Origin of the sequence: Rhizobium sp. CRRU65, from assembly GCF_048551595.1 — a bacterium.
GTDB lineage: Bacteria > Pseudomonadota > Alphaproteobacteria > Rhizobiales > Rhizobiaceae > Rhizobium > Rhizobium leguminosarum_J.
This window is the reverse complement of sequence record NZ_JBLYZH010000014.1, coordinates 110,624-210,804: the sequence shown is the minus strand read 5'-3', so window position 1 is coordinate 210,804 and position 100,181 is coordinate 110,624. Positions and strand designations below refer to the sequence as shown.

Genomic DNA, 100,181 nt, shown 5'->3' with positions numbered 1-100,181 from the left:
AACAAAGCGCAGCCGCTCGTCCATGATGCCAGTCTCTCTCCAAACCATCGCCGGGCCCTCCCGGCTGCTAGAGAACTGTCACCTATGTAAACGGTCCGTTCTGTTACCTATCTATCCGGGTCGGACACCTGCCGGGCATCTCCCCCACAGGTGGGGAGATCTGCTGGAAGCACCGGCTTTCTGAACAAATATCCCTTTCAACTCGGTGAAGCGTTGATGTGATGGGAAGCGTTCGCCCCTTGTGATCTCCCTCCTTGTTGTACGGCCTTGATACATAGCTGACAGATGTTCGGAGACATGCCTGACACTTCCAGAATGATTTTTCGGGAGGTCGGCATGGTTTGGCGGTCGAGGTCAGTTGTGGATGAGCGTTTGGAATTTTGCCGGTTGGCTGGGCTGGAGGGGACGAACGTCTCTGAGCTTTGCCAGCGCTTCGGCATCAGCCGGCAGACAGGCTATGTCTGGCTGCGGCGCCTGCAAGCGGGCGAGCCGGTGGAGGACCGCTCCCGCCGGCCGCATGCGAGCCCGCGGCGGACCGGAGCCGATCTCGAGCGCGCCGTGCTTGATATCCGCGACGAACATCCGGCCTGGGGAGCGCGCAAGATCGCCCGCCGGCTGCAGGATCTGGGCACAGAGCCGCCGGCAGCCTCCACCGTCCATGCCATCCTGGTGCGCCACGATCGCATCGAGCCGCAGGTGGGTGGGCGGCCAGCGCTCGGCCGCTTCGAGCGCGAGGCGCCCAACCTGCTCTGGCAGATGGACTTCAAGGGCCGCACGCAGCTCGTCTCAGGCATCTGGTGCCATCCCCTGACCATCATCGACGACCATTCCCGCTTCGCCGTCGGCCTCGAAGCCTGCGCCGACGAGCGCATGCAGACCGTCCGCGGCCGGCTGGAGCCTATCCTGCGCCGCCACGGCCTGCCGATGGCCATCTGTACCGACAACGGCAACCCATGGGGCACCGGCGTGCCCAACCAATGGACAAGGTTGCGTGTCTGGCTGCTCAAGCTCGGCATCGACCTCATCCATGCCAGACCCTACCACCCCCAGGGCCGCGGCAAGAACGCGCTTCCACCGCAGCCTCAAGGCCGAGGTCTTCGATTTCGCCGCGCTCGCAAGCCACGCCCAAGCGCAAAGGGCTTTCGACCGCTGGCGCGACATCTACAAACATTGTCGCCCCCACCAGGGTATCGACATGGCCGTGCCGGCCAGCCGTTACAGACCTTCACCGCGCCCGTTTCCCGACCGCCTGCCCGAACCGGCCTATGACAGCTCGGAGATCGTGCGCCGCGTCGGAACAACCAAGGGCTATGTCAGTTTCAAGGGACGGGCCTGGCGCGTGCCCAACGCCTTCAAAACCGATTGCCTCGCCATCCGCCCGCTCCAGCGCGATGGTCTCTACGGCGTCTTCTTCGGCGCAACACAGGTCGCAAAAATCGACCTCAAAAGCCAAGACTGACTGTCAGGCATGTCTCCGAACATCTGTCAGCTATGTCTCCGGGCTTTACACTTGTGGGGGGAGATGCCCGGCAGGGCAGAGGGGGGTGCGGCACGGCACAGCGTGCTCTCCCAGGCCCCCTTCACTCACCCGTCCAACGTCTCCTTCACCACAACAGCGAGCTGCTTCAGCGAAAACGGCTTCGGCAGGAAGCCAAATTTCGCTTCCGGCGGCAGGTTGCGGGCAAAGGCATCTTCGGCATAACCCGAGACGAATATGAACTTCATGTCGGGATAGGTCTTGCGCAGCTCGCGCAGCAGCGTCGGGCCGTCCATTTCGGGCATGACGACGTCGGAGACGACGATGTCGACCTTGCCGTCGAGTTCTTCCAAGATAGCCAGCGCCTCGACGCCCGAGCCCGCCTCGTGGACGGTGTAGCCGCGCGTTTCCAGCATGCGCTTGCCGCCGCGGCGCACCGCCTCCTCGTCTTCGACGAGAAGGATGACGGCCGATCCCGTCAGGTCCTCGGGCTGCTGCGGCGATACCGGCAGCGGCACCACTTCGGCTCCGGCGATGGCGCCGTCGATCGAACCCGCTTCGGCCGCAACCGCCGGCTCCGGGATGTGGCGCGGCAGGAAGACGCGGAAGGTCGTGCCCTTGCCGACTTCGGATTCCGGCTGGATGTAGCCGCCCGACTGTTTGACGATGCCATAGACCATGGCGAGGCCAAGACCGGTGCCCTTGCCGACATCCTTGGTGGTGAAGAACGGCTCGAAGATCTTGTCCATGATTTCAGGTGCGATGCCTGTGCCGTTATCCGCAACCTCGACCAGCACCATGTCCTCGGCCGGCATGTAGGAGTAATTGAAGGCCGAGACCTCGGCAGCGGTCAGGTTTCGGGTGCGCAATGTCAGCGTGCCACCCTCTGGCATCGCGTCGCGCGCATTGACGCAGAGATTGATCAGCACCTGCTCGAACTGCGAAAGGTCTGTTTTGACAGGCCAGAGGTCGCGGCCATATTGCACGTCGAGCTTGACATTGGTGCCTGATAGCAGCCGATCGACCAGCATACGCAGGTCGCCGACGACATCGGTGAGGTTCAGCACCGAGGGCCGCATCGTCTGCTTGCGTGAGAAGGCGAGCAGCTGGCGCACCAGCACTGCGGCGCGGTTGGCGTTGCGCTTGATCTCTATCAGATCGGCGAAGCTGGCATCGGCCGGCCGCGCCTGCAGCAGCAGATGGTCGGAGGAAAGCAGGATAGCCGTCAGCACGTTGTTGAAATCATGCGCGATGCCACCGGCGAGCGTTCCGACCGCATTCATCTTCTGCGTCTGCGCCATCTGCGCTTCCAGCGCCTTCTGCTCGGTCACCTCGACGGCATAGACGATCGCCGCTTCCTCGGGCGCCTCGTCGCTCTGGTCGATGACGGCATTGACATAGAAGCGGAAATAGCGCGCCTCGTCGGTCGGTGTGCGGGTGTCGAGCGGCGCGATGTCGCCCTGCCGATCCTTGGCCGCCGCCAGCGCCGCGGCCAGCTGTGGCCGGTCGCTTTCCTGCACGATGGTTTCAAGATGCGGCGCCTTTTCGAGATCGTCGCGAGAGACGACGCCGGAGAACATCTTCAGGAACGGCGCATTGGTTCGCAAGATGCGCCCGTTGCCGTCGACCGAGGCGATCGCCATCGGCGTATTGTTGAAGAAGCGGGTGAAGCGCATGGCGGCGGCCGAAGCGGACTGGCCGCCGGCATCGCTCTTTTCACGTGCCAGCACGATCGTCCGGCTTTCGCCGGGTGCGCCGTCGCGCATCGAGGTGACGCTGTGGATGATTTGCACCGGCAGGCTCTGGCCATTGCTCTTGCGCAGGTCGAGATCGAGCGTCACTGTCTTTTTCAGGCCGGGTTCGGCCTGCACCGACTGAATCAGCGCCAGCCCCTCGCCCGCCACAACATCGCCGATCGTCATCGAGCCCGGCACGAACTTGGTGAGGTCGAGGCCGAGCCACTCGGCAAGCGTCGCATTCAGGTAGAAGATCTCGCCCTTCCTGCCGGCGGAAAAGAAGCCGGCCGGCGCGTGGTCGAGATAGTCGATCGCGTTCTGCAATTCCTTGAAGAAGCGCTCCTGGTCGTCGCGCTCAGTGGTGATGTCGGTGATCTGCCAGATCTGCAGCGGCTTGCCGCCGTTTTCCTCCGGCTGCAGCAGCCGCGCCTTCAGCCGGTACCAATGCGCACCGGAGCTGTTGCTGCCAGGCCCGACGGCGCGCAGCAGGCGGAACTCCTCGCGGCCTTCCTTGCCCTCGCGCAGGCCGTTGACCAGCCTGTAGAGCGCTTCGTTGGATTCACGGTGGCGCGACAACAGCGTTTCCAGCGTCTGCACCTCGGTCGCCTTGCGCGCGCCGGTCAGCGCGCCATAGGCGGCATTGGCATAGATGATCCGGCCTTTTTCGTCGGTGATCAGCGTGCCGTCGGGATGGCTGTTGAGGAAGGCGCGCGCCAGACTGTCGGACTGGCGCTGCGGCATCACCTCGATGAAGCCGATGACCGAAGACACCAGGAAGAAAATGCCGACCATGGCGAGCACGCCGAGACCGCCAAGAACGACCTCGTTGTCGAGCGATTTTTTGAAGAAGACGAAGGCGCCGGCAGCCGCGATCAGCACGAGCGCCAGCAGAAGAATGCGCAAGACCGTGCCAGAACGCCCCCCACGATCCACAAGCGGTGCGTTATAGTCGTCGGCCTGACGCGGTTTCGTCATGTATTCCTCACAAAAGCCCTCCCGCTTCGTAGCACGAACACGAAGCAGGAATCAGGCACTCTTTCCTTCTTAGCAATTTGCCGCGTCGGCAAAAACACCGCTAGCCGGCAAGACTGCTTGAATTCACAGGCAACAGCGCCATCTGCCCCAGAAACCCAAAGCTGCCGCCTGTGTGTGAGGTCGCCGAGTGCCAAGCAGCGGAACACGAAATCGCGTTCTCGCGTGACTGGACAGCACCGGCGGCCCTTGCCTAAGGAACGGAAAAGTCGTCAATATGTGCTGAATGCGAAATGGAGTGAGTGATTATGTTGGATGATGTTGTCGGAGCTTATGGCAGCCGTTTCCTGCTTGCGGCCGGTGGCGTCGGTCTGGCGCTTCTCCTGCTCATCATCGTGCTCTGGGTGATCCGCAGCCGGGCGCCCTCTCCCTTCGTGCGCGGCGGCCGCAACCGCCAACCACGCCTGCAAGTGCTGGATGCCGCAGCCGTCGATGCTCGTCGGCGGCTGGTGCTGGTGCGCCGCGACGATGTCGAGCACCTGATCATGATCGGCGGCCCGAGCGATATCGTCATCGAAAGCCGTATCCTGCCGGCAGCGGCCGAACAACCGGAAAGCGCCGCCCGCCCGCAGCCCGTCGAGCAGCATCCGATATCGGTCGCGCGACCGGAGACGCCACCGGTTGCTCCGTCGCGCCCGCCGGTCGCAGCCCGCGTAGAGCCGGCCGCCGAGCCCTCTTTCTCGGCACCGGCTTCGCCAGAGCCGCGCCCTCGCCCAGAACCGTTGGTTCAACCGCCGTCCCCGCCAGCCGTGGCACCGCTGGTGGTCACGAGCCCTCTTCCGGCAGAGCCTGTGACAGCTCCCTTGTCGGCCGAACGCGACAATCTCCTGCGTGCCGCCCCGCTGCCGCCACGCCCACCGGAGCGTCCCGTCGCTCCCCCCGCCGCTAAGCCCGCACAGTTTCACGATGCCTCAAGTGCCGCCGAGATCCTCGATGCCGCCCGCCAGCGCGTGCTGCCGCAGCAGCGCATCGAACCCGAGGTCTCCGCCCCGCCTGTCCAGGACATGCCGGCGGCCGCGCGCGCCGCACCAGGTAGCGCCGAAGACGATTCGGCTGCGCAGTCGGCAGCAGCGAGCCGTCTTGATTTCCAGCGGGTGCTGGAACAGGAAATGTCGAACAATCTGACGGCCGAACGCATCGTGCCGGCGCCGGCAAACCAGGCGCCTCGCCAAGCGGTGCCGCAGCCGGCCAACCTGCCACGCCGTGATCCCGAGCTTGCCCCGATCACCGGCGCCGATACCGAGCTGCAGAAGGAAGTCGCCCGCATCTTCGGCGAAATGAGTGTCAATCGCGACAAGTGATGTCGGATTGATAGAGCGCCCCTCCTTCATCACTAAGTTGCATAAAAGCCGCATTGCCCTGGCTTTCAGCACCCCGAACGGGCTTGGGGGCTCCCTTTCATGCCGATCATTTGTTATCCCTAGGGTTGAAGAGCGTTGGCGCATTTGAGGTTGCACTTTGCCTAAGTAAATACCGGTCTCACTCCAGTTTCACCCGTACTGCCGCAGAGCGACACGCTGGCGGCATGCGAACATGTTCATCGGGTGGTGGCGAGAGACCGGTTTGGCATTGTTACAATGTGCCATGTGCAGCTCCGCTATCTCAGCTCTTCAGCCGCCCACAACATCGCCACACCGCGCCCGCAAGGGGTTTTCTCATGCACCATCTTGGTGGACTTCCGAACGGAAGACCAAGACGGTATGTGCAATACGCTTCGGGTCCGATGGACCATTATTCCCAGGACAGCTCCCCAGCCTTGGATTGCATGTGGCGGATGCGGAGGCTTGAGAGCTTTCCAATCCAGCGGCAAGATCCGGCTCAACGCCAACGGTCGCAAGCTTGATGCCTGGCTTATCTACAAATGCCTGACCTGTGACAGGACGTGGAACCGCCCAATCCTCGAGCGCCGCAATGTTCGCGACATCGATCCTGCCGTCCTTGACGCGTTACAGTCCAACGATCCTGACTGGATCCGGGCAGAAACCTTCAAGCTCGATGCTCTCCGACACAAATCACAGCGTGTGGACGAGTTTGCAGAATTTGAAATCGCAAAGGAGATGCAAAGCGAAACTGCATATTGGACGAGATTGGCTATCGAACTGATGGTCCCGTTTCCAACCAGCACACGGCTTGACCGCCTGCTGGCGTCCGAGCTGAAGGTTTCACGCGCGCGGCTGCAGGCTCTTCATGAAGAAGGCATGGTTCGGACAGATCCTGACCGATCAGACGTGATGCGGCGACGAATCAGGAATGGCACCCTTGTTGTGATCGACCTCGCCATGCAGGCCGATCGAGAGCAATCGTGGAAACCTCTGGCATCCGGAGATCCGCTATAATCGTCGAAACCCGCCCAACACGCGAGAACAATGGATAAACGAAAAAGCGCCGCGATCTGATCACGGCGCCTCTTTTGCTTTCATGCCTGCATGAAAACTCTCATTCGTCGCGATAGACCTTTTCGCGGCGTTCGTGACGCTCCTGCGCTTCGATCGACAGTGTCGCGATCGGGCGGGCATCGAGACGCTTGAGGCCGATCGGTTCGCCGGTTTCCTCGCAATAGCCGTAGGTGCCGTCGTCGATGCGCTGCATTGCCGCGTCGATCTTCGAAATCAGCTTTCTCTGCCGATCACGGGCGCGAAGTTCGATCGCCCGATCTGTTTCCGACGACGCCCGGTCGGCGAGGTCGGGATGGTTTGCGCTTTCCTCGGCCAGATGGTCGAGTGTCTCACGCGCTTCTCTAAGGATATCATTTCTCCATGCAACCAGCTTGGCCCTGAAATAGGCGCGCTGGTTTACGTTCATGAACTCTTCCTCTTCCGAGGGAACGTAATTGCTAAGATCGATCTTCTCACTCAACGCGATTCTCCTGAAGAACATCTCATCTGGCCGGGTGTATATCCCAAGCGCTAGTCGCGATTCAAGCCAAATACGACAGGTAAACAGATTTTTAAATCTGTTACAATTTTCGGCTAACGATCTATTTTGTCATGGTTATTCCGGCCGCCGTTTTTTGCTTCGCCTTCGAAACGCCGTGTTGTCAGCCAGGTTTTAGGGAGTTGCGGCCTGACTGGCGATTGACGGCGGCCAATTACAACCGCTACTGAAAAGACCCGCCCGATCCTGGATTTGCCCATGACCGTACCCGTGCCTCCGCCCAACCGCATCTATCTCCTGCGTCATGCCGAGGCCAGCTGGGCCGAATCCGGACAGCGCGATTTCGACCGGCCGCTCAATGAAAAGGGCTTCGGCGATGCTGAGATCATCGCCGATAAGGCCGCCGACAAAGGCTACCGTCCCGATCTTCTGATCAGTTCGACGGCGCTGCGCTGCCGCGATACCGCCGATGCGGTCTACCGGGCGATAGGCCTCACGCTTGAGGTTCGTTATGTCGACGCGCTCTACAACGCCACGGTCGACACCTATCTCGAGATCATCGATGCGCAGGACGAATCTGCCGTTATGCTGGTCGGCCACAATCCGACCATGGAGCAGACGCTGGAGGCGCTGATCGGCCATGAGGCGATGGCAAGCGCCCTTCCCGGCGGCTTCCCGACGGCAGGCCTTGCCGTTGTCGATTACGACGCTTCGGGCGCCGTCTGGCGCCTTATCGATTTCGTGGTCGTCTGAAGACTTTCGCGCCGCTTCTTTTGCAGGCGGGGCGCCCTCCCTATATTGCGGGCAGTCACCAACCGGAATTGCGCCTTGCCGCCACGCCTGACATCTTTTGCCGATGACGCCCGCATCGCCTTCGACAATCTCGCCGATCGGGCGAGCGGGATCGTCAATCCGACCGTGCGGCTCGGCGTTACCGGCCTCTCCCGCTCCGGCAAGACGGTCTTCATCTCCTCGCTGGTCCACAATCTCCTACATGGCGGCCGACTGCCGCTGTTCGAGCCGGTCCAATCCGGCCGCGTCTCGGCGGTGCGGCTGGAACCACAACCGGACGATGCCGTGCCGCGCTTCCAGTACGAGGACCATATCCGCGCACTGGTGAAGGACCGTATCTGGCCGGATTCGACCCGCGCCATATCAGAATTGCGCATCACGCTGGATTATCAGAGCGCCAGCGGCTGGAACCGGTTGTTTTCGCCCGGCCGCTTGTCGATCGATATCGTCGATTATCCCGGCGAATGGCTGCTCGACCTGCCGCTGCTCGGCAAGGATTATCGCACGTTCAGCGAGGAAACGTTGGCACTTGCCGAAACGGGCGTCCGCTCCGAACTGTCGCGCCCATGGCTGGCGCTGACGCGCGCCACTGACATCCATGCCGGCGCCGACGAGATGATCGCCCGCGACCTCGCCACCGCTTTTGCCGATTATCTCAAAGCCTGCAAGGCCGACGAACGCTCGCTTTCCACCCTACCGCCTGGCCGCCTGCTCCTGCCCGGCGATCTCGACGGGTCGCCGGCGTTGACCTTTGCGCCGCTGGCTCTGCCGCCGGACGGGCGTCCCGGCCGCGGCTCGCTCTGGACGATGATGGAGCGGCGCTACGAGGCTTACAAATCGGTCGTCGTCAAACCTTTCTTCCGTGAGCATTTCGCCCGGCTTGATCGCCAGATTGTCCTCGTCGATGCGCTGCAGGCGATGAACCGCGGCCCCGAAGCAGTGCAGGATCTGGAACGCGCGTTGACCGATGTGCTCGCCTGTTTCCGCCCCGGCACCAATTCGCTGCTTTCCTCCCTGCTCGGGCGCCGCATCGACCGCGTGCTGGTCGCCGCCACCAAAGCCGATCATCTCCATCATGAAAGCCACGACCGGCTCGATGCGCTGACCCGCCGCCTGGTGGATCGCGCCATCGACCGCATCGGCATGGCTGGCGCCGGCATCGACGTCATGGCACTTGCTTCCGTGCGCGCCACCCGCGAGGCGACCGTCAAACGTGACGGCCATGAACTTCCGGTCATCGTCGGCACGCCGATAGAGGGCGAAACCATCGCCGGCGAACGCTTCGACGGCCAGAGAAAGACCGCGATCTTCCCCGGTGACCTGCCGGAGGATCCGGAAAGCCTGTTCGACCGCATCGCCGCGGGCGAGACCGGCCTGCAGCTGCCCGATGTCAATGTCGTCAGGTTCCGCCCGCCGCATCTCGAGGAAACGGGCGGCGGCATCAAGCTGTCGGTGCCGCATATCCGCCTCGACCGCGCCATGCAGTTCCTGTTCGGAGATCGTCTCGCATGAGCAAGCCCCCTTCCGATCCGCCGCGCCGCGCACCCGCCGCATTCACCTACGAGGACGAGGCTGCCGATCCGCGCGACAACGGCCGGCAAGGAGGTGAGCGGCGCAAGCCGGAAAGCTTCTCCGAAAATATCGTCGTGACGCCTGACGAGGACGATCCTTTCATCAATCCCGACAAGGATCTGAGTGCGGTCCCCTTTGCAGCGCCGCGCAAGCGGCGGACCTCCTTCGGCAAGATCGCCGCCGGCGCCTTCGGCATCCTGCTGTCGCTCGCCATCGGCCTCTGGACCGATAGCCTGATCCGCGATCTCTTCACCCGCGCCGACTGGTTGGGATATGCAGCCCTTGCCGTGCTGGCAGTCGGCATCCTTGGCGTGCTGGCGCTCGTCATCCGCGAAACATCAGGCATGATGCGCCTTGCCGCCGTCCAGAAGATCAAGGCCGAAGCCGAGGCGGCGATCCTCGAAACCCGCCCAGTCAAGGCGCGCGCTGTCGTTGCGCAGTTGACCGCGCTGCTGTCGGCAAATCCCGAGACATCGAAGGGCCGCGCGACGCTGAAGGCGACCGAAGGCGAGGTCATCGATCCCCCGCATCTGATCGCGCTCACTGAACGCGAACTTCTCCTACCACTTGACCGCAAGGCCCGGATGCTGATCGTCAACGCCTCCAAGCGCGTCTCGATCGTCACTGCCGTCAGTCCACGTGCAGTGGTCGACCTGCTCTATGTGCTCTACGAGGCTGTCCGCCTTATCCGCGCCATGGCCGAGCTTTATGGCGGCCGCCCCGGCACGCTCGGCATGTTCCGCCTGCTGCGGGATGTGCTGGCGCATCTCGCCGTCACCGGCTCGATCGCCGTTGGCGACAGCCTCGTCCAACAGGTGCTCGGCCATGGGCTGGCGTCAAAACTCTCGGCCCGACTCGGCGAAGGCGTCATCAACGGCCTGATGACCGCCCGCATTGGAATCGCGGCGATGGATCTGTGCCGCCCACTCGCCTTCCGCGCTCTGAAGCGGCCGGGAATCGGTGATTTCATCGGCGATCTCACCCCCTCCATGTCGCCGCGCGGCAACAATCCTTGAACGACGAGCGCTTTGCGGGACTTTCGCCTTCCCCGGCGTAAGGCAAGTAAAACACAAGCGGATTCAAGGCAATAGTGTCAAAATCTTGAAATCATTGCCTTGCAAAATCCCTGTATTGCCTTGCATTTCGGCACAATCGAAAGGAAGGATTAACCATTCTTCGGCAAAACTTACAGCCAGTTCGTGAGTGGTGTTTGCCAAGGAAAATCCATGTATTCGCGCAAATTTCTTATCGTATGCGGCTTGGCCGCCGCGGCATTGTCTCCCGTCGCAGATGTCGCTCCGGCAGCCACCGCTGCAACCCGTGACAAGGCCTTCTTCGATTCCGTTGCCGGTTCATGGAAAGGCCCCGGCGAAATCGTCGCCGGCAAGTACAAGGGCACGAAATTCACCTGCAACCTGATCGGTGAGCCCACCGGCGACAGCAGCGCAGGCATCAAGCTCGACGGCACCTGCCGCGTCGGCGTCTTCAAGCAGCCGATGACCGCCGTCATCTCGCAGTCGGGCTCGAGCTACAAGGGCAAGTTTCTCGACGGCGCCGCCGGCAAGGGTCTTGACGTCGTCTCCGGCGCCGTCAGCGAGGACACCGTCGTCGTCGGCATCAACCGCGCCAAGCTGAACGGCGCGATGATCGCCCGCGTGCGCGACGACAAGACGATGAACGTCACCGTTTCGGTCAAGGTCGAAAGCCAGATGATCCCGGTGATCGGCCTGACGCTGACCCGCCAGGTCGACGAGATGGCCGTAGGCTCCATCCAGTAGACAAAACGCACATCGGATTTTCCTGAAGCGGCGGGTTTCCCGCCGTTTTCCGTTTCAGGTTCCCTGCGTCAGGCGCTCAGCCACCAGTCACGGCTGTCGTCGGCGATCTCGATACCGGTCACCTCGGCATCGGACAACCAGTCACTGACCGTCCTGCCCCTGACCAGAAGACCCGGCGCGATATCGGCAAGCGGCATCAGCACGAAACCGCGATCGGTCATTCGCGGATGCGGCAGTTCCAGCCGCGGCGCGTCCTGGATCACGTCGCCATAGGTCAGCACGTCGATATCGAGCGTGCGCGGACCCCATCGCTCGATGCGCTCGCGTTTCATCTCCCGTTCGATCGACAGGCAGACATCGAGCAAAGCCTCGGGCTCGAGCCTGGTCTCGACGGCGGCGCAGGCATTGAAGAAGAACGATTGGTCAGTCTTGCCCCAGGGCGGCGTGCGATAGAGCCGCGAGACCGCCGTAACCCGGCAGTCATCCCGTCCGTCTAGATTCTGCAGTGCCGCAGCCATCGCCTTCACGGGGTCGCCAATATTGCCGCCGAGACCGAGTGCGGCGGATTGCAGTGCGGCCTCAGGCAAAGTGCTCAACGCTCACCTGCACGAAATCGAGCACGCCGGGCACCGGCGCGTTCGGCTTGCGCACCGTGATCTTCGCCCGCCGGATCTGCGGGAATGTCTCACAGAGCCCCTTGGCGATATCGAGCGCCAGGGACTCGATCAGGTAGCGCCGCTTGCCGGTGACGATCTGCTCGATCACAGTGAAGGCGATGCCGTAATTGACGGTATCGTTGATCGAATCGCTTTCCAGCGCCTCGCCGGCGACGACATCGAGCTCGGCATCGACGAAGAAGCGCTGCCCGAGGAATTCCTCCTCGTCATGCACGCCGTGGCGCGCGAAAAAGGCGCAGTTCTGCAGCGTGATCGTGTAGGTGGTCATGTCGGCCGCTTCCTCTCGAATTCCTGGCGTGCATTGAGCATAGCATCGGCGATATCAAGCGCATCCCTGTTGATTGCGACATTGTGCACCCGGAAAACCACAGCGCCTTGAAGTCTGAGCAGCGCGCTGGTCGCAGCCGTCGCTGCATCCCTGTCTTGCGCCGCACGCCCCGTCACCGTGCCGAGGAAGCGTTTGCGCGACGTGCCGGCAAGCAGCGGCAGGCCGAAGCGGGAAAGTTCGGAAAACCGCGCCATCAGCTCCAGGTTCTCCTCCGCCGTCTCCTTGGCGAAGCCGAAGCCCGGATCGAGCACAATGCGGTCGCGGTTGACGCCTGATGCAGCGGCGACATCAAGCGACCGTTCGAGGAAATGCACCTGGTCGGCAATCACATCGACAAGTTTCACCCTGTCGCGGCCGGTATGCATGATGCAGAGCCCGGCTCCGGTCACCGCGGCAATATCGGCGATATCGGGCTCCTTCTGCAGCCCGAAGACGTCATTGACGATATGGGCGCCGGCACTTATCGCAAGCCGCGCCGTCTCGGCGCGATAGGTGTCGATCGAGATCAGCGCTTGGGTGCGCCCGCGCAACGCCTCTATCACGGGCAGCACGCGCGCCTGCTCCTCGGAAGGACTGACCTTTGCTGCGTTCGGCCGGGTCGATTCGCCGCCGATATCGACAATGCCGGCACCCTCGCCTACCGCCCGCAGCGCCTGTTCGACCGCCGCATCGACGGTTTCAAAGCGTCCGCCGTCGGAAAAGGAGTCCGGCGTCACGTTGATGATCGCCATGATCACCGAACGACGGCCGAGTTCGATCTCCCGGCCATGGCCGACACGCCATATGCTGCCTTCGAGCCCTGTCACCAGACTTATCCCATTGATGACGAAAAAAGCGCCATCCGATATTGCGCTTGCGGTGGCTATGCCCCAAGCTCCCGTCGATTTCAACACGGGTTGCGTTCAGAATGCCGCTTGCAGTGCGTTATATGGTCCTTCCTATCGCCTTTTCCATTGCTCTTTCCCTCTGCAGCCCCGCGGCAGCCGAAGTGATCGCATCGAAAAGCTATTCCTATTTCGACATTCGAGGCAAAACCGCGGATGAGCTCGACCGCGAACTCAGCCGGCGCGGCCCGACGGCGAGCGGCTCCTCTGCGCGCCATCCCGGCGCCACGAAGATCCGCTTCGGCGGCGAGGCAACCTATATCCAGGATAACGGGCGCTGCCGGGTCGGCAACGTCAAGGTCACGGTCCACACCCAGATCATCCTGCCGCGCTGGAGCAGCCGCAAGGGCGCCAGCAAGGAGCTGTCGATGATCTGGAACGCGCTGTCGAGCGATATCAAGCGCCACGAGGAGCGCCATGCCGAGATCGCCCGCGATCAGGCACGCGCCATGGAGCGCGCCATCCGCTCGCTGCGGCAGCAGCGTAGCTGCGAAGTCATGCAGGAACTCGTCTCCGACGAATCAGCTCGCGGTATCGAGGAGCACGACCGACAGCAGGCACGATTCGACCGGGTCGAGGCGGTCAATTTTCAGAAGCGCATGCTGAGGCTGCTGAACAATCGAATCAACGGCCGAGCCGGCGCAAAATAAGGCTTTTCCAGTCGGGTTGCGAGCGGAAAACCTTAGCCGCGCAACGAAACTTGTGCGAAACTTGCACCCTCCCCAGCGATTGAATGGTCATTTTTCATCCTGGCAGACTCAACCGCAACGCGTTAATATGAACACATTCGAAAGTTCAGGTACGGCATCTGCACTTTCATCGCTGGGTTCTCCTGGCGCGTTCCGAAGCCGCGGATGTTCCTCCCTCATCCGTAGGTAATGCGCCCGCCTCGCCTCGCTCGCTCTAGCGCGCGAGGCGTCTTTTTTTGGTATCGAATTTTTCAACGACGTTTGAAGCGCAGCGCGCTTCAGGCCTGGCGTTCCGGCACGTGCACCACGAGCCCGTCATAGACAGCCTTCATCCGGATCTGACAGGACAGCCGCGAGGTCGGGCGCACATCGAAGGCGAAGTCGAGCATGTCCTCTTCCATCGCTTCGGGCTGGCCGACCTTTTCCGTCCACTCCTCGTCGACATAGACATGACAGGTCGCGCAGGCGCAGGCGCCGCCGCATTCGGCCTCGATGCCGGGCACCGAATTGCGCACGGCATTCTCCATCACGGTGGAGCCTTGGTCGACGTCGAGGTCGAAACGCGTGCCGTCGAAGGCGACGATGGTAAGTTTGGGCATCAGGACTATTTCCGGTCTTCAGGTGGGTGGGCGGATTTTCTTCCGATAATTCGACGCGTCAGTCAATATTGGGAAATCCCCCGCAGCCTCGCAGATCGAGCCTTCGCCCGCCGTCTTCAAAGCGTCATAAGGGGCGTCGCAAAAAGACCCGCGGTTCCGCAATGGAACAACGGGCTCGTTCGAACGCTATCTTACGTGGGTCCCAAAAGTGCGCAGCAGTTTTGGGACAACGACATGCATCAGATAAAAATTTAGAGATCAGCCGCGGCAGAGTTTCAGGATGAAATTCTCGGCGTCGATGACCGCAGCACCGAGCGCTGCCGTCGCGCCGGCATCGCCGCCGTTTTCCTCGACGGCTTCCGCTGTCTGCGACACGCGGAACGCGCCGACCGAGCTTGCCGCGCCCTTCAGCCGATGCGCGGCTGCGCCGATACGGATGGTTTCGCCGCTGGCAATATCCTGAAGGCATGCGCGAGCCTGGCGCGCAAACATCTGAAGGACCTCGATTTCCAGCGTCTTGTCACCCATCGTCTGCTTTGCGAGATGGACCAGATCGATCGGCCGGACCTTGGAGGGACAGGGTCCCTTTGCATTATCCGGCGCCTCGAATACGATGTTCAATGCTGCCATCTGGGCTGCCATTGCCAATTCTCCCGTCTCTGTCGTCCGCAGTTGCAACAGTTCTGCGTCAGGAGGGTGGCCATCACGTTAAATTCCGGCACATTCAGGGCGGAAATCTCGCCACATGGTTAACGTCCGTTAAATATCCCTAAATTATTGGTTTTTAAGCGGTGTCCAGGATTCAAAGATGTTAACAACGGGTTAACGGACCGTGAATCTCAAGCCTTCATTAATTGTGTGAAGAGCCCAGATGTGTCACTACGATACTGGTGGAGCGGGTTTATGGTACGCGCCTTTGCCGAGCGAGTGGATAATGGTAGTGTTTTGATACCTTCCGTTTGAAAAAGCGGCTATCTACTCTGAAATGACATGCTTATCCGTCCTTCGTTGGGATGGAAGGCTGGAACGGCAAAGTTGTTCCCGGTGGGCCGAAGCCCGGGGTGCGCGGTTGGGCCGGCTGACAGTAACGAGGCATACCCGAATGGCGAACAACAAATATAACGAGTCGATTGAGGACAAGGCGTTCAAAGCATTGGACGAGGCGCTCCAGATCGACTTCAGCAAGGATAACGTACCGTCTCGCCGCGGCGACGCGCCCCAGGCCCCGGAGGCTAATGTGTCTGATCCAGTAAATGCGCGTAACCAGCAGGCCCAGGAAGAAGCGCAGCGCCGCAGCCGCCGCGGTGCCGCCGGCGAGCAGGCTTCCAGGGCTCCGGCCTTCACGCCCGCCAACGATGCCAGCCGCAATACGCCCGCCTCGATCCTGAAATCCTTTGACGGCGCCTCCAGCCGCTCGGCGGTGCGCACTGCCACCCTGTTTTCCGTGCTTTGGGTCATGGCCGGCCTCGGCCTGATGTCGCTGCTTTATGCTCCGCAGATCTGGCAGATCCGCTCGCTCGCCGATCTCGTCGCCCTGCCCGGCGTCATCGCCGGCCTCGTCGGCATCATCATTCCGGTGATGATGTTCTATGCATTCGCCATCATGATCTCCCGCGCCCAGGACATGCGCAACGCCGCCCGCTCCATGGCAGAGGTGGCATTACGCCTGGCAGAGCCGGAAACCATCGCCTCCGAGCGCATCATGACGGTCGGCCAGGCCGTGCGCCGTGAGGTCTCGGCCATGAATGAAGGCATCGAGCGCACCATCGCGCGTGCCTCCGAGCTGGAAACGCTCGTCCATTCCGAAGTCAATGCGCTTGAACGTTCTTATGCCGACAACGAATTGCGTGTTCGCGGCCTGGTCCACGAGCTCGGCTCCGAGCGCGAGGCGATCGTCAACCATGCCGACCGTATCCGCACCTCGATCGGCAGCGTGCACGACCAGTTGAAGGAAGAGCTGTCGCTTGCGACCGAAGAGATCGCGGTGCGGCTTGCCACATCTGGCGAAGCCTTCGCCTCGCTGATCGATACACGCGCCGCCACGATCCTGGAAAAGTCGGACAGCGCCCTGCAGTCGATGGGCAGCCTGCTCGCTGCCAAGACCGATACCCTGCTGCAGACCCTGAACGCATCGGGTTTTGCGCTGGCCACCGAATTCGACAACCGCCTCGAAGCCCTCTCCGTCAATCTCAACGACCATGGCGAAAGGCTGCTCAGCCAGTTCGAGACGCGCGCCTCGACCATGGACAGCAGCACCGAAAAGCTGAATGCGGCGCTGAATGAGCGCACGCACCAGCTCAACGAGATCCTGATCGCCCGCACCCGCGAGATCAATGAGAGCCTGACGTCAGGCGAACGCACCATCGGCGGCACGCTTGACGACGTGTTGTCGAAGCTGAACAGCGCGCTCGATGAAAAGGGCGCAAGCTTCCGCCAGAGCCTGCAGACCACCGCCGACGATGCCGTCATGGATCTCGACGTGCGCTCCGGCTTCTTCGAGGAGCGGCTGCAGACGACCGTCGCCCAGCTGTCGACCGCCTTCGACGAACGCGTCTCCGAATTCACCAGCGCCTTCGACAAGCGCACCGGCTCGCTCGACACCAAGCTGATGGAGAGCCTCGCTCGTATCAACGAGACGCTGACCGGCGGCTCGGATTCGATCGACGGCATCCTGAATTCCGGTATCGACCGCCTTGGTTCGTCGATATCAGACCAGTCGCTGGCGCTCGCCACCGCCCTCGCCACCGGCCACGAAGTCCTGGAAAGCACGCTCGGCAGCCGCGCGGACGAAATCACCACAGCCCTCACCAGCCGCACCGGCGAACTGACCTCGGCGCTGCAGAGCGCTACGTCTGACATCGCGCTGACGCTCGCATCGGGCACCTCCGAGCTGCAGAACAACCTTCAGACACGCTCGGCCGAATTCCGCGACGCGCTGCGCACCACCACCACCGATCTGACGACTGCCGTTGCCGCTGGCACCGAACAGGTCACCTCTGCCTTCGGCGGTCGCGCCGAGGAGCTGAGCGGCGTGCTTACCGCCCGTGCGGCCGAAATCAGCGAGGCGCTCGGCACGGCCCACGGCCGTATCGACAGCGTCATGGCAGAGCGCGGCGGCGCATTGCTCGAGGCGCTCACCACCCATCACGGCCGCTTCGAGGAAGCGCTGACGACCCGCTCCGACGCCATCATCAATGCCGTCTCCGGCACCCATGACCGTCTTGCCGAGACGCTCGACGAAAAGGCGATGGCGCTCGCCATTTCCTTGAACGAGAGCCAGGCTCGCATCGAGGACACGCTCGAGACCCGCTCCGAGGCCTTCCTCAAAGCCGTGTCCGGCACGCATGATCGCCTGTCGGAAACGCTGGACAGCAAGGCGGCGGCCCTTACGACCTCGCTCGACGAGCGCCATGCCCGCATCGAGGATGCGCTTGGAACGCGCGCCGAGGCACTGCTGAACACTGTATCCGGCACGCGCGACCGTCTTGCCGAAACGCTCGACGAAAAGGCGATGGCGCTCGCCATTTCCTTGAACGAGGGCCAGGCCCGTATCGAGGATACGCTGGAAACCCGCTCCGCGGCGCTGCTGAACGCCGTCTCCGGCACCCATGATCGTCTCTCGGAGACTCTGGACGGCAAGGCGGCAGCTTTTGCCACCTCGCTCAGCGAAGGCCATGCCCGGATCGAGAATACGCTCGAAACCCGCTCCGCAGCGCTGCTGAACGCCGTCTCCAGCACCCATGATCGCCTCTCCGAGACGCTGGACGAAAAGGCGATGGCCCTCGCCATCTCGCTCAACGAAACCCAGACGCGTATCGAAGACACGCTGGAAACCCGCTCGGCAGCCCTGCTGAATGCGGTCTCCGGCACCCATGACCGCCTGTCCGAGACGCTGGACGAGAAGGCGATGACGCTCGCCATCTCGCTCAATGAGAGCCAGTCGCGGATCGAAGACACGCTGGAAGCACGCTCTGAAGCCTTCCTCAAGGCCGTGTCCGGCACGCACGACCGACTCTCGGAAACGCTCGACGAAAAGGCGACGGCGATCGCCGCCTCCCTGAACGAGGGCCAGAGCCGCCTGCAGGACACCCTGGAGAGCCGCTCGGAATCCTTACTCAATGCGGTCTCCGCCACTCACGACCGCCTGTCCGAGACACTCGACGATCGGGCGATGGCGCTTGCCATTTCGCTGAACGAGAGCCAGAGCCGTCTTGAGGAGACGCTGACAACAGGCGCCGAGGCGATCACCAATGCGGTTTCCGGCACGCATGTCGGCCTGAACGGAGTGCTCGACCAGAAGGCCGCCGCCCTCGCCGCCTCGCTAACCGAAGGACAGGCTCGCCTCGAGGAGGCCTTGGGCCACCGCACCGCCGCGATCATCGGCGCCGTAACGGCAACCCACGATCGGCTCACCGATACGCTCGATGAAAAGACCATGGCGCTCGCCATTTCGCTCGACGATAACCAGAGCCGCTTCGACAGTGTGCTCGAAGCCCGCAGCAACGCCATCATGGAGGCCGTCTCCGGTGCCGAAGCCCGAGTCGCCGGCGCCTTCTCCGACAAGACCGATGCAATCCGCACCGCCTATACTGACAATCAGCAGCGGCTCGAAAATGCGCTTTCTGAACATAGCGCCGCCCTCTCAGGCGTTCTCGATACCGGCGGCGCCCGCTTCGAGGATCTCGTCGGCGGCTTGACCGGCCGCATCGAAGGCCGTCTGACCGATGCACATACACGGCTCGGAGGCCTCGCCGACGAGGCCGCAGCGCGCATCGAGGGCGGGCTCGCCTCTGCCCATGAGCGCATCCGCACGACGCTCGAAGACCGCGCCAACGCCATCGATCTATCGCTGAACCAGGCCCATGCGCTGATCAGCGATACGCTGGCCGAACAGGCGACCAGCATCGGCACCTCGGTGGCGACAAGCGTCGGCATGCTCGAATTGTCGCTGGAGCACCGTGAAGCGGCGATCCGCCAGGCGATCGATGCCGGCGCCCAGACATTGGAAGATCGCATGCATGCCGGCGCCGGCCAGATCGCCGACCGCTTCCAGGAGGCGGCAAATGCGATTTCAAGCTCCACCCAGAATTTCTCCGCCCATCTCGATCGGTCGGTCGAAAGCCTGACGGGCCGTTTTGAAGAAACCGGATCGCGCGTGGAATCTGGTCTTGCAGCGATCGAGACGCGCATCCGCGATGGCGTCGGCGGCGTTGCCGAAAAGGTCGAAGCAGCCAGCGGCCAGCTGTCCGGCGTGCTTGCCGACGGCGTCTCGCGTATCGGCGCGCTCAGCGACCATGCCACGCAGCGCATCTCGGCGACGCTCGAAGGCAGTGCTGCAAACCTCACTCAGGCGATCGACAGCCGCACCGCCAATCTGGCCGAGACGCTGGACAGCCGCACCACCAGCCTGACGGGCGCCATCGAGGATCGCACCGCGAGCCTGGGCGAAACCCTCGACCGCGGCAACGAACGCATAGAGGATCGCCTCTCCACAATGGACCGTGCGTTGACCGTCGGCCTCGATGCCGTCAACCGTACCATCGAAGGCAAGGCCGCCGGTCTCGCCTCGACGCTGCGCAGTGCGGTTGCCGACGCGGCTCAGGGAATGGAAGGCGAAGCGACGAGAACCACCGAACTGCTTGGCAAGACTGGCCAGCAATTCGCCGAGGATCTCAATGCGAAAAGCGACGAATTCACCCGCACCATGGATGAGCGCTCTTCACAGATCGTCACCCGTGTCGCCGAAGCTCAGAACCGGCTGGCAAGCCAGGCCGCTGCCGTTGCCCAGACCTTCTCGGAAGCCGGAAACGCCATCGTCAACAAGGTCGCAGAGGCCGAGACCATCGTCGGCACGCAGGTCAATGCCATCTCCAAGGTACTGTCGGATGCCGGCCAGTCCCTGGAGACACGCGGCAATGCCATCCGCTCGACCCTGTTTGGCGCCGGCACCGAGATTTCCGCCACCATGGCGGATGTCGACCGGGCGCTCGAAGCCCGCAGCAGCGCCCTTCGCACCAACCTCGAAGAGCGTGCCCGCGAGATCGATACGACGTTCTCCGAAATCGACCGGGCGCTCGAAGCGCGCGGCAACTCGATCCGCTCGACGCTCGAAGAGCGCACCCGCGACCTCAACTCGATGCTATCAGGCCGTTCGGTCGAATTGACACGCATCCTCGACGAAACGGCCCGCCCGATCATCGACCGCTACACCGATGCCGGTGAGCAGGCCGCCGCCCGCATCACCGCCGCGGCCAACCTCAGCGCCGACCGCCTGCGCACCGAAAACGAAGCGCTCGCCAGCGCCGTTGCCGCCCGCACCGAGAATGTCGCCAATGCCGTCAGCGCCATCGAGAACAGCCTGGTCGGCAACGTCAACGGCCTCGTCGAGCGCATGTCGGAAAGCAGCGCGGCGATGGCGATGATGATGAACCGCGCCGCCGAGCAACTGACCAGCGTCGACGGTCGTCTCGGCGATACCACCACGCGCTTTGCCGACTCCGCCACCAAGGCCGCTGAAATGGTCTCCGCCTCGACCAGGCTTCTCGAAGGCAAGGTCGACCGCCTCTCCGACATTTCGGGCCAGACGCTGGCACAGGTCGGCGGCATCATCGGCCGCTTCGACGAACACTCCAAGGTTCTGACCCAGGCTTCGCAGCTTCTCGGCGCCGCCCAGTCCAACCTCGCCTCGACGCTCGAGGAACGCGAGAGCGCGCTGCAGACGCTCTCGGTCGGCCTCGTCTCGCGCTCGGCCGAGATCGAAAAGACCATGCAAGGCCTCGGCAGCATGATCGAGACCGTGTTCGAGCGGGCAGAGCAACGCTCCAACCAGGTTACCGGCAATTTGCGCCAGGGCGTGCAGTCCTCCTTCGCCGATATCGGCCGCATTCTCACCGAAACCGAGAAGCGTGCCCAGGAAGCGGCAGAGACGATGCGCGAGGCGATCACCCGCGCCGGCGACGAGGCCAATACGACGATCGACGGCACCTTCGCCAATGTCGAGCGCCGCTCCGGCGATCTCTCCAATCGCATTCGCGGCGGTCTCACCGCCTCGCTGTCGGAAGTCGATCGCATGCTCGGCGAAGCTGGCCGCGCCTCAGACGGTGCCGCCCAGCACATGCGGGAAGCGCTGCGCGAGGCGATCGATGATGCCGTCGGCCGCTTCTCCGGCGCCACCGAGGATATCCGTCGCTCTGCGGCCGACATCCGCAACGAGCTTGACGCCACCCGCGCCGAACTGAAGCGCGGCGCCTTCGATCTTCCCGAGGAAGCCAAGGAAAGCGCCTCGGCCATGCGCCGGGCCGTCGCCGAGCAGATCAAGGCGCTGCAGGATATCTCCCAGCTGGTCGGCCGCTCCAGCCAGCAGCTCGAGATCTCCGAGCCCGTCGCCCGCACACTCGCTCAGGTGCAGCCGGCCCCGCGTCCTGCCCAGCCGGTCGCAGCCCAGCCGCCGCAGCCGGCAGCACCGCCGCCGATCGAAGCGACAGGTCTGCGCGGAGCGATCGCACCATCTGCGCCGACTGCCGCCCCCCAGCGCGCCGCGCCGCAGCCTGCCCCCGCTCGCCAGGAAACAGGCCGCCCGGAAACAGGTCGCCAAGAGCCGGCTCGTCCGGAAAGCGGCGGCTGGATCAGCGATCTCCTGCGTGGCGCATCGCGTGAGGACGCCGCCGACGAGGCCGCGGCCGCCCGTGTTCCTGCCCGCCCGGCGGAAACTGCCGCGCCGGCCGCGCGCAGCAACGACAGCCGCAATCCGCGCCACGTCGTCGAATCGCTGAACTCGCTCTCGGTCGATATCGCCCGCGCTATCGACCACGACGCCTCGGTCGATCTCTGGCGCCGTTACCAGCGCGGCGAGCGCGACGTCTTCACCCGTCGCCTCTACACGCTGAAGGGCCAGCAGACCTTCGACGAGATCAAGCGCAAATACGACCGCGAACCGGAGTTCCGCACCGCCGTCGACCGCTACATCGGTGATTTCGAAAAGCTGCTCGCCGACGTCGCCCGCACCGACCCGAACCGCACGGTGACGCAGTCCTACCTCACCTCGGATACGGGCAAGGTCTACACCATGCTCGCCCATGCAGCAGGCAGGCTCGGCTGAGCCTGACCGACTGACGGATACCTTCGATTGGAAAGCCGCCTGAACACATGTCAGGCGGCTTTCGTTCTATAATGCGGGTGTGACCAGACCTCTCTGCGGACATGTGAAAGCAACAACCGAAGCCCGCCACCCAGCCACGGAAACCGCTCCCGAAATGACCAAGGCCTTTCTGATCATCGACGTGCAGAATGCTATTCTCTCAGGAAAAGCCTCGCCGGATCGGCAGCCTCGTATCGATGCCGCGCTCGACGAGACCGTCGCACGGTTGGCAGCGCTACAGGAAAAAGCCAGGCAGGCGGGCGTGCCGATCGTGCTCGTTCAGCATGACGGCGGCGACGGCCATCGATTGGCTGTCGGCACGCCAGGCTGGGCGCTGCGCGAGGAGATCGCGCCGGGACAAGGCGAGATCGTCGTCAGCAAGAAAAGCGCCGACTCCTTCTTCGAAACCGATCTTGCCGAACGCCTAGACGAACGCGCAATCACCCACCTCATCGTCGGCGGCTGCATGTCGCAATTCTGCGTCGATACGACAGTCAGGCGGGCCGTATCGCTCGGATATGACGTGACGCTGGTCGCCGATGGCCACATGACCGGCGATACGGCAACCCTCACCTTCTCAGAGATCATCGCCCATCACAATGAAACGCTTGACGGTTTCGACGCAGGCAAGGCGACAGTAGAAATCCGCCCCGCCGCCGACATCGCCTTCTCATAAAGTTTTTCAGGCAGCACGAAAACCGGGACCATCAAGCGGCTCCGGTTAGACTGTGACATTTGCGACATACCGGGGGCGGTCCCTCGAATAGAGGATGTTCTCGAAGCGGATCACACCCTTTGCGCGGCCGAGGCGCATCACTGGAGTATTACCGTTCTTGCCCCGCCAATGTAACTGAGTAGGTGCGGAGGAGAGGCAATTGATGCCGCGATCTTTCTATTGAGCATTGCCGCCATCAGTCCGGGCCAGATCATCTGACGCCCAAGCCTGAATTGCCTGATTGAACACACGCTCACCGCCCTCGCCCTTTTCAAGCGTCAGCAGCGCTCGTGTGCCGTTCTGATAAAAGATCGGCAAATCAATCCATCGGCGTTTACCAAGCAATTCGATGTTTTTGGCGCGAGCATCAGGCAAACCATTGAGCGCCAGCATATAGAGAGTGTCAGTGACCTTGCCGGCCACGGCTATCAACATGTCACCGCGAGCGCCTTCCGTGGTCTTCATCGACATGCTCGTCCAACTATTAATTCCACCTCCTTCAAATCCTGCCGCGATCTGAAACGATAGTTCGAAGAGATGGCTCGCAGCGATCGATAGATCCGTGTTTCTTTCCAGCGTCAGTACAGCCGTCAGGTTACGCTGCGGAATTTCCATGTGGCCCCGCACGACTGGATCGGAGTGGCCCTTGGCGTCAGTCCGCATATCGATTGACCAAGTCACCGAGCCAGCCAGTGCCGTCGGCTCCGGCATTCCAACTCTCTCCTCATAGAGAACCATTTGAGCTTTGGTAGCCGGAAAATTGGTGGCGGAGGGTGGGCTGAGATAGACAGGTTCCTCGGGCAAGCTGGAATATTCGAACGGTGTCTGCTGGCCATCGGTTTTATTTCGGACATAGGCAGAGACGCGTCTGAAAAGAAAATTCACCTCAAGCCCGGGCATCTCCAGGAACTTCAGCAGGCCCTCGGTATAGGGGCTGTGATCGGAATCGACGCCATTTGCAGTGGCGCCCGCCTCCGCCGAATAGCTGACGAGCAAATTCGGCGTTGGTTCGATCCCCGCAAGCCCTCGTCCGATGGAACGGCTGGCTCCGTTTGGCTTCATTTTCAGCACAAAGGGATTCTTGCGGTATACGTCGAGAAGGACGATGCGAAGACCTTTGACGCTGCGAACAGCATCCAGAACGTTGTCCAACGTCACGGTTTCCGGGGTGGCCTGCGCATCTGTGCTTAAAGTGGCATCCGTCGGAATGAGATAGTTGGAGCCGTTAAGCTCCATTCCGTGTCCGGCGTAGAATACCACGGCGATATCTGCCCCGGCCGCAACATCGGAAAACGTCGACAGAGCGGAATCGAATTCAACCTTTGTCGCATCATGAACGACCGTCACCTCGAAACCCATTCGCCGAAGCGCTGCGCCGATAGCAGTCGCGTCATTTCCGGGGTTCCGAATCTTTTCGACCTGGCTATAGGCCGAGTTGCCAATCACCAGCGCAACGCGTCCAGATGACGCAAGGCTGGAAAGAGCAGAGAAGATGAGCACACATAGGCCAACGACCAAAACCATTGCCGAGCGCATCATAGAAATCCCACCTCACGCAGCGTAATGCTGTCTTCCAGCGCCTTAGATCGAAATGAGCGTGGCCGCAAGGATTGTGCGAGATCCGACGCGTCATTCCCCGCTGCAGGCCGAAAGCCGCTCGACGTCGGCAAGGCCAAAGCCTGACATGGTGAGACAAAAGGAATCAGCTGTGGATGACCCTTTTTTATTGCCCCCTGTCCTTCATTCCGTCACAAACTTTTCTGATCCGCTCACACTAAGCGAATGGCTCACTCCACCATCCAAACGATAGAGACAGCAACATTGATGACCAAGACGACATCCAGGCTCGTTGCCACCGCGCTCTCTTCCTTTTTCCTGATGGGCGCTTTCACTCAGGTTCAGGCAGGCCAGGCAAGCTTCGTCGTGGATGCCCAGTCCGGCCAGGTCCTCGAAGGTTCCAATCAGGACGATCTGAACTATCCGGCGTCGCTGACCAAGATAATGACGCTCTATCTCGCCTTCGAAGCCCTGCATGACGGACGCCTCAACTGGGACCAGAAGCTCACCATGTCGGAAAATGCCGAGAGCAAGGAGCCCTTCAAGCTCGCTGTCGGCGCCGGCCGCAAGGTGACGCTGCGCGAAGCGGTCGAAGGAATTGTCGTGCTCTCTGCCAATGATGCGGCTGTGGCGATCGCTGAACAGCTTGGCGGCTCCGAACAGGTTTTCGCCAAGGCGATGACCGACAAGGCACACCAGCTCGGTATGAAGGATACGGTCTTCAAAAATCCGTCGGGCCTTCCCGATCCGGAGCAGGTCACCACGGCGCGGGACATGGCGACACTCGGCGTTTCGCTGATGCGGGACTTCCCCGAAGAGTTCAAGCTCTTCTCCATGCGCGGCTTCCAGTTCCGCGGCATGAAGCTGCGCGGCCACAACAACCTCATGTATCGCTATGACGGCGTCGACGGCATCAAGACCGGCTATACCGATGCATCGGGCTACAATGTCGTGACCTCGGCGCTGAAGGATGGCCGCCGCGTGGTCGGCGTCGTCATGGGCGAAAAGACTGCGAGCATACGCGACGACAAAATGGCAAGCTTGCTGGACAGCACCCTGTCGCCGTCATCGACCGCCACAGCTTCTACGACACCGGGCAGCCAGCCGGGAGCGACGATGACGGATTCGCAGCCGACCAAATAGGCCCGATGAGCAGAGACCTGCCGGCAGGTTTCGCTGCCGAGTTATCTGAAAGCGACTTCCAGATGCTGCCGGTCTTGCGCGATCACCCTGCAATTCGTTTCGAAACCTTCGCCTTTGATGGCCAGGACGAATTCCGAAGGAATGCCTGATGTATTGGAGACTGAGATGCCGGCGCTCTCCGATCCAATGGATTTGACGGTGCAGTCGATGGTCGAACGCCGATCGTTGAACAGGATCGAACCCGCCTTCAGCACCCGCCGTCGAGCCCCAATGGCGTGATCGGCGTGGATGGAGCTCCACGACACGCAACGATTCCGCCCGCCATGCTTGGCCTGATACATCGCCGCATCCGCTTGAGCCAGCAGGGTCTCGATCTCTTTGCTAACGATCGAGAGCGCCGAAGTTCCGAAGCTGGCGGTAACGGTCAGAGCGCCATGATCGCCGCGAATGGTCTCGGAGGCGATGGAGGCTCTGAGTTTCTCGGCGACCGCGGCAGCACCTTCCCGATCGACATGCGGCAGGATGACGGCAAATTCCTCGCCGCCGAGGCGGCCGAAAAGATCGCCGGCGCGCAGGGTCGCCTTGCAGGCCGATGCGACCGCCTTGAGGACCTCGTCTCCTGCGGCATGTCCGTGCGTATCGTTCACCTTCTTGAAATGATCGATATCGAAGACGATGCATGAGAGGTCGTGCTTGTGCCGCAGAGCGAGCGAAATGAGCTGATCGGCCTCCTGCTTGAAGGCACGCCGCGTCATCGCCTCGGTGAGGCTGTCGATCGCGGCCGACTGCATGAGCTCGATGCGGTCCATCGCGGCGCCTGCCAGCTCCTCGAGAATGCCGAGATCTCTGTTACCGAACGATCGTGGCCTGCGGTCGATCGCGCAAACCGTTCCGATCATGTGCCCGGCTTTTGTTTTCAACGGCACGCCGGCATAAAAACGGATATGGTTCTCGCCCGTCACCGCAGGATGTTGTGAAAACCGCGGGTCCTTGGTGGCGTCTTGCACGACAACAGGCTTTTCACAGTCCACGACATAGCGGCAGAACGTGTCTTCGCGCGACACCTCGTCGCCCGCGAGGCCCGAGCAAGCCTTATACCATTGCCGATGCGCATCGATCAGCGACACGATGCCGATGTCGATGGAATAGATCTCCTTTATCAGGCGTACGATCCGCTCGAAGCCCTCGTCCCTCGGAGTGTCGAGGATATCGAGCTGCTGCAACACAGCTAGGCGATCATTTTCGCGCTGGATCGCCTCCGATGACGATTTCCCGAAGACCCGTGCAACCACCATGCAGCATTCCTCCTGAAAGGGACTGTATGATGCGTTCCATAAATTCGTGAAGAAATTGAATACGATGACGACCCCTATGCCATGGGATCAAATATTTTTCACAATCGACAACCCCCGATATTCAAGGGGCGGCCTCGAAATTCCAGTTCAAATTGAGCGCAGCGTCCAGCTGACGATCTCGGAGGCGACCGTGGAGAAGGCGCGGTCGAGGCCTTTGACGAAGCCGTCATTGTCGCCGCCGGACGGCGCCAAGGCGCGGAACACCTTCTGGGCGCGCACCGAACCATTGCGATCGTTGAGGATCTTGGCGGAGATCTCGACCACCGCCTGGTTGCCGTTCGAAGCATCGATCTCGAAGGAGCGGATATCGGTGACGATCTGGTAGTCGATCGCCAGCCCCTGCCCCGGCATGCCGACGCCGCCGAGCTTGCCCGAGTTCTCGAAGGCTTCCACCAGCTTGGACTGCACTATGCGCGGCAGCTTGTCGCCCCACTGCGCCTTTGAGAGATACTGGATTTCCGAAGGCGAAACACGGATGACGATCTGCTCGCTGTCGAGCGACCTTAGCGCCGTCGGGCTGGCGATCAGGATCTGGCGGGATTTGGCCGCGGGCCCGCTGCCATCGACGGCGGCGGGCAGGTCATAGGTGTCGTTCTTGGCCGCGGTGCCGCACCCCGAAAGGATCAGCGCCGTCAGCGGCAGCGCGATCACCGTTCCCCTGATCCGAGAACGGCGCGACAACAGATGCGATGCGACCATATTAGGCTACCCCTGATTTCCCAGTTAACGCCGCGTCCGGCCGTCATATTGCTTCACCGTGTCCCCGCCGAAGATCAGACGTTGCGGATTGCGGTCGAAGTTGGTGATCGTATCGTTCAGATTGCTCACGGTCCCGCGCATGTCGTTGACGAGAGTCTGCACGTCGCGCAAGCCGCCGCTCGAGAATTTCTGCAGATTGTCGGCGATCGGCCCGATCCGCGAATTCAGGTTGTCGGCGACCTTCTTGAAGGATTCCAGCGTATTGCGCGCTTCAGTGAACAGCGATTGCGTATTGTCGGTGCCGAGCAGCGCATCGACCTTGATGAGAATGCCGTCGATGCGGGTCGAGGCCGAATTCAGCTTGTTGGAAAGCTGCGACACGTCCTGGATCGTCTGGTCGATATCTTTCTGACGCGCCGAAACCGTGTTGGCGACCTCGCGGATCGAGGCGACGGCGGCGCGCGCATCCTTGGTCGCCTGCGCGATATCGTCGACAGAGCCCTTCACCTTCGCCGGGTCGATCTGGGCAACGAGCGTATCGACGCGATCGAGTGTCGCCTGCGCCTGTTTGCCGAAATCGTTGAAGGTGGTGGCGGTCTGGTCGAACTTCTGGATCGCACCCTTGAGGTCGCCCGAGGCATCGGCGACATTGGCGGTAATCTTCTCGGCATTGGAGACGATGTTGTCGATCTTCTGCGCATCGACCGCCTTGACCAGCGATTCGACGGCTTGAAGCGTCGAATCGACACGACCGGAGACCGCCTTCACCGTATTGGAGAGCTCACCCACGCTCTGCAGGAAGGCGTCGATATTGCCGGAATTCTTGGCAAGTGCATCGGAGAACGTCTCGGCATTCTTGAAAGTCTCGGTCAGCGGCCCACGCGAATCTTCGATGAAACCCTGAAGTTCGCCGACCGCGTCATTAGCGCGATCGAGGATCTTGTCTGCGGTCGCCAGGAGATTGGTGACGCTCGACTGGTCGGCGACGATGACGGCGCGTTTGCCGTTGTCGATCGCATGCTGGAGGATGCTTTCCTCGCCCTTGCGGCCGCCTGAGAGTTCGATATAGGCAGCCCCGGTCAAGCCCTGGATTTCGAGGGCGGCCTTGGTAGAGGGGTAGATCGGCGCATCGGTGCGCACCTGGGTGAACGCCAGCGAATATTGCGGATCGTCGGCATCGATCGACAGCGTCTGCACCGAGCCGATCTGGATACCGTTGAAGCGCACCGGCGAGCCGACGCTGAGGCCGTTGGCCGAACCCGGAATACGAACGATCAGTTCCGTCATAGGGCCGCCGCGGCCATATTCGGCCATCCAGTAGACGAAGCCGAAGGCAGCCGCGATCACCAGCACCGTGAAAAAACCGACAATCGTGTAATTGGCTTTGGTTTCCATCTTATCCGGTCACTTTCCGCTGCTGTCGTGCCGCGCGGCAGCATCGTTCTGCGGCACAATCGACCGCGCGCGTTTGCCCTTGAAATAGGCCTGCACCCACGGATCGTCATAGGCCAGCATGTCGTCGATCGTGCCTTCCACCATTACTCGCTTCTTTCCGAGCACGGCAATACGGTCGCAGACCGAAAATAGGCTGTCGAGGTCGTGCGTGACCATATACACGGTCAATCCCAGACTATCGCGCAGGTTGGCGATCAGTTCGTCGAATTCGGCCGCACCGATCGGGTCGAGGCCGGAGGTCGGTTCGTCCAGGAAAACGAGTTCCGGATCGAGTGACAGTGCGCGGGCAAGGGCTGCGCGCTTGATCATGCCGCCGGACAGTTCGGATGGATATTTGTCGGCGGCATCGGCTGCAAGACCGACCATACGGATCTTCAGATGCGCCAGCTCATCCATCAGCGAGGTCGGCAGGTCGAGATACTCGCGCATCGGCACCTGGATGTTCTCCTTGACCGTCAGCGACGAGAACAGCGCCCCCTGCTGGAACAGTACGCCGAGCCGCATGTCGAGCGCGTTGCGTTGTGGTTCGTCGAGCTCGTCGAAATCCTGGCCGAGGATCTTGATCGTGCCTGAGCGGCGCGGCAGCAGCCGGAGCACCGTACGCATCAGCACCGATTTACCCGTGCCCGACGCGCCGACGAATCCGAGGATCTCGCCGCGGTAGATATTGAGGTTCAGATTGTCGAGCACGACCTTGGAGCCGAAGCCGACGGTGACGTCGCGCGCCGACAGCACGATGTCCCTTTCGTCCTTGTCTTCCATATCGATCGGTTTCTCGTCCACGCGGTCCGCCATCCTAGAAATCGATCGCTGCATAGAACATCGCAAAAAGCCCGTCCATCAGGATGACGACGAAAATCGCCTTCACCACCGCGGCCGTCACGTGCTGGCCGAGCGATTCCGCGCTGCCGCCAACCTTCAGCCCCTCGACGGCGGCGACGATGCCGATGACCAGCGCCATGAACGGCGCCTTGATCATGCCTGACAGCACCGTCGACAATGTGACCGCCTCGTGGAGGCGCGACAGGAAATTGGCGAAGGTGATGCCGGAATAGCCCCAGGCGACAGCGGCAGCACCGCCCAGAGAAGCGAAATTTGCCAGCACCGTCAAAAGCGGTAGCGCGATGGTCAGAGCCACCAGTCGTGGGAAGATCAGCACGCCGATTGGGTTCAGCCCCATCACCTTCAGCGCGTCGATCTCTTCGCGCATCTTCATCGAACCGATTTCGGCGGTGATGGCGCTGCCCGAACGGCCGGCGATCATGATCGAGGTCAGAAGCACGCCGATTTCGCGCAATTGCAGGATGCCGACGAGATCGACGACGAAAACCTCAGCACCGAAGTAGCGCAGCTGGAAGGCGCCCTGCTGGGCGATGATCGCCCCGATCAAGAAAGACATCAGCAAGATGATCGGAACGGCGCGAACGCCCATATGGTCGATCTGGTTGACGATCGAGGCCGGCGAAACGCCGCTGCCGCGGCCGAACTTCATCTGCGCGCCGCGCACCGCCGAGCCAAGGATATACATGGCGGCGGCGAAATTGTCCCAGACCTCGTAGGTCATTTTGCCGATCGGCGCGAAGATGCGCGCGGCAAGCGAGACTTTCTCCGTCTGCTCCGGCTCGACCTTGGTCGGCTCCTCGGAAAACATCTCCAGCATTTCGTCGATATGCGAGTTGGTGCCTTCGAAGCGAACCGTCCGCCCGCCCGCCTCTTCTTGCTTCTTCAGCCGGCACAGCAGCCAGATGCCGGCGGTGTCGATCTCCGAAATATCCGAGAGGTCTACCGTCAGGTCGCCAGTCTTCTTCTGCAAAAGCTTTTCGAAATCGCGTAGCACCAGATGGATGTAGGCGCTGCGCCAATTGCCCTGAAGACGCACACGCTGTCCCGATCCATCAGCCTGGTCGTCCACATCAAGGGAGGCGGCGTTGCGATTCTCGGCGTTCAAGATACTTGTGTCTTTCAAGGCTTACAGCGACATTGCCGAATCGCGAAGCAGATCGTTCGCCCGGCGCGTCAATATACAGAAGCACCGTGCAATTTCCATGCTTGCAGGAGAGCAATAATGCCGCGCACCCTCGATATCCAGATGAATTCCTTTCCGATTGCCGGGACCTTCACCATCTCGCGCGGGGCAAAGACCGAAGCCGAGGTTATCACCTGCACGCTTGTCGAAGAGGGTGCGCAGGGGCGCGGAGAATGCGTACCTTACCGCCGCTACGGCGAGACCATGGAGAGCGTTTTCGCCCAGATCGAGGCGGCGCGACCGCTGATCGAAGCCGGCATTTCACGCCATGACCTGCTGTCGGCCATGCCGCCGGGCGCGGCCCGCAACGCCGTCGATTGTGCCCTCTGGGACCTCCAGGCAAAGCAGACAGGAGACAGCGTCGCCGCCCGCCTCGGCATTGCCGCTCCGCAGCCGCTCACCACCGCTTACACCATCTCGCTCGGTGAACCGGAGGTGATGGCCGCCCAGGCGCGCGAACATGCCGGCCGCGCCCTGCTGAAGGTCAAGGTCGGCACCGGCGACGATGAAAGCCGCATCCGCGCCGTCCGCGCCGCCGCGCCCGATGCCGCCATCATTCTCGACGCCAATGAGGGCTGGCCGGAGGCCGTGTTGGAGCGTCATCTCCATATCGCCGCGGAAGCAGGCATCGCCCTCGTCGAGCAGCCGCTGCCGGCTGGCCGCGATGGGCTGCTCGCCGAAATCCGCCGCCCGCTCCTCGTCTGCGCCGATGAGAGTGTCCACCACACCGGCGATCTCGCAAGCCTTGCCGACCGCTACGACGCGATCAACATCAAGCTCGACAAGACCGGCGGCCTGACGGAGGCGCTGTCGATGAAGGCCGAGGCCGAACGGCTCGGATTCAGTATCATGATCGGCTGCATGGTCGGCACCTCGCTTGCCATGGCGCCCGCCGTTCTCCTCGCCCAGAATGCCGATTTCGTCGATCTCGACGGTCCGCTGCTGCTTGCCCGCGACCGCGATCCCGGCCTGCGCTACGCCGCTTCGCTGGTCTTTCCGCCGGAAAGCACCCTTTGGGGCTGAAGGTAATAGGCGAAGATGACGAGGCCGAGGCCGGAAAACGCGACCAGCGCCATGACGTAATAGCTGACGACGCCGAGCCAGGCATAGAGATAACCCGACGCCAGGGTCATCAGCGCCATCGCCATGCCGACATAGAAGAAATAGGCGCCCTGTGCCGAAGATTCCTGCGTCTCCTGCACCGTCGCCATGATCCGTCGCTGCACGCCGGTATGCACGAAGGCATAGGTGAAGCCGTGGAAACATTGCAGCAGGAAGAAACCGGCAAAACCGGTATTCATCGGAAACAGGATCCAGCGGCAGACGCTGATGGCGCAGCCGAAGCGGATCAGCGTCCAGGCATCGAAGCGACGGTTGAGACGCTTCGACAGGAAGAACACCGTCACTTCCGAGGCGACGCCGGCGCTCCAGAGCAGGCCGACCTCAGTGCCGGAGAAGCCGAGCTGATGCCAGTAGATCGAGGAAAAAGCGTTCAGCACCGCATGGCTCGATTGCTGGATGGCGACGCCGATCAGAAGCAGCAGCAGGTGTGGCTCGCGCAGGCCACTGCCGGTAGCGGCTGGAATGTTGATCGGCTGGCCGCGCCGTCGCGTTGGCCCGATGCGCGGACAGAAGATCGCCATGACCACGGTCATGATAAAGCCGAACACCATGACATCGAGCACCATTCCGCCGCCCCACCGGCTGATCATCTGGCCACCGACCAGCGTCGAGACGATGAAGGAGATGGAGCCCCACACGCGCATCGACCCGTAATCGAGCCCCCAGCGGCGCACGCCCGAAATGACGATCGATTCGACGACGGGCACATAGGGTGCGAAGGTGGCGCCCTGCAGCGCATAGACGATCGTCACCGGCCAGAAGGTCGTCGTCCAGAACAACGCGACCGCCGTCAGCAACGACAGGCCGCCCGACCAGAGCAGCACGTCGGCGCGCTCCTTCAATCGATCGGCGATCATGGCGACGACAGGCGCCACCAGCACGCGAACCACCATGGGTATGGCAAGGATGATGCCGATCTCATGATCGCTGAAGCTATGGGTTGCGAGCCAGACGGGAAAGAACGGCAGGACGATGCCGTTGACGAGCAGCGGCGCACAATAGGAAAGCGCACTGAGAAGCCGGAAGCGCGGCGGCGCTCCCTCACCCGTCGGGGAATTTTGAGCGGGAATCATGGGTGGACCTGAAGGAAACTGGACGTTGTCCTAACACACCACCCTGGAGGCGACTATTGCGAGAAATAGCCGTTCTGAAACGTTTTAGAAAATAAATAGGGCCTGTCGCCTGACGGTAACGGCTAAATTCGTGGGAGCGCAGGCGCGGATGCGCCGGCGCCAAAATCAGGCGGCTTGCGGGGCCAGTTCGCCCTCGTCATGCATTTCGATAGCGGCAAGCGCCGGCACGCTGCTGGCGAGCGCCCGCCAGGTGATCAGTTCGAACGTGCCATCCTCGTGCTCGGCGACAGCCGTGCAGCTTTCCACCCAATCGCCGGTGTTGATGTAGCGGATACCGTCCATGTCCTGGATGATGGCATGATGGATATGTCCGCAGATCACCCCATCGGCGCCGTTTTTGCGGGCTTCCTCGGCCACGACGCGCTCAAATTCGCCGATAAAGTTGACAGCATGCTTGACCTGCAGCTTCGCCCAGGCCGAGAACGACCAGTAGGGCATGCCGAGTCGGCGGCGCACCGCCGCCAGGATGATGTTGATGCGGATTGCCGTGTCATAGGCCCAGTCGCCGAGATAGGCGAGCAGTCGGGCGTTGCGGACGACGACGTCGAACTCGTCGCCATGCAGGATCAGATATTTTCTGCCGTCGGCGCCGTCATGCATCATACGCTCGACGACCTCGATGCCGCCGAAATGCATGCCCGGGAAGGCGCGCAGGAATTCGTCGTGATTGCCGGGAATATAAACGACGCGCGTACCCTTGCGCGCCTTGCGCAACAGTTTCTGGACGACGTCGTTGCAGACCTGCGGCCAGTACCAGCTGCGCTTCAGGCGCCAGCCGTCGACGATGTCGCCGACGAGCACGATCGTATCGGCTTCGTGGTGGCGCAGGAAATCCAAGAGGAAGTCGGCCTTCGCGGCCTTCGAGCCGAGATGGACATCGGAAATGAAGAGCGTGCGGAAATGTCTGGGTTCCATCATGTCTTTCACGAGCTACCGCTCATGTCCCATCTTTCATCTAGCCTTCCAAAACCAGACTCGTGTTTCAGGAAGATGACAAGCTGGGGAAAAGCCCTGCAAACCTGTTCATTCCGCGCGGGTAGTAGTCCCGTCGCCACGCGGGCAGTATGCCCGTCGCCGCCAGGTCCCGCGACAAGGTTGCCCTGTTCATTCAGGGCGTTCATGATGGCGCCGATTCCATATCCGACAATGCGGGATGGCTGATGCGTCTCTTTCTCGTTCGCCACGGCGAATCCCTCGGCAACATCAACGAACAGGCCTACCGCCAATTCGGCGATCACAACGTGCCGCTGACGCAGTGGGGCCATCGGCAGGCTCTCGAAGCAGGCGGCGTGATCGCGTCCTATCTCAGGTCATTGCCGAGCGCGGGTTTCGGCAAGCTGCATATCTGGTATTCGCCCTTTCTGAGGACCCGGCAGAGCAAAGATGCGCTGCTCGAAGCACTGCCGGAAAGTTTTGTCGGCGACATCAGGGAGGACTATCTGTTGCGCGAGCAGGATTTCGGTCTCTTCACCGAAATCTACGACCACGCCGAACAGAAGCAGAAGTTTCCCGACGAGTTCGAAAAATGGGCGAGGCTGCGCAGTAACAGCGGCAAGTTCTACGCACGGCCGCCGGATGGCGAAAGCCGGGCGGATGTGGCCCAGCGGGTGCGCCTGTTCCTGCAGACCGTCATGCACGGTGCCGAAAATGGCGACCACAACGTCGTGATCGTCGGTCATGGCGTCACCAACCGGGCGGTCGAAATGAATTTTCTGCACCGCCCCGTCGAGTGGTTCGAGCGCTCCGACAATCCCGGAAACGCCGATATCACGCTGATCGAGGGGACGCGCTCGCAAGGATACGAGTCGATCCTGCTGCATCAGGCGGCCGATCGGCAGCCGGGACAGGAAGGCGAACTGCGCGATGCCTATGGCGCCGACGTGACGATCACGCCGAAGCCGACTGCATAATTCCTTAAATCGGAACGGCGCAAAGCTGTGGTGGGTTGCGCAAGGCAAACCGCCAACTCTTCACCTCAGCTCGGCGACGTTACCGGCGCGGGCTCCTGCCCGGCCGGCGTCTCCTCATTCACAGTCTCCGGCCGCTTCGTCCTCAAGAGACGCAGCACGAAGACGAAGAAGACGGGAACGAAGAAGATCGCCAGCACCGTCGCCGAGATCATGCCGCCAAGCACGCCCGTGCCGATGGCATTCTGGCTGGCCGCACTTGGCCCGGTGGCGATCGCCAGCGGCATCACGCCCAAAGTGAAGGCTAGCGAGGTCATGATGATCGGTCGGAAGCGCAGACGGGCGCCTTCGATCGCGGCATCCATCAGCGATTTGCCCTCGGCAAACCCGTCCTTGGCGAATTCGACGATCAGGATGGCGTTCTTCGCCGACAGCCCAATGATCGCGATCAGGCCGACCTTGAAGTAGATGTCGTTGGACATGTCGCGGCTCATCACCGCAAGCACGCAGCCGATGACGCCGAGCGGCACGACCAACATCACCGACAACGGGATGGACCAGCTTTCGTAAAGCCCCGACAGCAGCAGGAAGACGAAGAGAATGCTGAGGCCGAACAGGAACGGCGCCTGCGATCCCGATCTCAGCTCCTCCAGCGACTGGCCGGTCCATTCGAAGCCGAAACCGTCGGGAAGTTCCGAGGCCAGTTGCTCCATTTCGGTAATCGCCGCCCCCGATGAATATCCCGGCGCCGGAGCGCCGGAAATACGCACGGAAGGGTAGCCGTTATAACCAACGATCTGCGCCGGTCCCTTCTGCCATTCGGCGACGGCGAAGGACGACAGCGGCACCATGCCGCCGCTCGCATTGCGGACATTGAGCTTCATCAGGTCTTCCGCCTGAAGTCTGCTCTTGTCCTGCGCCTGCACGATGACGCGCTGCATGCGGCCCGAATTCGGGAAGTCGTTGACATAGCTCGAGCCGAGATTGGCGGTGATCGTGCTGTTGATGTCGGCGAAGGCAACGCCGAAGGTATTTGCCTTTTCGCGATCGATGACCAGCACAAGCTGGGCCGAGTCAGGCATGCCTTCCGGGCGGATACCTGCGATGATGGGGTTCTGCGATGCCTTGCCGATCAGCATTCCCGCCGCCTCGGTCAGTGCCGCCTGGCCTTTCGCGCCGCGATCCTGGAGGCGGAAGGTAAAGCCGTTGGTCGTGCCGAAACCTTCGATCGGCGGCGGCGACAGCGCGAAGGATGTGGCGTCCTTCAGCCCAAACAGCTGCATGTTGGCGCGGTTAGAGATCTCCTGTACCGAATTGCCGGCGCCGCGTTCGGCCCAGTCCTTGAGTGTGACGAACACCAGGGCGGCATTCGGTCCCTGCCCCGAGAAGCTGAAGCCCTGGATCGCGACGACGTTGGCAACGGCCGGCTCCTTCTTGAAGATCGCTTCGATGCTTTCAAGCGAGGCCACCGTGCGGTTGCGGCTCGCCTCCGGCGGTCCCTGCACGTCGACGATCAGGAAGCCCTGATCCTCATCCGGCACGAAGCTGCTCGGCAGGTTGACGAAGAGATAGCCAAGGCCGACGAGCAGCGCGACATAAACGGCCATGACCCGCCAGGGGCGCTTGGCCAGTCCCTCGACTGTGCGGGCATAGCGCCCGGTCAGCCGGTCGAAGTTGCGGTTGAACCAGCCGGCGATGCCCTTCTTCTCGTGATGGCCCTTGATCGGTTTCAGGAAAGTGGCGCAGAGCGCCGGCGTCAGCGACAGCGCCAGGAAGGCGGAAAACAGGATTGAAACAACCATGGTCAGGCTGAACTGGCGATAGATGATGCCGGTTGAACCCGGGAAGAACGCCATCGGCACGAAGACGCAGGAGAGAACCAGGGTAATCCCGAGGATCGCACCGGTGATCTGCCGCATCGCCTTCTTGGTCGCTTCCTTCGGTGACAGCCCTTCTACCGCCATCAGCCGCTCGACGTTTTCCACCACCACGATGGCGTCGTCGACGAGAATGCCGATGGCAAGCACCATCGCAAACATCGTCAGCACGTTGATCGAGAAGCCGGCGGCATACATGACAGCCAGCGTCCCGAGCAGCGCGACGGGCACGACGAGCGTCGGAATGATCGTGTAGCGGAAGCTCTGCAGGAAAATGAGCATGACGACGAAGACAAGTGCAACGGCTTCTGCGAGCGTATGCGCCACCTTCTCGATCGATGCCGAGACGAACGGGCTGGTATCATAGGGAACGGAATATTCGACGCCATCAGGGAAGAAGCGTGAGAGCTCCTCCATCTTGGCCTTGACCAGGTTGGAGGTATTGACGGCATTTCCTGTCGACGACAGCTGGATGGCGATGGCAGCACTCGGCTGCCCGTTCAAGCGGGTGGAAAAGCTGTAGCTCTCGCTGCCCTCTTCGATGCGCGCGACATCACGCAGCCTGACATTCGATCCGTCGGCGTTGGCGCGCAGCACGATGTCTCCGAACTCCTTGATGTCGGTCAGTTGCCCCTTGACCAGCACCGTCGCCGTCAGGTCTTGCGAGATCGGATTGGGTGCTGCGCCGATCTGGCCCGCCGCGACCTGGGCGTTCTGCGCCGAGATCGCCGCGCTGATGTCGGATGCTGTGAGGTTCAGGCCGACCATCTTGTCGGGATCGATCCAGATGCGCATCGCCCTCTGCGACGCAAATAGCTGGGCGCGGCCGACACCCTCGAGACGGCGCAGCTCGCCGATGACGTTTCGGTTGAGATAGTCGCCGAGCGCCACCTCGTCGGTCTTCCCGTCCGTCGATGTCAGCGAGATGAACATCAGGAAGCCCGACGACGCCTCCTCGACCGTGATGCCCTGATCCTTGACGGATTGCGGCAGCCGCGGTTCGACGCGGCGAATGGCATTCTGAACGTCGACGGAGGCCTGGTCGATATCGGTGCCGGCCGCAAAGGTCGCGGTGATCGTCATCGCGCCCGATGTATCCGACGTCGACTCGAAATAAGAAAGGTGCTCGACCCCGTTCAGCTCTTCCTCGATTTGGCGGGTGACGCCCTGATAGATATCCTGGGGCGAAGCGCCGGGATAGCTGGTGGTGATGCTGAGCTGCGGCGGCGCGACCTTGGGATATTGGGCGACCGGCAGGAACGGCAGCGCGATCAGGCCAGCGATGGAGATGAAGATCGCAAAGACCCAGGCTAGGATCGGGCGATCGATAAAGAAACGTGCCATCGACCTTACTCCGGCTTCTTGGCGTCACCGGACGCGAGCTGGCCATCCCGCCACTCTTCCGGCGCGACCTTTGCGCCCGGCTGCAGCTTTTGGCTGCCGTCGACAACGAGACGCTCACCTGATGACAGACCGCTTTCGACCACCCATTCATTGCCGAAGGATTGACCGAGCTCCACGTCCCGCGGCTGTGCCACGTCTCCCTCCTGGACGACGTAGACTTGCGCCTTGCCATCGGCCGTGCGGATGACGGCGCGTTGCGGGATAAGGATTGCCTTCTCCCGGACGGCCTGTTCGATGCGCACCCTGATGTAAAGACCGGGCAGCAGGTCGCCCTTCGGATTGGGGAATTCACCGCGGAGGGTGACTTGGCCCGTCGTCGCATCGACGCTGGCGCTGCTGAAGAGCAGCTTCCCGGCTTCGCCATAGACGGTGCCGTCGTCGAAGACGAGCTTGATGTCGGCCTTGCCTGGTTCGGTCGATGTGAGGCTGCCGTTCTCGACCGCCCGCTTCAACGCCAGCAGGTCTCCGGAGGATTGCATAAAGTCGGCATAAACGGGGTCGATCTGCTGGATCATCGCCAGCGCGTCGCCTCCATCGGCCGTCACCAGCGCGCCTTCCGTCACCAGCGCGCCGCCGATGATGCCTGATATCGGTGCGCGGACTTCGGTATAGCCGAGATTGATCTTCGCTTCGTCGAGTGCGGCCTGCGCCAGCGCGACATCGGCATCGGCCTGGGCAAGGGCGACGGCCGCCGCATCGTATTCGATACCGCTTGCGACATCGCGGTCGCGGAGCGACTTCTGCCGGTCCAGCTGCTGGCGGGCATTCAGCTGCGTCGCCCTGGCGCGCTCGAGGCTTGCCTCGGCGCTTGCCACACGCACCCGAAAAAGCGCCGGATCGATCCGGTAGAGCACATCGCCCTGATGAACGAAGCTGCCCTGCTCGAAGATCCGTTCCTCCAGGATGCCGGAAACCCTGGCCCGCACTTCGGAAACGCGCGTCGCCGCAATGCGGCCGGGCAGCTCGCTGACCACGGGAAGCGGGCGGGCGCTAAGCGTCAGGACGCTGACGGCAGCAGGCGGCATCGCGCCGCCTTCCTGCGCGTAAGCCGGCAGGCCGGCGCCGAATATTAGCGCCAGGACAAGCGTACAACCAAATGATTTCGTTCGAAAAAGCATGTTCATTAGCCTTCCTGCTAGTCCCGCTGGGGTCCAAAAAAGCACAGCCCGCCGAAATGACGTTCGGCGGGCCTCCTCAGCCGACAGATAGTCGATCTTTTTTTGCTTTGCAAGATACCTACCGGTTGGTATGATAGCATTATCATGGTCGGAACTCCCATGGCTCGGCGATCCCGGGAGTGATACTGATCCTCTCGCGCGCCTCGGCGCGAAGCTTATCTCGAACACAGGTCATGCATTGGTAGATAGCCCCCGCAACAGAAAGAAACAGCCGGATGTCGTGCGGCAGGCTCTTCTCGATTGCGCCACCAAGCTGGCGCTGGAACATGGTCTCGCCGCCGTCAGCCTGCAGGCAGTCGCAAGTGCTGCCGGCGTGACCAAGGGGGGTCTGTTTCACCACTTCCCCAATAAGCAGGCTCTTATAGAGGCCGTGTTCGACGGCATGATGGAAAACCTCGACCGCGAGATCGACGAGGAACTGGAAAGGGACAAGGGCGGCCACGGCACATTCACCCGCGCCTACGTCCGCACCCTGTTTTCCGACCGTGCCCTCAACAACAGCCCGTGGTCGGCGCAGACGATGACGGTGCTTTCCGACCCCTACTCCAAGAGCCTCTGGCATAGATGGATGAATGACCGGCTGGTCAGGCACGCTGAAACCGACGTGGGAATGCGGCTCGAGATCGTTCGCCTGGCGGCGGACGGCGCATGGCTTGCCCATGTTCTGAGGCCTGACGACCATGCCGCGTCCGATGATACGGCGCTGTTGCAGGAATTGATCGAACTCACCGAAGGGTGACACAAGCGATTGGCGCATCATCCCGCGCCCGAGTCTATCACCCGAGCGCGGGGATGGTCCGGCTAGGCAGCGCGCACCGCCGCCATCGGTTTCACGTTCTGGTTCATGCGGAACAGATTGTTCGGATCGTAGCGCCGCTTGGCCTCGGCAAGACGAGCGTAATTGGCGCCATAAGCGCTTTCGACGCGATCACCCTCATCATCCGGCATGAAGTTGATATAGGCGGTTCCGACAGCATGCGGCTTGGTTGCCTCGAAAAGCTCCCGCGCCCAGCCGGTACAGCTTGCGTCCATCCCCGGTTCCCGCCAGCGCGCATGAACATTCATGACGAAATGCGAGCTGCGCTGCGGAAATGCGGTGGCCTCGGTCGGCACACGGCCGGCCGCGCCGCCGATATGGGCGATGAAGATCTCGCATTCCGGGCCGGGCAGCTTGCGCACGGCGTTGAGCAGCACGTCGATCGCCGCATCCGGAAGGGAGGCGAAATCCTGGCTCTTCCAGTAATTGCGCGCACCGGGCGTGAGCAACGGGTCGAATGCCTGCTGCCAGCCGGTGAACGGCACCGGACCGACGACGTCGGCAATCGGTTTTCCGATCGCCCGCAATCTGGCCGTCGCCTTTTCGCCCGCCGCGATGTCTCCGCAATAACACATGGCCAGCACCATGATCTCCTTGCCGTGCCATTCGGCCGGAAGGAACGGCAGCGGCGGCGCCTGGCGCATCACCACCCAGCAGGTCAGTTCGTCAGGTGCCGTCTCCAGCGCCTGCCGGTACTCCCTCAGCACCGTTTCCGCATCAGCAAAGGGATGCACGACGAGCCCAGCAAGAACCTCCGTGTTGAGAGGGTTGAGTTTGAATTCGAAGGAGGTCACGACGCCGAAATTGCCGCCTCCGCCGCGCAACGCCCAGAAGAGATCAGGCTTTTCCGTCTCGCTCGCCTTGACCAACTCGCCGTCGGCCGTCACCACATCAACCGAAAGCAGATTGTCGATGGTCAGCCCGAATTTGCGGGTCAGCCAGCCGAAGCCGCCGCCGAGCGTGAGCCCGGCGATGCCGGTGGTGGAATTGATGCCGGTCGGCAGCGCCAGCCCGAAGGCCAGCGTTTCCTGATCGACATCGGCAAGCGTGGCGCCCGGCTCGACCCTGGCGCGCCGCGTCTGCGCATCGACCCGCACCGATTTCATCGCCGACAGGTCGATGACGACACCGCCCTCGCAGACGGCGTTGCCGGCAATGCCGTGGCCGCCGCCACGCACTGAAACGAGCAGATTATTGTCGCGTGCAAACCGCACCGCCCGCATAACATCGGCAGCACCGGCGCAGCGCGCGATAAGTCCGGGCCGGCGGTCGATCATCGCATTCCAGATCGTCCGCGCCTCGTTGTAATCCATGTCTTTACTGGTCAGGAGACTGCCGCGAAATCCGGCGGCAAAGGCATCGATGGCCACGTCATTGACCATCGTCTGCCCCCTTTGCAGGGTCGTGAGGTTCAAATTGTCCATGGTTTCCTCCATGCGACCGGCGCCCCGCACCGTCGCGGCCGACATTTTGCGCTTGCTACGATCCTCAAACAAGTTTCGAAAAGGATTAGCCCTCGGCGGCAGCAAAGAAAGGAAGCGACTTCCTATTGAATTTTCATCGGAAATCGATGGCTGCGGCGGCAATCCCGCACGCGGCGGAACAATCCCTAATCCCGCAGCCCCCGAGCAATGGCATCAATGATCGCGCCAACCCTGCCGGGCACGAACCGGCGTGACGGATGAATGGCGTGGATCGGCAGCACCAGTTTCCGCCAGCCGGCGAGAACTTCCACGAGCCTGCCATCCGCTATGTCTTCCGCCACGAGATCCACCGGGACGTAGATGATGCCTGCCCCGGCGAGCGCTGCCATTCGCAGCGCCTCTCCGTTGTCGATCTCGATGTTGCCGCGAACCCCAACCGTGAAACTTTCACCGCCCTTTGTCTCGAACGGCCATTCGTCGCGGGGCACGAGATTGAGGTTGAGAATGCAGCGGCCGAGGCGAATATCCTCAGGCCTCTCCGGCACTGCAAATCTATCGAGATATATCGGAGAGGCGCAGCAGACGAAATGATAGCTGCCGACACGCCGCGCGATAAGCGACGAAGGCTTCAATTCGCCGATCCGGATCGCTAGATCATACCCTTCGGCCACCAAGTCGACATTGCGGTCGCTGAGATTGAGCTCGACCGAAAGTGCCGGATGCCGCTCCGCGAGTTCGGCCATGACAGGCGCAAGCCGCTTGATCCCCAGTGTCGTCGGAGCGCTTAGACGCAGGCGTCCCGACATGGCCTCGGCGTCAGGCCGGGAGATGTCGTTGAGTTCCTCCAACTCGTCGATGATTCTGTTTGCCTTGACGAGGAAGCGGGACCCGACCTCGGTCAGCCGCTGCGTACGCGTCGTGCGTTCGATCAGCTTGACCCCATACTCCTGCTCCAGCGCCTGGATGCGCCTGCCGACCATGGCAGGCGAAATGCCGAGCCGCTTCGCGGCGGCGGCGAAACTCCCCGATGTCGCGGCGGCAATGAGGGTCTGCAAGTTCAGAAGATCGGGCATTCGATACTTTTATGCATCTCTGTTATCGGGATCAATGCAATTAACGACGGAATATTTCGGATGTATCCCTGTGGCCATCACATCGGAAACAGGAGACAGAACGATGAAGACTGCAATTATCGGCATCGGAAACATGGGCAAGGGCCTGGCCTCACGCCTTGCCGGGAAGACTGACCTGATCGTCGCGGCACGCAACGATCAGGCCGCGCGCAGCCTTGCCGAAAGCCTCGGCGTTGAAAGCGCTACTATTGCGGAGGCGATCGCCGCCGCGGGGATCGTCATCCTCGCCGTTCCCTATGCCAGCGCTCTTGAGATCGCCGCCTCGCCGTCGCTCTCGGGCAAGATTGTCGTCGACATCAGCAATCCCCTGAAGCCCGATTTCTCCGGTCTGCTCTTCGGTCACGAAACCTCCGCCGCCGACAAAATCCAGAATGCCGCGACCGGCGCCAGGGTGGTCAAAGCTTTCAACACCATCTTCGCCGAGCTCTTCAACGCGTCCCACGATGCCACGGCCAAGGTGCCGGTATTTGTCGCCGGAAATGACGCAGACGCGGTGGAAAAGGTTTCCAGACTAGTCGTCGACGCAGGATTTGCCGTCGAAAAGACCGGAGGCCTCGACGCTGCCAAGCTCCTGGAACCGCTGGGCATGCTCAATATCCGCCTCGGCTACGGGCTCGGCCGCGGAACCGCCATCGCCCCGGCCTGGATGAACATCGCCGCCTGAGGTCTCTCATCGATCGGCAGGAGCGACATCCCGTCCGTGAGGGCGGGATGTTTTTATTGCCCAGACAAAAACTCGCCAACTCCGCCATTTCCATACTGTCGTGCGTATCCGATTGATGTATGGAGGGAGCTCAAAAGACGTGCACGGAGGCGGCGATGGATCACCCGGAAAAATCGAAGACAGAAAAGAACCTGACGAGTGGCGATCTCGACGAGCAGGCGCTTTTCTTCCACCGCTATCCCCGCCCCGGCAAGCTGGAGATCCAGGCGACCAAGCCGCTCGGCAACCAGCGCGACCTGGCGCTCGCCTATTCGCCGGGTGTTGCCGCTCCCTGCCTTGCCATCCGCGACAATCCTGAGATGGCGGCCGAATATACCTCGCGCGCCAATCTCGTCGCCGTTATCTCCAACGGCACCGCCGTGCTTGGCCTCGGCAATATCGGCCCGCTTGCCTCCAAACCTGTTATGGAGGGCAAGGCGGTGCTCTTCAAGAAATTCGCCGGCATCGACGTCTTCGATATCGAGATCGACGCCGCAGGCGTCGACCAGATGGTCTCGACCATCGCCTCGCTGGAGCCGACCTTCGGCGGCATCAACCTCGAGGATATCAAGGCGCCGGAATGTTTCGAGGTCGAGCGGCGCCTGCGCGAGAAGATGAAGATCCCCGTCTTCCACGACGATCAGCACGGCACGGCGATCATCGTCGCCGCCGCGATCCTGAACGGGCTTGAACTCGCCGGTAAGAACATCGCCGACATCAAGATCGTCGCCTCCGGCGCGGGTGCCGCCGCCCTTGCCTGCCTCAACCTGCTTGTCATTCTCGGGGCAAAACGCGAAAACATCTGGGTCCACGATCTCGAAGGCCTCGTTTATGAGGGCCGGGTCGAGCTGATGGATGAATGGAAATCCATCTATGCCCAGAAGAGCGAGACGCGCACGCTGGCCGAAAATATCGGCGGCGCCGACGTCTTCCTCGGCCTGTCCGCCGCGGGCGTGCTGAAGCCGGAGCTGCTGGCGCAGATGGCCGACAAGCCGTTGATCATGGCGCTTGCCAATCCGACGCCGGAGATCATGCCGGATCTCGCCCGAGCTGCCCGCCCCGATGCGATGATCTGCACCGGCCGCTCGGATTTCGCCAACCAGGTCAACAACGTCCTCTGCTTCCCTTATATCTTCCGCGGCGCGCTCGATTGCGGCGCCGAGACGATCAATGAGGAAATGAAGATGGCGGCCGTGCGCGCCATCGCAGCCCTTGCCCGCGAAGAGCCGTCGGATGTCGCCGCCCGCGCCTATTCCGGCGAGACCCCGGTCTTCGGCCCCGATTATCTGATCCCCTCGCCCTTCGATCCGCGCCTGATCCTGCGCATCGCGCCTGCGGTCGCCAAGGCCGCCGAACAGAGCGGCGTCGCGCGCCGCCCGATCCAGGATTTCGACGCCTATCTCGACCAGCTGAACCGCTTCGTCTTCCGCTCCGGCTTCGTCATGAAGCCGATCTTCACCGCCGCCAAGGCCGCCGAGCGCAAGCGCGTCATCTTCTCCGAAGGCGAGGACGAGCGCGTGCTGCGCGCCGCCCAGGTGCTGCTCGAGGAAGGCCTTGCCGAACCGATCCTGATCGGCCGCCCGCAAGTTATCGAGACACGCCTGAAGCGCTACGGCCTGCGCATCCGGCCGCTGCAGGATTTCGAAGTCATCAATCCGGAAGACGATCCGCGCTTCCGCGAATATGTCGATCTCTATTTCTCCCTCGTCGGCCGCCGCGGCGTCATCCCGGAAGCCGCCCGCACGATCGTGCGCACCAACACCACCGTCATCGGCGCGCTGGCGCTGAGGCGCGGCGAGGCCGATGCGCTGATCTGCGGCCTCGAAGGCCGCTACGAGAAGCATCTGCGCGATGTTCGCCAGATCATCGGCAAGCGCAAGAATGTCCGCGATTTCTCAGCCCTCAGCCTGATGATCTCGCAGCGCGGCGCCACCTTCTTCACCGACACTTACGTCACCTTCAATCCGACCGCCGAAGAGGTCGCCGAGGCGACGGTGCTCGCGGCCGAGGAAATCCGCCGGTTCGGCCTCACGCCGCGCGCCGCCCTGGTCTCGCATTCCAATTTCGGCTCACGTGAGTCCGAAAGCGCCACGAAGATGCGCAACGCCCTGCAGCTCGTGCGCGAGGCAGCACCCGACCTCGAGGTCGATGGCGAGATGCACGGCGAAAGCGCGATCACCGAAGCGCTGCGCAAGCGCGTCATGCCGGACACGACGCTGCACGATGAGGCCAACCTTTTGGTCTTCCCGAACCTCGATGCCGCCAACATCACCCTCGGTGTGGTGAAGTCGATGACCGACGGCCTGCATGTCGGCCCGATCCTGCTCGGCACCGCCCTGCCCGCCCATATCCTCGCCCCCTCGGTCACCTCCCGCGGCGTCGTTAATATGGCGGCACTCGCCGTCGTCGAGGCATCGCAACCGGCTTGAGCCGGTTGCCCGCAACACAGCGTAAAGACCCTGAAGTCGTCCCGACACATGTCCTGATGCCGTCTCAGGCACTCCGTATCGACAGGCGCCCTTTATCCGCGAGCACATCGGCGCGTTCGTTACCGGCAATGCCGGAATGGCCCTTGCACCAGGCAATGGTCATGAGCGCATTCTGGGATAATTGAAGATCGACCGCTTTCCAGAGTTCCGCATTGGCGATCGTTCGCCTTCGCGCATTCCCATTCGGGCTGCCCTTCTTCCAGCCGTTGTTCTTCCAGATGTATCGCCAGCTGTTGCAGCCTTTGACGGCGTAGACGGAATCGGACCAGATGGTGACAGGCTCGCCGCTTGCCTCGCTGTTGATCCAGATTGCCGCCCTGAGCACGGCGGTCAATTCCATCGAATTATTGGCGGAATCTTCGGCGCCACCGAAGCCGGACGCGATTTCCGCGGTATCGCGATAAACGACGAATGCCCAGCCTCCGTGCCCAGAACCCGGTTCATAACAACCGTCCACGAAGACGTGGAAGCCGTCTTGGGTTTCCGGCAGCCCGACTGTCGTTGCGGGGGAGCTGAGTTCGTTGGCAATACCTGTCATTTTCGACGTCCTGATATGAGTACGTTCCCCAAGCGACCCTGGAGATTGGAGTGGAGCACTGGCCTCGTTGATTGCCATCGGCAGCTTCTTCACAATCGAACACTGGGTCTCTGGCGGTCCACTGGATAAAATCGCGAAAATGCGCTAGGAATTTCTCCAAGCTTATTAAGAGAAACACGTTAAGAGACAACGCGCGGCGATCGAGGCCGCAATCGACCGATCGATTCTTTGCTCATTCCGGGACGACGCCGTGAAACGCCGAAACCTGTCTCTTGCCCTTCTCCTTGCCTTTGCGGCGCCTGCCGCCGCGCAAAGCAGCGCCGTCTGTGAAGACCTGCGCGGCCGCCTTGCCGACCTGCCGCGATCGATCGGCAATGGCAACGGCCCGGAAGCGCGCCAATATTCCAGCGCCATGGCCGAACAGAACCTCGAGCTGCGCAAGGTTCGCAACGAGCTGCGCAGCAACGACTGCACCTCGGGCAGCATGGTCGTGATCGGTGGCGAGAATGCCGATTATTGCGCCGAACTCGCGCAGTCCGAAGCCCGCATGATCGACAATATCCGCTATCTCCAGGACCGCCGCAACGAGCTGGCCAACCAGAATGGCGCCGATGACGACGCGCGCCGCGAACTGGTCGCGGCTCTCGACCGCAACGGCTGCAACAGCGAAAACTTCTATGCTCCGAGCGACCGCAGCGCCAACGAACCGGCTCCGAGCGTCGAGGAACAGGCGATGCGCACCGATACCTTCATTCCGCTCGGCGGCGGTGAAGAGGTCGATCCGCGCTACGGCCTGCCGCGGGCCGAGATGCTCTCGCCGGTCAGCACCATGTGTGTGCGCAGCTGCGACGGCGGCTTCTTCCCGATCAGCTCGAACGCCACATCGGTCGATTTCGGCCGCGACGCCCAAACCTGCGCCAAGATGTGCCCGGGCATCGAGACCGAACTGTTCTATCGTGACGTGACAAGCACCGAAGCCTCGAACATGATCTCGGTCGCAACGGGCACGCCCTACAGCGCCATGAAGAACGCCTTTGCCTACAAGAACCGCACGCCCGGGGAAAAGTCCGCCTGCGCCTGCAATCTCACCGCCTATTACGAGGAGATGCGCGGCAAGCAGGCGGTCAGCGAACCGCCGCAGCAGGGCTCGATCACCACCATCCGCACCAATCCCCCGGCGAAGGATGGCACAGCGCAGATCGCACCGCAGCCGTCCGTTCCCGAGCGTCCGTATGATCCGACGCAGAACCGCGTCCGTCAGGTCGGCCCGCAGTTCCTGGCCGGCGATCAGGGGTCGATTGATCTCGCCAACCCGGCAACGTCAGGTCCGCAGCCGCAACAGCAGCAGTGATTGAATGGTCAGTAGGTCGTACGGCCGCCACTCAGGTCGAACGTCGACGCGGTCGTGAAGGAGTTCTCCTCGGAGAGCAGCCAGACGACCATCGAAGCGATCTCATGAAGTTCAGCAAAACGGTCGCGCGGAATGCGGACGCGCATATATTCGATAAACTCGGGTGTCAGCCCATCCAATATAGGTGTCTTTGCTGTGGTTGGCGTTACCGCGTTCACGGCGATTCCCGTCTTTGCGAGTTCCTTGCCAAGAGACTTGGTGAAACCCAGCACACCAGCTTTCGCTGCGCTGTAGGCGGCGATGTTCGGATTTCCTTCCTTGCCCGCAACCGAGGAGATGTTCACGATCCGCCCATAGTCGCGCTTTAACATGACCGGAACGACGTGCCGGCAGCAGTTGAAGGTTCCCGTGAGGCAGACATCGAGGACGTCGTTCCACTCTTTGAGGTCGTATTCGATGGTCGGCTTTACCGGACCGGTGATCCCCGCAGAATTGACCAGACCGTCGATACGGCCGAAAATCTCTTCGGTCGCCGCCGCAGCGCTCTTCACTGATACGGGATCTGCGACATTGACGCCGAAAGCAGCCGTGCCGGATCCGAGAGCGGAAGCGCTGTCCTTCGCCATGTTTTCGTTCAGGTCCCAGATGGCCACCTTGCCACCAGACTGGATGACGCGCTCTGCGATCGCGTAGCCGATGCCCCGCGCACCGCCTGTGATCACGATGATGCGTTCCTTCAAGTCGATCATGTTCATTGGGCCGTTATCCTCCGATTGAGCCGCCGATAGCCGAATATCTATTGGAAATTCCGAGATTCGCCTTCAGCGTATCGATATGAAGGCCAGGAATAAAGATATCTCGGCCTCGCCCGGCGTCGGCGATACCGACATCGGTTTGCTCACCTTGACGGTCAATGGCGTGACTGCGCGATTGAGGCCATGCTCGACCGCACGGCCCCCGGGAAGACCGTGCCCTAGGTGTTCAGTCCCCACCCATCATGGAAGACGAGGTCTTCGAGCGGCAGGCGCTGCCGCCAGCCTTTGATGGAGAGTTCCGGCTCGTCATAGAGCCGATCGACGAAACCGGCACAGAGCCACGCGACCACCTCGATATGCTCGGGTATGCCGAGAATGGTTTTCAGATCGCCTTCGCGAAAGATGCTGACCCAACCGATGCCGACCCCTTCCGCCCGCGCCGCCAGCCAGAGATTCTGGATGGCGCAGACCGTCGAGTATGAATCCATCTTCGGATTGTGGGTGCGCCCCAGCACCACGCTGCCGCTGCGCGTGGGATCGCAGGTCACGCATATGCCGAGCGGCGCCTCCACGATGCCTTCGAGCTTGAGGGCGCGGTAGGCCTGCTGCCGCTCGCCGGCAAACATCTGCGCCGCCTCCTCGTTGGCACTCGCAAAGGCATCCCGGACGCGCGCCCGCACAGCGACACTTTTCACCAGAATGAAATTCCACGGCTGCATGAAGCCGACCGAGGGTGCGTGGTGAGCGGCCATCAGCAGCCGCTGCACGACATCGTCAGGCAAAGGATCGGGTCGAAACTGGCTGCGAACGTCGCGCCGCGTCATGATCGCGTGATAGACGGCCTCGCGTTCGGCCAAGGAAAAACCGGACGCCGCCGAAAGGGCATCCTCATCAAAGGGTCGCATCGTCAAATCCCCAACAACGCGACCGCCCCGCTGTCCGCGCGGATCGGTCTATCTTGCCAGGCCGGTCTTCTGACTCGGCGTCATCCGTCTGCCGCAGCCTTCCCGGCGAAAAGCCAGTGGCGTGATGAAGCGGCAAGCGTCGGCCTTACAGCGTTGGGCACGTTCCGGTCTTGCACCGGATTCCCGATTCTCCCGCCTTATCGGCGGGCACCTGACGGCGCATCTATTTCAGGAAAGCGCGGCGGCGGCAAGCCGCGAGCCGATGTGGCGTTGAAGCCGCGTTCAGTTGGCAGAGGCGCGATGTTCCCTGAACGCCGCAGCCAGGGTTCTGAGCGCCGAGCGCGATCTTGCATCCGTTAGTGTCGAATGCAGGACGATCTCCGACGAGGGCAGCGGCGGCAGGCTGAAGCGCTGACTCACTTCCATCGAGCCCACCGGCGCGAGACGGTGGGAGAATGCCGCGACCGCAAGCCCAGCCGACACCGCCGCCGTCATCACCAGCGAGCCCCCGCCCAGGAAAACCTCGTTCCAGGCGATTCCTGCACCATCGAGCGCGTGGGTAGCGATGTTGTGGACGCCACAAGATGGCGACAGTGCAGCAAGACGCAGCGGCTCACCGCGGCGATACTCGAACTGCGGTGCCGCGAACCACCCGAAATGCTCCGGCCCAAGCACCTCACCGTCACGCCGATCCTCTTCCCGGCGAATGATCGCCGCATCCAGCTCACCGCGATCGAATGCATCGAGCAACACTCGAGAATTGTCGAGCTGCACCTCGATCGTCAGCCCTGGATCGTGAGCGCTGAGACGCGCCAGAATCGTCGGAACCTCCGGCCCCGCCACATGCGCGGCGATGCCGAGCGTGAAGTGCCGATTTGTCGAGGAAAGGGCTGCGACCGCACGATCATGGGCGCCGATGAAATCCCGCGCGGATTGAAGAAAGACCGCGCCCTGCGCCGATAGGCGCACCAAGCGCGGGGTCCGCTCGATCAGCCTGTGGCCGAGACGCTCCTCCAGCCGCTTCAACTTGACGCTGATTGCCGCCTGAGTGCTGCCTAACGCCTCGGCGGCGCGGGTGAAGCTCTGCAGCTCGGCAATGGTCACGAACGCCCGCACCGCATCCACATCGAGCATTGTTATAGCAACCATCCAAAATTGTTGTTTCTGAAATAGAAAATCATCCAATTCAGTTATGGTCAAGCGCCGACTATGGTGGCTCGAACCGGCAGCGCCCCGATTTCACCTGTCATCGGGATTTCGTCGTCGCCCATCCCGTGCTGAAAGGACCAACCATGCCACCCGCTTCCATTGCCTCATCCAGGCTGCAGGGCATCGTCGCCCTGGCAGCCGCCTGCCTTTCGTCCCTTATGTTCGGTCTGGAGATCTCAAGCGTACCCGCGATATTGCCGACGCTGGAGGCGGTGCTGCATGCCGATTTCCGGCAACTTCAATGGATCATGAATGCCTATACGATCGCGGTGACTACGGTGCTTATGGCAACGGGCACGCTGGCCGACCGTTATGGCCGCAAGCGCGTCTTCCTGATCGGCATCATTGCCTTCGGCTTGACCTCGCTGATCTGCGGGCTCGCGGACAATGCACCCGTTCTGATCGTCGCCCGCTTCCTCCAGGGCATGAGTGGCGGCGCTATGCTGATCTGCCAAGTGGCCGTCCTCTCGCACCAGTTTCCAGAGGGGCGGCAGCGCAGCATGGCCTTCGGCTGGTGGGGGATTATCTTCGGCATCGGCTTGGGATTCGGGCCGCTGGTCGGCGTTATGATCGCGGCCTTGTCGACCTGGGAATGGGTGTTCCTGGTCCATGTTGTGCTGGCGGCCGTGACAGCCACGCTCGCCGTCTTCGGTGTCTGTGAATCGCGTGACCCCGAGGCGAAAAGCCTCGATATCGCGGGCATCGCCACCCTGTCGCTTTCCGTCTTCTGCCTTGCCTTCTACATCACCCAGGGGCCAGCCCTCGGTTTTGACAATACTACGGCACTTGCAGCCATCGGCCTTTCTGCCGCAAGTTTCATAGCCTTCATCGTTGCAGAGAAGATCAATTCGCGGCCGATGTTTGATGTCTCGGTCTTTCGCATCCGCGCCTTCTCCGGCGCCGTAATCGGCTCGGTCGCGATGAATATCAGCTTTTGGCCCTTCATGATCTATCTGCCGATCTGGTTTCAGGCAGGCCTTGGTTATGGTAGTCTCGCCGCCGGTCTGTCGCTGCTCGCCTATACGCTTCCCACGCTCATCGTCCCGCCGCTGGCTGAGCGGCTATCGCTGCGCTATCGCCCCGGTCTCGTCATTCCAATCGGCCTGTTCACGATCGGCCTCGGTTTCCTGCTGATGCGGTTCGGAGCTGCCTCCGACGCGGCAAGCTGGCTGACCATGCTGCCCGGCGCATTGCTTTCCGGCCTCGGCCTCGGAATGACCAATACCCCCGTCACCAACACGACGACAGGTGCGGTCGCGCGCGACCGCGCCGGCATGGCATCGGGGATCGATATGAGCGCCCGGATGATCTCACTCGCGATCAACATCGCAGTGATGGGCTTCATCCTGGTCAGCGGCGTGTTCTCACATCTAGAAAACGTCCTGCCGGCGACGCTCGGCCCGGAACAACTGCGGGCTATGGCTGAACGCATCTCAGCCGGAAACATCGCCTCCCTCCCCGATCTGCCCGCCAACATCATCCGCGACGCGCTCGTCGAGGGATTCGGCTGGGTGATGCTCTACGGTGGCCTCGGTGCGTGGCTGCTGGCCACGGCCAGCTTCCTCGTCTTCGGCTCAGGAAAGATTCGCCGCTGCGCCGAAGATGAGGCATGCAATTCGACTGTGGTTTGAGGATGAGGCAGTGCTATGCTCTGGAGGTGAGAATGGAGCAAGACGTCACCGCGCACCCCCTCTATCCAGCAGCGAACAGACAGCCGCCCCGCGTCGGTTTGAAGCGGCTTGGCAAGCCTCTTCACCCCATCGTTCCTATGGCCTTATCGCCACCGAAGGCGTATGGACTGAGACAGTCCATCGCAGCATCCCGGTTGCCCGTGCCCCGCCTCACACCCATGATCCTTGCCGTCGCCCTGTTCATGGAACAGATGGATTCGACCGTGATCGCCACCAGCCTGCCGGCAATCGCCGCCGATATCGGCACCTCGCCGATCGCGCTGAAGCTCGCCGTCACCAGCTATCTCGTGGCGCTGGCGATCTTCATCCCGATCAGCGGCTGGATGTCCGATCGTTTCGGTGCGCGCAACATCTTCCGCATGGCGATCTTCGTTTTCATGATCGGCTCGATCGCCTGCGCCTTTTCCAACTCGATCACAGCCTTCGTCGTGTCGCGCCTGATCCAGGGTGCCGGCGGCTCGATGATGACGCCGGTCAGCCGCTTGCTGCTGGTTCGGGGAACGCCGCGTCACGAACTCGTCGATGCCATGGCCTGGCTCACCATTCCCGCTCTGATCGGCCCGATCATGGGTCCGCCGATCGGCGGCTTCCTCACCACCTACCTCACCTGGCACTGGATCTTCTGGATCAACGTCCCGATCGGCGTGCTCGGCATCATCCTCGTCACGCGTTTCCTGCCGGCCGTCGAGCCACGCAGTCCGCGGCCGATGGACTTCCCGGGCTTTTTCCTTTGCGGCATCGGCTTCTCTGGCTTCGTCTTCGGCGTGTCGGTGATCAGCCTGCCGGCCGTGCCCGTCATTTACGGTTATGTCACGGTTGCGATCGGCATCCTTGCCGGCCTCATCTACCTCCTCCATGCCCGCCGCGCGCCCTATCCGCTTCTCGATCCGAAGATGTTCCGTTATCCGATGTTCCGGGCGGCGATCCTCGGCGCCTCGAATTTCCGCATGGGGCTCGGCGCCTTGCCCTTCCTGATGCCATTGATGCTGCAGCTCGGCTTCGGCCTGACGCCGCTGCAATCGGGCTCTGTCACCTTCGTCAGCGCGCTCGGCTCCATGGGCTCGAAATTCGCCGCCGCGCGTACCTTCAATGCCTTCGGCTTCCGCACCGTCATATCAATCACGACCTTGCTGGCGGCGATCTTCCTCGGCATCAACGGCCTTTTCACCGCCGAAACGCCGCTGTTCCTGATCATGGCCTGCCTGCTGATCGGCGGCCTGTTCCGCTCCATGGCTTTTTCGGGCGTCAACGCCATGGCCTTCGGCGATGTCGACGACGCCGACAGCAGCCAGGCGACCGCGATCAATGCCGTTGCCCAGCGTATCTCCATGGCGATGGGCGTGGCGATCGCCGGCGGCATCCTCGAAATCTCCAGCAGCTTTCACGACGGTAGGCTGCTGGTCTCCGATTTCCACATCGCCTTCTTCAGCGTCTCGGCGATTTCGGCGCTGGCCTGCATCACCTTCCTGCGCCTGCCGCATGATGCCGGCGCGGAACTGACGGCGCGCGGTCGCAAGCGCAGGCATGCCGAGCCCGAAGAGGCCGTGGCGGAAAATAGCTGATTGAGACAGATCTGCCTGGCGCGATGGAAGCATTCCTCACCCGCCGGTTCGCAAGACTCGGCACCGGCAGGCGCCAGGGTGAAATGACCCACGTGTACCCCAACACCCCATTCTACTTTATGATTTATTCACACATCAAATACACACTGCGTTTGCGCGTTTTGGGTTGCTATCAGGACATGGGCATGAGGGCTCGTGATGTGACCGTCAGCGTCGATGCCCGTATTGATACGCCAGTCGGGAACATGTCCGACTGAGCCGCAATTCTAGGCCGCCGCGGAATGTTTCATTTTTTGAAAACGATGCCTCTGACCGCCAAGCTGGCGGCGATTATCGTTGCCGTCAACCTCTGCGGCATTTCCGCTTTCGCCACCTATACCTGGATGTACGAAACCCGGGCGTTGATCGATGGCGCGAAGGCGAACTGGTCCAAGGATGCCGAGCAATTTGCATCTCTGGCTGCGGGCGGCGTGAAATGGGGGAAGGCGAACGCCGTTCGAGAGGCTTATTCGCTCTACCGCGACGACCCCTCGCTCGATCTCGTGCAGTTTGCCGCATTCAACGCCGAACCTGCCGCCGTCGATACCTGGGCGCGCGATGGCGTCAGTGGTTTGCCCGCACCAGCCGATCTGGCGAAGAGCCTCACCGCGAAACCGGAAAAGACGACCATCGATGACGGTAGAATATCTGCCGGCGTCGTGACGATCATCGCGCCGCTCCCGCTGGATAAGTCGGGCAAGGCCACCGGTTACATCGTCACGAACTGGTCCGTCGAAAAAATCGCTTCCGAAGTCAGGCAGAAAGTTCTCATTTCGCTGCTCACGCAGTCCGCGATTACCGCCATGGCCGTCGTTGCCTTCCTTCTCGCCATGCGCAGCCTGGTCGGCCGGCCCATCAGGGTGATCAGCGAACGAATCAGCGCGTTGCAGAAAGGCGATCTGGTCTCTCCCGTCACCTACAGGGAAAATGGCGACGAGATCGGCTTTCTGGCGCGTGCATTGGAAGTTTTCCGTCACGAGGCGATTGCGAAGGTCGAGAGAGAGCAGGCGGCTGCCGAGCAGAGTGCCTCGCTCGACGCCGAACGGGCGCGCAACGCATTGTTGACCGAAGAGGCCAGCAACACGCAACGGCTGGTCATGAACGCTCTCGCAAATGCATTGGAAGGGCTCGCCGCTGGCGACTTCTCGATACACCTGGCCGATGTCGGTCCAGAATTCGACAAATTGCGTCAGGATTTCAATAACATGGTCGATGCGGTCGCAGCCGCCCTGACAGAGATCAAGACCGCCTCCGTGGCTGTCGAAACTGGCTCGAGCGAGCTGGCGACCTCCGCGGATCAGCTCGCAAGACGCACAGAGCAACAGGCAGCCGCATTGGAAGAAACCGCCGCCGCACTGGATGAGGTGACCACCACGGTCAGAACATCGTCGCAACGGGCTGAAAATGCCGGGCAGCTGGTCGAGGAGACAAAACGGAGCGCCCATGTGTCGGCGACGGTGGTGCGCGATGCGATCGGGGCGATGGACCGGATCCAAAACTCGTCGAGCCAGATCGGCCGCATCATCGGCGTCATCGACGAGATTGCCTTCCAGACGAACCTGCTGGCGCTGAATGCCGGCGTCGAGGCCGCGCGCGCCGGCGAGGCCGGCAAGGGTTTTGCGGTCGTTGCGCAGGAAGTGCGTGAACTCGCCCAGCGGTCGGCAAATGCCGCAAAGGAAATCAAGAACCTGATCAACGTATCCGGCCAGGAAGTTGCCGCGGGCGTCGGGCTGGTGAACGAAACCGGTGACGCACTCCTGAAGATCGAGGAGCAGATCAACCGCATCAGCGATAGCATCGCTTCCATCGTCCAATCCTATCGCGAACAGGCGACGGGCCTGCAGGAAATCAACAGCGCGATCAACCAGATGGATCAGACGACACAGCAGAACGCGGCAATGGTCGAGGAAACCAACGCGGCCTGCCACGAACTGCTGTCGCAAGGACGCCTTCTACAGGACTCGGCCGGCAGGTTCGTCGTCAGTGCGTCTACCGCCAGCCAGCCCAAACCCGTTCAAGCCGCCCGCCAAGCTCGTCCTGAGCCCAGAGCCTTCGCGCAGCGTCATACAGGAAATGCCGCCGTTGCCGCTGCTCCCGGTGCCTGGGAGGAGTTCTGACGTCGTCTGCATCCGATAAGCCTTAGTTCTCAGCAACCTATAATCAGGAAGGAAACGCTTATGAAGAAAATCGTGCCCGCATTTCTTTTGGCCTGCACCGCATTTGCCATGCCCATGGGCGTATCCATGGCGCAAGATGCCAAGCTTGCCCCGATCTCCGACTACGTGACGAGCGACGTCAAGCCCTGGCTCAACGACCCAGCCATCATCGAGGCTGTCAAGGCGCAGAACACTGCCAACGCCAATCTCAGCGCGGCTGATGTTGACGCCCTCGACAAGAAGTGGCGTGCCGAAGTCGATGGCTCAGACCACTCGATGATCGACGGCGTGCTCAACAATGCACTGTCGAAATTCCTTCAGGGAAAGAAGGAGGCTTCCGGCGGCAAGATCACGGAAATCTTCGTCATGGATGCAAAAGGCCTGAATGTCGGTCAAAGCGACACCACATCCGACTACTGGCAGGGCGACGAGGGCAAATTCCAGAAGTCCTTCGGCGCCGGCAAGGACGCCGTCTTCGTCGATGAGATCGAAAAGGATGAGTCGACCCAGACGCTGCAGTCGCAGGCAAGCGTCACGATTTCCGACGACAAAGGCACGCCGATCGGCGCCATCACCGTCGGTGTCAACGTCGACGCCCTGTAATCTCATTAAAACAGTGCAAATGCATATTGCCCGGTAGCAAGCCCGGGCGATATGCATGGACTACGACTTGGCGCGCACGTCGCATGAGTGAGATTGAGTGCGACGTGCTTCGTGCATCCCCCGAGACCATTATCATCTCGGGTACCGCGGCGATGCCAGTGATAAAGGAAACTCTGCTTGCGCCATATCACCTTGTCAGTGCTTCTGAATTTGGCTCTGATAGCCTCCGCCAACGCTGGCGAAAACATTTCCGGCGTTTGGCGAGACTTGTTTACACAGTGCCGAGTTGCAATAGAAACGGGCAAAGACTTCGATGCAACGGGATTACGCGACTTGGGACAAAGCCTGAGGATCGCAGCGCCGCCGACGATGGCCGGATCTACCAAGGCCATCATGCCCGGCTACGACGTGGCCGAACAGCGTTGGGGAATTCCAGGGGACCGTTTTGTCGTGGTCGAAACGGAGTATCCACCGCATGGCGGCAAAACAAGACGTTCCTGCAATCTCGAACTTGCTCCACAGGCGAAGCCAATCTCTGCTGACGAAGAGAGTCTCCTGAGAGCGGCTTTTCTTGCCGAACGCGATAAACTCCTTGATACCGGACGCTATGAGCACTGGAACCCCGACCCCATATTTTCCACCAATCTTGGTATTCGGCTGGCAGGGAACAATGTGAATGGCTGCCGTGTAGTCTCTCTCCTGTTCATCGACACCCAATCCAACTTCCCGTCATTTCTTCAAACGGGCTCTGGTGAGCAAGACGGAACCTGTGGTGGAGCACCACGCCTAATACATCCATAAAGCGCAAGAGACGGTATGTCGTTTGACCCAAGTTGCGCAGCCGCTCCTCATCTAGTTCACCGCGCTCTCTGTGGCGCGCTCTCGATTTCATCTCCGTTGCACCTCCCGCAAAAGCACCAGCTTCCAGACAGAAAATTCTGCGTGACAACGCGCAGGCGTGACACTACATACGCCCCATGTCGATCACATCAATCTACGCCTCGCGATTTTATTGGTACCGCTGCTCACAGCGGATGCGGGTCTATGCGTAACTGAATTCGACGCGACGACAACCCGAACAGCCGCTAGTCTACCTGGCGGCTTTTTTGTTCCGCGCGGGTATGACCAAACAGGAGCCATACCGTGTCTGATACCATTGACGATCTGCGTATCGTCGAAATTACCCCCCTGACCAAGCCTGCCGATATCATCGCGGAAATTCCCCGCAATGCTGATGTCAGCAAGACCGTGACCAGCAATCGCGATGCGATCCACCAAATTCTTCGGGGCGAAGACGATCGCCTGATCGTCGTCATCGGCCCCTGCTCGATCCATGATCCCGTTGCCGCCAGGGACTATGCCGCTCGGCTCACGGAACAGCGGCAGCGCTTCGCCGGCGATCTCGAGATCGTCATGCGCGTCTATTTCGAAAAGCCCCGCACCACCGTCGGCTGGAAGGGTCTGATGAACGACCCGCATCTCGACGGCAGCTACCGCATTGAGGAAGGCTTGCGCATTGCCCGGCGTCTGCTGCTCGACATCAATGCGATGGGCCTTCCCGCCGGCGTCGAATTCCTCGACACGATCACGCCGCAGTACATCGCCGACCTCGTCAGTTGGGGCGCGATCGGCGCGCGCACGACCGAAAGCCAGATCCATCGCCAGCTCGCCTCCGGCCTCTCCTGCCCGATCGGCTTCAAGAACGGCACCGACGGCGGCGTCCGCGTTGCGCTGGATGCCATCCTCGCCGCCTCGCAGCCGCATCACTTCCCGGCGGTAACGAAGGACGGCCAAGCGGCCATCGCCTCGACGACAGGCAATGAGGATTGCCACATCATCCTGCGCGGCGGTAAGCGGCCGAACTATGAAGCTGCCGACGTCGAGGCTGTCACGAACGAAGCCGTCAAGCTCGCCGTCGCCCCCCGCATCATCGTCGATGCCAGCCATGCCAACAGCGGCAAGGACCCGATGAACCAGCCGATTGTCGTCAAATCCGTCGCCGCGCAGATCGCCGCCGGGAACAACGACATCAGGGGCATGATGATCGAAAGCAACCTCGTCGCCGGCCGCCAGGATCTCGTTCCCGGCAAGCCGCTGGTCTACGGCCAGTCCATCACCGACGGCTGCATCGATTGGGACATGTCGGTCGCCGTACTGGAAGACCTGGCGGAGTCCGCCCGCGAGCGGCGGCGGACGCGCTAACGACCTCGCAATTCAACATAACCCCGAGACGCACATTCGATTTCGGGGTTATGTGCTATCGCATCGCCCCATTGTTCGGCCATTTCACGCGTCCTGTAGGTAGGTCGCGGCAAGGCGATCTTATTGAGAGCTGGTTTGGCGCTCAAAAGTGCAAGGCTTCAGTCACCAGGGTCCAATTCGCAAAGCATGCCCTCAACCGGGATGGCCGCCATCTTTTCGGACTGGATATCAAATCTCCAGGCTGCAACTACGTTCTCTGATCGGTAGGAACGATCTGGTAGCTCCACCATCTCTCCGAGAGCGAAAACAAAATCGTTTGGAAACTGGCTCGATGAGCAAAATGCCGATTCCAGAAATTCGTGACGCGGTGACGGCTTCGAAACTGTGATCCTATCGATCACAGTCCACACAGCGCTATTCCCCTTTCTGCCCGTCTCACGTTCAAGCACCAAGGATAACTTCTCGCCACATTTAAACTCGGTCGCCCCATATGTTGGGCCTGCATCTGTCACGACCATCCCGCCGATTTCTATGCAGTCATTCGTAGGGAGACGAGAGGTCTTTCCCTTGATATCGCCAGCCTGGGCTGACACCGAGGTCAGCGTCATAAGGGCTGCGAGCGTAGGAAAATAGCATGACATGGGAAGCTTTCAGCTTTGCATTACGGCAAAGAAATACCAGGATACCGTTGGCGTGAGTATACTGTGATCCCGCTTCGACTATCGTTACAGCGAGATACCGTCCATCGTCCTACTCGGCCGGGAAGTACCGGACATAGGCAAACTCATCACCATCAGGTGACCAGCAGGGCACGTTGATCGTGCCCTGCCCGCCGAACAGCTCGAACAGCGTCTTCAGATTGCCGCCGTCCATGTCCATCAGCCGCAGGCGCACCTCGAGGTCGCGCGGATGGTCGAAGACGGAGGGGTCGTAGGACAGGATCAGCACCTTGTCGTTGTTGGGTGACGGATGGGCAAACCAGTTGCCGTAATCGTCTGATGTCACCTGCTGGAGACCCGTGCCGTCGGGATGGACGCGCCAGATCTGCATCAGCCCAGTGCGGCTGGAATTGAAATAGATCCACTGGCCATCCGCCGACCAGTCCGGCCCGTCATTGCGGCCTTCGCCATGCGTCAGCCGCGTCTCCTCGCCGCCGTCGACGGAGATGGTGTAGATGTCGAAGACATTGTCGCGGATGCCGCAATAGGCAAGCTCACGCCCATCCGGCGACCAGCCGTGCCAATAGGACGGCAGGTTCTTTGTGATGAGCCGCGGCGTGCCGCCTTCGATCGGTAAGGTGTAGATCGCCGACTTGCCGAATTCGGTCTTGTCGGAGATGACAATCTGTGTGCCATCGGGCGAAATGCCGTGATCATTGTTGCAGTTGACGGCAAAGCCGGTATCGACCTTGACCACGTCGCCGCCATCGAGCGGCAGGCGGTAGAGCAGCCCGTCGCCGTTCATGAGCAGGTAGGAACCATCCGGCGAAAAGTTGGGCGCCTCCACCAGCTTGTCCGTCTGCCAGACCTCGCGGGCCCTGCCCGTCCTGACATTGTAGATCTCAACCGAGCTGCGCATGGTTCCTCCCGAAAAACGTGATGCCGTCAGCGATCTCGATTGCGTCAGCGATCCCTGAACCGGTTGGTGATGGGATACCGCCGGTCGCGGCCGAAATTCTTCTTGGTGATCTTAACACCCGGCGCCGATTGCCGGCGCTTGTATTCGGCGAGATAGAGCAGATGCTCGACCCGGTGAACGGTCGCGACATCATGACCGCGCGCGACGATCTCTTCGACCGCCATTTCCTTTTCCACCAGGCATTCAAGGATATCGTCGAGAACGGGATAGGGTGGCAGGGAATCCTGGTCCTTCTGATCGGGACGAAGTTCGGCCGAAGGCGCCTTGTCGATGATATTCTGCGGGATCACCTCGCCAGACGGTCCCAGCGCACCCGGCGGCACGTTTTCATTGCGCCAGCGGGAAATCGCATAGACCTGCATCTTGTACAGGTCCTTGATCGGGTTGAAGCCACCGTTCATGTCGCCGTACAGCGTGGCGTAGCCGACCGACATTTCCGACTTGTTACCGGTCGTCACCACCATCGAGCCGAACTTGTTGGAGATCGCCATCAGGATGACGCCGCGCGCCCGGCTCTGCAGGTTCTCTTCGGTGATGCCGCTGTCCGTGCCTTCGAAAAGGCTGGCGAGCGCGCTGCTGAAGCCCGTCACCGGCTGCTCGATCGGCACGATATCGTAGCGGCAGCCGAGCGCCTTCGCACAGTCGGCCGCATCCTTCAGCGAATCCTCCGAGGTGTAGCGGTAGGGCAGCATGACCGTGCGTACCCGCTCTTCGCCCAGCGCGTCGACGGCGATCGCCGCGCAGATCGCCGAGTCGATGCCGCCGGAAAGGCCGAGCACCACCGTCTTGAAGCCGTTCTTGTTGACGTAGTCGCGGAAGCCGAGCAGGCAGGCGCGATAATCGGCTTCCTCGCGCTCTGGAATATGCGCCATCGGCCCTTCGGCGCAGTGCCAGCCGCTGTCGCCGCGCTTCCATGTCGTCACTGCCAGCGCCGTTTCGAACTGGCTCATCTGGAAGGCAAGCGACTTGTCGGCGTTGAAGGCGAAGCTCGCACCGTCGAAGACGAGTTCGTCCTGGCCGCCGAGCTGGGCGGCATAGATCAGCGGCAGGCCGGTCTCGATCACCTGCTTCAGCACCACCTGATGGCGGATATCGACCTTGCCGCGATAATAGGGCGAACCGTTCGGCGACAGCAGGATTTCAGCCCCGCTTTCAGCCAGCGTCTCGCAGACGCCGAGATCGCCCCAGATATCCTCGCAAATCGGAATGCCGATGCGAACGCCGCGGAAATTCACCGGTCCCGGCATGGCGCCCTGGTCGAAGACGCGTTTCTCGTCGAACTCGCCGTAATTCGGCAGGTCGATCTTGTCGCGCACCGCAATCACTTTGCCGCCGTCGAGCACGGCAACGGAATTATAGCGCCCGGTCTCATCCTGCCGGGGAAATCCGATAATGACACCAGGCCCGCCATCGGCGGTCTCGGCGGCCAGGCTTTCGACCGCTTTCCAGCAGGCGCGGATGAAGGCCGGCTTCAGCACCAAATCTTCAGGCGGGTAGCCGGAGATGAAAAGCTCGGTCAGGACGAGCAGATGTGCGCGCTCGCGGGCAGCGTCGGCGCGCGCCTCGCGCGCCTTGGCCAGATTGCCGGCGACATCGCCGACCGTCGGGTTGAGCTGACCGATGGCGATGCGGAAGATATCAGAAAGGGCGTTTTCCTGTGTCATGTCATTTATTTAGCCTGCAGCTTTCACGACCGCAACACGTTCGGGCCGAAAGCCGCACCTCGCGACGACGAAATTTTGGGAACGGATCTCGCGTGCCCCCGCGCGGCACTGATACGCATTGCAATTTGCCTCCGGAGCGGAATACTGGCGCCGAAAGCGACCGCATCGATAACCGGTATCGGAAACAGGCAATGTCTAATCTTTCGGACTTCGTGCACCATCATTTCGACAAACCGGCCGACGAGCTCGGCGACGTCGAAAAGCGCGTGCTGGCGAAAGCGCACCAACGCAAGGTCATCTCGACCGACGTCAACGCCGCCTTATCAGCCGAGTCATCCTTCGGCGAGCGTATTGCCGATGGCATCGCCCGCGTCGGCGGCTCCTGGTCCTTCATACTCGCCTTCCTCGCCTTTCTCGCCGTCTGGACACTGATGAACACCATCGGTCTGGTGGCGAATCCCTTCGACCCATACCCCTTCATTTTTCTGAATCTGATCCTGTCGATGATCGCCGCCATCCAGGCGCCGATCATCATGATGTCGCAGAACCGCCAGGCCGAGCGCGACCGCTTCGAGGCCGCCAAGGATTACGAGGTCAATCTCAAGGCCGAGCTTGAGGTGCTCTCCCTGCACCAGAAGATCGATATGAGCGTGCTGACCGAGCTGACGGCGCTGCGCGAGGACGTGGCCCGCCTCACAGCAGCGCTTGCCGCCAAGGGCTAAACCGGATTCACGGCGTATTGCGGCAGGCCGTCCGATATCTCGTAGAAATCGCCCTTGTCGGCACAGTAGATATGATGGCCGAAGGTCAGGCCGCTCGGCGCGTCGAAGGCGCCGGCCATGACCGAAATCTCCGCCGATCCGTCCGCCTGCCAGAACAGCGCGCAGCCGCAATTCGAGCAGAAGCCGCGCTGCGCCTCTTCGCTCGACCGGTACCAGCGGACCGCCTCGGTGCCATCGACCGAAAGAGCCGCGCGGGCCACGTTGACCGCGGCGTAATAAAACCCGGTCTGCCGGCGGCACTGCGAGCAATGGCAGCCGACGACAGGCCCTGGCTTCGCCGTCGTTGAAAATCGCACGGCGCCGCAAAGGCAGCCACCTGTATGCCGTTCGGTCATGGTCGCCCTCCCGTTTATGACGGGACGTTGCCGCCGATCGCCCGCGGCGTCAAATCCATTCCGTTCAACGAAATCATCAGAAATCTTGAAAATTGCCGGCCTTATGCATGCTTGGCACCTGTTGCTCGACAACAACAGCCGCCAACCTCATCTCATCCCGGCATTGAATCGCCGGCTGTTGTCGGCGATACTGCAGGTCAAATTTATTCAACCCCCGGGAGACTGACATGAGAGCGACCCTGTCCGAACAGAAAGGAAACATCCCCCACAAGGACATTCAGCTTCATGAACATTCGGTTCTCCCGCGCGAGGAAAAACTCGCGACGCCATAACCCCTTCCTGAAATTCTTCCGCGACGATGCGAATGCCGCCGACCGCGAGCGGCGCTGGTCGCGTATGCGCAAATTCCTCTCCTACTATCGTCCGCACCTGCCTTTGCTGCTGGCGGATCTGCTTTGCGCCATCCTGGTGGCCGGCACGGCGGTCGCCCTGCCGCTCTGCGCCAACATCGTCACGAGCCGCCTTCTGGCTCTGCCCGACGCGCCGCAGGCCTTCGCACACATCCTTGCCATGGGCGGCGTCATGCTGGCCGTTCTGGCGGTCCAGATCGTCGCCATCTTCTTCGTCGATTATCGCGGCCATGTGATGGGTGCGCGCATCGAAGCGACGGTGCGGCAGGAACTCTTCGAGCACTGCCAGAAGCTCTCGTTCAGCTTCTACGACCGCCAGCGCACCGGCCAGCTGATGAGCCGCATCACCAATGACAGTCTGTGGCTGGGCGAGCTCTTTCATCATGGCCCCGAGGATCTTTCCATCGCCGTACTCAAATACGGCGGCGCCATGCTGGTACTGTTCTTCATCGATCCGCCATTGGCGGCTCTCATCCTGCTGCTCACACCGGCGGCGGTCGCCTATGCGCTCTATTTCAACCGGCGCATGAACCGCGCGCTCGAAGCCAGCAAGCGGCAGATCGCCGCCGTCAACGAGCGGGTGGAGGACGCTCTTGCGGGCATCCGCGTCGTCCAGTCCTTTGCCAACGAGGCGCTGGAGAAGGAACGCTTCGCCGAGCAGAACCGACGCTTCCTGCAAAGCCGCGCCGAGGGCTATCGGAGCGAAGCCTGGTTTTCGGTCGGCACCGAAACCTTCGCCCAGCTCGTCACCATATTGGTGATTATCGTCGGCGGCCTGCGCATTCTAACGGCGGAACTGACCGTGCCTGATATGCTGACCTTCCTGCTCTGCGTCGCCGTGCTGGTCGATCCCGTGCAGCGGCTGGCGAATTTCGTGCGCCTCTGGCAGGAGGGTTACACCGGCTTCGTCAGGGCTATGGAGATCCTGGAGATCGCCCCCGATATCACCGATCGGCCGGCGGCACCTCCGATGCCGGCGCCAAGGGGCGAGATCAGCTTCACCGATGTCGCCTTCGGCTACGAGGCCGATGGCCCGCGCGTGCTTGAGCAACTGTCACTCACCATCGCACCCGGGGAGTTCATCGCCCTGGTCGGCCCGTCAGGGGTCGGCAAGAGCACGCTTTGCGCGCTGATACCGCGTTTCTACGATGTCGAGGCCGGGGCGATCCAGATCGATGGCATCGATATCCGCGATGTGACGCTGGCCTCGCTCCGGCGCCATGTCGGGGTGGTGCAGCAGGATGTCTACCTGTTTGCCGGTACAGTGGCGGAAAACCTGCGCTACGGCCGGCCCGACGCCAGCGATGCCGAGCTGGAAGCGGCCGCGCGCGCGGCCAATGCACACGACTTCATCATCGCCCTGCCGCATGGCTATGACACCGATATCGGCCAACGGGGCGTCAAGCTCTCGGGCGGCCAGCGCCAGCGCATCACCATCGCTCGCGCCTTCCTCAAGAATCCGGAAATCCTGATCTTCGACGAAGCAACCAGCGCGCTCGACAACGAGAGCGAACGGGCGGTGCAGCAGGCGCTGCTGAGCCTGGCAAACGGCCGAACCACCCTGGTCATCGCCCACCGTCTGTCGACCGTCCGCCATGCCGACCGCATCCTGGTCCTGACGGCTGATGGCATCGTCGAACAGGGCACTCATGACGAGCTCATGGCGCAAGACGGCGTCTACGCCAATCTGCACAGCGTCCAAGCCAGCATCTGACTGCCTGTTCCACCTTCGCAGCATAAAAAAGCCCGGCATCGCCGGGCTTTTCTTCATCCATTTGGGGCTGCGATCAGCCGTTGGCGACCATGCGCTTTTCGTCGCGGCCACCCTTCATGCGCTCGGCAAGCAGGAAGGCCAGCTCGAGCGCCTGGTCGGCGTTGAGGCGCGGATCGCAATGGGTGTGATAGCGATCCTGCAGGTCTTCGGCGGAGACCGCGCGGGCGCCGCCGGTGCACTCGGTCACGTCCTTGCCGGTCATCTCGATATGGATGCCACCCGGATGCGAGCCTTCGGCGCGGTGGATCTGGAAGAAGCTTTCGACTTCCGACAGGATCCGCTCGAAGGGACGGGTCTTGTAGTTGTTGAGCGTGATCGTGTTGCCGTGCATCGGATCGCAGGACCAGACGACCTTGCGGCCCTCGCGCTCGACGGCGCGAATGAGCTTCGGCAGGCTGTCGGCGACCTTCTCATGGCCGAAGCGGCAGATCAGCGTCAGGCGCCCGGCCTCGTTGGCAGGATTCAGGATGTCGATCAGTTGCAGCAGATCGTCGGCCTGCAGCGACGGGCCGCATTTCAGGCCGATCGGGTTCTTGATGCCGCGGCAATATTCGACATGCGCATGGTCGGCCTGGCGCGTGCGGTCGCCGATCCAGATCATGTGGCCCGACGTTGCATACCAGTCGCCCGAGGTGGAATCGACGCGGGTCAGCGCCTCCTCGTAGCCGAGCAGCAGCGCCTCGTGGCTGGTGAAGAAATCGGTCTCGCGCAGTGCCGGCTGGTTTTCCGAGGTGATACCGATCGCCTTCATGAAATCCATGGTTTCGCTGATGCGGTCGGCAAGCTTGCGGTAGCGCTCGCCCTGCGGGCTGTCCTTGACGAAGCCGAGCATCCACTGATGCACGTTTTCGAGATTGGCATAACCGCCCATCGCAAAGGCACGCAATAGGTTCAGCGTCGCAGCCGACTGGCGATAGGCCATGGCCTGGCGTTCCGGGTTCGGAATGCGCGATTCCTCGGTGAACTCGATACCGTTGATGATGTCGCCGCGATAGGCCGGCAGCGTCACATCGCCCTGCTTCTCGACATTCGACGACCGCGGCTTGGCGAACTGGCCGGCGATGCGGCCGACCTTGACGACCGGCAGCTGAGCCCCGAAGGTCAGCACCACGGCCATCTGCAGGAAGGCGCGGAAGAAGTCGCGGATATTGTCGGCACCGTGTTCGGCGAAGCTCTCGGCGCAGTCGCCGCCCTGCAGCAGGAAGCCGTTGCCTTCGGCGACATTGGCGAGATGTTTCTTCAGGCGGCGCGCCTCACCTGCAAAGACAAGCGGCGGATAGCTGGCGAGCGTGGCTTCCGTTGCCGCCAAAGCGGCTGCGTCGGGATATTCGGGAACCTGCAGGATCGGTTTTTGCCGCCAGCTGCTCGGGGTCCAATTGTCTGCCATCTCACTCACCTGTTCTCACATCCATACCTCAGGATGCCCTCAATATGCGGCGGCTTATAGACCTTTAGGTCAGGCTTGCAAAGACCATTCGCCGACAGTTGTCGCCTCATCGCCGCCGCCCGCCCTGCTCTAGTTAAACCAGCGTATACCATGTCGATTTTCCCATACTTTAGACTTTCAATGTAGAACCGGAGAGAGTTTCAACTTCGGGGACATGGCATGGCGATCCTTCCGCCCGGTTTCATATCGGACCGCTCGGGCAATTTCGGCATCATGACGGCACTGCTGGTGGTGCCGCTCTTCGGAGCGGCCGGCATGGCGGTGGATTTCGCCCACGCACTCAGCCTGAGGACGCAGCTCTACGCCGCTGCCGATGCTGCCGCCGTCGGTTCGATCGCCGAAAAATCCGGCGCCGTCGCAGCCGCCATGACCATGAGCGGCAACGGCACGATCTCGCTCGGCAAGGACGACGCCCGCAGCATCTTCATGTCTCAAATATCCGGGGAGCTGACCGACGTTCAGGTCGATCTCGGAATCGATGTCACCAAGACCGCCAACAAGCTGAATTCGCAGGTTTCCTTCAGCGCGACTGTGCCTACCACCTTCATGCGCGTTCTTGGCCGGGATTCGATCACGATCTCCGGCACTGCGACGGCCGAGTACCAAACCGCCTCCTTCATGGATTTCTACATCCTGCTCGACAACACACCTTCGATGGGTGTCGGCGCAACCGCCACCGACGTCGCGACAATGGAAAAGAACACCAGCGACACCTGCGCCTTCGCCTGCCACGAAACGCAGAACAACAACAATTATTACAATCTCGCCAAGAAGCTTGGTGTCAGCATGCGCATCGACGTCGTGCGCCAGGCGACCAAGGAACTGACGGTGACCGCCAAGTCCACGCGTGTTTCCAGCAATCAGTTCCGCATGGGCGTCTATACGTTCGGCACCAAGGCCGAGGATGCAAAGCTGACCACCATATCCGACCCGACGGACGATCTCGACAAGGTGCGCAGCTATACCGACGCCGTCGATCTCATGACCATTCCGTTTCAGGGCTATAACAACGACCAGCAGACGAGCTTCGACAGCGCGTTGACGCAGATGAAAACCATTATCACCACCCCCGGCGACGGCAGCACCGCCACGACACCGCAGAAGATTCTGTTCTTCGTCTCGGACGGCGTCGGCGACAGCGAAAAACCGAAAGGCTGCACCAAGAAACTCACCGGCAACCGTTGCCAGGAGCCGATCGACACGTCCTTCTGTCAGCCACTGAAGGACAAGGGTATCAGGATCGCGGTGCTCTACACCACCTATCTGCCGCTGCCGAAAAACAGCTGGTACAATACGTGGATCAAGCCTTTCCAGGGCGAGATCCCGACGAAGATGCAGGCATGCGCCTCGCCCGGCCTCTATTTCGAAGTGACGCCGACCGAAGGCATCGCCGATGCGATGAAGGCGCTTTTCCTCAAGGTCATCCGGGCACCGCGCATCACCAGCTAGCGCATCGGCCGGAAAATCGAAATCGGTTTTCGGAAAGCACGATGCGTAGGCTCAAAGAGTTAGAGCGTCCTTTGTGCGTCCGAAAGGACGCAGGGCGCTCTAATGCATGTCGCCCGGAAGTGCGCAGCGGTTCCGGGTCAACGACATGCAAGGCAAAAGCACGTTGCGGCTCAAATGCGCTTACCGTCGCGGATCCGATAGCTCGGCGCATACATGGTGACGAGCTCTTCGGCCGCCGTCGGATGCAGCGCCATCGTTCGGTCGAAATCGTCCTTGGTGCAGCCGGCCTTCAGCGTGACGCCGAGCAGCTGCGCCATCTCGCCGGCATCGTGGCCGAGGATATGGGCACCCACCACCTTGCGGCTCGCCGCATCGACGATCAGCTTCATGATCATCCGCTCGGCCCGCCCGGAAAGCGTGGCCTTCAACGGCCGGAACTGGGCGCGGTAGACCTCGAGTTCGGGATAACGCCTGCCCGCCTCCTCTTCCGAAAGGCCGACGGTGCCGATCTCCGGCTGCGAGAACACGGCGGTCGGGATCAGCTCGTAATCCGGCCGGGTCGGATTGTTCTTGTACTCGGTCTCGATGAAACACATCGCCTCGTGGATCGCCACCGGCGTCAGCTGTACCCGGTTGGTGACATCGCCGAGCGCATAGATGTTTTCGACATTGGTACGGAAATATTCATCGACGATAACGGCGCCACGCTCGTCGACGGCGACGCCGGCCGCCTCAAGACCGAGGCCTTCGGTGTTCGGATCGCGCCCGAGCGCCAGCATGACGACGCCGGCTTGCAGCGTGCCGTTGTTCAGCGTCTCCAGAACGAGCCCGTCCGCACCCTTCGAAACCTTCTGCAGCGTATCGTGGCAGAGGATGCGGATACCCTTGGCGACCATCGCCTCGTGCAGCCCGCGCCTCAAATCTTCGTCGAAGCGCGACAGGATCTCGGCACCGCGATAGATCAGCGTCGTCTCGACGCCGAGGCCATGGAAGATATTGGCGAATTCGACGGCAATATAGCCGCCGCCGGCGATGACGATCGATTTCGGCAGTTCTTCAAGATGAAAGGCCTCGTTGGAGGAGATGCAGAGTTCGTGACCGGGAAGGGCCGCATGCGGGTTCGGCCGTCCGCCGGTGGCGATCACGATCGTCTTTGCCGTCACCGTCTGTCCGGTTTTCAGCAGCCGGACCGTATGGGCATCGACGAGTTCCGCGCGCGTTTCCAGGATCTCGGCATTGGCGCCGGCGAGACCTTTCTTGTAGAGGCCTTCGAGCCGGGCGATTTCAACATCCTTGGCCGCCACCAGCTTCTTCCAGTCGAAGCTGGTTTCGCCGACCGTCCAGCCGAAGCCCGCCGCATCCTCGAAATGCTCATGGAACTGCGAGGCGTAGACGAAGAGCTTTTTTGGCACGCAGCCGCGGATGACGCAGGTGCCGCCGTAGCGATACTCCTCGGCGATCGCCACTTTCTTGCCGAGCGAGGCGGCGACACGGGCGCCGCGCACACCTCCTGAACCGCCACCGATGACGAAGAGGTCGTAGTCGTAGGAAGACATGAGGAGCTCCGGAAGGGAATCGCAGGAAGGATGTTCCTGATATAGGGGCGATCATCATGAAAACAAAAGCCCGCTCCTGCATCATCCGGTTCCCATCGCCGAATCTTCATTGTAAAGGGCTGACCCCAGTCACCGTCTACGGTTGACCCAGTCACCGTCTACGGTTGACCCGGTCACCGTCTAGGTTGGCCCAGACACCGACTTCGGTTGACCAGTCACCGTTTACGGTTGACCCGGTCGGCCGAGGCTGGCAGGCAATCCATGGGATGGAAAAGAATGGCGGAGCAAAAGATGGATCAAACTCTCTTCAGCAACCTGTGCAAGGCTGGCAAGTTCAAGGAAGCGCTCGGCCTCGCCATTCAGGGCCACGAGGACGAAAAATACACGCCGAGCCGTTTCTCGATCGACAAGAAGACGCGACTGCCGATCTTCTACCGCGGCAACAAGCGCGTGGAGCCGGATGAAGAGGGTGTGTGGCAACTTGCAAAGAACCCGAACCCATAGGGGCTGAGGTGCGGCGCATATGCGATGCCAATTGCATCTGCTTAGCGATTAGCGCTGTCAGCGGGTAATGCGGAAATCCGTCGGGTTCTTCTCAAGCTGGGCTGCTTCCGTCTCGACGCCCGAAACCGACGCCCCCAAAGGCCCGCGCCTGAAACGCTCGATCATCGTCGAGATGGCGCTGTCGGGTCCTGCGATCACAGCGACCACGGCCCCGTCCTCTTCATTGCGAACCCAACCCGTCAAACCGAGCCGTACGGCCTCATCGCGCGTCCAATAGCGAAAACCGACACCCTGGACCTTGCCGGATATCCGCACTCGGACGGCCTTGTCATGATCAAACATGTCTGCGGTCACCTGAAGCCTCGCCGGCGGCATTTGCCGTATCATAGCAAAAAAGCCCGGACGATGCCGGGCTTTCGCAAATTAGATGGGGCAGCCTTACTGCTGGGCAGCCGGTGCCGGAGCGGTCGGGCTGTCGGTTGCCGGCGGCGGTGCCTTGATGACCTTGGAAAGCTCGACGTTGCTCTGCTTTTCCAGGTCGCGGGAAATGCCCTGCGCCCAGATGTCGGCAGCCTTCGCCGTCTCGCGCGAGGCGACCGGGCCGTCGCGCAGCAGCTTCTTGCCGACGTCGGAATTATAGAAGTCGGCGATCGCCTTCAGCTCGTCGACGGTGAAGGTCTTGGCATAGGTGAGTGCCGCCTCCTTCTCCAGATCGCCGCGGCGCGGCGCCAGCGCCAGCGCCTGCGCGTCGACCGTGGACGAAATGATGTCCTGGTAGTTCGGCGAATCCTGGATCAGTCCGGCCTTCAGGCGCTCGGCGAGACCAGGCAGGATGTTGTCGAACTGGGCGGTGGCGCCAATGGCGTCGATCGCCGCGCGAGACGCCTTCAGCTGATCCTCGGAGACTTCCTGCGCCTTGACGGCGGAGCCGAAGGCAAGCCCGGAAAGAACGACGGTGGCAGCGGCGAGACGGCCAAGACCTGCAATGTTCATCATGAGTATATGCTCCTGTTATCTGTTTGCCTGCAGCGTGCGCGCACCCGCAGGACCGGCAATGATCGCAAGTGCCGCCATATTGATAAAGAGCCCGTGTTCAACGACGCCGGGTATGGAATTCAGCTCGCTCGAAAGCGCCTCTGCATCAGGAATGCGGCCAAAAGATGCATCGATGATGTGATGGCCGCCATCCGTGGTAAACTCTCCGTCACCCGACTGGCGCAGAGCGAGTTCACCCGAGAGGCCGAGCCGGGCCGCGACCTTTTCGATCGCGATCCGCGTCGAGACGAGCCCGAACGGATTGACCTCGATCGGCAGCGCGAAGGCACCGAGCGTATCGACCAGCTTGCTCTCGTCGGCAATGACGATCATTCGCTCTGACGCGGCCGCGACGATCTTTTCGCGCAGCAGCGCACCGCCGCCACCCTTGATCAGCCTGAGCGCCTGATCGACCTCGTCGGCGCCATCGATCGTCAGATCGAGTGCCGGCAGTTCGTCGAGCGACTTCAGCGGCACACCGAGTTCGACGCAGAGCCGCGCGGTTCGTTCGGACGTCGGGACGCCTTCGACCCTGAAGCCGCCAGCAACCTTCTCCGCCAGCAGGCGAACGAATTCTTCCGCCGTGCTGCCGGTGCCGATCCCGAGACGCATCCCGCTTTCGACATGCGCGAGTGCGGCCTCGGCGGCCTTGATCTTCATTTCGCGGGCATCCATGCGCCGCCAGCTCCTGATATTGCGTTGGATGTGCTGTTTACACGGCTCGCCTGGCAAACGAAAGTCAAAATCATCACGGAAAATGAAAAGCCGAAACAGAGGCCTGCGGCCTTCCCGGCCATCGCCGGACGTTGCTTTCCGCCGCACGATCGCCTACCTCAGGGACGATCCATCGTTCCTCAGAACGATACATCGCTCCTCAAAACGACCATCGCTCAAAGAGACATGCCCTTGACCCCTGCCCCCACTCGCCCGGCGCTCGTCGTCTTCGATCTCGACGGCACCCTTCTCGATACGCATGTGGACCTGGTCGAGAGCCTGAACCACACGATCGCGGCCCCTGACCTCGAGCCGGTCAGCTACGACGACCTCACCCATCTCGTCGGTCAGGGCGCGCGCGTCATGATCGAGCGCGCCTGCCGGCTGCGCGGCCATCCGCTCGAAAGCGACGCCCTGCCGCCGCTGGTCGAGCGCTTCGTCGCTCATTATGCCGGCAACATGCCCGGCCGGACCGAACCCTATCCCGGCCTGGTCGCCGCCATGGACCGGCTGAAATCTCAGGGTTACCGCCTCGCCGTCTGCACCAACAAGATGGAAAGCCTGGCAGTCCGCCTGCTCGACAAGCTCGACCTCGTCAGATATTTCGACACCATCACCGGCGGCGACAGCTTCGAATACCGCAAGCCCGACGCCCGCCACCTCACCGGCACCATCGAACGCGCCGGCGGCGACATCGCCCGCACCGTGATGATCGGTGACAGCGTCAACGATATTGCCGTAGCAAGAAACGCCGGCATACCGTCGATCGCGGTGCCTTTCGGTTATTCCGACGTGCCGGTTTCGAGCCTCGATCCGGATCTTATCATCACCCATTTCGATGAGTTGACGCCGGATCTGGTGGAAACGCTGTTGCGGGAATATGCGGAGAAGGTTGCCGTTTGAGGCGGAGCCGTTCCTTACTTTCTGCTGGCGTACCGTGGGCACCCCCCTCTGCCCTGCCGGGCATCTCCCCCACAGGTGGGGAGATTGGATAGGCGCGCCGGCTTCCCCAAACAATCATCGTGGCAGCCGGCAAAGCGGAACATGGGCCGGAAGGTCGGGCCGCTTGCCGATCTCCCCACTTGTGGGGGAGATGCCCGGCAGGGCAGAGGGGGGTACCACGCGGCAAGCCCTCTCCACTTTACTCCCATTCCCTGCGCGCGGGAAAAAACAAAAACGGGCAGCCCAAAGACTGCCCGCCGGCATCACTAATCAAATCCAATTATCAGATCTGCGCTCCACGCGCCTTGGTCGTCGCGTCGAAGGCCTTGTCGACATAGGCGTCGCGGCCGTAGACGTCGTCGAAATATTCCACCACGCCGTCCTTGTTCGGCCAGGCGGTGAAGTAGGAGACGTAGACCGGGATCTTCTGCGGCACGCGCACCGCATGGTTCTGGCCGCTGGCGATCTGCTTGGCGACGTCGTCGACCGTCGTGCCGAGCACGGCCGCCGCCATCGCCCGCGGATCGGCAAGGCGTACGCAACCGTGGCTCAGCGCCCGCATGTCGCGCTTGAAGAAGCTCTTCGACGGCGTGTCATGCATGTAGATCGCGTGGCTGTTCGGGAACAGGATCTTCAGTTCGCCGAGCGCATTGTCGCTGCTTGGCGGCTGGCGCACCGAAACATTGTTGGTCGAGCCGTACCAGTCGACGCTCGAGGAGGCGACAGCGTGGCCGTTCACCTCGACCTCATAACCGAGCTGGTCGAGATAGTTCGGATCCGAGCGCAGCTTCGGCAGCATCTCGTTGATGATGATCGACTGCGGCACGCCCCAGAAAGGGTTGAACTCGACCGTCTCGATTTCGTCGTCGAAGAAATAGGTCTGGTTGTTCTTGCCGCCGACGACCACGCGCATCGACAGCTGTTCCTTGCCGTCATTGTGGTAGTAGACCATGTAGGCCGGCTGGTTGATCATGACATAACGGGAACCGAGATCTTCCGGCAGCCAGCGCGCCTGCTCCATGGCGACGACGAGCTTGTCGATCTTCGAGGCATTGGTGTCGCCGCCGGTCATGGCGCGCACGGTCGCCTGGCCGATGACGCCATCGGCCTTCAGCCCACGCTCCTTCTGGAATCCCTCGACCAGCGAAACGATGTCAGGCGAATAGTCGATGCTGCCGGCGTAAGCAGCAAGCGTTGCCGCATGATCGGTCCTCAGCGTTTCGGAACCGTGCTTGCCGATCGCCTTGACGATATTGGCGATCTCCGGCGAGCTGTCACCAGGCCTCAGCAGCCTGTCGAGCGAAACGACGATTCGCTCCTCATTGCCGCCGTCGGCGGCGCGAAGCTTGGCAAGCTCCGCCTTCAGCGCCTGGAATTGCGAACTATCAGGCGAGCGGCTGGCGATATAGGCGCCGACATCGGGGCTCAGGCGGGCAAGCTTCAGCACCGGGGCCAGGTTAACCACCTTGCGCTGGAAGTCGTGATAGCCGGAGATCTTGTTCGGATCGATGCGGCCGCGCACCGTGTCCTGCACGAAAGCCAGCACCTTGGCGGAGAGATCGAGTTCGAACTGCGTCAGCGCCCGATCGCGGAAGGCGGGATCGGGATTGGCCGGGTCGATATCAGGCGTCTGGACGGCGTAGTCCGCCGGGTCGAGGCCAATGGAGGTCGCATCGGCAAGTGCCAGCATCGCCGACTTGGCGCGGTCGTTGACCTGATTGCCCTCGACCCAGACGAGCGGATTGCGGCTGTCGCCGTAATAGGCTTCGAGCGCCTTTGCGACGTCGGCATTGGCGCGCACCTTGGCCTGCGCCAGGAAACGGCGCTGCACGGCCGGCTCGGCGCTGGCATCGCCGCTGCCCGAAACATCGGCGACCGCGCCGGTGACGACGGGATCGGCGAACCTGCCGGTATCGATGAACTGCAGCGTCTCGGTTTTATAAGTATAATAACGAGGACCGCTCACCTTCGGCAGCGGCGCTTCCGGATCGAGCCCGCCGAGCGATCCGCCGACGCCGCCGCGCGGACCCACACGGCCGGGCGGCATCTGGTCCATGAAGATAGTGCTCTGGGTCCGCTGCCTGTCACCGCGCAGCATGTCCATCAATGTATAAGCATGCGCGGGTGCGGCACTCATTGCTGCCACGCCGCAGGAAATTGCCAATGCGGATGCCGCGCTTTTCAAAACGAACGTCATATATCTTCCAGTCCCGGTGTCATGCTGTTCTTGTCACGAGCGCAAGGCTCAAGCTCAAATCCCGCGAAACTCAAGCAGCGTAGGGCCTCATTGATCAGAAACCGGCCTGCGCCGCCAGCGCCGGCGGACTCAATTTTGTGTGACGGAGATCCTGCACGGCGCCGCCCAGCAGTTCACACAAAATTATGAAATTATTGGTTAATTTTTTACCGAATTTTCGCCGCCAGACCAGTGCGGCGAAAACACCAGGATGCATAAAATTTCCAAAGTGGCTTAAAAGGCACGCCGAAAAGCCTGCGCAAACATGACTTCCGGTTTCAATATTTCGCACGGCATCCAGTTTTCTTGTCGGACTTTCCAACCTATAAGACCTCATCTTTCGAAGATGCCCGAAAACAGCATGTAAAGGGAAGGCAAGGCTGATGACCGCAACCCGCACCGAAACCGATACTTTTGGCCCGATCGACGTCGCCGCCGACCGATATTGGGGCGCCCAGGCCGAACGTTCGCTCGGCAATTTCAAAATCGGCTGGGAAAAGCAGCCGCTGTCGATCGTGCGTGCGCTCGGAATCGTCAAGCAGGCCGCCGCCCGCGCCAACATGTCGCTCGACCAGCTCGATCCTGGCCTCGGCAAAGCGATCGTCGACGCCGCCCAGGAGGTGATCGAGGGCAAGCTGAACGACCATTTTCCGCTGGTCGTCTGGCAGACCGGCTCAGGCACGCAGTCCAATATGAATGCCAACGAAGTGATCTCCAATCGTGCGATAGAAATGCTCGGCGGCGTCATGGGTTCCAAAAAACCGGTGCATCCGAACGATCACGTCAATATGAGCCAGTCGTCGAATGACACCTATCCGACGGCCATGCACATCGCCTGCGCCGAGCAGATCGCCCATCACTTGCTGCCGGCCCTGAAGCACCTGCATGCCGCCCTCGACATGAAGGTCACCGAATTCAGTCACATCATCAAGATCGGCCGCACCCACACCCAGGATGCGACGCCGCTGACGCTCGGCCAGGAATTTTCGGGTTATGCCGCCCAGGTCGGCTCCGCTATCAAGCGCATCGAAATGACCCTGCCCGGCCTTTGCGAGCTCGCCCAGGGCGGTACTGCCGTCGGCACCGGCCTCAACGCGCCGGTGGGCTTTGCCGAAAAGGTCGCCGAGGAGATCGCCGCCATCACAGACATGCCTTTCGTCACCGCGCCGAACAAGTTCGAGGCGCTCGCCTCGCATGACAGCATGGTCTTTTCCCATGGCGCCATCAATGCGGCAGCCGCCGCCCTCTTCAAGATCGCCAACGATATCCGCTTGCTCGGTTCCGGCCCGCGCGCCGGCCTCGGCGAGCTGGCGCTGCCGGAAAATGAGCCCGGCTCCTCGATCATGCCCGGCAAGGTCAACCCGACTCAGTGCGAGGCGCTGACCCAGGTCTGCATCCATATCTTCGGCAACAACGCGGCTTTGACCTTCGCCGACAGCCAGGGCCATTTCGAACTCAACGTCTACAATCCGATGATGGCCTATAATTTCCTGCAGTCGGTGCAACTGCTCGCCGACGCCGCCGTCTCCTTCACCGACAACTGCGTCGTCGGCATCGAGGCGCGCGAGGACAATATCAAGGCAGGCCTCGAACGCTCGCTGATGCTGGTGACCGCACTCGCCCCGAAGATCGGCTACGACGCAGCCGCGAAGATCGCCAAGACGGCGCACAAGAACGGCACGACGCTGAAGGAAGAGGCCCTCGCCAGCGGCCTGGTGACATCGGAAGAGTACGACGAGATCGTGCGCCCGGAATCGATGATCGGGCCGAAGTAGGAAGGTCGCATAGGCCACAGCCCCTGATCCGGCTGCCGCCACCAACCGGGGTCGAGCCACAGGTCTCGACCCGTCCTTCGGACCCCCGCTCGCGGGGGGAAGGTGATATGCCGCAACTCCCTCCAGCCTATAGCAAGGCAAACAGCGAAAAATTGTCCATCACGACGGAATTGCCCATGAAATCGAACCTGATTTCTTCGATGTCTTCGAGATTGACCTCGAGAGTGGGGCCGGTGACCTCGAGCTCCTGCTGATAAACGATCTGGCCGTCGTTCAGCGCGGTGAGCGTCAGGTGAAAGGGCGCTGCCGACAATTCGGCAATCGAAACGCTCTGAAAGGTGAATTCCCCGCCATCGAGCATTTTCAAGCTTACGGGCGCAGAACCCGGCGATAGAACGGTATCGCTGAAACCGTCCTCGGTGATGGCGTCGACACCCGGGATGGTATCGTAGACATACCCGTTCAGAAGCGTCACCTCGTGGCTTCCATTCACCGAGAGCGCAAAGTTGCGATAATCAGGCAGAGAGAAATTATCGGCCCTCGACGTGACGCCCAAATCGTCGAAATCGAGGATTTCGTGGTATTTATCGCCTTCGTTGACGCCGTCGATCGCGAGCGTCAACACGCCGAGGTCCGTGCCTCCTGAGCCATCGGACATCTTGAAGCTCAGCTTCTCGATGAGCTGATCGTATTTCGTTAAATTTTTCACGACGTCGAGCGTGTAGTCCAGCTCGTACTCGAAGTGACCGTCAGGTTTAAGTCTGAAGGTTCCGTATTCGCCCCTTATGATCGTTTCGTGGTCAGGTCCATGTTTGGCGTCGATACGCACGCCATTGACGAAGCGAACATACATGTCCGCTCCCTCGGGATCGCTGGAGAGGCGCAGCAGATTCCCGCGGATCCAATTGTCTTCGAAAAAAACGAGAAGGTCGTCGACAGCAGTTGGCTTTGCATTTGTCATTGGAAGCCCCGGCAGGTTAACGCTGCCGGGAATATGAACTGGCCGCGGACCGAAGGCAACCTGAAGTCGTCTGTTTCGCGACAAATGTCGATTTCGCCTGTTCTTTCACTCGCTTACCGCGTGTGACGTGCCGACTGCAAAACGCGGCACGACATGCCCCCCACTCCAGAGTCCGCCGCATCCCGATTGCATTTGCCCCGTGGCGGATTTAGACCGCTTCCAATCTAGCGACGCCCTACCAGAAAGGTCACTTCGATGGCTGACGATCTCTTTCCCCTCGGCAAGGATGCCACCCCCTATCGCAAGCTCAGCGGCGACCATGTCTCGGTCGACACGTTCAAGGGCCAGGAGATCCTGACCGTCGAGCCGGAGGGGATCCGCCTGCTGGCCGAAACCGCCTTTGCCGACATCAACCACCTGCTGCGTCCCGGCCATCTGAAGCAGCTCGCCTCGATCCTCGACGATCCCGAAGCGACCGACAATGACCGTTTCGTCGCCTACGACCTGCTGAAGAACGCCAATATCGCCGCCGGCGGCGTGCTGCCGATGTGCCAGGATACCGGCACGGCGATCATCATGGGCAAGAAAGGCCGCAGGGTCTGGACGGAGGGGGAGGATACCGCCGCACTCGCCCGCGGCGTCATGGATGCCTATGAGAAGAAGAACCTGCGTTATTCGCAGCTCGCGCCGATCAAAATGTTCGAGGAAAAGAATACCAGGAACAATCTGCCGGCCCAGATCGACATCTACGAGGAAGGCACCGATGCCTACGAATTCCTCTTCGTCGCCAAGGGCGGCGGCTCGGCCAACAAGACCTTTCTCTACCAGGGCACGCCTTCGCTCTTGACCCATGACCGAATGATCGACTTCCTTAAGGAGAAGATCCTGACGTTAGGGACGGCAGCCTGTCCCCCCTACCATTTGGCGATCGTCATCGGCGGCACCTCGGCCGAGATGAACCTCAAAACTGTCAAGCTCGCCTCTACCCGCTATCTCGACGAGCTGCCGACCGAAGGGTCCGAGAGCGGCCACGCTTTTCGCGACATCGAGATGGAGACGGAAATCCACAAGCTGACCCAGCAGATGGGCGTCGGCGCCCAGTTCGGCGGCAAGTATTTCTGTCATGACGTGCGTGTCATCCGCCTGCCCCGCCACGGCGCCTCGCTGCCGATCGGCCTCGGCGTCTCCTGTTCCGCCGATCGCCAAGCCAAGGGCCGCATCACCCGCGATGGCATCTTCATCGAGCAGCTCGAAACCGATCCGTCGAAATACATGCCCGAGATCGACGAGGCGAAACTGTCGGAATCGACAGTGCGCATAGATCTCAACCGGCCGATGGCAGACGTGCTTGCCGAACTCTCCAGGCATCCGGTCAAGACGCGCCTGTCGCTGTCGGGCACCATCATTGTCGCTCGCGACCTCGCCCATGCCAAGATCCGCGAGCGGCTGGAAAAGGGCGAAGGCATGCCCGATTACCTGAAAAACCACCCGGTCTATTATGCGGGTCCCGCCAAGACGCCCGCCGGCTACGCCTCCGGCTCCTTCGGCCCGACCACGGCCGGCCGCATGGACAGCTATGTCGACCAGTTCCAGTCCTTCGGCGGCTCGATGGTGATGCTCGCCAAGGGCAATCGTTCGCGCGCCGTGCGCGAAGCCTGCAAGAAGCACGGCGGCTTCTATCTCGGCTCGATCGGCGGACCCGCCGCCCGTCTTGCTCAGGACTGTATCCGCAAGGTCGAAGTATTCGAATATCCCGAACTCGGCATGGAAGCGGTCTGGAAGATCGAAGTCGAAGACTTCCCCGCCTTCATCGTCATCGACGACAAGGGCAATGATTTCTTCCAGGAGCTGAATTTGGGGTGACGGGGCAGGCTGCGCCTGCTCTACCGTGCCGACGCCTTATCCGACGCGCCGATGTTCCGCGCCGTCACCGCCTCGCTCGCACTCACCACATCCCAGGCATCGACCCTCGCCAGGATCTCCGTGCGGAACGCGCCGGCGAAGAAGCCGGTGTGCTCCAGCAACAAGGTGCCGGCGGCGAAGACGGTGAAGGCAAGGATGGCAAAAGAAATATGGCGGGAGGTTTCCACGATCTCACGCCCTGGCTTGCAGGCTACGATCGGGTTTGCCACCAAGAAATATCAACCCGAAATACTGCCACTGCAATACGAAACGGCCAAAACCAACTGTCGACAAGATGAATACGGTCTCCGGCAGAGAAGAACTGTAAGTTTTCCAGACAACGCTCCCGCTCAGCGAGTACGCACTGTGCCGCTAAAGATACTTTTTCCCGTGGAAAATCATAGGCCTGATCGAAGTATTGACCCATGGGGCATTTGTCGTATGTAATCTTTGGTATATATCGCTTTAATCTTTTCCCAAGAAATTTAAGCTAACAAATGGAATATTGCCTTTGAATATATGAGGAGTTCGCCGGATGAATACGGCTGTCGCGCCGAAGGTGCAGGTTCCCGACGTTGCGGGTCAGATCACCTATGCCATGCGCTCCATGGGCGTTGCGCCGATACCGCGCAATTACGAACTCTTCTACGAGGCCTATATCGGCTCCAATCCGGCCCTGACCCGTGAGCTCGCGGCCCTCGGCGGCCAGGTGACCCAGGCCGAACTCGATGCGCTCGGCGCGCAGCACTTCACCCACAGCCCGGCCCGTGTCTTCGACGATGCCCATACGCGCATATCAGGCGAACTCGATGGCCTGCTGCGCATTCTCAAGCAGGAGCAGAGCTCGCTCGAAAGTTATACCAAGCTGCTCGGCGAAACCCACAAGCGCATTACCTCAAAGAGCAATGCCAGCGTCGAACTGATCGAAAACGCCATCGATCTGCTGAGCCAGGCAACCGGAGACACAATGGCGCATGGTGAACGCACCGTCGAGGACGTCGTCCAGCGCTCGCAGGAGATGGATCAGGTCCGCAAGGAACTCGACGAATACAAGCGCATCGCCAACACCGACTCGCTGACCCGCCTTTCCAACCGCCGCGCCTTCGACGACCGCCTCGCCGCCATCTTCGACAATTCGAGCATGCGGCCGGTGACGGCGCTGCTGCTCTGCGACATCGACAATTTCAAGAAGATCAACGACACCTACGGCCATCCGGTCGGCGACAAGGTGCTCGCCACCGTCGCCTCCGTCATCCGCAGCAATGTCCGTCGCGACATCTTCGTCGCCCGCACCGGCGGTGAGGAGTTCGCCCTCATCATCGACGGCAACACGCCTGAGGAAGTCACCGGCATCGCCGAGCGCATCCGCCGCACGCTAGAGACGACGCCCTTCAAGAATTCCCGCACGCGGGTGAATTACGGCCCGGTCACCGTCTCGATCGGCATCTGCATGGCCTCCAATGCCGAGGATGCCGGCGAACTCTACAGCAAGACCGACATCGCGCTCTACGGCGCCAAGAATGCCGGCCGCAACTGCACCATCCTCTATCAGGACGGCATGCAGAAGGATTTCACCAAGAGCTGGCTGATTTATAAGACGTGAGGGTAATCGGTCGCCGTGCGCACGCTGTCACCACAACGTGACGGCTTAGACTGTTGTCCGGTTCGCGCCGATGGCTCCCTTGTCCGCCAGGAGTCCGAGGGAACGGACGAGGTAGCCGCTTGCTCCCTCATTCCTGTGCCTGTCACAGGAATCCAGCCACCACGCGTCTGCGCGGTGAATAACTCTTTGCGACCGTGAAAATATCTTCCGCGCCCAAGCACTTGGGCACTGGATTCCTGTGACAGCACAGGAATGAGGGAAGAGAGGTGGGTGTCCGCTTCTCGGCACCACACCCTACCACATCGTCTTCGCCGCCCGCCCCGGCCATTCCCGATCGTAGGTTTCCTGGTCGAAATCGCCGGTTGCGGCCTTCAGCATCTGCCCGGGCGTCGGCAGCTTTGCCGGATCGGCGAAGTGTTCTCCATTCCACAGCTCGGCCCGCATCACGGCGCGCGCGCATTGGAAATAGACCTCGTCGATCGAAATCACGACGACGGTGCGCGGATGTTTGCCGTCCATCTCGAAGCTTGAAAGCAGCGCCTCATCGTCGGAAACGACGCCGCGGCCGTTGATGCGCATCGTCGTGTTCGAGCCGGGGATCAGAAACATCAGCGCCAGGCGCGGATCGCGCACGATGTTGGAGAGCGAATCGACCCGGTTGTTGCCGCGCCAATCCGGCAGATGCAGCGTCTCGTCGTCGGCGACGCGCACCACGCCGCCAAGATCACCGCGCGGCGAACAGTCGAGACCCTCCGGGCCGACGGTCGCAAGCGCCGCAAACGGTGAGATCTCGATCATCTCGCGATAGAGGGGGGTCAATTGCTTCGTCACCTTGGCGACGGAGGCCGGCGAAAGCCCGGCGCCGTAGATCGTATTGAGCTCTTCGATGCTGCTGATGATTTTCATGAGGCGTCCCGCCGCGGCTTGATCTTCGCGACGGACGCTACAATGCCGCGCGCCTTGCCGGAAGCTCAAAAAACGGAATGATCTCCGCATCTTTTTTGATGCTTTCATCGGGCACTTCAACCACGCCTCGATCGCCGTCGAGAAACGCCGCGATCGCGGCAAGAACCGGCTCGGCGCCGATGATGCGCCGGTGGCCGAAGCCGTTCGCCCAGAACAGCCGAACGCCCTTCCCCGCTGCGCCATAGCGCCTGGCATGGAGAGACGACACCTCCTTGTCGTCCTCGGCATGGATGACGAGCACCGGCCGGCCGATGCCGCCCGCAGCCCCGCCGACGTCGAAATCCTCAAGTCTCCGTCCGGTGATGCGATGGACCTCGTTCTCCAGTGCCGCTTGCGCTGTAGGGCGAAGGCCGATCATCCCGCCGAAATCGGTAAACAGCGAGCCCATCTCGCTCGGCGCGCCGATCAGCACCAGTCTCTCGCCGGTGACAGGCGCCACACCAGGCAGCAGCCCCGCCGCCGAGACCATCAGCGCCGCACCGCCGAAGGAATGGCCGATAGCCGCATCGAATGCGCCGAAGCGCGCCTCGGCCGCCGCGATCGTCTCGACCGCAAGCCCCATATGCAGGAAGCGTCCGCCGGAACGGCCGTGGCCGGGAAAATCGAGCGCCACGACCTCCGCGCCCATTGCCGCAAGCATCGAGACGAGTTCGGCCATATATGCCGCGCTCGATCCCCAGCCATGTGTCACCAGATAGCGCTTGCGTTTACCCCTCGCCCCGCCGTTCAGCCGATAGGCATGCGCTTGGCGCCCGCCGGCAAGCCGGAGGGTGAAGCGTTCGGCACCCGCAAGCCGGAGCGCACCCGCTGCATGCACCGCTTTCGCCTTTGCTCCCTTCGGCTTTGTCGATGGCGTCCGGCAGAACAGCTGGAACGCCGCTTTGCCTGCCAGATCAGGAGAAACCGCCTGCAGAACCGAAAACCCGAGGCGGGTGACGTCAAGCGCAAAGTTTGCCATAGTGGGATTCCAAAAGACTGTTCAACACTGAACAATAAAGTACAACGATGAACAAAAATCAATCCCTTCCCTGGGATCATCCGCGTTTTCGCAGCTGGATCGCGGTGGCTCGCGCCTGCCAGCTGATGCAACAATCCCTGGCCCGCTCGCTTGCCGATCTCGATATCAAGCCGCCGCACCTCGATATCCTGGTCAATCTCTATCGTTTCGAAGGCATCTCGCAGCAGGAGCTGGCGCGCAAACTGCTGGTCGGCCGCTCCAATATGAGCATGCTCTTGCCGCAGATGGAGAAGCGCGGCCTGATCCTTCGCCGCGATGACGAGCGCGACAAGCGCGTGCTGCGCCTCTATTTGACGCCAGAGGGTCGGAAACTGAGTGAGGAAGCCATGGCCATCCAGACCGGCCTCATCGACCGCGTGCTGTCGGACGAGCCGATAGAGCAATGCATGGCGACTGCCGATTCGATGGAGCGGATCATCACTGTGCTGCTGAAAGATCTGCGCGACGAGGACTGATGTTCAATGCAGCGTCGGCGCCGCCTCCGTGCCCGTCAGCGAGCGGTATTCCCAGGCGGCGACGACGATCAGCACCAGCGTCGCCAGAATGCCCATCAGATAGACCTCGATGAAAGGCGCGACAAAGGCAAGCAGGATCAAAAACACCAGGCCGGCGAGATGCGAGAGCGGCATCCGCCCGCTGGTCGCGCCCTTGAACCAGAGATTGCCGATCAGGAATAGGCCGGAACCGCCGAGCACGGCTGCGGCGATGCCGAGATCACCGGTTTCATGCGGATGCGAGAACATGAACTCGACCGCGACCGCATGGACGATGATGCCGGCAAGAATTGGGATATGTCCATAGGTGAAGGCCTGCCGCGCCAAGCTTCCCGGCGTCTCCTCATGCTCGATGCGGTGGGCGGCGCGCCCGTGGCCGAAGCGGAAGTAGAGCCACCACATGGCGACCGTGCCGATGAAGGCGGTGACGAAGACGACGCTGGTCAGCCCTGAGAACGGCAGCTCCGAAAAGGTGCGGCCGGACACGAGGATCGCTTCGCCGAGGCAGATGATCACGAAGAGTGCACAGCGCTCCGCCATGTGCGCGCCGGAAACGTCCCAGTCCCGCGCTGTCGAACGCCCAAGCCCCGGCACGGCAAAGCCCGCGGCGGGCCCGGCATATTCGATCGCAAGCGCTATCACCCAGGCGATCAGCCGGGCTTCATGCTCGAGCAGCCCGCCGGCGATCCAGAAGACGCCTGCTGCCACGAGCCAGGCGGTGATGCGGACGAAATTCAGCGTATTGGCGCGGTCGACGCGCGTCATCGCATAGGTCGTAAACAGCGAGCGCCCGACCTGCATCGCCACATAGGCGCCGGCAAACAGCAGGCCCTTGTCGCCGAAAGCCTCGGGGATGGAGGCAGACAGCAGCAGGCCGAGCATCATCAGCGCCACCAACATCCCGCGCACCGGCATCTTGTCAGGATCGAGCCAGTTCGTCACCCAGGCGGTGAAGATCCACACCCACCAGACGGCGAAGGTCATCAGCGCTGCTTCGGCTGCACCGAGCGGCGTGTAGTGGGCGGCGAGCGCATGCGAGAGCTGCGAGATCGAAAAGACGAAGACCAGGTCGAAGAACAGTTCGAGGAAGGTCACCTTGTTGCTGCTGGCGCTGCCCTTGGCGCGCAGCCAGTTCTTTCCGTTCGTTTTCGCCATATGGCCCCCCGATGGCTGGATTATGCATGGATTGAAAGTGATAGCGGCTCAGGTGAGCGTCAGCGCGGCTTCTCCGCCGTGTCGCGGTTCATGCCCTTTTCGCTCAGCTCGGCTTCGTAGGCCGAAAACAGCTCAGGTCCCTGTTCGCCGAGCTCGCGTAGATAGGTCCAGGTGTAGATGCCGGTATCGTGCATGTCGTCGAAGCCGATCCGGACCGCGTAATTGCCGGTCGGCATCATCGAGATGATCGCGACATTGCGTTTGCCCGGCACCGTCACCTTCTGCCCCGGCCCATGGCCCTGCACCTCGGCCGAGGGCGACAGCACGCGCAAGAGCTCGGCCGACAGGTCGAAGCTCTGGCCGTCGTTGAAGGTTACCACCAGCCGCTGCCTGTCTTTCGATACGCGAAGTTCGCTCGGCCAGATATCGCTCATCATTTTGTCCTCTTCTCATGCGAGGAGTAGGCGTTGATCTTTTTCGGCGCAAGCTGAAATTGGCATGCTCGCGCGGGCAGTTTCCCTTGACGCGACAACAGCATATGCCCACATTGACGAGAGTACGGAGATGCAGGTGAATACTAGAGTTGGAACGATAGGCAATGCATCGCCGCTGGCGGCAGGTGCGGACCCGATGATCGACCCCTTCGGGCGGGCGGTCACCTATCTCCGCGTCTCCGTCACCGACCGCTGCGATTTCCGCTGCACCTATTGCATGGCGGAGAATATGACCTTCCTGCCGAAGAAGGATCTGCTGACGCTGGAAGAGCTCGACCGGCTCTGTTCCGCCTTCATCGCCAAGGGTGTCAGCAAGATCAGGCTGACCGGCGGCGAGCCTTTGGTGCGCAAGAACATCATGTATCTGGTTCGCCAACTCGGCCGGAAGATCGGCGCCGGCCTCGACGAATTGACGCTGACCACCAACGGCTCACAGCTTTCTCGCCACGCCGAGGAGCTTTATGATTGCGGCGTGCGCCGGATCAACGTTTCGCTGGATACGCTCGACCCCGACAAGTTCCGCAAGATCACCCGCTGGGGCGATTTCGCCAAGGTCATGGAAGGCATCGACGCAGCTCAAAAGGCAGGGTTGAAGATCAAGCTCAACGCCGTGGCGCTGAAGGATTTCAACGATGCCGAGATGCCGGAGCTGCTGCGCTTCGCCCACGGCCGCGGCATGGATTTGACCGTCATCGAAACCATGCCGATGGGCGAGATCGAAGAAGACCGCACCGATCAGTACCTGCCGCTGTCGAAACTGCGCGCCGATCTCGAGGACCAGTTCACCCTTGCTGACATCGATTACCAGACCGGCGGCCCGGCGCGTTACGTCAGGGTCGAAGAAACCGGCGGCCGCCTCGGCTTCATCACGCCGATGACGCATAATTTCTGCGAGAGCTGCAACCGCGTGCGCCTCACCTGCACCGGCACGCTCTACATGTGCCTCGGCCAGAACGACGCCGCCGATCTGCGCGCCGCACTCCGCGCCACCGACGACGACGCCCTCCTCCACGCCGCCATCGACGAGGCCATCACCCGCAAACCGAAGGGCCACGACTTCATCATCGACCGCACGCACAATCGCCCGGCGGTCGCGCGGCATATGAGTGTTACGGGTGGGTGAAAAATAGGGCAGTACGCCTACCCGCACCACCCTCATTCCTGTGCTCGTCACAGGAATCCAGTGCGCCTAAGTCCTTAGGCGCGGAAGGCCTCACTTGCCTGTATGGAGGTCATTCCCGGCGCCGACGCGCCGTGGCTGGATTCCTGTGACGAGCACAGGAATGAGGGAGGCTGGGTTGATCCTCGCGCTAGATTTTCTGCCGTAGGTAGATGGAACGTCGCCTGCTGCAGGGCCGACCGTCCCCAAGCGCCAACCCATCACTCAGGCTTACGCGCACAAATCGCAAACCGGTCCTGCACCATGCGCTCGAGCCCGCGCAGAAACGGCATCTTGCGGGCCTGCGCCCAATGGATATCGGCAAGCTTGCGGTCGACGACAATATCCGTAAATCCGGCTTGGCGCAGAAGATCGACGACTGCTTCGGCCGGCATCTGGCTGGAGAAATGCACGCGTGAGCGGATCTTCTGGTGCCGCGCCATCATCTCCGGCGTCATGTGGCTTGCCGCCGGCTTGCCGGTCACTTTTGTCCAGAGCTTCTGCAGGCCTTTGACCCAGGTTTCCTTGCCCATATTGCCGTCGAGGATCAGCACTTTGCCGCCCGGCTTCAGCACCGCGAACCATTCCTTGAAGGCAGAAGCCGGATCCACCAGCGTCCAGACGAGATGCCGGTTGGTAATGACGTCGTAGCTTTCCCGTGGCTCCATGGTGTTTTCGGCGTCGCCGGAGACGAAGCGGATATCGGTGCCGCGCTTCTTCGCCTTGGCGCGTGCCTGCGCCAGCATCGCATCCGACCAGTCGAGGCCGGTGACCGCAAAGCCGGCACCGTGCATCAGATGCGAGATGACGGCGGTGCCGCAGGCGAGATCAAGTGCCGCGCGCCCCTGCCCTTCGCCCAGATGTTTTCTGATCAGCCGCTGCCAGCCTTTGCGCTCCGCTTCCGAAAAGATTTCATGGCCGACGCTCTGGTCGAAGGTCGCCGCCCGTTCCGACCAGAAGTCGCGGATTTCGTCGCGGATCGAGTAGTTCGTATTCATGGAATTCATTTGAGGCACCCCGGCATCGGATCAGTTTGGAAACGCTCTAAAACATAGAACTTGATTCATAATGTCATATTTCTTATGCCTGCGGACATTATTCAGACCTCGGGGGAATTTCCAGATGAATTTCGTGAAAATACTCGCAGTCTCTGCGGCTGCGATGGCGAGCCTGATGCCGCTTTCGGCCTGGGCGCAATCCTTCACCGTCAAGGATGTGGCCGGCCGTGAAGTGACCTTCGACAAGCCGGTCGAGCGTGTGATCCTTGGGGAAGGCCGCATGCTCTACGCCGTCGCGCCGATCGAGAAGGGAGATCCCTTCGCCAAGATCGTCGGCTGGCGCAACGATCTCTGGACCACCGACAAGGACGGCTTCAACGCCTATGTCGAGAAGTTTCCGAAGGGCAAGGACCTGCCCTTCCTCGGCAACCTGACCGACGGCACGCTGCAGACCGAAACGGTTGTCAAGCTTCATCCCGATGTGCTGCTGCTGCCGATCGGCAACAAGGCGGCCGCTGACGAGGTGAAGCTTGAGGACATGCTGAACGGCATCGGCGTAAAGATCGTCTATATCGATTTCCGCGAGCACATCCTTGCCAACACCGAGCCGAGCCTGAAGATCCTCGGCCAGATTTTCGGCCATGAAGACCGCGCCGAAGCCGTCGCCGCCTTCTGGAAAGAGCAGCTGGCCCGCGTGACCGACAAGCTCAAGGCGGCCAATCCGCCGAAGCCGAATGTCTTCATGTACCGCGCCGCAGGCCTGGTCGAATGCTGCGGCACCTTCGGCCCCGACAATTTCGGCCTGATGGTCGATTGGGCCGGCGGCCACAATCTCGGCTCCGATTTCCTGCCTGGCTATACCGGCTCGATCAATGCCGAACAGGTTGTCGCCTCCAATCCTGACGTCATCGTCGTCACCGGCTCCAACTGGAGCCAGACCGAGAATGCCAAGGACTTTGTGAATGTCGGCCCGAATGCGGCAGCCACCTTCGACGACAGCCGCAAGGCGCTGAACACGCTGATGGAAAACCCTGCCTTCACCGGCTCCAGGGCGGTTGCTGGCGGCAATGTCCACGCGATCTGGCACCAGTTTTATACCAGCCCCTACCAGTTCGTCGCCGTCCAGCAGCTGGCCAAGTGGTTCCATCCGAACCTCTTTGCCGATCTCGATCCCGATGCCACCTTCAACGAATTCCACGAAAAATTCCTGCCGGTCGCCTATCAGCCAGGTTACTGGGTCGATGCCAAGGCGGGTCAGTAATCCGAGATGGCAGAGATCGCAGCCATATCGATCGAAGCCGCAGCCGGGAGGGAGCGCTATCGCGCCCTCGCCCGGCGCAAGTTGCTGATCCTTGTCGCCATGACGGCTGCACTCTGCCTGTTCTTTGCGGTCGATCTCGCCTGGGGCCCGGCCCGCTATAGTCTCAGTGAAGTCGTCGCCGCCCTCCTCGACCCCTCCTCCGTTTCGGATCAGGTGCGGGCCGTCGTTTGGGACATCCGCATGCCGGTTGCGGTGATGGCGATCGTCGTCGGCGCATCGCTCTCCGTCGCCGGCGCGCAGATGCAGACGATCCTCGCCAATCCGCTCGCCAGCCCCTTCACGCTCGGCATATCGGCCGCGGCAAGCTTCGGTGCCGCCCTTGCGATCGTCACCAGCGTTCCGCTTCTGCCTGTTGCAGCCGGCCTGCTGGTGCCGGTCAATGCCTTCATCATGGCGTTGATCGCCACGCTCTTCATCCATTTCGTCTCGCAGGCCCGCGGCGTCTCGGTGCAGACCGTTGTGCTGCTCGGCATCGCGCTGGTCTTCACCTTCAATGCGTTGCTCGCCTTCCTGCAATATCTCGCCTCAGAACAGGCGCTGTCGGCTGTCGTCTTCTGGACGATGGGCAGCCTCACCAAGGCGACCTGGCCGAAGATCTGGGTAACGCTTGCCGTTCTGCTGATCGCCCTGCCGCTCTTTGCCCGCAATGCCTGGGCGTTGACGGCGATCCGCCTTGGCGAGGACAAGGCTGCAAGCTTTGGCGTTAATGTCCGCCGCATCCGGCTGGAAACTATGCTTGTGGTCTCGCTGCTCGCCGCAGTCCCCGTCAGCTTCGTCGGCACGATCGGTTTCGTCGGACTCGTCGGGCCGCATATTGCGCGCATGATCCTCGGCGAGGATCAGCGCTTCTTCCTGCCGGGCTCGATCCTGTCAGGCGCACTGCTGCTGTCGCTGACCTCGATCGTCTCGAAGTCGATCATACCAGGTGTCGTCTTTCCGATCGGCATCATCACCGCGCTGGTCGGCGTGCCCTTCTTCTTCTCGCTCATCCTCTCGAACAGGAGCCGGTCGTGGTAGCGCTTCAGTTGCAATCGGTCGGCGCCTATCACGGCCGCAAGCTCTTCGTCGAAGACGTGACGACGCCGGTGATGACATCGGGTGAGGTCGTGGCGGTAATCGGCCCGAACGCCGCCGGCAAGTCGACGCTCTTCAAGCGCATCACCGGCCTGCTCAAGGGGCCGGGCCATGTCGTCGTCGAAGGCTCGAAGGCGAAAAACGCCATCGGCTACATGCCGCAGGATACCTCGGCAAATGCGGTGCTGACGGTCTACGAATCCATCCTGCTTGCCCGCAAGCAGGGCCAGTCCTGGGCCGTCAGCGACAGCGACCTGCGCTTCATCGACGAAATCATGAAAGCGCTCGATATCACCGCCATCGCCTTCCGCGATCTCGGCGCTCTCTCCGGCGGCCAACGCCAGCTCGTCTCGATCGCCCAGGCCCTGGTCCGCGAGCCGGAGATCATGCTGATGGACGAGCCGACCAGCGCGCTCGATCTTCACCGCCAGGTCGAGGTCCTCGATTTCATGCGCCGCCAGGCCCGCACCAAAGGCATGATCGTGCTGATCGCCATCCACGACCTCAACCAGGCGCTTCGCTTCGCCGACAAAGTCCTCGTCATCGCCAACGGCCGCATACACGCCTGCGGCACCCCAAGGGATGTCGTCACCACCGAAATGCTGCGGGAGATCTACCGGGTCGAGGCCCGGGTGGAGAAATGCTCGATGGAGTACGACCACGTGATCGTGGATGGGACAGCGCATTGAGGATGGCAACCGCCAGCCTCATCAGTTGATCAATCGCTGCGCGGTAAACTTGTCCGTAACAAGCATGTCGATGACCCCCACACGGAGCGCGCCTGCAATCGCGTCAGTCTTTTTGGACCCGCCGGCAAGAGCAATGACCCGGTCCACCCGTTCGAGATCCTCGAGTGGAAGCCCTATGACTCGGTCGTCCAGAGGTGTCTTGACCGGCTTGCCGTTTTTATCGAAGAAGCGAAGCGAGATATCGCCGACGGCTCCCGCTTCCGCGAGATCAGAGAGTTCGCGAGACGAAAAGATGTTGCCGGACCGTGCGAGAAGTTCGGACGGTTCGACTGCTCCGATTCCGACGATCGCAAGCGTTATGCTGCCGAACAAGTCCATCGTCTCCCGAACGTATGGATCGGCCTGCATAAGAAATTTTGCCTCTCTGGACGTCGTAACGCCCTGCACAGCGAGCAGTTTTGGCTCAGCGCCAGTCAGCCGAGCAAGCCGCGTCGTAAGCTGCGTCGCATGCGTCTGCACTGAAGGATCGCCCATGCCTCCAAGGGTTTGGACGACGTATTTCGCCTGAGCGCTCTTCAGGGGATGAATGTTCTCGACCATCTTGGAGATGGTCTGGCTCCAACTCGAAACGCCGATGATCTCCCCTGGCGCTAGCGTTACCTCCAAGAGATGAGCCGCTGCCTCTCCGATACGGGCCATGATGGCTCCGTCCCGATCTTCCGTACACTCAACGACGATCGCCTCCGGCAAATCATATTTCTCGCGAAGTGCGCTCTCAAGCTCGCTGTAGGTGCCAACGGGAGGGGTCACGCTGGTTCGCACAATATCTTCGGCCTCGGCACGCTTGAGCATGCGCGACACCGTCGCCTGCGACAGGCGAAGGTGCTCTGCGATCTCCGCCTGTCGCCGTCCCTCTAAGTGGTACATTTGGGCGACCCGTGAGATGAGGCGGAGTTCATTGAGGCGAGTCATCGCTAATCCTAGGGTGAATTTTTATTCATCATTAGCCGTTGTTTCGCGTGCCGTCGAGCGGGCAAGTGCATCATTCCAAGTATCCAGAAGCACCACTCGATCCACGGGTTCCGGGTCAATGATATGTGAGCTGCGGGGCAGCTCTGCGATAACCTGAAGATCGCTCCACAGGCCAAGTGAGAGACCCGCGAGATATGCGGCCCCCAAAGCCGACGCCTCGGGTGCTTCGCATTGGATCACGGGATGTTCGATGAGGTTCGAGACACATTGCATCAGGAAGCGGTTTTGGCTCGGTCCGCCGTCTACATAGAGCGCCCCGAGCTCGCCGCCGCTTTGTGCTCGCATGGCGGCGATCACGTCGTGCACCTGGAGGGCGATCGAGTCGGTGACCGACCGCGCCATTTGTGCACGTGTCGTATTGAAGTTGATCTGGGAAAACAGGGCACGGGCGTCGGAATTCCAATAGGGTGCGCCCAGTCCCACGAATGCTGGCACGAAGCCCGGTCCGCCCGGTTCGGCGCTCGCCGCAAGTTCGACAAGGGCCGCCACGTCCGAAAGGCCGAGAATGCCTGCCATCCAGGGGAGACTGGCGGCGCAAACGAGAATATTGCCTTCGAAAGCGAAAGTCGGCTTTCCATGGAGGCGCCATGCGACGGTCGTTGTGACGCCGTTGCGTGGAGGAATAAATCGCGAAAGCGTCGTCATCACAGACGAGCCGGTTCCGAAGGTTACCTTGCCATCACCCGGCTTGAATGCTCCATGACCGAACAGCGCAGCATGACTGTCTCCGATCACGGCCATGATCGGAGTTCCATCCGGCACGCCTGGCAACCCTTGCGTCCTGCCGAAGTCGGCAGAGCTGTCGAGTACCTCGGGGAGGAGCGCGATATCCACGCCGAAAATCTCGCCAAGTTCCTCGCTCCATCTCTGCTCCTGGAGATCGAACAACTGGCTCCTGGCGGCATTCGAAGCGTCGCAAACATGCCGGCGCCCGCCGGTCAGGCAGTGGACGAGCCAACTGTCGACCGTTCCCAGCCGCACCGATCGCCCGGCCGGAATACGGTCGAGCAGCCATCGGAATTTCGAACCCGGGAACATCGGATCCAGCGGCAGGCCCGTGAGCGCCTGCACACGGTCAAGGTGGCCTTCGGCAATGAGACGTTCGCAATCCTGTGCCGTTCGACGGCACTGCCAGCTTACCACCGGCCCAAGTGCTTCTCCCGTTTCGGCGTCCCAAGCAGTGACTGACTCGCGCTGATTGGAAATCGCCACGGCCTCGACAGCCACGTCGGGGGTGGCCTTCAGGCAGGCGTCGATCGCCTCGCAGACGGATGCGTAGAGCCGGTGCGGATCTTGTTCGACCCAGCCGGGTTTCGGATAGGTGATGCCGACTGGAGCCGAACCTCTGCCAACAATTTCTCCCTTTTCGGAAACCAGAACTGCCTTTGAATTGGTGGTTCCCTGGTCAATTGCCAGAATTGCCCGCATTCTATCCTCCCCAGATCAGACGGCAGCCGGGACGACAAAAAGCGTCCGGGCTGATCACGTCATCCCACTTACTTGCGCCTGATCAGCGACTGCGCGGCGTCGGCGATTGCGGACGGCGCCATCCCGAATTCGTCGAGCAGGAACTCTGCCGAACCGGTCGGAGCGTAGACGCCGGGAACGCCGAGACGTTTCATCGGGACCGGAGCATTGTCGACCACCACTTCGGCGACCGCGGAACCGAGCCCGCCAAAAATCGAATGCTCTTCGGCTGTGACGATCGCTCCGGTTTCCTTCGCCGCGGCGATGATGGCCTCCTCGTCGATCGGACGAACCGTTGCAAGGTTGAGCACTCTGGCGTTGATGCCGCGTTCTGCGAGGATCTCGGCGGCCTTTAAGATTCGATGAGTCAAAGTGCCGTTTGCGATAAGGGTGACGTCGGAACCCTGGCGAAGGAGGTTTGCCTTGCCAAGTTCGAACTTGTGACCCTCCGGAAGGAGATCAGGCACACCTACGCGAGACAGACGCAGGAAACAGGGGCCGTTATAGGCCGCGGCCCACTCAACCGCAGCAGCTGTTTCGATGCGGTCACAAGGCGCAATGACCGGAAGATTAGGCAGAACCCGCGTCCAGGCGAAGTCTTCGATCGAGTGATGGGTCGGGCCGAGTTCGCCATACGCCATTCCGGAAGAAATGCCGACCAGCTTGACGTTGGCATTCGAATACGAAATATCGGCCTTGATCTGCTCCAGCGACCGTCCCGTTAGAAACGGAGCGGCGGCGCACACGAACGGAAGGCGTCCGCCATTGGCGAGGCCTGCTGCAACCCCCACCATGTTCTGCTCGGCGATGCCGACATTGACGAGGCGCTCTCCAAATTTCGCCTTGAAGCCGCCGAGCTTGGAGGAGCCCACGGAGTCGTTGCAGACGGCAACGATCGTTTCGTTTTCGGCTGCCAGCCGCTCAAGCGTGGTGGCGAATGCGTCGCGGCAATCGTAGAGCTTGGATGCGTTTATTGACGCGTTCATTACACTGCCTCCGACAATTCTGCCAATGCGATTTCGTATTGTTCCTTGCTCGGTACCTTGTGGTGCCAGTCGACTCGGTCTTGCATGAACGAGATTCCATGCCCCTTGTTGGTGTGGGCCACGATGCAATGCGGTCTCGATCCCCGGTGTTCGAGGGCTGAAACGACTTCGCTCATATTGTTCCCATTGATCTCGGTGACTTCCCAATCGAAAGCTTCAAGCTTCGGACGAAGCGGGGCGAGATCGTTGGTTTCCGCCAGGGCGGCGCCCTGCTGGAACCTGTTGTGGTCGATCACCAGCGTCAGGTTATCGAGCTTGAACTGCGCGGCCGCCATGATCGCTTCCCAGTTGGAACCCTCCTGCATCTCACCGTCGCCGGTGACGACATAGGTGTGATATTTCGCGCCTGAGAGCTTGGCGGCTTTTGCCATTCCTATTGCGACTGGAAGACCGTGGCCGAGCGGCCCGGTATTCGTTTCGACGCCAGGAACCTTGTTGCAATTTGGATGCCCGTTCAGCCTCGAATGCGGCTGCAAGAAGGTGGAAATCTCTTCCTCCGGGATGAAGCCGCGTTTTGCGAGCGTCACATACAGAGCGCATGCAGTATGTCCCTTCGAAAGAACGAACCTGTCGCGGCCGGGGTGCTTCGGCTGATCGGGCCAGACATTCAGCACACGAAAATAGAGGGCAGTCAAAATGTCGATGACCGACATTTCCCCGCCAATATGGCCGGCGCCCGCTTCAAAGACCGCCTGGAGATCGCGCAATCGGATCTCGCGAGCGACCCGCTCGAGTTCTGTCGTATTCATGGATTCCTCTCATGCATAAATATTCACTTATCAATATTTTTGCACAAGACACCGATTAGTCAAGTCCTTTAAGTGCTACACCAACAGTTGCAAGTCTAGAAATCCTGTTGACAGCCGGAAAGCAACTTGTTAATGAATTTTCCAGCATCAGTGAATATTTATTCGTAGAATGAATTAGCAATCAGCCTAGGCATAGGGAGGAACAATGGTGGCGCTCGATATCAATGAACACGGGCTTTCGTCCGGCGCCTGGTTGAGCAAGCTCAAGGGAGCCACCGGCCCGCTCGTGGGGCTGCTCTTGCTCTGCGTCTTCCTGAGCCTCAGCACCGACACGTTTCTTTCGGTTCGGAACGGTCTCAACATCCTCGATCAGATCACTGTCCTCGGCATCATGGCTGTCGGAATGACCTTTGTCATTCTGATCGGCGGCATCGATCTTTCCGTCGGCTCGGCACTCGCTCTTGCGATGATGGTCATGGGCTGGACTGCGAATGTCGCCGGCCTACCGCTGCCGGTCGGGATCGTTTTTGCTCTGGTCGCATCGGGCATTTCGGGCCTGATCGTCGGACTTCTGGTGACGCAGTTCAGGGTTCCAGCCTTTATTGCCACTCTTGCGATGATGTCCGCGGCTCGCGGCGTCGCAAATATGATCACGGACGGCCAGCAGATCGTCGGATTCCCCGACTGGTTCATGATGCTGGCAATCGATCGCCATTTCGGCGTGTTGACAGCCACTGTGTTTCTCATGCTTGCGGTTGTTCTTGCGGCCTGGCTTTTCCTGCACTTCCGGTCCGAAGGTCGCATGCTCTACGCGGTGGGAGGAAATCCGGAAGTCGCGCGCCTTGCGGGTATCAACGTTCCGCTCGTGACGATTGGCGTCTACGTCGCAAGTTCAGTCCTTGCGGGGCTCGCAGGCATCGTACTCGCCGCCAGGCTGGATTCCGTCCAGCCGTCCAGCGGTCTGGGCTATGAATTGGACACCATCGCAGCAGTCGTCATCGGCGGGACTTCGCTTTCGGGGGGGGCGGGCGGTATCGGAGGAACACTGATCGGCGTTCTTATCATCGGCGTCCTTCGCAACGGGCTCAATCTTCTCAACGTCTCGCCGTTCCTGCAGCAAGTGATCATCGGCATCGTCATCGTGCTCGCGGTCGGCGCGGAGACTATTCGTCGGCGTCGCGCCTGACGAGCGGGGTCCGCCGCGTCGGCGGACCAGGAATTCCGCTCCAAGGGTTTGGGGCGGATCAATACCCCGAGGGGGAGGACATACCCGAGGGTTCCATCAAACAACGGAGGAAATACAATGAAAATAGCGCGCACCATGCTCGCGTCTGCCGCCCTGCTCGGTCTCATGCTCGGCCCAGTACACGCGGCGGAACTGAAGAAGCTCGGCTTGGCCGTTGCCAACCTTCAGGCAAACTTCTTCAACCAGATCAAACAATCCGTCGAAGCCGAAGCCAAGAAGCGCGGCATCGAAGTCATCACGGTCGACGCAAAGGGCGACGGGCCGACGCAGGTCAACCAGATCCAGGACCTCCTGACCCAGAAGATCGACGCGCTGATCTACATTCCGGCAGGTGCGGCGGCTGCGACCGTTCCGGTCAAGCTCGCGAAGAGCGCTGGTATTCCGGTCGTGAACGTTGACCGCAACGCCGAGGGAGCACCGGGCGATACCTTCCTTGCAACGGATTCCGTCGCGTCTGCCAAGGCCGTGTGCGACTACATTCTGAAGGAAGCCGGCGGCAAGGGGAAGATGGTCATCATCCACGGCCAGAAGGGCACAACGCCGGAAGTCGATCGTTCGAAGGGTTGCGCTGAATCTCTCAAGGCATATCCGGACGTCAAGGTTGTCGCCGAGCAGTTCTCGAACATCTGGAGCCAGGACGAAGGATTCCAGATCATGCAGAATATGCTGCAGGCAAATCCGGACGTTTCGATCGTGTTCGCCCAGGCCGACGGCCTTGCCCTTGGCGCCGCGCAGGCGATCAAGGTCGCCAATCCTTCCCAGAAGATCGTGGTTGGCGGCTTCGATGGTGACACAGCAGCTCTCGAAGCGCTCAGCAAGGGTGTCTTCAACGTAACGGCGACCCAGCAGACGCAGAAGATGGGCCGCGACGCGGTTGAAAACGCCGCCAAGCTTGTCGCCGGAGAAAAGGTGCCGCCGGTCCAGCTCCTGGATGCCACGCTGACAACCAAGGAAAACGTCGCAGGCTTCATCGCCAACCATCCGTAATGAAGTTGATGTCTTGAGGAGGTGTGCCGTGACTGATCCAGTTCTTTCCCTGAGGGGCATATCCAAATGGTATGGGCCGCTCCAGGTTCTGAAGAATGTCAGCTTGGACGTTTATCCCGGCGAAGTGGTTGCACTTCTCGGTGAAAACGGCGCAGGCAAGTCAACGCTATCGGGCATTATCGCCGGGTCACGCACGCCGTCCGAAGGATCAATGACATGGCTGGGGCAGCCTTATGCCCCGGCCACCCCAAGGGAAGCGATCGACAAGGGCGTTGTCCTGATCCATCAGGAGCTGCAGCTTCTGCCGCAGCTGTCGATCGCGGAAAACGTCTTCATCGGACGTTGGCCGATGAAGAACGGCGTCGTCGACCGCGCCCAGATGGTTCGCCGGGCCCAGGACCAGCTCGCTCGCTTGAACCTTCACATCCCTGCAACGCGGACGGTCGCCGGCCTTTCCACGGCAAATCAGCAACTCATCGAGATCGCCAAGGCGCTGGCTCTCAATGCAAAGCTGCTGATCCTCGATGAGCCGACGGCCGCCCTTGGCGGCGCGGAGACGGAAGCTCTTTTCGAACAGGTTCGGAAGCTTCGCTCAGAAGGTGTCGGCATCGTCTACATTTCCCACCGCATGGAAGAGATCAAGCGAATAACCGATCGGATCGTCGTTCTTCGCGATGGCGAGCGCGTGCAGGAATTCTCCGACAGCGCGACACCGGTGCGAACGATCGTCGAGAGCATGGTCGGACGCCCGCTTGACCGCTTGTTCCCTGCCCTGCCGGTTCCGACAGAGCATCCAGTACTCCAGGTGTCGGGGCTGTGCTCGCCGGACAACTCATTCCGCGACGTTACCTTCGATGTGCGCGCCGGGGAAATTCTCGGAATCGCCGGACTGGTCGGCGCCGGCCGCACGGAACTTGTCCGCGCCATTTCGGGCGCGGACCCAATCAGTGCAGGTTCGATCAAGCTGGAAGGCGAAGAACTCAGGCTGCGCGATCCGGCGGACGCGATCGCCAAGGGCATCGTGATGGTTCCGGAAGACCGCAAGGAGCAAGGCCTCGTTGTCGGGCACCGGATCGGCGAGAACATTATCTACGCCAATCTCGACAAGCTGGGCGGGCGTTGGATTACGCCGAGCGTCAAGCGCTCGTTTGCGGAGAAGGCAGTGGCCAAGTTCGGCGTGAAGGGCCGTGCGGAGCAATATGCCTCGGACCTGTCCGGCGGCAACCAGCAGAAGGTGGTCATCGCGAAATGGCTGATGCGCGATCCTAAGGTCGTCGTGCTCGACGAACCGACGAGAGGCATCGACGTCGGCGCCCGAGCCGGTATCTACGACATCATCGTCAATCTTGCCAAACGGGGCGTGGCGGTCATCGTCGTAAGCTCGGACCTCGAGGAAGTTCTCGGAGTCTCCAATCGCATTCTCGTGCTTGCGCAAGGCAAACAGGCAGGCATTCTCAATCGTGACCAGGCAAATGACGTTTCGGTCATGGAGCTAGCCACCATCTAAACAGACAGAAAGGAAGAGCGGTGTCCGACATCACTCTGAACGCCCCGAAGCTTTTCGATCTCAGCGGCCAGGTTGCCATCGTTACAGGAGCCGGGAGCGGCATTGGGCAGCGCATTGCCATCGGCCTTGCGCAATGCGGCGCCGACGTGGCGCTGCTCGACCGCCGAACCGACGACGGGCTGGCCAAGACGGCTGAACATATTCGCGCCGCCGGCCGCCGCTCGATCCAGATCGCGGCGGATGTCACCAGCAAATCTTCCCTTGGAGAGGCAATAGCACGGACCGAAGCCGATCTCGGCACGCTGACGCTTGCAGTCAACGCGGCAGGC

84 protein-coding genes, 1 pseudogene and 1 riboswitch (1 of these 86 cut by a window edge) are annotated in these 100,181 nt (G+C 61.5%); of the genes and pseudogenes, 40 read left to right on the top strand and 45 right to left on the bottom strand.

Annotation, left to right across the window (positions count from 1 at the left end):
- Positions 1-336 precede the first annotated feature (336 nt).
- A pseudogene (locus tag ACM5SV_RS25975) lies at positions 337-1,503 on the top strand (IS481 family transposase); the annotation flags it as partial.
- Between the two features lie 81 nt (positions 1,504-1,584).
- Here the strand turns inward: ACM5SV_RS25975 and cckA are convergent.
- Positions 1,585-4,188, bottom strand: coding sequence for a cell cycle histidine kinase CckA (gene cckA / locus ACM5SV_RS25970; protein ID WP_017994225.1), 2,604 nt, complete (start codon positions 4,186-4,188; stop codon positions 1,585-1,587).
- 299 nt (positions 4,189-4,487) lie between these two features.
- Here cckA and ACM5SV_RS25965 point away from each other — a divergent pair, with 299 nt between their 5' ends.
- Positions 4,488-5,546 carry a flagellar biosynthetic protein FliO gene (locus ACM5SV_RS25965; RefSeq protein ID WP_222014849.1) on the top strand — a complete coding sequence of 353 codons (1,059 nt, stop codon included), beginning with the start codon at positions 4,488-4,490 and terminating at the stop codon, positions 5,544-5,546.
- A 399-nt stretch (positions 5,547-5,945) separates the two neighbouring features.
- Positions 5,946-6,581 (top strand): DUF1062 domain-containing protein, encoded by a 636-nt coding sequence (locus ACM5SV_RS25960; protein ID WP_017994227.1) that lies wholly within the window; start codon positions 5,946-5,948, stop codon positions 6,579-6,581.
- Between the two features lie 100 nt (positions 6,582-6,681).
- Here ACM5SV_RS25960 and dksA read toward each other — a convergent pair whose 3' ends face one another.
- On the bottom strand, positions 6,682-7,101 hold the full coding sequence (gene dksA / locus ACM5SV_RS25955) for an RNA polymerase-binding protein DksA (RefSeq protein ID WP_003559816.1): 420 nt from the start codon (positions 7,099-7,101) through the stop codon (positions 6,682-6,684).
- Positions 7,102-7,377: 276 nt separating this feature from the next.
- Between dksA and ACM5SV_RS25950 the strand changes: the two genes are divergently transcribed.
- The 3 genes from ACM5SV_RS25950 (at position 7,378) to ACM5SV_RS25940 (ending at position 10,499) form a co-directional block, all read left to right on the top strand.
- Positions 7,378-7,872, top strand: coding sequence for a SixA phosphatase family protein (locus tag ACM5SV_RS25950; RefSeq protein WP_222014850.1), 495 nt, complete (start codon positions 7,378-7,380; stop codon positions 7,870-7,872).
- Between the two features lie 75 nt (positions 7,873-7,947).
- Entirely contained in the window at positions 7,948-9,423 is a 1,476-nt protein-coding gene (locus ACM5SV_RS25945) for a YcjX family protein (RefSeq protein WP_221975606.1), read from the top strand.
- Positions 9,420-10,499: a YcjF family protein gene (locus tag ACM5SV_RS25940; RefSeq protein WP_419425445.1), complete on the top strand. Its 1,080-nt coding sequence runs from the start codon at positions 9,420-9,422 to the stop codon at positions 10,497-10,499. The genes ACM5SV_RS25945 and ACM5SV_RS25940 overlap by 4 nt, the downstream gene beginning before the upstream one ends.
- A gap of 63 nt (positions 10,500-10,562) precedes the next feature.
- Here the strand turns inward: ACM5SV_RS25940 and ACM5SV_RS25935 are convergent, their stop codons facing one another.
- On the bottom strand, positions 10,563-10,700 hold the full coding sequence (locus ACM5SV_RS25935; RefSeq protein ID WP_164902311.1) for a hypothetical protein: 138 nt from the start codon (positions 10,698-10,700) through the stop codon (positions 10,563-10,565).
- 9 nt (positions 10,701-10,709) lie between these two features.
- On the opposite strand from ACM5SV_RS25935, the gene ACM5SV_RS25930 reads away from it, so the two are divergent.
- Positions 10,710-11,261 (top strand): hypothetical protein, encoded by a 552-nt coding sequence (locus ACM5SV_RS25930; protein ID WP_003540146.1) that lies wholly within the window; start codon positions 10,710-10,712, stop codon positions 11,259-11,261.
- A gap of 68 nt (positions 11,262-11,329) precedes the next feature.
- On the opposite strand, the gene folK is transcribed toward ACM5SV_RS25930, so the two are convergent.
- Genes folK through folP form a run of 3 tightly spaced genes read right to left on the bottom strand, consistent with a single transcriptional unit; the run spans position 11,330 to position 13,072 of the window.
- The gene (gene folK, locus ACM5SV_RS25925; RefSeq protein ID WP_197725691.1) at positions 11,330-11,848 is read right to left on the bottom strand and encodes a 2-amino-4-hydroxy-6-hydroxymethyldihydropteridine diphosphokinase; all 519 of its coding nucleotides are present in this window, start codon (positions 11,846-11,848) and stop codon (positions 11,330-11,332) included.
- Positions 11,841-12,206: a dihydroneopterin aldolase gene (gene folB / locus ACM5SV_RS25920; protein ID WP_003540148.1), complete on the bottom strand. Its 366-nt coding sequence runs from the start codon at positions 12,204-12,206 to the stop codon at positions 11,841-11,843. Before folB ends, folK begins: the two co-directional genes overlap by 8 nt.
- Complete coding sequence (gene folP / locus ACM5SV_RS25915; RefSeq protein WP_221975604.1) at positions 12,203-13,072, bottom strand: dihydropteroate synthase; 870 nt, start codon at positions 13,070-13,072, stop codon at positions 12,203-12,205. Before folP ends, folB begins: the two co-directional genes overlap by 4 nt.
- Before the next feature lie 101 nt (positions 13,073-13,173).
- Here folP and ACM5SV_RS25910 point away from each other — a divergent pair, with 101 nt between their 5' ends.
- Positions 13,174-13,800 carry a DUF922 domain-containing Zn-dependent protease gene (locus ACM5SV_RS25910; protein WP_222014853.1) on the top strand — a complete coding sequence of 209 codons (627 nt, stop codon included), beginning with the start codon at positions 13,174-13,176 and terminating at the stop codon, positions 13,798-13,800.
- 317 nt (positions 13,801-14,117) lie between these two features.
- On the opposite strand, the gene ACM5SV_RS25905 is transcribed toward ACM5SV_RS25910, so the two are convergent.
- Positions 14,118-14,438 (bottom strand): 2Fe-2S iron-sulfur cluster-binding protein, encoded by a 321-nt coding sequence (locus ACM5SV_RS25905; RefSeq protein ID WP_003540151.1) that lies wholly within the window; start codon positions 14,436-14,438, stop codon positions 14,118-14,120.
- A 258-nt stretch (positions 14,439-14,696) separates the two neighbouring features.
- Positions 14,697-15,080, bottom strand: coding sequence for an Hpt domain-containing protein (locus ACM5SV_RS25900; RefSeq protein WP_082229805.1), 384 nt, complete (start codon positions 15,078-15,080; stop codon positions 14,697-14,699).
- A gap of 460 nt (positions 15,081-15,540) precedes the next feature.
- Here ACM5SV_RS25900 and ACM5SV_RS25895 point away from each other — a divergent pair, with 460 nt between their 5' ends.
- Together ACM5SV_RS25895 and ACM5SV_RS25890 are read left to right on the top strand one after the other, a co-directional pair.
- A complete protein-coding gene (locus ACM5SV_RS25895; protein WP_222014856.1) occupies positions 15,541-22,536 on the top strand; it encodes a hypothetical protein in 6,996 nt (2,331 codons plus the stop codon).
- Between the two features lie 154 nt (positions 22,537-22,690).
- Positions 22,691-23,251 (top strand): cysteine hydrolase family protein, encoded by a 561-nt coding sequence (locus ACM5SV_RS25890; protein ID WP_113544992.1) that lies wholly within the window; start codon positions 22,691-22,693, stop codon positions 23,249-23,251.
- 216 nt (positions 23,252-23,467) lie between these two features.
- Here the strand turns inward: ACM5SV_RS25890 and ACM5SV_RS25885 are convergent, their stop codons facing one another.
- Entirely contained in the window at positions 23,468-24,826 is a 1,359-nt protein-coding gene (locus ACM5SV_RS25885; protein WP_222014859.1) for a caspase family protein, read from the bottom strand.
- A 288-nt stretch (positions 24,827-25,114) separates the two neighbouring features.
- On the opposite strand from ACM5SV_RS25885, the gene ACM5SV_RS25880 reads away from it, so the two are divergent.
- The gene (locus ACM5SV_RS25880; protein ID WP_222014860.1) at positions 25,115-25,990 is read left to right on the top strand and encodes a D-alanyl-D-alanine carboxypeptidase family protein; all 876 of its coding nucleotides are present in this window, start codon (positions 25,115-25,117) and stop codon (positions 25,988-25,990) included.
- A gap of 41 nt (positions 25,991-26,031) precedes the next feature.
- On the opposite strand, the gene ACM5SV_RS25875 is transcribed toward ACM5SV_RS25880, so the two are convergent.
- The 5 genes from ACM5SV_RS25875 to ACM5SV_RS25855 form a co-directional block, all read right to left on the bottom strand.
- Positions 26,032-27,285 (bottom strand): sensor domain-containing diguanylate cyclase, encoded by a 1,254-nt coding sequence (locus ACM5SV_RS25875; RefSeq protein WP_113544989.1) that lies wholly within the window; start codon positions 27,283-27,285, stop codon positions 26,032-26,034.
- Positions 27,286-27,432: 147 nt separating this feature from the next.
- Positions 27,433-28,044: an ABC-type transport auxiliary lipoprotein family protein gene (locus ACM5SV_RS25870; protein WP_128406504.1), complete on the bottom strand. Its 612-nt coding sequence runs from the start codon at positions 28,042-28,044 to the stop codon at positions 27,433-27,435.
- A 24-nt stretch (positions 28,045-28,068) separates the two neighbouring features.
- Positions 28,069-29,439: an MlaD family protein gene (locus ACM5SV_RS25865; RefSeq protein WP_029875480.1), complete on the bottom strand. Its 1,371-nt coding sequence runs from the start codon at positions 29,437-29,439 to the stop codon at positions 28,069-28,071.
- A gap of 9 nt (positions 29,440-29,448) precedes the next feature.
- Positions 29,449-30,294, bottom strand: a complete 846-nt coding sequence (locus ACM5SV_RS25860; protein ID WP_011652197.1) for an ABC transporter ATP-binding protein — start codon at positions 30,292-30,294, stop codon at positions 29,449-29,451.
- A gap of 1 nt (position 30,295) precedes the next feature.
- Positions 30,296-31,465 (bottom strand): ABC transporter permease, encoded by a 1,170-nt coding sequence (locus ACM5SV_RS25855; RefSeq protein WP_197725657.1) that lies wholly within the window; start codon positions 31,463-31,465, stop codon positions 30,296-30,298.
- 99 nt (positions 31,466-31,564) lie between these two features.
- Here ACM5SV_RS25855 and dgcA point away from each other — a divergent pair, with 99 nt between their 5' ends.
- Positions 31,565-32,548 carry an N-acetyl-D-Glu racemase DgcA gene (gene dgcA, locus ACM5SV_RS25850; RefSeq protein ID WP_222014861.1) on the top strand — a complete coding sequence of 328 codons (984 nt, stop codon included), beginning with the start codon at positions 31,565-31,567 and terminating at the stop codon, positions 32,546-32,548.
- Here dgcA and ACM5SV_RS25845 read toward each other — a convergent pair.
- Both ACM5SV_RS25845 and ACM5SV_RS25840 read right to left on the bottom strand, forming a co-directional pair.
- Entirely contained in the window at positions 32,500-33,720 is a 1,221-nt protein-coding gene (locus ACM5SV_RS25845) for an MFS transporter (protein ID WP_222014862.1), read from the bottom strand. The two genes, dgcA and ACM5SV_RS25845, sit on opposite strands and share 49 nt — an antisense overlap.
- Before the next feature lie 165 nt (positions 33,721-33,885).
- Entirely contained in the window at positions 33,886-34,698 is an 813-nt protein-coding gene (locus ACM5SV_RS25840) for a UDP-2,3-diacylglucosamine diphosphatase (protein WP_026238397.1), read from the bottom strand.
- A 242-nt stretch (positions 34,699-34,940) separates the two neighbouring features.
- Between ACM5SV_RS25840 and ACM5SV_RS25835 the strand changes: the two genes are divergently transcribed.
- Entirely contained in the window at positions 34,941-35,690 is a 750-nt protein-coding gene (locus ACM5SV_RS25835) for a histidine phosphatase family protein (protein WP_222014863.1), read from the top strand.
- Between the two features lie 65 nt (positions 35,691-35,755).
- On the opposite strand, the gene ACM5SV_RS25830 is transcribed toward ACM5SV_RS25835, so the two are convergent.
- Both ACM5SV_RS25830 and ACM5SV_RS25825 read right to left on the bottom strand, forming a co-directional pair.
- The gene (locus ACM5SV_RS25830; RefSeq protein ID WP_222014864.1) at positions 35,756-38,908 is read right to left on the bottom strand and encodes an efflux RND transporter permease subunit; all 3,153 of its coding nucleotides are present in this window, start codon (positions 38,906-38,908) and stop codon (positions 35,756-35,758) included.
- A gap of 5 nt (positions 38,909-38,913) precedes the next feature.
- A complete protein-coding gene (locus ACM5SV_RS25825) occupies positions 38,914-40,092 on the bottom strand; it encodes an efflux RND transporter periplasmic adaptor subunit (RefSeq protein WP_206641108.1) in 1,179 nt (392 codons plus the stop codon).
- A 232-nt stretch (positions 40,093-40,324) separates the two neighbouring features.
- On the opposite strand from ACM5SV_RS25825, the gene ACM5SV_RS25820 reads away from it, so the two are divergent.
- Complete coding sequence (locus ACM5SV_RS25820) at positions 40,325-40,885, top strand: TetR/AcrR family transcriptional regulator (RefSeq protein WP_128440213.1); 561 nt, start codon at positions 40,325-40,327, stop codon at positions 40,883-40,885.
- A gap of 62 nt (positions 40,886-40,947) precedes the next feature.
- Here ACM5SV_RS25820 and ACM5SV_RS25815 read toward each other — a convergent pair whose 3' ends face one another.
- The gene (locus ACM5SV_RS25815; protein ID WP_222014865.1) at positions 40,948-42,387 is read right to left on the bottom strand and encodes an FAD-binding oxidoreductase; all 1,440 of its coding nucleotides are present in this window, start codon (positions 42,385-42,387) and stop codon (positions 40,948-40,950) included.
- Between the two features lie 185 nt (positions 42,388-42,572).
- Entirely contained in the window at positions 42,573-43,460 is an 888-nt protein-coding gene (locus ACM5SV_RS25810; RefSeq protein ID WP_128440211.1) for a LysR family transcriptional regulator, read from the bottom strand.
- A 103-nt stretch (positions 43,461-43,563) separates the two neighbouring features.
- On the opposite strand from ACM5SV_RS25810, the gene ACM5SV_RS25805 reads away from it, so the two are divergent.
- Both ACM5SV_RS25805 and ACM5SV_RS25800 read left to right on the top strand, forming a co-directional pair.
- Entirely contained in the window at positions 43,564-44,184 is a 621-nt protein-coding gene (locus tag ACM5SV_RS25805; protein ID WP_128440210.1) for an NADPH-dependent F420 reductase, read from the top strand.
- 155 nt (positions 44,185-44,339) lie between these two features.
- Positions 44,340-46,652: an NADP-dependent malic enzyme gene (locus ACM5SV_RS25800; protein ID WP_222014866.1), complete on the top strand. Its 2,313-nt coding sequence runs from the start codon at positions 44,340-44,342 to the stop codon at positions 46,650-46,652.
- A 64-nt stretch (positions 46,653-46,716) separates the two neighbouring features.
- Here the strand turns inward: ACM5SV_RS25800 and ACM5SV_RS25795 are convergent, their stop codons facing one another.
- Complete coding sequence (locus ACM5SV_RS25795) at positions 46,717-47,250, bottom strand: ribonuclease H family protein (protein ID WP_222015026.1); 534 nt, start codon at positions 47,248-47,250, stop codon at positions 46,717-46,719.
- A 250-nt stretch (positions 47,251-47,500) separates the two neighbouring features.
- Between ACM5SV_RS25795 and ACM5SV_RS25790 the strand changes: the two genes are divergently transcribed.
- The gene (locus ACM5SV_RS25790; RefSeq protein ID WP_222014867.1) at positions 47,501-48,601 is read left to right on the top strand and encodes a DUF2865 domain-containing protein; all 1,101 of its coding nucleotides are present in this window, start codon (positions 47,501-47,503) and stop codon (positions 48,599-48,601) included.
- Between the two features lie 8 nt (positions 48,602-48,609).
- Here ACM5SV_RS25790 and ACM5SV_RS25785 read toward each other — a convergent pair whose 3' ends face one another.
- The 3 genes from ACM5SV_RS25785 to ACM5SV_RS25775 all read right to left on the bottom strand — a co-directional run bounded on the left by ACM5SV_RS25785 (position 48,610) and on the right by ACM5SV_RS25775 (position 51,401).
- A complete protein-coding gene (locus ACM5SV_RS25785) occupies positions 48,610-49,356 on the bottom strand; it encodes an SDR family NAD(P)-dependent oxidoreductase (protein WP_222014868.1) in 747 nt (248 codons plus the stop codon).
- 218 nt (positions 49,357-49,574) lie between these two features.
- Positions 49,575-50,261: a 5,6-dimethylbenzimidazole synthase gene (bluB, locus tag ACM5SV_RS25780; RefSeq protein WP_029875494.1), complete on the bottom strand. Its 687-nt coding sequence runs from the start codon at positions 50,259-50,261 to the stop codon at positions 49,575-49,577.
- 41 nt (positions 50,262-50,302) lie between these two features.
- Positions 50,303-50,491: riboswitch (cobalamin riboswitch) on the bottom strand.
- A gap of 52 nt (positions 50,492-50,543) precedes the next feature.
- Complete coding sequence (locus tag ACM5SV_RS25775) at positions 50,544-51,401, bottom strand: LysR family transcriptional regulator (RefSeq protein WP_409936790.1); 858 nt, start codon at positions 51,399-51,401, stop codon at positions 50,544-50,546.
- A gap of 152 nt (positions 51,402-51,553) precedes the next feature.
- Between ACM5SV_RS25775 and ACM5SV_RS25770 the strand changes: the two genes are divergently transcribed.
- The 6 genes from ACM5SV_RS25770 to ACM5SV_RS25745 all read left to right on the top strand — a co-directional run bounded on the left by ACM5SV_RS25770 (position 51,554) and on the right by ACM5SV_RS25745 (position 59,723).
- Positions 51,554-53,101, top strand: a complete 1,548-nt coding sequence (locus tag ACM5SV_RS25770) for an MFS transporter (RefSeq protein ID WP_222014871.1) — start codon at positions 51,554-51,556, stop codon at positions 53,099-53,101.
- Between the two features lie 218 nt (positions 53,102-53,319).
- Positions 53,320-54,723: an MFS transporter gene (locus tag ACM5SV_RS25765; protein ID WP_260690155.1), complete on the top strand. Its 1,404-nt coding sequence runs from the start codon at positions 53,320-53,322 to the stop codon at positions 54,721-54,723.
- Positions 54,724-55,004: 281 nt separating this feature from the next.
- Positions 55,005-56,879 (top strand): methyl-accepting chemotaxis protein, encoded by a 1,875-nt coding sequence (locus tag ACM5SV_RS25760; RefSeq protein ID WP_419425444.1) that lies wholly within the window; start codon positions 55,005-55,007, stop codon positions 56,877-56,879.
- Between the two features lie 60 nt (positions 56,880-56,939).
- The gene (locus ACM5SV_RS25755; protein ID WP_024321864.1) at positions 56,940-57,521 is read left to right on the top strand and encodes a hypothetical protein; all 582 of its coding nucleotides are present in this window, start codon (positions 56,940-56,942) and stop codon (positions 57,519-57,521) included.
- A gap of 177 nt (positions 57,522-57,698) precedes the next feature.
- On the top strand, positions 57,699-58,322 hold the full coding sequence (locus ACM5SV_RS25750; protein WP_105006327.1) for a hypothetical protein: 624 nt from the start codon (positions 57,699-57,701) through the stop codon (positions 58,320-58,322).
- Positions 58,323-58,664: 342 nt separating this feature from the next.
- Positions 58,665-59,723, top strand: coding sequence for a 3-deoxy-7-phosphoheptulonate synthase (locus ACM5SV_RS25745; protein WP_018445143.1), 1,059 nt, complete (start codon positions 58,665-58,667; stop codon positions 59,721-59,723).
- A 750-nt stretch (positions 59,724-60,473) separates the two neighbouring features.
- Here ACM5SV_RS25745 and ACM5SV_RS25740 read toward each other — a convergent pair.
- Positions 60,474-61,301 (bottom strand): TolB family protein, encoded by an 828-nt coding sequence (locus ACM5SV_RS25740; RefSeq protein ID WP_105006329.1) that lies wholly within the window; start codon positions 61,299-61,301, stop codon positions 60,474-60,476.
- Positions 61,302-61,345: 44 nt separating this feature from the next.
- Complete coding sequence (locus ACM5SV_RS25735; protein ID WP_222014881.1) at positions 61,346-63,025, bottom strand: NAD+ synthase; 1,680 nt, start codon at positions 63,023-63,025, stop codon at positions 61,346-61,348.
- A 191-nt stretch (positions 63,026-63,216) separates the two neighbouring features.
- Here ACM5SV_RS25735 and ACM5SV_RS25730 point away from each other — a divergent pair, with 191 nt between their 5' ends.
- Entirely contained in the window at positions 63,217-63,747 is a 531-nt protein-coding gene (locus ACM5SV_RS25730) for a DUF1003 domain-containing protein (RefSeq protein WP_138329258.1), read from the top strand.
- Here the strand turns inward: ACM5SV_RS25730 and ACM5SV_RS25725 are convergent.
- A complete protein-coding gene (locus tag ACM5SV_RS25725; RefSeq protein WP_419425443.1) occupies positions 63,744-64,142 on the bottom strand; it encodes a GFA family protein in 399 nt (132 codons plus the stop codon). The two genes, ACM5SV_RS25730 and ACM5SV_RS25725, sit on opposite strands and share 4 nt — an antisense overlap.
- 285 nt (positions 64,143-64,427) lie before the next feature.
- Here ACM5SV_RS25725 and ACM5SV_RS25720 point away from each other — a divergent pair, with 285 nt between their 5' ends.
- A complete protein-coding gene (locus ACM5SV_RS25720; RefSeq protein WP_222014883.1) occupies positions 64,428-66,266 on the top strand; it encodes an ABC transporter ATP-binding protein in 1,839 nt (612 codons plus the stop codon).
- Positions 66,267-66,339: 73 nt separating this feature from the next.
- On the opposite strand, the gene ACM5SV_RS25715 is transcribed toward ACM5SV_RS25720, so the two are convergent.
- Positions 66,340-67,713, bottom strand: a complete 1,374-nt coding sequence (locus tag ACM5SV_RS25715; protein WP_003540243.1) for a class II 3-deoxy-7-phosphoheptulonate synthase — start codon at positions 67,711-67,713, stop codon at positions 66,340-66,342.
- Between the two features lie 219 nt (positions 67,714-67,932).
- Here ACM5SV_RS25715 and ACM5SV_RS25710 point away from each other — a divergent pair, with 219 nt between their 5' ends.
- Positions 67,933-69,222 carry a TadE/TadG family type IV pilus assembly protein gene (locus tag ACM5SV_RS25710; protein WP_221991528.1) on the top strand — a complete coding sequence of 430 codons (1,290 nt, stop codon included), beginning with the start codon at positions 67,933-67,935 and terminating at the stop codon, positions 69,220-69,222.
- A 170-nt stretch (positions 69,223-69,392) separates the two neighbouring features.
- Here the strand turns inward: ACM5SV_RS25710 and gor are convergent, their stop codons facing one another.
- A complete protein-coding gene (gene gor, locus ACM5SV_RS25705; RefSeq protein WP_222014884.1) occupies positions 69,393-70,778 on the bottom strand; it encodes a glutathione-disulfide reductase in 1,386 nt (461 codons plus the stop codon).
- 291 nt (positions 70,779-71,069) lie between these two features.
- Between gor and ACM5SV_RS25700 the strand changes: the two genes are divergently transcribed.
- A complete protein-coding gene (locus tag ACM5SV_RS25700; protein ID WP_003540246.1) occupies positions 71,070-71,282 on the top strand; it encodes a hypothetical protein in 213 nt (70 codons plus the stop codon).
- A 57-nt stretch (positions 71,283-71,339) separates the two neighbouring features.
- Here the strand turns inward: ACM5SV_RS25700 and ACM5SV_RS25695 are convergent, their stop codons facing one another.
- From ACM5SV_RS25695 to rpiA, 3 genes are all read right to left on the bottom strand, one after another.
- Complete coding sequence (locus ACM5SV_RS25695) at positions 71,340-71,624, bottom strand: acylphosphatase (RefSeq protein ID WP_041935664.1); 285 nt, start codon at positions 71,622-71,624, stop codon at positions 71,340-71,342.
- A gap of 96 nt (positions 71,625-71,720) precedes the next feature.
- A complete protein-coding gene (locus tag ACM5SV_RS25690) occupies positions 71,721-72,278 on the bottom strand; it encodes a DUF2059 domain-containing protein (protein WP_222014885.1) in 558 nt (185 codons plus the stop codon).
- A gap of 15 nt (positions 72,279-72,293) precedes the next feature.
- Entirely contained in the window at positions 72,294-72,992 is a 699-nt protein-coding gene (gene rpiA, locus ACM5SV_RS25685; RefSeq protein WP_012757713.1) for a ribose-5-phosphate isomerase RpiA, read from the bottom strand.
- A gap of 225 nt (positions 72,993-73,217) precedes the next feature.
- Between rpiA and ACM5SV_RS25680 the strand changes: the two genes are divergently transcribed.
- Positions 73,218-73,934: an HAD family hydrolase gene (locus ACM5SV_RS25680; RefSeq protein WP_222014886.1), complete on the top strand. Its 717-nt coding sequence runs from the start codon at positions 73,218-73,220 to the stop codon at positions 73,932-73,934.
- Between the two features lie 322 nt (positions 73,935-74,256).
- Here ACM5SV_RS25680 and ACM5SV_RS25675 read toward each other — a convergent pair whose 3' ends face one another.
- Together ACM5SV_RS25675 and ACM5SV_RS25670 are read right to left on the bottom strand one after the other, a co-directional pair.
- Complete coding sequence (locus ACM5SV_RS25675; RefSeq protein ID WP_113548340.1) at positions 74,257-76,170, bottom strand: L,D-transpeptidase family protein; 1,914 nt, start codon at positions 76,168-76,170, stop codon at positions 74,257-74,259.
- A 94-nt stretch (positions 76,171-76,264) separates the two neighbouring features.
- Positions 76,265-76,531, bottom strand: a complete 267-nt coding sequence (locus ACM5SV_RS25670) for a hypothetical protein (RefSeq protein WP_128407318.1) — start codon at positions 76,529-76,531, stop codon at positions 76,265-76,267.
- 61 nt (positions 76,532-76,592) lie between these two features.
- Between ACM5SV_RS25670 and fumC the strand changes: the two genes are divergently transcribed.
- A complete protein-coding gene (gene fumC, locus ACM5SV_RS25665) occupies positions 76,593-77,984 on the top strand; it encodes a class II fumarate hydratase (protein WP_012757717.1) in 1,392 nt (463 codons plus the stop codon).
- Between the two features lie 127 nt (positions 77,985-78,111).
- On the opposite strand, the gene ACM5SV_RS25660 is transcribed toward fumC, so the two are convergent.
- Positions 78,112-78,945 carry a VCBS domain-containing protein gene (locus ACM5SV_RS25660; RefSeq protein ID WP_012757718.1) on the bottom strand — a complete coding sequence of 278 codons (834 nt, stop codon included), beginning with the start codon at positions 78,943-78,945 and terminating at the stop codon, positions 78,112-78,114.
- A 255-nt stretch (positions 78,946-79,200) separates the two neighbouring features.
- Here ACM5SV_RS25660 and ACM5SV_RS25655 point away from each other — a divergent pair, with 255 nt between their 5' ends.
- Positions 79,201-80,808, top strand: coding sequence for a fumarate hydratase (locus ACM5SV_RS25655; RefSeq protein ID WP_113548339.1), 1,608 nt, complete (start codon positions 79,201-79,203; stop codon positions 80,806-80,808).
- Between the two features lie 20 nt (positions 80,809-80,828).
- Here the strand turns inward: ACM5SV_RS25655 and ACM5SV_RS25650 are convergent, their stop codons facing one another.
- Complete coding sequence (locus ACM5SV_RS25650; protein ID WP_113548344.1) at positions 80,829-81,035, bottom strand: hypothetical protein; 207 nt, start codon at positions 81,033-81,035, stop codon at positions 80,829-80,831.
- 347 nt (positions 81,036-81,382) lie between these two features.
- Between ACM5SV_RS25650 and ACM5SV_RS25645 the strand changes: the two genes are divergently transcribed.
- Positions 81,383-82,450, top strand: coding sequence for a GGDEF domain-containing protein (locus tag ACM5SV_RS25645; protein WP_128407319.1), 1,068 nt, complete (start codon positions 81,383-81,385; stop codon positions 82,448-82,450).
- Between the two features lie 294 nt (positions 82,451-82,744).
- Here ACM5SV_RS25645 and ACM5SV_RS25640 read toward each other — a convergent pair whose 3' ends face one another.
- Positions 82,745-83,356, bottom strand: coding sequence for a pyridoxamine 5'-phosphate oxidase family protein (locus ACM5SV_RS25640; RefSeq protein WP_017994278.1), 612 nt, complete (start codon positions 83,354-83,356; stop codon positions 82,745-82,747).
- Between the two features lie 37 nt (positions 83,357-83,393).
- Entirely contained in the window at positions 83,394-84,374 is a 981-nt protein-coding gene (locus tag ACM5SV_RS25635; protein WP_017994279.1) for an alpha/beta hydrolase, read from the bottom strand.
- Between the two features lie 47 nt (positions 84,375-84,421).
- Between ACM5SV_RS25635 and ACM5SV_RS25630 the strand changes: the two genes are divergently transcribed.
- Positions 84,422-84,889 (top strand): MarR family winged helix-turn-helix transcriptional regulator, encoded by a 468-nt coding sequence (locus ACM5SV_RS25630; RefSeq protein WP_011652244.1) that lies wholly within the window; start codon positions 84,422-84,424, stop codon positions 84,887-84,889.
- Positions 84,890-84,892: 3 nt separating this feature from the next.
- Here ACM5SV_RS25630 and ACM5SV_RS25625 read toward each other — a convergent pair whose 3' ends face one another.
- Together ACM5SV_RS25625 and ACM5SV_RS25620 are read right to left on the bottom strand one after the other, a co-directional pair.
- Positions 84,893-86,083, bottom strand: coding sequence for a low temperature requirement protein A (locus ACM5SV_RS25625; RefSeq protein ID WP_017994280.1), 1,191 nt, complete (start codon positions 86,081-86,083; stop codon positions 84,893-84,895).
- Between the two features lie 59 nt (positions 86,084-86,142).
- On the bottom strand, positions 86,143-86,517 hold the full coding sequence (locus ACM5SV_RS25620) for a gamma-butyrobetaine hydroxylase-like domain-containing protein (protein ID WP_032996649.1): 375 nt from the start codon (positions 86,515-86,517) through the stop codon (positions 86,143-86,145).
- A gap of 136 nt (positions 86,518-86,653) precedes the next feature.
- On the opposite strand from ACM5SV_RS25620, the gene moaA reads away from it, so the two are divergent.
- Positions 86,654-87,700 carry a GTP 3',8-cyclase MoaA gene (moaA, locus tag ACM5SV_RS25615; RefSeq protein WP_026157377.1) on the top strand — a complete coding sequence of 349 codons (1,047 nt, stop codon included), beginning with the start codon at positions 86,654-86,656 and terminating at the stop codon, positions 87,698-87,700.
- Positions 87,701-87,957: 257 nt separating this feature from the next.
- Here the strand turns inward: moaA and ACM5SV_RS25610 are convergent, their stop codons facing one another.
- On the bottom strand, positions 87,958-88,743 hold the full coding sequence (locus ACM5SV_RS25610; protein ID WP_012757727.1) for a class I SAM-dependent methyltransferase: 786 nt from the start codon (positions 88,741-88,743) through the stop codon (positions 87,958-87,960).
- A gap of 115 nt (positions 88,744-88,858) precedes the next feature.
- On the opposite strand from ACM5SV_RS25610, the gene ACM5SV_RS25605 reads away from it, so the two are divergent.
- The 3 genes from ACM5SV_RS25605 to ACM5SV_RS25595 are packed head-to-tail and all read left to right on the top strand — an operon-like array spanning position 88,859 to position 91,818.
- On the top strand, positions 88,859-89,995 hold the full coding sequence (locus ACM5SV_RS25605) for an ABC transporter substrate-binding protein (RefSeq protein WP_222014887.1): 1,137 nt from the start codon (positions 88,859-88,861) through the stop codon (positions 89,993-89,995).
- A 6-nt stretch (positions 89,996-90,001) separates the two neighbouring features.
- Complete coding sequence (locus ACM5SV_RS25600) at positions 90,002-91,072, top strand: FecCD family ABC transporter permease (RefSeq protein WP_222014888.1); 1,071 nt, start codon at positions 90,002-90,004, stop codon at positions 91,070-91,072.
- Complete coding sequence (locus ACM5SV_RS25595) at positions 91,066-91,818, top strand: ABC transporter ATP-binding protein (protein ID WP_222014889.1); 753 nt, start codon at positions 91,066-91,068, stop codon at positions 91,816-91,818. The genes ACM5SV_RS25600 and ACM5SV_RS25595 overlap by 7 nt, the downstream gene beginning before the upstream one ends.
- 21 nt (positions 91,819-91,839) lie before the next feature.
- On the opposite strand, the gene ACM5SV_RS25590 is transcribed toward ACM5SV_RS25595, so the two are convergent.
- The 4 genes from ACM5SV_RS25590 to ACM5SV_RS25575 form a co-directional block, all read right to left on the bottom strand.
- A complete protein-coding gene (locus tag ACM5SV_RS25590; protein ID WP_017994286.1) occupies positions 91,840-92,790 on the bottom strand; it encodes a sugar-binding transcriptional regulator in 951 nt (316 codons plus the stop codon).
- Between the two features lie 21 nt (positions 92,791-92,811).
- Positions 92,812-94,278, bottom strand: a complete 1,467-nt coding sequence (locus ACM5SV_RS25585; RefSeq protein WP_222014890.1) for an FGGY family carbohydrate kinase — start codon at positions 94,276-94,278, stop codon at positions 92,812-92,814.
- 68 nt (positions 94,279-94,346) lie between these two features.
- A complete protein-coding gene (locus tag ACM5SV_RS25580) occupies positions 94,347-95,303 on the bottom strand; it encodes a transketolase family protein (protein WP_017994288.1) in 957 nt (318 codons plus the stop codon).
- Positions 95,303-96,112, bottom strand: a complete 810-nt coding sequence (locus ACM5SV_RS25575; RefSeq protein ID WP_017994289.1) for a transketolase — start codon at positions 96,110-96,112, stop codon at positions 95,303-95,305. Before ACM5SV_RS25575 ends, ACM5SV_RS25580 begins: the two co-directional genes overlap by 1 nt.
- Positions 96,113-96,317: 205 nt before the next feature.
- Between ACM5SV_RS25575 and ACM5SV_RS25570 the strand changes: the two genes are divergently transcribed.
- From ACM5SV_RS25570 to ACM5SV_RS25555, 4 genes are all read left to right on the top strand, one after another.
- The gene (locus tag ACM5SV_RS25570) at positions 96,318-97,298 is read left to right on the top strand and encodes an ABC transporter permease (RefSeq protein ID WP_012757735.1); all 981 of its coding nucleotides are present in this window, start codon (positions 96,318-96,320) and stop codon (positions 97,296-97,298) included.
- Between the two features lie 117 nt (positions 97,299-97,415).
- Positions 97,416-98,345 carry a sugar ABC transporter substrate-binding protein gene (locus ACM5SV_RS25565; RefSeq protein WP_003540275.1) on the top strand — a complete coding sequence of 310 codons (930 nt, stop codon included), beginning with the start codon at positions 97,416-97,418 and terminating at the stop codon, positions 98,343-98,345.
- A 28-nt stretch (positions 98,346-98,373) separates the two neighbouring features.
- Complete coding sequence (locus ACM5SV_RS25560; protein WP_020486983.1) at positions 98,374-99,852, top strand: sugar ABC transporter ATP-binding protein; 1,479 nt, start codon at positions 98,374-98,376, stop codon at positions 99,850-99,852.
- A gap of 20 nt (positions 99,853-99,872) precedes the next feature.
- A protein-coding gene (locus ACM5SV_RS25555; protein WP_128407320.1) for an SDR family oxidoreductase crosses the window boundary here: on the top strand, positions 99,873-100,181 show its start. It continues 480 nt past the right edge of the window; only the first 309 of its 789 coding nucleotides appear in the window; the start codon lies at positions 99,873-99,875; its stop codon lies off the right edge, out of view.

Bases quoted from the DNA above. Each gene is read 5' to 3' on its own strand.
- cckA (WP_017994225.1), bottom strand. From the start codon at position 4,188: ATGACGAAACCGCGTCAGGCCGACGACTATAACGCACCGCTTGTGGAT.
- ACM5SV_RS25960 (WP_017994227.1), top strand. From the start codon at position 5,946: ATGTGCAATACGCTTCGGGTCCGATGGACCATTATTCCCAGGACAGCT.
- ACM5SV_RS25950 (WP_222014850.1), top strand. From the start codon at position 7,378: ATGACCGTACCCGTGCCTCCGCCCAACCGCATCTATCTCCTGCGTCAT.
- ACM5SV_RS25940 (WP_419425445.1), top strand. From the start codon at position 9,420: ATGAGCAAGCCCCCTTCCGATCCGCCGCGCCGCGCACCCGCCGCATTC.
- ACM5SV_RS25930 (WP_003540146.1), top strand. From the start codon at position 10,710: ATGTATTCGCGCAAATTTCTTATCGTATGCGGCTTGGCCGCCGCGGCA.
- folB (WP_003540148.1), bottom strand. From the start codon at position 12,206: ATGACCACCTACACGATCACGCTGCAGAACTGCGCCTTTTTCGCGCGC.
- ACM5SV_RS25910 (WP_222014853.1), top strand. From the start codon at position 13,174: ATGCCGCTTGCAGTGCGTTATATGGTCCTTCCTATCGCCTTTTCCATT.
- ACM5SV_RS25905 (WP_003540151.1), bottom strand. From the start codon at position 14,438: ATGCCCAAACTTACCATCGTCGCCTTCGACGGCACGCGTTTCGACCTC.
- ACM5SV_RS25900 (WP_082229805.1), bottom strand. From the start codon at position 15,080: ATGGCAGCCCAGATGGCAGCATTGAACATCGTATTCGAGGCGCCGGAT.
- ACM5SV_RS25895 (WP_222014856.1), top strand. From the start codon at position 15,541: ATGGCGAACAACAAATATAACGAGTCGATTGAGGACAAGGCGTTCAAA.
- ACM5SV_RS25890 (WP_113544992.1), top strand. From the start codon at position 22,691: ATGACCAAGGCCTTTCTGATCATCGACGTGCAGAATGCTATTCTCTCA.
- ACM5SV_RS25885 (WP_222014859.1), bottom strand. From the start codon at position 24,826: ATGCGCTCGGCAATGGTTTTGGTCGTTGGCCTATGTGTGCTCATCTTC.
- ACM5SV_RS25880 (WP_222014860.1), top strand. From the start codon at position 25,115: ATGACCAAGACGACATCCAGGCTCGTTGCCACCGCGCTCTCTTCCTTT.
- ACM5SV_RS25875 (WP_113544989.1), bottom strand. From the start codon at position 27,285: ATGGTGGTTGCACGGGTCTTCGGGAAATCGTCATCGGAGGCGATCCAG.
- ACM5SV_RS25870 (WP_128406504.1), bottom strand. From the start codon at position 28,044: ATGGTCGCATCGCATCTGTTGTCGCGCCGTTCTCGGATCAGGGGAACG.
- ACM5SV_RS25865 (WP_029875480.1), bottom strand. From the start codon at position 29,439: ATGGAAACCAAAGCCAATTACACGATTGTCGGTTTTTTCACGGTGCTG.
- ACM5SV_RS25860 (WP_011652197.1), bottom strand. From the start codon at position 30,294: ATGGCGGACCGCGTGGACGAGAAACCGATCGATATGGAAGACAAGGAC.
- dgcA (WP_222014861.1), top strand. From the start codon at position 31,565: ATGCCGCGCACCCTCGATATCCAGATGAATTCCTTTCCGATTGCCGGG.
- ACM5SV_RS25845 (WP_222014862.1), bottom strand. From the start codon at position 33,720: ATGATTCCCGCTCAAAATTCCCCGACGGGTGAGGGAGCGCCGCCGCGC.
- ACM5SV_RS25840 (WP_026238397.1), bottom strand. From the start codon at position 34,698: ATGATGGAACCCAGACATTTCCGCACGCTCTTCATTTCCGATGTCCAT.
- ACM5SV_RS25835 (WP_222014863.1), top strand. From the start codon at position 34,941: ATGCGTCTCTTTCTCGTTCGCCACGGCGAATCCCTCGGCAACATCAAC.
- ACM5SV_RS25830 (WP_222014864.1), bottom strand. From the start codon at position 38,908: ATGGCACGTTTCTTTATCGATCGCCCGATCCTAGCCTGGGTCTTTGCG.
- ACM5SV_RS25825 (WP_206641108.1), bottom strand. From the start codon at position 40,092: ATGAACATGCTTTTTCGAACGAAATCATTTGGTTGTACGCTTGTCCTG.
- ACM5SV_RS25815 (WP_222014865.1), bottom strand. From the start codon at position 42,387: ATGGACAATTTGAACCTCACGACCCTGCAAAGGGGGCAGACGATGGTC.
- ACM5SV_RS25810 (WP_128440211.1), bottom strand. From the start codon at position 43,460: ATGCCCGATCTTCTGAACTTGCAGACCCTCATTGCCGCCGCGACATCG.
- ACM5SV_RS25805 (WP_128440210.1), top strand. From the start codon at position 43,564: ATGAAGACTGCAATTATCGGCATCGGAAACATGGGCAAGGGCCTGGCC.
- ACM5SV_RS25800 (WP_222014866.1), top strand. From the start codon at position 44,340: ATGGATCACCCGGAAAAATCGAAGACAGAAAAGAACCTGACGAGTGGC.
- ACM5SV_RS25795 (WP_222015026.1), bottom strand. From the start codon at position 47,250: ATGACAGGTATTGCCAACGAACTCAGCTCCCCCGCAACGACAGTCGGG.
- ACM5SV_RS25785 (WP_222014868.1), bottom strand. From the start codon at position 49,356: ATGAACATGATCGACTTGAAGGAACGCATCATCGTGATCACAGGCGGT.
- bluB (WP_029875494.1), bottom strand. From the start codon at position 50,261: ATGCGACCCTTTGATGAGGATGCCCTTTCGGCGGCGTCCGGTTTTTCC.
- ACM5SV_RS25770 (WP_222014871.1), top strand. From the start codon at position 51,554: ATGCCACCCGCTTCCATTGCCTCATCCAGGCTGCAGGGCATCGTCGCC.
- ACM5SV_RS25765 (WP_260690155.1), top strand. From the start codon at position 53,320: ATGATCCTTGCCGTCGCCCTGTTCATGGAACAGATGGATTCGACCGTG.
- ACM5SV_RS25760 (WP_419425444.1), top strand. From the start codon at position 55,005: ATGTTTCATTTTTTGAAAACGATGCCTCTGACCGCCAAGCTGGCGGCG.
- ACM5SV_RS25755 (WP_024321864.1), top strand. From the start codon at position 56,940: ATGAAGAAAATCGTGCCCGCATTTCTTTTGGCCTGCACCGCATTTGCC.
- ACM5SV_RS25740 (WP_105006329.1), bottom strand. From the start codon at position 61,301: ATGCGCAGCTCGGTTGAGATCTACAATGTCAGGACGGGCAGGGCCCGC.
- ACM5SV_RS25735 (WP_222014881.1), bottom strand. From the start codon at position 63,025: ATGACACAGGAAAACGCCCTTTCTGATATCTTCCGCATCGCCATCGGT.
- ACM5SV_RS25730 (WP_138329258.1), top strand. From the start codon at position 63,217: ATGTCTAATCTTTCGGACTTCGTGCACCATCATTTCGACAAACCGGCC.
- ACM5SV_RS25725 (WP_419425443.1), bottom strand. From the start codon at position 64,142: ATGACCGAACGGCATACAGGTGGCTGCCTTTGCGGCGCCGTGCGATTT.
- ACM5SV_RS25720 (WP_222014883.1), top strand. From the start codon at position 64,428: ATGAACATTCGGTTCTCCCGCGCGAGGAAAAACTCGCGACGCCATAAC.
- ACM5SV_RS25715 (WP_003540243.1), bottom strand. From the start codon at position 67,713: ATGGCAGACAATTGGACCCCGAGCAGCTGGCGGCAAAAACCGATCCTG.
- ACM5SV_RS25710 (WP_221991528.1), top strand. From the start codon at position 67,933: ATGGCGATCCTTCCGCCCGGTTTCATATCGGACCGCTCGGGCAATTTC.
- gor (WP_222014884.1), bottom strand. From the start codon at position 70,778: ATGTCTTCCTACGACTACGACCTCTTCGTCATCGGTGGCGGTTCAGGA.
- ACM5SV_RS25700 (WP_003540246.1), top strand. From the start codon at position 71,070: ATGGATCAAACTCTCTTCAGCAACCTGTGCAAGGCTGGCAAGTTCAAG.
- ACM5SV_RS25695 (WP_041935664.1), bottom strand. From the start codon at position 71,624: ATGTTTGATCATGACAAGGCCGTCCGAGTGCGGATATCCGGCAAGGTC.
- ACM5SV_RS25690 (WP_222014885.1), bottom strand. From the start codon at position 72,278: ATGATGAACATTGCAGGTCTTGGCCGTCTCGCCGCTGCCACCGTCGTT.
- rpiA (WP_012757713.1), bottom strand. From the start codon at position 72,992: ATGGATGCCCGCGAAATGAAGATCAAGGCCGCCGAGGCCGCACTCGCG.
- ACM5SV_RS25680 (WP_222014886.1), top strand. From the start codon at position 73,218: ATGCCCTTGACCCCTGCCCCCACTCGCCCGGCGCTCGTCGTCTTCGAT.
- ACM5SV_RS25675 (WP_113548340.1), bottom strand. From the start codon at position 76,170: ATGACGTTCGTTTTGAAAAGCGCGGCATCCGCATTGGCAATTTCCTGC.
- fumC (WP_012757717.1), top strand. From the start codon at position 76,593: ATGACCGCAACCCGCACCGAAACCGATACTTTTGGCCCGATCGACGTC.
- ACM5SV_RS25660 (WP_012757718.1), bottom strand. From the start codon at position 78,945: ATGACAAATGCAAAGCCAACTGCTGTCGACGACCTTCTCGTTTTTTTC.
- ACM5SV_RS25655 (WP_113548339.1), top strand. From the start codon at position 79,201: ATGGCTGACGATCTCTTTCCCCTCGGCAAGGATGCCACCCCCTATCGC.
- ACM5SV_RS25645 (WP_128407319.1), top strand. From the start codon at position 81,383: ATGAATACGGCTGTCGCGCCGAAGGTGCAGGTTCCCGACGTTGCGGGT.
- ACM5SV_RS25640 (WP_017994278.1), bottom strand. From the start codon at position 83,356: ATGAAAATCATCAGCAGCATCGAAGAGCTCAATACGATCTACGGCGCC.
- ACM5SV_RS25635 (WP_017994279.1), bottom strand. From the start codon at position 84,374: ATGGCAAACTTTGCGCTTGACGTCACCCGCCTCGGGTTTTCGGTTCTG.
- ACM5SV_RS25630 (WP_011652244.1), top strand. From the start codon at position 84,422: ATGAACAAAAATCAATCCCTTCCCTGGGATCATCCGCGTTTTCGCAGC.
- ACM5SV_RS25625 (WP_017994280.1), bottom strand. From the start codon at position 86,083: ATGGCGAAAACGAACGGAAAGAACTGGCTGCGCGCCAAGGGCAGCGCC.
- ACM5SV_RS25620 (WP_032996649.1), bottom strand. From the start codon at position 86,517: ATGAGCGATATCTGGCCGAGCGAACTTCGCGTATCGAAAGACAGGCAG.
- ACM5SV_RS25610 (WP_012757727.1), bottom strand. From the start codon at position 88,743: ATGAATTCCATGAATACGAACTACTCGATCCGCGACGAAATCCGCGAC.
- ACM5SV_RS25605 (WP_222014887.1), top strand. From the start codon at position 88,859: ATGAATTTCGTGAAAATACTCGCAGTCTCTGCGGCTGCGATGGCGAGC.
- ACM5SV_RS25600 (WP_222014888.1), top strand. From the start codon at position 90,002: ATGGCAGAGATCGCAGCCATATCGATCGAAGCCGCAGCCGGGAGGGAG.
- ACM5SV_RS25590 (WP_017994286.1), bottom strand. From the start codon at position 92,790: ATGACTCGCCTCAATGAACTCCGCCTCATCTCACGGGTCGCCCAAATG.
- ACM5SV_RS25585 (WP_222014890.1), bottom strand. From the start codon at position 94,278: ATGCGGGCAATTCTGGCAATTGACCAGGGAACCACCAATTCAAAGGCA.
- ACM5SV_RS25580 (WP_017994288.1), bottom strand. From the start codon at position 95,303: ATGAACGCGTCAATAAACGCATCCAAGCTCTACGATTGCCGCGACGCA.
- ACM5SV_RS25575 (WP_017994289.1), bottom strand. From the start codon at position 96,112: ATGAATACGACAGAACTCGAGCGGGTCGCTCGCGAGATCCGATTGCGC.
- ACM5SV_RS25570 (WP_012757735.1), top strand. From the start codon at position 96,318: ATGGTGGCGCTCGATATCAATGAACACGGGCTTTCGTCCGGCGCCTGG.
- ACM5SV_RS25565 (WP_003540275.1), top strand. From the start codon at position 97,416: ATGAAAATAGCGCGCACCATGCTCGCGTCTGCCGCCCTGCTCGGTCTC.